Genomic DNA, 113,596 nt, shown 5'->3' on the forward strand with positions numbered 1-113,596 from the left:
TCGGTTGCGGGGTATTATCAATGCCCCGCGTTATTTACCGCACATTTGCCTTAATTCATGTGATTCTCTGCGCAGTGGCGCGCAAAAAAAGGCCCAGCCTGAACTGCTATGTCTTCCACTCGCTGACACTTAAGTTAACGGCAGCCTTTACGCCTCCTGCTGCTATCTTGCGCATTAATCACGGTTTTTCGCTGCTACGCTAACGCTTTCTCCCTCGCCCGCCGCTGCTTTTCAGTGCCTGAGTTTATACAGCAATACGCGTAAAATTTGACGGGTGCGGATCTGATTTTGACGACTTCCAGGCCTTTTCCTATTTAATTTTACTCAGGCTTGCCTTCTTACTTACTTATCTAATAAATTTTACTGATTAAACAAGTATTTGTCTGAAAGTTAACCGCCATATTCTCTTTTGATTAAAAATTCATCTTTAATATATCTTTATGGAATTGGTTAGCCCGATTGAATCCAGTTAGTTTCGACCCTGACAGTTAGTTCGTTAACTGCGCGTTTAAAAATATAAAAAGATTACACACAGCAAATATATTCAGGACACATAATATGAATAAAGGTATCTACTACTACGTGACGATCAGTACCGATCAGGAGGGTTACCATCTGCTGCATCGGAAGGAGTGTAAACGTCTGCCGGTTAAGGAGGATATGGTGTTCATCGGTACGCTCTATAATTTAAATCAGGCTTTGGCCACCGCACGAATTAATTTTAAAAAGGTGAAACCCTGTATTAAATGCTGCATCCGTTATTCTGCACCCGTGTTACGCGAGTCGGTACGACCGGTTCTGCACTTTCCGCAAAAAATGATGTAACCGGCGCGGGTGGATGACTTTTTACGCATCCACCCCGTCATTGTTCTCTCCCGCCCTGACAGCCGCCAATTTTCGTCTATTCTTCTGTGAAATCCCTTTTTGCACTGACAAGGAGTTGCAGATGAGCCTGTATAGTACGTTAGAAGAAGCCATTGAAGCCGCACGCGAAGAGTTTCTCGCCAGCCAGCCTGAGCTGGAGCAGGATGACGCCAGCGTCAGCCAGTTTGCGCTGCAGAAGTACGTGATGCAGGATGGCGACATTATGTGGCAGGCGGAGTTTTTCGCTGATGAGGACGGCCAGGGCGAATGCCTGCCAATCTGCAGCGGTGAAGCGGCGCAGGCGGTGTTCGACGGTAATTTCGATGAAATTGAGCTGCGCCAGGAGTGGCAGTCGGAAAATACCCTGCACGAATGGGACGAAGGCGAATTTCAGCTGGAGCCGCCGCGCGACCTGGAAGAAGGCGAGGCAGCGGCCGAAGAGTGGGAAGACGACGACAGTCCGTCAGACAACTGGGCGTAAGTTACTCGTACGGGCCGTGCTGTGCGTCAACCGGCAGTAGCAGCGTGTCCATCACCAGCGACAGCGGCAGATCGAGAATGGTCAGCACACGCCACGGCCCGTCACGCACATCCCACTGCACGCCCGGATAATACTGGTTGCCGTGCCCCTGTCCGGGTACGGTCCGGCTGATAATGCTGCCACAGCCCGTCAGCAGCAAAATGGCGGCGCACAGCGCGATTAACTTCAGGCAATATTTCACTGCATTTACTCACCCTGAACTGACACCCCTGATTCTGATATGCGTCAGTGACTGTTAAATGTGCTCAGGAACGCTGGCACGTGTCATCGCGCCATTTTAGCTGCGGGTGCAGCTAAACCGCTATGCCTTTATGCGTAAAGATTGTGTGAGGCGCGTTAAGCACTTCGCTGAAGCGCAGGCATAAAAAAAGCGGCATCGCTGCCGCTTTTTCATCACCGTTAGCCTGTCAGGCGCGCTGAGGCAGCGCCTGCGGGTTAAGCGTGAGTTTCTGATAACTCTCTACCCACTGATGATATTTATCCGCACTTTCCCACAAGCGCGTGTGCACGCGCGCCAGCACCACCGGATCGCTGATCAGCTGCAGACGCTGTTCGCGATTCAGTTTTTCCGGCGCATCGCTCAATGCCTGATCGACGCGGCGATCGCGTGCGTGATCCAGCAGTGCGCTCTGCTTATGGCGCGATGTCGCCATCGCCGTCGCCAGCGCGTTGAACGCCGGATTGAACAGCGCATGCATAAAGCCATGCTTCAGCGCACGTTCACGGTTCAGCTGCAGATAGTGATCGGTGTCGACCAGCTCTTTCGGCGGCTCATACTCTTCCGGGATCAGGAACAGCTTTGCACGCTTACTCTTCAGCCCGACCGTGGCACGACTCGACATCACCGAGACAAACGGCGACAGAATCAGCGAGAAGACGATTGGCGCCAGCCACCACAGGAAGTTGAGATCGAGCACGCCCATCCCGACGGCCCAGACAATGCCCAGCAGCATCTGTGAACCGTGGCGACGGAACGCTTCGCTCCACGGCGTGGCATCATCGTCACGCTGCGGCGAGTTCCACACCACTTCCCAGCCAAGGAACGCGCTGACCACAAACACGGTGTGGAACAGCATGCGCACCGGTGCCAGCAGCACCGAGAACAGCATCTCCAGCAGCAGCGAGAGGAACAGGCGGAATGCGCCACCGTACGGTTTCGCCCCTTTAAACCAGATCAGCACCACGCTGAGCAGTTTTGGCAGGAACAGCAGCACCAGCGTGGTGGAGAACAGCGCAATCGCCAAATCCGGACGCCACTGCGGCCACACCGGGAACAGCTGACGCGGCTGCAGGAAGTAGGTCGGTTCCATCAGCGTATGCACCACCTGCAGGGCGGTCGACAACGCAAGGAACATAAACCACAGCGGTGCCGACAGGTAGGACATCACGCCGGTCAGGAACACCGCGCGGTGCACCGGGTGCATGCCTTTTACCAGGAACAGGCGGAAGTTCATCAGGTTGCCGTGGCACCAGCGACGGTCACGCTTCAGCTCATCCAGCAGGTTCGGCGGCAGCTCTTCATAAGAACCCGGCAGATCGTAGGCGATCCACACGCCCCAGCCGGCACGACGCATCAGCGCCGCTTCCACGAAGTCATGTGACAGAATCGAACCGGCGAAGGAGCCTTCACCCGGCAGCGGCGCCAGCGCACAGTGTTCAATAAACGGCTGCACGCGAATAATGGCGTTGTGCCCCCAGTAGTGCGATTCGCCCAGCTGCCAGAAGTGCAGACCAGCGGTAAACAGCGGCCCGTAAACGCGGGTGGCGAACTGCTGACAGCGCGCATACAGCGTATCCATGCCTGACGCTTTCGGCGACGACTGAATAATACCGGCGTTCGGGTTCGCTTCCATCATGCGCACCAGACCGGTGAGACACTCACCGCTCATCACGCTGTCGGCGTCCAGCACTACCATGTAGCTGTAGTTGCTGCCCCAGCGACGGCAGAAGTCATCGATGTTGCCGCTTTTACGCTTCACGCGGCGGCGACGACGGCGATAGAAGATCTTGCCCGCCCCACCGACATCCCGCACCAGCTCCATCCACGCTTTTTGCTCGGCGATGGCGATGTCGGCATCGTAGCTATCGCTCAGGATGTAAACGTCGAAATGCTCCGCGTTACCGGTGCGTTTCACCGACTCCCAGGTGGCGCGCAGACCGGCGAACACGCGTTCCACGTCTTCGTTACAGATTGGCATGATCAGCGCGGTGCGATGTTCCGGATTGAGCGGCTCATCCCCGGTGGTCGAGTACGAGATGCTGTACTTATCGCGACCGATCAGCAGCTGCAGGAAGCCCATCAGCGCGGTCCAGAAACCGGCCGATACCCAGCAGAACAGGATGGCAAACAGGAATAGGATGCCGGTCTGCAGAATATACGGCAGGATCAGCTCCACCGACTGCAGCCAGTTCTGGTTAAACAGCTCGACCGGATCGAGCAGCGTCCAGCCCTGATACGGCAGAATGGTTTTCATGTACCAGGTGGCGACCACGGTCTGCAGAATGGTCAGAATCAGCAGCACGTAGCGACGCATGGAACCTACGTGGCGCCATTTGTCTTCCGCTTTCTGCTCTTCCACCGTGGCATAGCGTGGGTTGCCTTTCTGCCCGCGCAGGGAATCCCAGGCGCGCGCGATCGGGTTAGTACGCCAGGCTTCCGGGAACATCAGCGAACGCTTCACTGGCGGCATCGCCTTCAGCGTGGTGCGGTCGAGATAATCTTTACTGAGCTGCTGGCCACCGGCGAGCGAATCCGGCCACGCCATGGATACGCGCGATGAGACCGATTTCAGCGGCGCATCGTCCGGCCGTTCGCTGGCGGCGATATCCTGCCCCAGCGCGCTGTGAATGGCATGAAACGCCTGCGCATTCTGCAGCGAGGCGCTGAGCGTGGCGCGTGCTGCCGCATCAAGCGGCAGCGCCTCCACGTAAGATTGAGGTAAATAAGTCGATTTATTCATTGGCAGGTAACTGATAGCTCCAGGTTTCCGTCAATGTCTTGTCGCCGCTCACCAGCGCCGCACGCATTTCGGTCGGCTGCTTGTTGTCTTTCACGCGCAGACGCAGCACCAGACGCCAGCCTTTGGTGACCGGGTTGTAGCGTACGCTCTGCTCGACCACGTCGGCGTTGTTACCGACGCTGACCTGCGGCGCCACCTGGGTGTTTTCCGGCAGCTTGCTCATCGCTTTACCGACAAAGTCCACGGTAAAGGCGATGGAACCATCCGGCTGACGCACCAGGTTAGACTGCTTCACATCGCCCGCAGAACGCAGCGTGTCTTTCACCCAGGCCACATCGTCCTGGTGCAGCTGGTTTTCATCGCGCGTAAAGTGCAGACGATATTTGAAGTTCATCTCTTTGCCTGGCTCTGGCAGGCTCTCCGGCGTCCAGAAGGCCACGATATTATCGTTGGTTTCATCTGCCGTCGGGATCTCCACCAGCTCTACGCGGCCTTTGCCCCAGTCGCCCTGCGGCTCAACCCAGCCGCTTGGACGCAGATCATAGCGGTCGTCCAGGTCCTGATAATGGCTGAAGTCACGGCCACGCTGCAGCAGACCGAAGCCTTTCGGGTTTTCGATGGTAAAGGTGCTGACCGCCAGGTGTTTCGGGTTATTGAGCGGACGCCAGATCCACTCGCCATTTCCGGCGTGAATCGACAGGCCGTTCGAATCATGCAGCTCCTGGCGGAAGTTGCTGACCGGCGACGGCTGGTTAGCGCCAAACAGGAACATACTGGTGAGTGGGGCTACGCCGAGTTTGCCGACGTTGTCACGCAGATACACTTTAGACTGCACGTCCACGGTGGACTCTTTGCCCGGCTGGATCACAAAGCGATAGGCACCGGCGGCGCGCGGAGAATCCAGCAGCGCATAAATCACCAGCTGTTTATCCTGCGGCTTCGGCCGCTCGATCCAGAACTCTTTAAAGCGCGGGAACTCCTCACCGGAAGGCAGCGCGGTATCAATCGCCAGACCACGCGCCGACAGGCCATACACCTGGCCTTCGCCAATCACGCGGAAATAGCTGGCACCCAGGAAGCTGGTGATCTCATCGTCTTTACCCTTTTTATTTAAAGGATACAGCACTTTGAAACCGGCAAAACCGAGGTTTTTCACCGCATCGGCATCGTGTTTCACGTTGCCGAAATTGAAGTAGTCAGGGTTATATTTGATTTCACGTACCGAAGACGCGGTGACTTCATTGATTTTCACCGGCGTGTCGAAATACATGCCCTGATGATAGAACTCGAGCTTAAACGGCGTGCGCAGTTTGCCCCAGTATGCTTTGTCGTGGTTAAACTGGATCTGCTGATAGTCAGCAAACTTCATTTCACGAAACTGAGAGGGTAAATTGCTTTTTGGCGCTTCAAAACCTTTCCCTGCCAGCGCCTTAGCTTGCTTTGCCACATCATCAATGTTGAACGCCCAGCTATTGTTGGCGTACAACGCCAGCAGAACTGCTGCGCCTACCCAGCGCATCTTCACCAGCCCGCCATTATTCTTCACTTTAGTCAGCACATCCCCCCCTTTCGTGTGCTTAGATCAAACCCATTTATCTTAAAGGATTATTCGGTTTTCCGACAGCTTATGTAAAAGATTGTTCCCCTGATTCGTAAGCCGAAAGTGTACTTTTCGGATAATTAAACCCGGAAGATTAAGAAACAGATTCACCTGATAGTATACGCTGTTTACAGCCGGTAGAATTTCGTCCGGCATAATCCGGTTTCAGGGTGAAACCGGCAAGTAAACTGACAAACCGGAAGCTTATGAGTTCAGCCAAACCCGAACGTGAATATTTCCTCGACTCGATTCGAGCGTATTTAATGCTGCTGGGCGTGCCTTTTCACGTCTCACTGATTTACTCGACCCAACGCTGGTCGGTTAACAGCCAGGACGCCTCACTGTGGCTGACGGTGCTGAATGATTTTATTCACGCCTTCCGCATGCAGGTGTTCTTTGTTATTTCAGGTTATTTCTCATATATGCTCTATCTGCGCTATCAGCCCAACCGCTGGCTGAAGGTGCGGCTGGAGCGCGTCGGCATTCCGCTGTTAACCGCGGTGCCGCTCATTACCCTGCCACAGTTTTTTATGCTGAAAAATCTCACCAGCAAAGTCGGCGATTGGGCAAACTTCTCGCTGTATGACAAGTACAACGCGCTGATGTGGGATCTGATTTCGCACCTGTGGTTTTTACTGGTACTGGTGATTCTGACCGCGTTTGGCATGCTGAGCTTCCGCTGGCTACGCGATCAGCAGCGCCGTATCGATTATCAGCAGGTTGGCTGGGGCAAGCTGACGCTGGCCCTGCTGGCCTATGCGCTGGTGTGGTGCGCCTTCCGCCGGCTGATTTTCCACTTTGCCCCCGCGCTGTTAATGGATGGTCTGTTCAGCATTGCGGTGATGCAGTCGCTGTTCTTCCTGCCGTTCTTTATGCTGGGTGCGCTGAGCTGGAAACATCAGGCGCTGAAAGCGCTGTTTGTGCGTTTTAATCCGGTGATGTGCTTTGGTGCCATTGCGGTGTTTATCGCGTACAGTCTGAATCAGCGCTACAGCAGCGGTGAAGGCTGGCTGTACGAGCTTGATGCCATCATTTCTACGCTGATGGGCTTGTGTATGCTGAACGTCTGCTTCAGCTTCGGCCACAAGCTGCTGAACAGCCACTCGCCGCGCATCATGTATCTGGTGAACGCGTCGCTGTTTATTTATCTGGTGCACCATCCGCTGACCATTCTGTACGGCATCTACGTTACGCCACACATCAGCAGTAATACGCTGGGCTTCTTTGTCGGCCTGCTGATGGTGTTTGGCGTCGCCTTTGCCCTGTACGAGATTCATCTGCGTATCCCGCTGCTGCGCTTTTTGTTCTCCGGCAAGCCGCAGCGCAAACCAGAGACCTCCGCGCAGACGTAACGGCGTGCTTACCCGCCGGGCGGCGCGCGGTGCAGCCCGGCTATAGCAACCACTCCACCGGCAGACGCCATACCAGCCGCACCAGCAAACGCTGCAATAGCGTGCACTGCGGCTCGTGCTTATGTACCACTTCCCGCGCTTCGCCGCTGTACTCCACCCAGTTAACGCGGCCCCACTTATCCAGCCGCAGTGCCCAGGCGCGGTCGCGCATGCCGCTGCTGAAGCGCTGATGGGTCTGCTGCGCCAGCGCTTCGCTCTCAATCACCAGCCCCATTTCCGTATTCAGCACCGCCGAACGCGGATCGAAATTAAACGAGCCAATAAACACTTTGCGGTTATCGACGGTGAAAGTCTTGGCGTGCAGGCTGGAGCCGGAATTCCCGGTCAGACCGCGATCGTGCGGGGCATCCGCGGCATTGGCCTGCGGCTTCAGTTCATAGAGCGCAATGCCGTGACGCAGCAGCTTCTTGCGCCAGCGCGCATAGCCGGCGTGAACCACGGTGACATCATTGGCGGCCAGCGAGTTGGTTAAGATGGCGATCTTAACGCCCCGCCGCTTCAGCGCCAGCAGCTGTGCCACCCCGGCACGGGTCGGGACAAAATAGGCCGAGATGATATCGAACTGCTGCTGCGGCGTGCCGATCACCTCCAGCATGCGCTGCGGCAGCAAAGAGGAGCGCTTCGCTTTGCCCAGCCCTTTGCGCGGATCGTCACTCAGCAGCCGCGTGTGTGCCCAGGTCATGCTCAGCGAGCCCTGCTCCAGCTGGCTGACAAACGAGGATTTCTCCAGCCGCGCCAGATAGCGCTGCACCGCCTCGCTCTGCTGCCACTCCGGCGGTAAACGCACCGCTTCATGCGGCGGTGCGCCGGTGTCCACGACGCTGCGCAATGGCGATACCGCTTTGCTGTGCCAGTAGCGGGCGAAATCTTCCGCCACTTCATCTACCGCCGGTCCCAGCGCCAGCACGTCGAGATCGGTAAACAGCGGCTCATTGCCGGTGCCAAAATATTCGTCGCCGATGTTACGGCCGCCCACCAGCGTTACCGCGCCGTCCACGGTCAGGCTTTTGTTGTGCATCCGGCGATTCAGGCGGGCGAAGTCGGTCAGATAGCCCAGCGCGCGCAGGGTTCGAAACGAGAAGGGATTAAACAGCCGCACGGCGATATTCGGATGCCGATCGAGTTCAGCAAGCGTTTCATCCAGCCCGGGCGTATTGTTGTCATCCAGCAGCAGGCGCACCTGCACGCCGCGCTCCGCCGCATCCAGCAGTGCGCTGAACAGCAGGCGTCCGGACATGTCGTTGTGCCAGATGTAATACTGGACGTCGATGGTGTGCTGCGCCATGCCCATCAGCAGATAGCGTGCCGCAAACGCATCCAGCCCATCGTTCAGCGGATGAATGCCGCTCAGTCCCGGATGACGGGCACATTGCTGTTGCGCATGTTCTCTCAGCCCGTCGCCCGGCCGTTCGCGTGAGGAACGCAGTGCCGCTTCGCTCATACTCAATCCCTGCTTACCCTGAAGCTGTTATTGTTGGTATCACCGCACGTAAAGGCAATCAGAGCCGTCTACTTCCGCGTCGGGTGCGGCGTTAATTTAGTCTAGACTTAGCCAGGCGTTCTGTATCCGGCGTTCTTCGTGAGGAGAAGATCATGACTCAGCTATCCCCGCGCCATCAGCCCCGGCTATTTCGCAGCTTTTTTCAGGGCAGCTTCCCCTGCTCTACCGCCTGCCGCAGCGGCGGGCGACGACTGGATATGGTCATCAGCAGCGGCCACGACATGCTGCTGGAGAAAGATTACGCCGCGCTGGCGCAGGAGGGATTGCGCACCGCGCGCGACGGCGCCCGCTGGCACCTGATTGAGGCCACGCCAGGTGAATACGACTGGCGCACCTTTCTGCCGATGATTCACGCGGCGGCGCGCCATGATTTACAAATCATCTGGGAGCTGGCGCACTTTGGCTACCCCGATCATCTCGATATCTGGAAGCCGGCGTTTGTGGAGCACTTTGGCCGCTTCGCGCGCGCCATGGCTCAGCTGATGCGGGATGAGGGCGTGGAGCAGCCGTTCTTTACGCCTATCAATCAGATATCCTTCTGGTCATGGGCCGGCGCCGATGTCTCGTGGCTCGATCCCTATGCCAGCGCACGCGGTCGCGAACTGAAACGTCAGCTGGTGCGCGCCTCGCTGACGGCCATGCACGCCATTCGCGACGTCTATCCGGACGCCCGCTTCGTGCTGACCGACCCGCTGGTGCAGATCGCCGCCGATCCGCATAACCCCGACAGCAAACCTTATGCCGACAGCCAGCATCAGGCGCAGTTTGAAGCCTGGGACTGGCTGGCAGGACGCGATGCGCCGGAGCTGGGTGGTCAGCCCGATTTTCTCGACATCCTGGGGCTGAACTATTATCCCGACAACCACTGGTTCTTCTCCGGCGACACCATTCCGCCCGACCACCCGCAGCGTCAGCCGCTGCACCGGCTGCTGATGCAGTGCTGGCAGCGTTATCAGCGCCCGCTGCTGCTGGCAGAAACCGGCGCGGAAGGCGACGCGCGCGCGCCCTGGCTGCGGCATGTCAGTGATGAAGCGCGGCTGGCCTTAGCGCAGGGCGTGGCGCTGGAGGGCATTTCGCTCTATCCGGTGGTGGAGTATCCGGCGTGGGCCGACGATCGGCGCTCGCCTGGCGCGCTGTTTGGTCTGGGCGATCCTAATGGCAATCGCACCCTGCACGAAGCGCTGGCGCTGGAGTTACGCAGTCAGCAGATTAAATGGCGCACCCAGGATTAAGAGTGCTGCACCGGGCTGGCGGTTTTGGGCGGGCAGGTTTGTACATCCAGTGACGGATCGGCTGGATGGCGCACGTCCGTCAGCCAGGTCATGGTGAAAAGGAACACTACGCCGATCAGGCAGGCGGAAAGCAGTCCAATGATGGCGATCAGTTTGTCATCCCGGGATTCCATCGACATCTCCTTGCGGGCGTCCGTAGTCGGTTGCTGGCCTCAGCTCATCCATAATGTAAGCATCAGGACGAAGATTATAAGGGTAACCGAGGTCACTGCAAGTACCACAATGGCGAAGTGCGCATCATCCAGCGGTTGCCGTAAAGGTTCGTCGTGATCGTCAGGTGGCGCGGGTGAACTCATGATGACTCAACAGGAAAGAGGCGTTTTTCAGCGGGATTGCCGCACAGAGTGTAATGGAATAGCGGCCAACGTACAGCACTATTTCTGGCGGAAAAGACCACGGAGCGTCACTACGCCCCGTGGTGGCCGCTTAGAAATCGTAGCTCATGCTGATTTTCAGCGTGCGCGGGTCGCCCTGCGCGAGATAGGTGCCGGTGTCATCAACGTTTGACCAGTACTTCTCATTGGTGACGTTTTCGACCGCCACGCGCCACACCAGATCGTTCTGATTCACCTTCATGCGGTAACGCATACCAAGATCCAGCGTGGTATAGCTGTCCAGCTTGAGGGTGTTGGCCGAGTTGGCATACTGAGAGCCGCTGTGGTTGAGCAGCGCCGTGGCCGTCAGCCCCTCCACCGGCTTGATGTCATACTCCGCGCCCAGCACGTAGGTGTAGCGCGGCACACCAATCGCCTGTTTGCCATCGTAAGTGCCGCCGGCGGTTTTCTTCATCACCGGATCGATCCAGGTGGCGCTGGCGTTGAGGCGCAGGCCCAGCACCGGCTCACCAAACACGTTGGCTTCCACGCCGCGATGGCGCTGCTCGCCATCCATGACGTAGACATTGTCACTGTTGATCAGGCCGGACGGTTTCTGGATTTCAAACAGCCCCAGCGAGCCGCCGATGCGGCCGAAATCCGTTTTCACACCGATCTCATTCTGCTTCGAGTGCGCCACGCCGGTCACGGTGCCATAGTTGACGGCGTCTTTGGGGGCCACTTCACCAGGCTGCAGCGCTTCCGTATGGTTCGCGTACAGCGCCACTTCTTTCCACGGCTTGTAAACCACGCCGTACGTTGGCATCCAGCGGTCGTTGGTGAAGCGTGAATCAACGCTTTCCGCGCCGGTGTTGTAGTTATAGCTGCGCACCACCACTTTCTGATGGCGAGCACCGACGGTCACCAGCAGCGTATCGTCCAGTAATCCGAGCGTATCGCTCAGCAGATAGCCCTGGGTGCGGGTGCGCGAAGTGGTAAGCGGATCGGAGAACTTGCCGCCGGCGAAGGTGGCCGCCGGTTCAGCCACGTCGCCGCTGTGGTAGATATTAAATGGCGTGCCCACCAGCGACATGTCGTAGGCATTTTTCGCATTGGTGGTCAGCGCCGAGTAACCTACGTTGACTTTATGACTGACGAAACCGGTGTGGAACTCACCGCGCAGCCCCACCATGCCGCTCATGTTGTCCTGAATACGGTTGGAGTAGAAGCTGCTGATGGTGCCGTCACCGTTGCTGTTGGTAATGGTCGGCGCGCCGTAGTTGCCGGTTTCATGAGCGTGCTGTGCGCCGAGACCGGCATAGGCCGTCCAGCTGTCGGTAATATCGTATTCTGCTTTGGCGATACCGAATTCAGATTCCATATCGCTGTACACCCATTTCTGGCTGTAGTTGTGCGAATTTGACGGCACCGCCGGGATCACCCCGGCGCTGGCGAATTTCACGCCCTGTAAGCCGTCATGGAAGGTTTTCTTCTGATAGCCGACGTCCAGCGAGGTGCGCAGCCGGTCGCCGCGATAATCAAGACCGACCGAGGCCGCCGTGGTGCGTTTTTTCTCGCCGTCAACGCCGGTTTCACCCTCGCGATGCACGGCATTAACCCGCACGCCAAACTGATTGTTATCGCCAAAGCGACGCCCCACGTCCAGCGTTCCGCCGACCTGAGACGAGGAGGTGTAATCGAGGCCCACGCGATTGATCGGCGTATCTTCGGCATGTTTCGGCTCGAGGTTAATCATACCGCCGACGCCGGAACTGGCTGCGCCGTTAACCAGACTGTTCGCGCCTTTGAAGATCTCCACACGATCGATCAGCGAAGCGTCCATCACCTGGCGCGGCACCACGCCCGGCAGACCGCCGAAGGTCATATCATCGCCGTCGAGAGTGAAACCCCGAATGCGGTAAGTTTCAGCAAAATTGCCGTAACCTTTGACGTTCTGCACGCCCGCATCGTTGCGCACCACATCGGCGATGGTTTGCGCTTGCTGGTCCTGAATCATTTTTGCCGTATAGCCGATGACGTTGAACGGCACGTCCATGGCGTTTTGCTCGCCCAGCATGCCGAGGCGACCGCCGTGGGCAATCTGGCCGTCGAGAAAGGCCGGTACTAAGTCGTTGCCGCCGGGTTTGAATTCACTCTGCGGCGTGGCGGTGACGGTCAGCGTCTGCTGTTCGTTAGCGCCCTGAGGTGCGTTACTGGTGTTAGTGGTAGCAGCCATCACTGGCAAACAACCGGCGCTGACCAGCATGGCCAGCAGCGTCGGTTTCATTCCGGGATTGAAAGGCGTTCTGCGCATGGTTATCCCCTGATGTAAATTATACTGAGAATCATTATTATTGCGGTTTGCGATTATGCGCAGCGTACAGCCAAATGCAAGCGAAATCCGGCGGTGTATCACCGCCAGAGGCATCATCGGGGAGAAAGATTCCCGCCGGGCGACGGGAATGAGGGGTAAACGGAGAGACTCAGGCGTCGCGCCAGCGTTTAAACACCAGCGAGGTGTTGATACCGCCAAAAGCAAAGTTGTTTGACTGGACGTAATCGGTCTGTAGCTGCCGGGGCGCGCCAGTGATGTAATCCAGCTCACCGCATTCGGCGGCGGGCTGCGTCAGATTCAGCGTGGGCGCAAACCAGCCCTCACGCATCATCTCAATACTCATCCACGCTTCCAGCGCGCCGCAGGCACCCAGCGTGTGACCGAAGTAGCTTTTCAGCGAAGAGATGGGCGTACGATTGCCAAAAATCGCTGCCGTCGCCTGGCTTTCGGCAATATCGCCGCGATCGGTGGCGGTACCGTGTGCGTTAATGTAACCAATCTGCGCTGCCGTCACCCCTGCACTGTCCAGCGCGCGCTGAATACAAATCTGCATGGTTTCACGCTGCGGCTGAGTGATATGGGCCGCGTCACAGTTAGTGTGAAAACCGACCAGCTCCGCATAGATGGTTGCGCCGCGCGCCTGCGCATGTGCCAGCGATTCCAGAATCAGCGTGCCCGCCCCTTCGCCAATCACCAGACCGTCGCGCTGTTGATCGAACGGTGCCGGCGAGGTGTGCGGCGCGTCGTTACGCTGGCTGGTGGCAAACAGCGTATCGAACACGGCGGCTTCCGAGGGGCACAGCTCCTCTGCCCCGCCCGCGACCATCACGGTCTGATAGCCATGGCGAATGGCTTCCCACGCGTAGCCAATCGCCTGGCTGCCGGAAGTGCAGGCGCTGGACGTGGGGATCACGCGACCGCGCAGACCAAAAAACAGTCCGGCGTTAACCGCCGTGGTGTGCGGCATCATCTGCACATAGGTGGTGCCGGTGATGTTGTTGGTGTGCTTTTCCGTCAGCATGGTGGCGAATTCGCTCACCGGACCGGTGCTGCCGGTCGAAGACCCATAGGCGATGCCAGTTTCACCATTGGTCAGCACCGGATGGTCAATCAGGCCGGCCTGCTCCAGCGCCAGCTCGGTGGCACGCGTCGCCAGCAGTGAGACGCGGCCCATGGCGCGGATGCGTTTGCGCGTGTAGTGCGGCGGCAGCGTGAAGTCATCGATCGGCGCGCCCAGCAGCGTGTGCAGGCCATCATAGACTTGCCACTCCGGCATTTTACGTACTGCATTCTGACCCTGTTTAATGCGCTGCGCTACCGCGCTCCAGCTCTCACCGAAAGCGGTGACGCCGCCCATACCGGTAACCACTACCCGCTGCATCACAACATCCCTCCGTTGATGGAAATCACCTGACGCGTAACGTAGCCAGCGATATCCGACATCAGATAGCTGGCCAGGCCAGCGACTTCGTCTGCCGCGCCCATACGTTTCATCGGAATGATTTTCAGCGCTTCGTCGATTACCTGTGGCTCAAGATCGGTCATGCCGGTATCGATCAAACCTGGCGCGATACAGTTAACGGTGATTTTGCGTTTCGCCAGTTCAATCGCCAGCGCTTTCGTGGCGCCGATGATACCGGCCTTGGCCGCGCTGTAGTTGACCTGTCCGCGGTTGCCCATCATGCCGGATACCGAAGAGAGGGTAATGATGCGTCCGCCCTGGCGCAGGCCGATCATCGGCATGACGCAGGGATGAATCACGTTGTAAAAGCTGTCGAGGTTGGTGTGGATCACGCTGTCCCATTCATCTTCGGTGAGCGCCGGAAAAGCGCCGTCGCGGGTAATGCCCGCATTGCTGATCACACCATAATAAGCCCCGTGCGCGGCGATATCCTGCTCCAGCGCGTTACGCGTGGCTTCCCGCTGTGCCACGTCAAACTGCAGCGTGCGGCCGCGGCCGCCTGCGGCAACGATCTGCGTCAGCGTCTGCTGTGCACCGACGGCGTCGCGGTGGTAATGCACCACAATATCAAATCCGTCGGCGGCCAGACGTAAAGCCATGGCACGGCCAATACCTTTACTGGCCCCGGTTACTAATACGCTGCGGGTCATCACTCGGTTCCTTGTTGCGCTAATCGGGTTAATTCGTCGTCGTCGGGCTGGTAGGTGTTCAGTCGTCCGCTGGCCAGCAGGCTGGTGCCGCAGCGGATCTCGCCCTCAAAACTGCCCAGCTTGTCATCGCGCATCAGCAGGTGCATCTCAATCTGCAACGCACTGTGTGCCGCGAAGGTGGGCGCACTGGCACGATAGCCGCGCCCGCCCAGCAGCATGCCGGGGCGGATGTCACTGGCACCGCGCTGGCGGGCATGAAAGCCGGACCAGACGCCCACGGTCTGCGCCATGATCTCGACGCCAAACCACGCCGGCAGCTCGCCCTGCGGCGTGAGAAACGGTGCCAGCACGCCGTGCGGGCTCACCGTGACCGCACAGACAACGCTGTCTGGCGTGACGTCAAGCACGCGCTCAAGCAGCAGCAGCGGCGCGCGGTGCGGCAGGTAATCGCCCACCGGCAAAAAATCATTCATGCGAAGATCCTACAATCAGGCAGGTATTGTTCCCGCCAAAGGCAAATGAGTTGGAGGCAATCACCGGGCGCGCCAGCGGCTGTGCCACCGTCAGCAGTCCACAGGCTGGCAGCGTACTATCCTGCGTCGCGTGCGAAAAATCCTGCGGCGGTAGCGACAACTGTTGCTGGATAATCAGGGCCGCCAGCGCGGCTTCGGTGGCGCCTGCTGCGCCCAGCGTGTGGCCGGTGAGATGCTTAGTGGAACTGCACGGCACGGCATCGCCAAACAGGCGGTGAATCACCGCCGCTTCAACCTGATCGTTCAGCGGCGTGGCGGTACCGTGCAGATTGATATAGCCCACCTCGTGCGGCTGCAAACCGGCCTGCTGCAGCGCCATGCGCATGGCGGCTTCCGCGCCCACGCCCTGCGGATGCGGCGCTGACATGTGCCAGGCATCTGACGATTCACCGCAGCCCAGCAGCGCCAGCGGCTGTGGCTCGCGCGTCAGCAGCAGCAGCGCCGCTGCTTCGCCAATCGAAATACCGTCGCGCCCGGCGCTGAACGGTGCGCAGTGATGTTCCGACAGCGAATCGAGGCTGGCAAAGCCGTTAATCGGCATGCGGCTGAGCGAGTCCGCACCGCCCACCAGTGCTACGTCGGCCAGACCGGCAGCAATCAGCCGCGCCCCGCTGATGATGGCGCGCGCGCTGGAGGAGCAGGCCGTAGAAATCGTGTACGCCGGGCCATCCAGCTGCAGATAGTGCGCCAGAAAGCGCGACGGATCGCCCAGTTCCTGCATCCGGTAGTCATAACCGGCATGACCGCCGTCCGTCTGCCGATCGCCCTCATCCACGCCGGAAGTACTGGTGCCCAGCACGATGGCCACGCGGGCGCGACCATAGCGCGTAATCGCCTCATCCAGCGCTGGCTGACACTGCTGCAGCGCCGCCAGCAGCAAACGATTGTTGCGCGTATCATGCGCCGCCAGTTCAGCCGGTACCGGCGGCAGCGCGCCCGGCACTTCACCCAGCCAGCAGCGTTTGCCCTGCGCTAACCAGCCGTCACGCGGCTGCATGCCGGGCGCTGTGCCCTGCTGTAGCTGGGCGGCAATCTGCGCCAGGCTGCTGCCCAGCGCATTGACCATGCCAAAAGCCGACAGGTAAATCATGAGGAGGCGTCCAGATGCTGGATGTGAATCTGATAGCCAAAGGCGCGCTGATCAACGCTAATCGGCTCACGCTGTTCCCCGCGCTGCAGATAATGAATCTGGCTGATCAGTTGGCCGGAGGCATCGCGCAATTCGCGCCGGTCGCCCACATCGCGTAGCGTCCAGCCGGACGGCAATTGCGGCTGCCACGCGCTGACCGGCCAGTAGCTCAGCATAATATCGGCCAGCACCTGGCTGGCTGGCGGCAGGTCGGGCAGCGCCATCATCTGCTGGGTATGAATCCCCTGTTGATCGTAAGTGACGCGGAATAGCCGGATGCCAAGCGATGACAGCCCGGCCAGCGAGATCTGCTGCGCATCCGCGCTGAGCAGCACCAGCAATGACTGGGTTTTGCCCTTCACGCGGCCGGTCAGCAACTGCTGCTGCTGAAAGCCGGGCGAGATGCCCGGTGCCGGCAGCGTGACGCGCACGCCGGGTTTGAGCCAGGCCGTGGGCCGGCTGGACTCGTCATGGTGAGACGCACATCCGCTCAGCAGCAGGCTGAGCGCCAGCAGTAACGCACCCATTCTCATCGTGATTTCCTTTTTCCGCCCGCCAGCGCCAGCGGCGCCAGTAAAAATGCACAAAAAATTCCGCTGCACAGCACGGTACCAAAGCTGCTGATGGCGCTGGTGCTGCTGAATACCAGCATGCCTAGCGTCAGCAGCGTGGTCATCATCGCCAGCGTCACCGCCAGCATCGACGTCAGCGGCGTGCCGCGCGGATTACTGAAAAACAGCGTGTAATTGATGCCAATGCCCAGCACCAGAATCAGCGCCAGCAGCGCAAACAGATTCAGACTGGCACCCAGCCAGCCGAGCGTGGCCAGCGCGGCCGCCAGCGACAGCCATGACGGCAGCGCGCTGCGTAGCCCGGCTTTGAGGCCAAGGCGCAGGGTGTAGCTGACGGTGATCAGCAGCAGCGCCAGCGCCAGCAGGCCGCTTAGCAGCGTGCGCCAGAAGCCAAACAGCTCATCGTAACGGGCCTTGCGATCGACCCAGCTCACGCCTGCCTGCGCTGTCGCCAGCTTTTGCAGCGCGGCACTGTTCTGCACGCCGCTCACCGGGACCAGCACGCTGCTGCGTCCGTCAGGCAGCGACAGCCACAGCAGCCGCCAGCCTTCACTCAGCGGACTCGCCAGCCACGCCTGCACGCTGACCGGCATCGGCTGCAGACTGGCCTGCGCCAGATGGATGCCGGCCTGTTGCAGATGCGCCATGATGGTCGGGGCCGCCTGCTGTAACAGCGCGACATCCTGCTGCTGCTGTTCCAGCGAGCTAAGCGGCAGCAGGCGATAGCTCGCCAGCCAGCCCTGCTGCTGCGCGCGCTGCAGTTCGGGCGCCAGCGCATTAAGCCGCTGCAACACCTGCTGCTCGTTATCACCCCAGACGACAAACCAGGTTTGATCGGCCTGCTGCCCGGTGAGCTGCGCCAGCTGGCGATCCTGCGCCAGCAGCTGCGCCGGCGCGCTCTGCAGATGAGCAATATTATCGTCGACGCGCAGCTGTAAGATGCCGCTCAGCGCGTAAAGGGCTACCAGCAGCGGTAACCCGACGCGCAGCCCACGCTGGCGGCGCCACGCGGCCAGCCAGCGCGCCAGCCACACCATCGCCGGCACCGGTCGCACCGGCAGGCCGCGCACCAGCCACGGATAGAAACAGATCACCGTCAGGCACGAGGCGCTCAGACCGCTGGCGGCAAAGACCGCCAGCTGGCGCAGCCCGGGAAACGGTGCCAGCAGCATCAGCAGCCAGGCGATCGCCGTGGTGCCCAGCGCCAGCAGCAGCGTACCGCGCACTTTATGCAGACTCTGCCACGGTGTGGCGTGCTCGCCGTGCACCATGCGTTCCGTCAGGTAGTACAGCGTATAATCGGCCGAGATGCCGACAATACTGAGACTCATCACCAACGTGGTGAGATGCAGCTCACCAAAAAACAGCAGCGTGAACACGGTGCCGGCCATCGCCCCGATGGCTACCGACAGCGCGCTCAGCGCCAGCGGCCACAGTGAGCGAAAAACCAGCCACACCAGTAGCAGCAAACCGCCCAGCGTCACGCTGCCCAGCGTGGCAACATCATGCTGCGCGCGCTGGCTGGCATCGTCGCTGAACAGCACCGTGCCGCGCGTCAGCAGCTGCGCCTGCGGCCAGCGCTGTTTCAACTGCTGCTCAAGCTGATGCAGCGCGCTGACCAGCTGATGGCTCTGCGCCATGCTGAAGGCGTTATGTACCAATTCGCCGTGCAGAAAATACCAGCGGCGCTGCTGCGCATCGCTGACCGTCAGCCAGCCGTTGTGCAGCACCATTTTGCTGGCGTTCTGCTGCAGCGCCAGCTGCGCGCCACGCACCAGCAGCAGCGGGTCACCGGCAAGCTCTTTGCTGCTCACCCCGGCAAACGCCGAAAACAGCTGCGCCAGAATCCAGTCGGCCTGCGCGCCGCCGCCGTGCTGCAGTCGCGCACGCGTCAGCGGATCGATCAGCCCATTGCGATGCTGATAAGCAAAGCTTCCCCAGCGCTGCAGCTGATCATCATCCAGCGCGCCGCTGACCTCACTGAGCATCGGCAGTGCCCGGAGCTGTGCCTGCCACCACGCAGCGGCGGCGTCACCGTCCGCACCGGGCGCACTCACCAGCCACACCATCTGGCGGTCGAGCCGCTGCATAAAGCCCTGCTGAATCTCCGCCGGTGCCTGGCCAAGATTCTGCTGCGGCAGCAGAGCCAGCACGCTGCTGTTAATGTGGCTGCGCGGCAGTAACCAGGCCAGCGCCAGCATCAGCAGCAGACAGACGGCCAGCCACGCGCGCGCGGCAAAAATCTCACTGCGCTGCGGCAAAACGGGCTCGCTCTTCATCAGTCAGTTGGCCGGGCTGCGTACGGGTATCGCTCAGAGTGATTTCCGTTTTATCGCCCTGGCGGTCATCCAGCGTAATGCGGTTGAGATACGCCGCGCCCTGCAGATCGATGCGGTTGAAGATCTTATTCAGCGGTGCCGCTTTCGGCGTCAGGCTCAGCTGCCAGCCGTCGCCACCGTCATCGTGGAAATCGAGCACAAAATTCTCGCGCAGTACCTGCTCATCCGCCTGGAACAGCGCGCGCAGCAGATGGTTAAACTGGAACATTTGCGGATTGCTGTCAGCGGTGATCACCTGCGGTGGCTGGCCGCTCATGCTTTGCACCATGCGGTGATCATCCAGAATCAGCGTCATCGGGAACGGTGTCGCCTGGTGCCACCACAGCCCCTGCTGCTGAGCAATCAACAGCTGGCCGCGCGACACCAGCGGCTGCGCCATGCCGGCGATGCTGCGCACCTGAACAAAGCTGGCGCGAATCACCGGCTGGCTGGCAAAGCGCTGCTGTAGCTGTTCCAGCGTCACCGCGCTGGCGCTGGCGCTGAGCAGCGTCAACAGCAGGCAGACCAGACGAATCATGATGACACCCCCAAACGCTGCAGCAGAATATCCGGCGAGACAAAGCACATCTCCTGCGTACTGGCGCTGACCGCCACCTGCAGCGTGTGCGCTTTGGTGGTCACCTGCCCGGCAGCGTTACGGATGACATAATCGATGCGCAGCCGGTTTTCATATTCGCTGATGCTGGCTTCAACACGAATGGCCTCTTCACAGCGCAGCGGCAGGCGGTATTTAACCCGGGTATCGACCACCGGCCAAACGTAGCCGCTGGCGCTCATCTCTGCATAGCTGTAGTTGATACTGCGCAGCAGCGCTTCACGCGCCACTTCAAAGTAGCGGAAATAGTTGCCGTGCCACACCACGCCCATCGGATCGCAGTCATGAAACGAGACCACCCGTTCAATCTCCGCGCGCCAGCTTGCGTCACGCATCGCGTTGCTCCTCTTCGGGCAGAGCCCAGAAATCGTAAAAGTTAAACCAGTCCAGCGGTGCCAGCAGGGCATGATGCTGCAGGCGCGCAGCGTAGCGATCGACCGCCGCCTGCAGCGCCTGCTGTCGCCCGTTGCGCGGCAGCGGTAAAGGATCGGCAAAGGCCTCGCAGTGCACGCGCAGTTTGCCCTGCTGGCGCAGCGCGAACATCAGCAGCACCGGACAGCGCAGCGCCGCCGCCAGCACAAAAGGTCCCTGCGGGAACGGTGCCGGTTGGCCCATAAATTCACTCCACACCACGCGCCGTTCGCCGCCGCGCTGACGCTGCACGGCGGTGCGGTCGCCAACGATGGCCACCCACTCACCGGCATCCAGCTTTTGCTGCAGTAAAATTGCGGTGTCCGGGCCGATATCACTGACCGGCAGCAGATTGACGCCCGCATGCGGCGCAATGCTCTCCAGCACCGCGCGGAAGCGCTGGGCGTTGTCGGTGAACACCAGCGCGTTGATCACCAGACCGCTGACCTGCTTCGCCATCGCCCGGCAGGCTTCGATATCGCCCAGATGCGAGGCGAGAATCAGCTGGCCTTTGCCTTCAGCGCCGCGAATCACCGCTTCCGCACCGGGCGCGAAGTCGATATCGCGTCCCCATTGCAGGTCACCGCGCCAGCTGGCGACTTTATCCAGCATGCTGTTGCCAAAACGCAGGAAGTGGCAATAGCTGCTGAGCGGCCGCGGCAGCGCAATCTGCTGTTGATGCGCCACGGCCTGTACGCGCGTCAGCCACTGCTGCGACGCCGCCCGCGCCGCGCGACCGCTGAGCCAGTACACCGCCACCACCGGCCACAGCAGCAGAATAAACGGCAGGCGGCCGGCACGCTGGTACAGCCACAGCATAAAGCGCAGCCCCCACTGGCCGCGGCGCTCTGGCGTCGCTGCCCAGTGCGCCTGCTGACGCCGGCGGGATAGCAGCTGCGGGATGCGTGGCAGCATGCCAAAGAACAGACGGGTGTGCATCCACGAGATACGCAGGTTGTCATGCAGCGCGTCAAAGTGTGAGACGCCGCTCGGCGGATAGGTCACGCGCGTGCGGATAAACCGGCTCGGCGTGCCCTGCCAGTAGAGGCGCACCATGATCTCGGTGTCAAAATCCATGCGCTGGCCGATAGCGCGGCGATCGCACAGCTCAAGCGACGCTGCCAGCGGATAGACGCGGAAACCGCACATGCTGTCTTTCAGCGAAAACGACAGCGTTTCCACCCATACCCAGAAATGGGTGATGTAGCGTCCATAGAGCCGGGATTTCGGGATTGAGGCATCGTACTGCGGCTGGCCGGAGATCAGGCAGTGCGGATAGCGTTCGGCCTCTGCCAGCATGCGCGGTGTGTCCTCCACCTGATGCTGTCCGTCGGCGTCCAGCTGCAGCGCATGACTAAAGCCCGCGGCCGCGGCGGCGCGCAGTCCGGCAATCACCGCCGCTCCCTTACCCTGGTTGTGCGGCAGCGTCAGCACCCGGAGCTGCGGCGCATCCAGCGCAGCGATATGCTGTTTAGTCCGGGCATCGCTGCCGTCGTCGACCACGATCACCGGCAGGTTGAACGGGGCCAGCCGCGCCAGCACCGACGCCAGCATGGCACCGTGGTTGTAGCAGGGAATCAGCACGCAGGGCGCAAAAGAGGCACTCAGCACAGGCGAATCTTCCCGCTGCTGGCGACCTCAGCCTGCGCACCGCGCAGCAGCGCGTAGCGAAAACTTAGCAGCGACTTTTCCGGCAGCCACTGCAACTGCAGCTCCAGCTGCGCATCCGGCGGCACCGGCTGCTGGAATTTGATGTTTTCAATCGAGGCAAAGCTCTTACCAGGCGCCAGGCGCGTCAGGCCGTAGTGCAGTACCCAGTCAAGCTGCGCCACTCCCGGCAGAATCGGCAGCGTCGGGAAGTGGCCGCGAAACCACAGCAGGTCGGCAGCCGCCAGCAGGCGCAGGGTGAGCGTGCCATCCTGCTGTTGCGCGTCTAATTCAACCGGTAACATCAAACAATTCCTCTATCTGCGGCCATGCGCGCTTGCTCTGCGCGGTGACCGGAATCGCCGTCACCACCCGCCAGTAGCGCGGCATGGCGACCGGCTCCAGCCAGGGTTGCAGCGCGCGTTTCCATTGTTGTTTACGCTGGTGCAGCGTGGCGGCGTCTGGCAGTTGCGGCAGCGCCAGCACCACCGCGATGGCATGGCGGCCGTGACGCTGAATCGCCAGCGCGGCGGCATCTTCCACACCAGGCAGCGCCAGCAGGCGACGCTCTACTTCGCTCAGCGACACGCGCTTGTCTTCAATTTTCACCACCCGATCCTGGCGCCCTGCCAGCTGAAACCGGCCCGACGGCTGCTGCACGATACGGTCGTCCAGCGCACAGCCCGCGCGGCTCTCCAGCAGATCGGAGAAGACCTGCCAGCGCTGCGGCGCGATCTCGCGCAGCGAGACGTGGGGGAAGCACTGCCACAGCGCAGCGTCATCGCTGGCCCGGCGCCACGCGATCACCCCGGTTTCGGTACTGCCGTAAATTTCATCCACCGCGCAGTCCAGCGTTTGCTGCGCGCGTTGCGCATCCGCGCCCGGCAACGCGCCGCCCGCGGAGACAATCAGTGCACAGGGCGGCGCCACCAGCGCCGTGTCCAGCCGGCGCAAAAACGCCGGGCTGCTGATAAAGGCGTAGCGGCGATCGGCACGCTGATCCGCCAGTTGCTCACCATAAAAAATTTGCTGCGCGGCGAACGGCAGGCCGAGCGCCATCGGCAGAATAATGCGAAAACTCAGGCCATACAGATGCTGATGGCTTACCGAGGCAATGACGTGACACGCCTGCAGACGCGTGCCCCACAGATCGGCCAGCCACTGAGCTTCCAGATCCATGGCGCGCAGTGATTTGACCACGCGACGCGGCGTTCCGGTTGAGCCGGAGGTGAACAGCACCAGACTCGCCTGCGCCGCTATCTCTGGCAGCGCGCCCTGCGCCAGCGCGCCGTCCCAGCGTAGCTGTGGCAGGGTGACCGCCAGCGGCATATCGCTGATCACGCCATCAAGACTGTCGTGCATCTCTTCCAGCTGCGCTGCGCGGCAGTGGCCCGGGATGACCGGCGTTTTGCCGGCGTACCAGCTCGCCAGCAGCGCCACGGTAAAGTGGTAACTGTTGTCAAAGCACAGCGCCCAGCGTGCGCCAGGCTGCGCCTGTAGCTGATGGGTTAAGCCCAGCACCTGCTGCCGCATCTGCGCCAGCGTATGCAGCTGTTGCCCCTGCCAGGCGACGAGACGATCGGCGCCGTGCAGCCAGTCGCGAATCGCCACGGCCTTCATGCGTGTTTCCTCATGCGCTGACGCAGCAGCCATTCGCCGCCCATCAGCGCGCCCATCAGCACATAGCTGATGCACCCGTTCCAGAGTGTCCATAGCCGGATATGACTCAGCAGGCAGGTAGTCAGGGCCACGCTGCCGTTGAAAATAAAAAACCCGCACCACACCTGCGTCACGCGTCGGGTATAACGGACGGCACGCGGCGGCAGCTGAGGTTCACGCAGGCGCGCCAGGCGCTCTACCAGCGGCATCGGGCTGAACAGCGACGCGGCGAACAGCAGAAGCAACAGGCCATTCACCACCACCGGATACCACAGCAGCAGATGCTGCGCCCGCAACACGATACTGGCGAGAGACAGCAGGCAGCCGATCAGCGCCAGCAGCAGCAGCGTGCGGTTCAGCGCGCCCTGCGCCTGACGCAGGCTCCAGATGCGCGCCGCAAACACCAGCGCCAGCAGCACCAGCACGCCGCGCCACTGCGGGTGAGTCAGCGCCAGCCATACCAGCAATGGCCAGGCGATCAGCGCCAGCGCGTTCAGCAGCTGCAACAGCCTGTGCATGGCGTTTATCAGGCCTGGTCGCGCATCAGCTGGTCGACGGCGTCAACCACGTCCTGTACGGTGCGCACCGCGCGGAAGGCTTCTGGCTTGATCTTACGCCCGGTGCGTTTTTGCAGATGCACCACCATGTCAACCGCATCAATACTGTCGAGTTCGAGATCTTCATACAGGCGAGCGTCCGGGCGGATCTCGTCCGGATCAATTTCGAACAGCGTAGTCAGCAGCGTCGCCACTTCCTGGTAAATATCTTGTTTATTCATGTCGACGGTTCTCAGGCTTGCTGTTGTTCAATAAAAGCGGCCAGCGTGGCCACGGAAAAAAAGTGCGCCCGCAGCGTTTCGCTCTCGGCGGAGAGCTGCACGCCGAAGCGGTTTTTCACCGCCAGTCCCAGCTCCAGCGCATCGATCGAGTCGAGCCCCAGCCCTTCGCCAAACAGCGGTGCATCGCTATCGATATCATCCGGGCTGATATCTTCCAGATTCAGCGTGTCGATAATCATGGTTTTAATGTCGTCAATCAGTGCTTGCATAACTTACTTTGTCTCTTCAGGCACCAGCGCCTGTTGCAGATAACGCGTCAAACGGCGCGCGGCCAGCGGCTGCGCATCCTCATCCGCTTCGTGAAAGGCGTGGCTGGCAATACGCGATTGTACGCGTACCGTAAAAACCGGTTTAACCAGCGGAATCTGATACCAGCGGCTTTGCTTGTCGAGCATACGCTGGGTACAGGTGATATGAATCACGCGCAGATCGCATCCGGCGCGCACCGCAATATTTGCCGCACCGCGCTGCAGTTGCAGCGGCTGGCCGTAGCGGGTGCGCGTCCCTTCGGGGAAAATCAGAATGGTATCGCCGCGTGCCAGCCGCTGCTGGCTATCCGGCAGTAGCGTCTCCGCCTCGCTGTTAATCAGGTAATCGGCTGATTTAATAACGCCGCGGAAGAAAATGTTGTGCTGCAGGTCGGCCTTCACCAGGCAATCCATCTCGGGTAACAGCGAGGCGATCATCACGTAATCGATCAGCGACGGATGGTTAGCGACAATCAGGCAGCCGCGATCCTGACGCAGCGCTTCTGCGCCCAGCATCTGATAGTCATACACGCCGACAAAACGGCAGAAGCGCAGAAAGCAGCGAAAGCTCCATGCAATGCTGCGGCGCGCGATCTGCCGCCGGCGCAGACCGTCACGCTGAATCAGCAGCAGCAGGTTGAACCAGATCAGCGACAGCAACAGACCGCCAATGCTGAACAGGCTAAAGCAAAGCGCGGTCATCACCAGCCGCCAGTAATAGTTGCCACCGCGCCGCTGGCGCATCGGCATAGCGTTATCCGCCATGAGCACGCTCCCAGCGCCACTGATGACGCTCGCCGGCAAGGGTGAAATCCGCCGTCTCGCTCAGCATCGCATGCAGAAACTGCAGGCTCTGCGGCAGCGCATCGGGCTGAGCGCGGGCGGCGGTCGCCGTACAGCGCCACGCTTCGCCGGCGCGCAGCAGCAGCGCAACCGCGTAGGGTGCATTAAAGGTATCGATCTCCGGCAGCCACGGACGGTAGTAGTCGGGCACCAGCCCGTCAAAATCCACCAGCAGCACCTGCCGGTAACCGGCCTGATGCAGCGTGGTGACCTCAAGCAGGCCCTGCTGGAAGCTGTCGATGCCGGCAGAAATTGACGATGACACTAATGGCTGACGTGCGGCGATGGTCAGGCTGCCGACCGCCGAGTTGTGCACCGACATCGCGAAGTCGGTGGGGGATAGCGGCTGGCCGTCCGCAAGCGTACGCAGAATACGCAGATTGCGTTCCAGTTCGCCATGGCGGCTGGTAAACACCACGGCGTCAACCGACTGTCGGGCCAGCAGCGCAAGGCCGCACTCAACGGCGGCACGGCTGCCGGGGCTGAGGCGACGGGCAGTCATCATCGGTAAAAACTGAGGTTTGGCGATAGCCAGGCAGGCATCCAGTACCGGCGCGTGTTGCGCCCAGCGCTGCCAGTCGTCGGCGCTGCTGTGGCCCGGCGCGATGGCATGCCAGTCAACAAGGGAGTAAGCGAGTTTCATACCTGCATTCTTTCTTCAGCCTCAGGGATGGTCAGATTTTCGCTGCGCGGCATCCCTTCCCTGCTCTCTATTCCAGTCATCCGCCTCACGCGGATGTCGCCGAGTTCTCAGGCGGACATCGGGTCCGCCTGATTCTATTTCGGCAGCGTGCCGGCTAACTTTACGATTAACTGTTAGCGGCGCGCGTGATGACTTATTTTACCGCCTGCACCGCCAGACGGGTCTGGATGCCCTGGTTCAGGTTCTGAATCCAGCGGTTGTAGTTGCGGTGAATCTGGCCACTGCCTGCTTTCAGGTTGGTGCTGCTGACGTAATCAATGCGGTAGCTGTTAGCAGTGTAGGTGATACGGATGTTCGCCGTGTGGCCGCGTTCTGCCAGCAGACCATTCATCACGCCCGGACCCGCCGGTGAGATCACCCAGTGATTGGCCGCGCCAGCTTCCACGATTGCCCGCTGCATCTGCTGATCGCTGTAGCTCTGCGCGACCGTCTGGCTGACGTTCTGGATCGGTGCCGTGCGCGATGCACAGCCGGTGATTAATACCGCTGCAACCAACAGTGCCAGCGTGGCTTTTTTATTCATCATTTCCTTTTCTTCCCCTGTCATGGCAAGCCGCGCAAACACGCGGCCGTGCAGGCAATAACCCCTGCATAGTTCCGTTCAGACTGTGTAAAGCGCCGCGGATAATACCACTAATTGTAAAGACAAGTAAAAAAAAGCATGAACCACTTAAGTTCGGGCTGGTGCTGTTGTGAAAGCGGGGTGAACGGGCTTTAGACGTCATTTATGACCGCAGCCAGGCGGCTGCGGCATGATGATCAACCCTGCCAGCCGCCGCCGAGGGCGCGGTAGAGATCGATTTGCGCCAGCAGCAGCGTGTTTTTCACCGCCACAATATTCAGCTGGGTGCTGAACAGCGTGCGCTGTGCATCAAGCTCATCGAGATAGGACGCATAGCCATTCTGATAACGGTTGCGCGCAATCCGCCACGCCTCGGCAACGTAGCGCTCCTGCGCCTGCAGTTCCGTCAGCTGCTGCTGGCTGCGCGTAATGGCATCCAGCGCGTTATCCACCTCGGCAAAGGCGTTGCGCACCACCCTTTCGTAGCCGTACAGCGCCTGGTTGCGCGATGCCATCGCCACATCCACCTGTGCGGTCAGCGCTTCGCGGTTGAGCAGCGGTGCCAGCACGCTGCCGCCGATGCTCCACAGGCGGAACGGATTATCCAGCAGATCGTGTAGCTGGCTGCTCTGCAGCGTGCCGGACGCCGTCAGGTTGAGCGATGGCAGCAGCTGTGCCTGTGCCGCCGCCAGCGACGCGTCGCTCGCCAGCAGCAGGCGCTGCGCCTGGACTATGTCAGGCCGGCGATTCAGCAGCTGCGACGGCAGCAGCGCCGGCAGTGCGTGTGGTCGCAGCTGGTCGAACTGGCTGCTGCGCGCAATCTGGCGCGGATTCATGCCAACCAGAATGCTGAGCGCGTTCTCCTGCTGGGCGATCTGATGCTGCAGCTGCGGAATTTGCGCTTTCGCCGTCTGATATTCCGATGCCGCCTGCATCCATTCAAGCCGCGAGGTATAGCCGGTTTCGAACTGACGCTGCGCCAGGTTTAGCGAGTTCTGCCGCGTTTCCAGCGTGGCCTCGGTGACGCGCAGCTGCTCGTCGAGCGCGCACAGGCTGAGGTAACCGGACGCGACCGAACTGGCCACCGTCAGCTCGGCTGCCGAGGCCGCCGCACGCTGCGCTGCCAGCGTGGCTTCCGCCGCGCGGATGCTGTTGCTGCGGCTGCCCCATAAGTCGACCTCATAATTCGCCTGCAGCAGCCCCTGAAAAACCGCACTTTCGTACGGCTGACCGGTCGCCGCTGACAGCGCACGCTGATGGGTTGCCGCCACGCCCGCCGACAGCGTGGGGAAGTTGTCGCCCTGCGCAGCGCGCAGCTCGGCGCGATACTGATCAACGCGCGACCGGGCAATGAGAATATCGCTGTTGTGCTGCAGCGCCTGGTTCACCAGCCAGTTGAGGCGATCATCACCAAAGCTGCGCCACCACTGCGCTTCCGGCGCGGCGGCGGGCCCGACCTGCTGACGCCAGTCGGGTGGAATCGGCAGCGACGACGGCGCCTGCTCCACTTCGCGGGCGCAGCCGGTCAGCAGTAGCGCGATGAGCGCCGCGAGTAACGGCCGCTTCATAACGCATCCCGGCTTGGTTCGGCGGCGGTATCAATGTCGACTTCCACTGACATCCCGGGCCGCAGCTGCTGCAGATCGTCACCAAGAATTTTGATGCGCACCGGAATGCGCTGGGCGATTTTCACGAAGTTACCGGTGGCGTTATCTGGCGAGATGGCGCTGAACTCAGATCCGGCGGCGGGCGAGATAAACTCAACGCGGCCGTCAAAGCGCTTGCCGTCCAGCGCATCAACGCGGATCGACACCGGCAGGCCGGGACGCACGCGCGCCAGCTGGGTTTCCTTCAGGTTGGCGATCACCCATTTATTATCCGGCACCACCGAGGTTAGCCGCGTACCGGCAGTAACGTACGTGCCTTTGCGCACCGACAGCTGACCGAGCTGGCCGCTGTCCGGCGCGATAATGCGCGTGTTGTCCAGATCGATATTGGCCAGCTCCAGTGCCGCCTGCGCGCTGGCTACGTCGCCGGCCAGCGCCGCGCGGTTAACGATAGTGGTTTGCAGATTCTGCTGCGAGACCGCCACCTGCGCCGCCGCCTGGCGCAGCTGGGCCTGAGCCTGCGCATTGGCTGCGCGCGCGGCGTCACGCTCGCGTACCGACAGCGAGCCATCCGCCGCCAGATTTTCCACCCGCTTCAAATCCAGACTGCTTTTCAGCGCCTGCGCTTTGGCATTCTCCAGCGCGGCTTTATTGCTGGCGATTGTGGCCTCCGCACTCTTCCGCTGCTGCTGGTTGTTATTCTGCGCGGCAATCTTCATCGCCAGCTGTGCCTGCGCCTGATGCACGCGCTGGCGATAGATACGATCGTCAATGGTCATCAGCAGCTGTCCTTTGCGCACCGGCTGCAGATCCACCACCTCAACGTTCGTCAGGTAGCCGCTGACCTGCGGGCTGATAAAGGTCACCTGGCCGCGCACGTAGGCGTTTTCCGTTGACTGGATGGTGCTGGTAAAGGGCCACAGCTGCCAGGCGTATAAAATCACCAGCACGCCCACGATGGCGATACCGCTCCCGGCGGCGATAGAGAGAATGCGTCGGCGGTTGGTGCGCTCGCGCTCCGCAGCCTGTAGATCGTCCTGTTGACTCATGGGGTCTCCGTTCGGTTTGCTGGCGCAGCCTGCTGCTGTTGCTCAGTCAGATTATGTCGCGCCTGGCGCCAGTTGAGATAACGCAGCCGCGTCAGGCGCCACAGCACCCACATCAGCGTTATCATTGCCAGCGCGGCGGTCAGTAAATAGGTATCGTTATAAGCCAGCACGTTGGCCTGCAGCGTGGCCACGGTTTGCAGCTGACTGCTGCTCTGCGCGCTGAGCAGGCCGCTGTCCGCCAGCTGGCTGCGAAACAGCGCGCTGTACTGGCTGAGGCGATCCACCACATTGGGATCGAGCAGCGACAGCTGATCGCCCAGCAGGCTGGAGTGATATTTTTCGCGCCACGTCTGGAAGGTGCCGAGAATGGCGGAGCCAATCAGCCCGCCAAGATTCTGGCTCATGCCAAACAGCACGACAAAACTCACCAGATTTTTCGGCTGAGTCACCACGCCGCCGATGCCAAGCAGCATCGCTGGTCCAAGGAAGAAAGCACTGCTGAAACCGAGCAGAAACTGGCTGAAGTAGAGATTGCTGGCACGCGTCAGCGGGCTGGATTGCGCATCCATCAGCGAGGCGACAATCATTACGGCCAGCGAGACCACGATTGGCCAGCTCAGATGGTTGGGTTTGATGGTCAGCGCGCTGGCAATCATGCCGCAGATTACGCCCGCAATGATCGCCAGCGCCAGCCCGCGCATCTGATCGTTGAGCAGGCCCAGCTGCTGCAGAAAGCCCACCGCACCGGTATTCTGCTCGGCCAGCACGATGCGCATCATGATCATCACGATGCCGAGCCGCACGATCATGCCATTGCTCAGCCAGCGGGTGTTAATCAGCGGGTTAGCGCGGTTATGCTCCAGCACCACCGCCGCGACAATCAGCACCAGTGCCAGCGCCAGACAGACGCCGAGCCAGGGTGTGCTGAACCACCACTCAATGCGCCCGAGCGACAGCACGCCGCACAATAACGCCATGCCCGGTGCCAGCAGCATAAAGGTGACGAAATCGAGCTTTTCGAACGCTTTGATACGGTCGCCCGGCGGCAGCTTGACCACCAGCACGCAGCCCAGCGCAATCATCGCCAGGCCCAGTTCAAACAGATAGAGGCCGCGCCACTCCTCCAGCTGCAGCAGCTCGCTGGAGAACAGCCGCGCCAGCGGAATCGCCAGCTGTGAAGCGGTGATGCCAATCACCAGCGCTTTAAGACGGTGCTTCGCCGGCCAGGCCTGGATCTGATAATAGATGCCCAGCGAGCTGAGCGCCGCGCCCACCATGCCGTGCGCGGTACGCACGATAATCGCCGAGCTGAGATCGTTCGCGAGGATGTGAAAAAACGCCACGATGACGTACAGCACCAGAAAGGCTTCGGTAAACAGCCGCAGACCAAACTGCTGGCGGAACTTCACCAGCAACAGATTAATGGAGATATTGCCCATCACGTAGACCGCCGGCAGCCAGGCGATTTCGTTGCTGTATGCGGCGAAGGTGCCCTGCAGATTGGTGAGGTTGGCGGTCACCAGCGCATTACTCAGCGCGCCGGTAATGGAGATCAGCAGGCCGATCAGGCCAAACGCGATGCGTTTCGATGGCGCATGCAGCGGTGTCGAGGGCGATCCCGGCAGCATCGGCTTTTCGTGCGGCAGCCATTCGCGAGGGGCATACGGGTTACGTTTCGCCACGGCTATACGTTTCCTAAGCGTTCAAGCAGCTGCTGCAACACGTTTTCAGTCACTGCCAGCGCGGCGGGATCGATATCGGCCAGCAGCTGGGCGCGCAGCGCATCCGCCTGCGTTTTCACCGTAGCGAACGCCTCGTTGCCCTGCTCGGTTAACACCAGCAGGCGCTTGCGACGATCTTCCTTTGGCTGCACCCGTGCCAGCAGTTGCTGTTTCACCAGCCGATCGACCAGCGGCACCACACTGGCTTCCTCCAGTCCCAATAGCTGTGCCAGCGCCTTTTGCGTCGGCGGTTCACTGGCGGTCGCCACGCTGGCAATTGCCAGCCAGCTACTCATACTCAAACCGCTCTCTTTCAGGCGGCGATCAACCGCCAGCCGCCACGCATGGGCAGTAAGATGCAACAGACGGGAGAACGGTTGTGGATGGTCAGTCAAAGCGTAGCGGCCTAATGGTTAGAGTTCTAACTAAATGGGAGGGTTATTATAAGCTAAGCGACGTGCGAATGAAAAGTTTGCTTACATCAGCAAATTTAGTCGTGCTGCGCGCAGATTACCAGTTTCACTTAAGTCGCAAAAAGGCCCGAGCAGGCCGCGTGTACAGCTTGCCTGTATAACTTTTTTTACAAAATACCCTATATTATTGAGTAATTTAGCCTGATCAGCACGAAATGCACAAGCCGCCGCTTGTACAGATTAGGGGTTACTGTATAACTTTAGCCGCCATGAATCGGTTAACGATTCGGTAACGAATGATGCAGTTGCGTCGCCTCTGAAGGTGTTGTGGATTTCCACCTTCAGAGGTGTCTTTTTGTGTTGGGTGGTGAGTCAGGTTTTTCGCGCCTGTCCGCGCGGAAATATTTCATCCTGGTTGTGCTGGCCGCTGGGCCATCAGCCAATCTTAAGGGCTTACACATGCAAAATGCTGTCAACAGCAGCGATGTCCTCGCTGACAATTTCAAACAGGCCGTTAACAGTGAAACCAATGAGATGGAAGTCCTGGGCCATCTCATTGCTGAAATCCTGCACAGCGGTATGCCGGTGACCAATAAGGCCATTATTGCCGCCTTGATTGGCCGGCTGGAGCAGGAAGCCGATGTCGTCCAGCTGGATGTCTACCGTCACCTGCTGGAACTGGTGGTTCACCAGACTCCGGATGATTTTTCGCTGTAGCCGCAGCGGATTCCAGGGATGGAATCAACCTTATCGCCCCGTTTTACTGGCGCCTCGCGTCATCCCCCGGTAACATCGCCCACGTTAACTTTTCCACTAAATAGTGCTATGCCGTGACGGCATGCGCATCCAATAAAAGAGCCTGCAACAGATGAGTCAAACTGCCGATCGCCCCGCTGCCACAGCGAGCGACATCACGGTCGCACGTGTGCTGCGTTCACCCTCTCTTTTCACCCGCGAGTGCCTGGCCGGGGTGATTACCGCCCTGGCGCTGATACCGGAAGTGATTTCGTTCTCCGTGATTGCCGGCGTCGACCCTAAAGTCAGCCTTGTCGCTTCGGTGGTGCTGTGCCTGACGCTGTCGATTCTGGGAGGACGGCCAGCGATGGTCACCGCGGCGGCCGGTTCCGTCGCGCTGGTGATCGGACCGATGGTGCACGCGCATGGCGTGGAGTACATTCTGCCAGCGGTGATCCTCGGCGGTCTTATTCAGATCATTTTCGGCCTTGCCGGGCTGTCGCGCATGATGCGCTATATTCCGCGCTCGGTGATGATCGGCTTCGTTAACGCGCTGGGTATACTGATTTTCTTTGCACAGGTGCCGCACGTCTGGGGCGAGTCGGGTCTGGTGTGGCTGCTGTTCGCCGCCACGCTGGCCATCGTGCTGCTGCTGCCCAAAGTGCTTAAAAGCGTGCCTTCGCCGCTGGTGGCTATCGTGGCTGTCACCGCTGTCGCGCTGCTGCTGGGCTATCGCGTGCCCAACGTCGGCGATGAAGGGCCAATGCGCGCCGGCCTGCCGGATTTCACTACCCTGCTGGTGCCGCTTAATCTGCACACGCTGCAGATTGTCTGGCCCACCGCGCTGTCGGTCGCCTTCGTCGGCCTGATGGAATCCCTGCTGACCGCCAAACTGGTGGATGACATGACCGATACGCCTTCCGGTAAGCGGCGTGAATCCTGGGCGCTTGGCGTCGGCAATATTCTGGCAGGCTTTTACGGCGGTATCGCCGGTTGCGCGATGATCGGCCAGACCATTGTTAACGTTGAGCTGGGCAAGGCGCGTACCCGGGTGTCCACCGTGGCCGCGGCGCTGGTGCTGCTGTTGCTGGTCACCGGTCTGAGCCAGATCATGGCGCAGATTCCGATGGTGGTGCTGGCGGGCATTATGATGGTGGTCGCGGTGAAAACCGTGAACTGGCACAGCCTGCAGCCGGCCACGCTGAAACGCATGCCGTGGTCGGAAACGCTGGTGATGGTGCTGACCGTCGCCGTCACGGTGTGGACCGGTAACCTTGCGCTTGGCGTGCTGGTGGGCGTGATGCTGGCCATGATGCTGTTTGCCCGCCGCATCGCTCACGTGATCCACGCCGAACGTCAGCTGAGTGACGATGGCCAGCAGGTGCACTACACGGTGCGTGGCCCGCTGTTTTTCGCCAGCAGCAACGATCTGTTTGAGCATTTTGACTACGGCCACGATCCGCAGCGCGTCACCATCGATTTGACCCACGCGCAGATTTGGGATGCTTCCAGCGTGGCGGCGCTCGACGCTATTGAGTACCGCTACCAGCGGCACGGCGCCAGCGTCACCTTCACCGGCCTGGATAACCGCAGCAGCGATTTCCTCGATCGCCTCAGCGGCAATCTCGGCTAGATGTGCGATCGGGACGCCCGCCGCGGGCGTCCTGTTCGGCATTATTTTACCAGGGCAAACAGATCATTGAGCGATTCGCTCATGGTTGGGTGGGTAAAAATCTGGTCACGCAGCACGCTATACGGCAGCCCGGCATCCATTACCGTTTTCACGACGTTAATGACTTCATGCGAGTCCGCTGCCAGCAGCGCCACGCCGAGAATCTGCTGGCTGCCATTATCAACCACGGCTTTCAGCATGCCACGGGTGTCGTCAACAACGCGCGCACGCGGAATCGCGGCAACCGGCAGTGTCACCACCTGAATATCCCTCCCCTGCGCGCGCGCCTGCGCTTCAGTCAAACCAATCCGTGATAACACAGGCGTCATAAACACGGAATACGGGATGTTAACGCGATCTTCGGTGGTGCGCGTGCCCTTACCCAGCAACTGATCGTAAACGATGCGGAAATCATCAAGCGAAATATAGGTAAACTGTGGTCCGCCGGTAACATCGCCCAGCGCCCAGATATGATCCACGGAAGTTTTAAGCTGTTTATCGACGCGCACCGCGCCGCGCGCATCGGTCACCACTCCCGCATTTTCCAGTTTCAGTGCCTTCGTCGCCGGGCGACGGCCCGTGGCGACCAGCAGCAGATCGACTTCACGATCGCCCTGTGCGGTATGCAGCGTCACGCTGTCGCGACCGCTGGTTACACGCTGTAATGCAGTGTTGAGCTCGAGCTTAACGCCCTGCTCCTGCAGGATCCTGGCTATCGCCGCACTGATATCATCATCTTCCCGCGCCAGAAATTGCGGTGCACTTTCAAACAACGTCACTTCGCTACCAAAACCGGCAAACATGGAAGCAAACTCAACGCCAATATAACCGCCGCCAAGGATCCCCAGCCGCTGCGGCAGTTGCGTCAAATTCAGGATACCGCTGCTGTCAACCACGCGCGGTCCGGCAACTAAGCCTTCCAGTGCGGGAAACACCGCTTCGGCACCGCTATTGATAAAAATTCGCTCAGCATGAATCTGGCTGACCTGCTGCGAGGAGGTGATTTTCAGCGTGTGGGCATCCACAAATTCCGCCTCACCATCAATGATATCGATCTGCGCAATGGCGGCCAGATTGAGGTAATTCTTCTCACGCAACAATTCTACTACTGCCGCCTTGCGCTGCATGGCATCGCTGAAACTGGCATGATGTTGCACATCGTGTACCAGTGCTTTCGTTGGGATACAGCCAACGTTAATGCAGGTGCCACCATACATTACGCGGGATTTTTCGATGATCGCGACACGCCATCCGGCGCGCCCCAGTGCCGCCGCCAGCGTTTTACCTGCTTTACCAAATCCGATGATTGCTGCCTGATAATGGTTCATGATGTTCTCCATGAGCGTCAAAAATAGTCATCACCCAAAGCTTACGGTTTGCTGCCGCGCCGTATTTCGCCGCAACGCTGGTATTTTTGTCTTTGCGTCTGAATCAAGCGGGCAATTCAGGGAAAAGGGAAAAAACAGATGGATCCATTGAGTCAACTGCTGCTGCTGCATAACCCGCAGGGCAGCATAGATAAGAACTGCGTGCTGAGCGGTGAGTGGCAACTGCCGCACAGCGCCGGGCACCTGTGCGCAGTGCGCTGGCATACGGTCACTGGTGGCCGGGTCATGCTGGATATGCCCGTCACTGCGGGTGTCGAACTCACTTCTGGCAGCGTCATATTTCTGCCGCAAAACGCCGCGCATCGTATTTATCAGCGCCATACCCAGCCAACCCAACTGGTATGCGGCCTGCTGGAACTGCCCGCGTCGGCGCATGCTTTCCTCACCGCCCTGCCCGAAGTGCTAATGCTGGCCCCCGAACCCACAAGCAGCGATGGGCGCTGGCTGGCTGCGGTGCTGCCGTTCATCACCCAGAGTGCTGACGCACTGCCAGCTGCTGGTGATGCCGCACTTCGCAGCCAGCAGATTGGCAGCCTGTTCACACTGGCGGTGCGTCATGGGCTCTCAACTCACGCAGCGCACCCTGGCTTACTATCCGTGGCTCTGCATCCACGTCTTGGCCCTTTAATCACCCAACTGTGCGCCGCGCCGGAAAGGCCGTGGACGGTAGAAGCCATGGCTCAGCAAGTGTTTATGTCCCGCGCTTCCTTCGCGCTGCTGTTCCGCCAGCTCAGCGCTACCACGCCGCTGGCCGTGCTCACCGCCCTTCGTCTGCAATTGGCCGCTCAGCGACTGGCGCGCGAAACAGCCCCGTTAATCAACATCGCTCTGGCCGTCGGCTACGCCAGCGAATCATCCTTTCACAAAGCGTTTGTCCGTGAATTTGGCTGCACACCGGGAGAATACCGGCGTCGTGTTGAAACGCTGGCGCAGGAGCGCTAAGAGTAAAGAAGAAAACTGTACGCGCTTCGCTTGCGTAAAGGCGTATTCGTGGCTTTGCTTATTTCTCAGTGCGTTAACGATTACGCGATTCGTAACAGGAGGTGAGCAAGATGAGTGGTTTGATCAAGGCAGCCTTAGCGGCAATGACATTGGTTACCCTGGCCGGCTGTATGCAACACAGCGATGCGGTGGGCAGTGACGGACGTCCACATGCGCCCAGCAAGCAATCAGTACCTGGCGCCAGTGAAGGCGAAGGCCCGGTAGGGCAGCCACAGGATTGAGATTAGCGGGACAGACGTTATGTCCCGTTTTTATTTGACTGCATGACGTTGGCTCCATGAATTCCGGCATAAGTGAAGTCATGGTTAACGAGCTGGATCGTCTGGTAAGCGATGCAAAAGCCCTTAACTTCCCCAGTAATCTCGCTGCTAATCGGCAAATCCCGATTGCGATTGCCCACTTCAAGAGATGGCGAATAAATCAGAATTTTATTCCGGCCAGCTGATCATCTCCTCCAGCTGCCTGAGAATGTCCGGGAAGTAACTCTCATTGATAGCCAGTTCGCCCTTTATCTGAATGCTATCAGCATGGTGTTCCGGACGAAGAACATATTCAATAATCACGATATCATCACCCGTGATCTTACTCAGAACCATATTGAGCTGGTTGAGTTGGCTGCGAAAACTAAAAGATTCAATTTCATGGCGGGCCATTACCGCCTTGTAGTATCGAGAAAATGTTGCGCGCAGTTCCTTCAGTTCGCCGACGGTAAACTCAGTCTGAAACTGCACCTTTACTCCGCTGACGGAAAACTCCACATAAGACTTAACCCAGTCCCAGAGGTGATTAACCGGATCGGTTTCGTTATCAACAACACGCTCAAAGGGTGAGATGGTGAAGACGAATCCTTCATTTCTGAAATCAAACATGCGTGCTTTCCTGCCGGTTAATCAAAATATTTAAAATGGGTGATCGTCCAGTCTGACTCTCGCACCACAATCTCAAGAGTGTATTTTTTATACTCGGTTATGTTTAGCTTGCGATTGAGTTTATACATCTCAGTTTCGTAACGAAACATCCCTTCCCCTTTACGGGGATCCGCCATACGCCTGCCGTAACGGATAGCTTTTTCCTGGATATGTAATGGAACATAGCGCCCCGGTTCATACATATGCCGGGCTGCTGTTTCTGTCATTTTAAGGTTACCAGCAGATAAACCGGTTTTTAACCGCGCACGAAGAAACATGATAGTCGCCTGACTAAGTTTCACCCTGACAGCCGCGCGCGTAGCGGTTTCAAAAAGTACGCGGCCCGCGCGAAAAATACGGAAAACGCCAAAAGCGATAAGCGCAATATCGGTGGGATCAATCAGGGGGGCTTCAAGAGGAGCCTCTTCCAGGCGCAGAAAATGGCCCTGTGTATCATATATCTGCCACAGTCCCGGGGCCTGTGCGACTGAATAACCAATACACATGCCACTGGTTTCATCCAGTATGGGTTGTGCGTTATGCGGCAGTGTCCGGGGCCGGAGTTCAAAAAATACATCAGCCGGTAATGGCGACTGGAAGGTGTAATATCTACCCGGTTCTTTCGTTGCGTTTTCTGCAATCATCATCGTTCCCTCGTTTTTAACAGACTTGCGGTAGTACCACTGAATATCAGAGCGACAACTCAAGATTACTCCCCGTTGCGTCATCAGCAAACCCAAATCATGTGCCCCCACCTCATCTGCGCCCCGGAGCATAACTTTGAGCGGGTAAGCGATAGGCGGCAGATAATTTCTGGACGTCATTGTCGTAAAGGCGAGCGGGGACAGGTGCCCACCTCCCCGCTATCAATTGCGATCTCAATCATCATTTTCAGCATCAAAATGTTGAACACCTGGCTGCGCATGATCGAAAGAACGTGATGGTTCCAATGGTTGTGGTTGGCGGGCAGAGGAAAACCGTTTGATATTATGAAGTGATATTAGGCAAAATTTTCAGGCACAAAAAAACCGCCCTTGGGCGGTCACGACATTGCTACTTATTGCTTTGATTTTATTCGGTATTAAATATGGTGCCCGGGGCGGGACTTGAACCCGCACGACCATAAGCCGAGGGATTTTAAATCCCTTGTGTCTACCGATTTCACCACCCGGGCAGGGTGTAAACTGGAGGCGCGTCCCGGAGTCGAACCGAGGTGGACGGATTTGCAATCCGCTGCATGGCCACTCTGCCAACGCGCCTTTTAATCTGAGGTGCAAGCCGTCTGCGACGTATTGCAATATCTGGAGCGGGAAACGAGACTCGAACTCGCGACCCCGACCTTGGCAAGGTCGTGCTCTACCAACTGAGCTATTCCCGCATTTGCTTATGCTTCACCGAACTTGCTGATTTTATTCAGCTTCTTGCAGCCTTGCTGCCGTTCGATGCGATGCATTCTACTTATCTGACGCAACGAGTCAATAGAATTATCCACACACTGCGTCCGTTTGCTGCTTTTTAAATCGCATCGATCAGCTATCGAGCAAATCGCCGCGTGCCGCGCTTAAATACTGGAACATTGACCAGAAAGTCAGCACCGCTGCGATGTACAACGCCACCACGCCAACGCCGACTACGGTCGCGTCCGGACGCCACAGCAGCGCCACCAGCGACAGCATCTGCGCCGTGGTCTTCACTTTGCCAATCCACGACACCGCCACGCTGCTGCGCTTGCCAATCTCCGCCATCCACTCACGTAAGGCCGAGATAATGATTTCACGCGCGATCATGGTGGCGGCCGGCAGCGTGATCCACCAGGCGTGGAAATACTCGGCGACCAGCACCAGCGCCATCGCCACCATCACTTTGTCAGCGACCGGATCGAGAAAGGCACCAAAACGCGTTGTCTGCTTCCAGCGACGCGCGAGGAAGCCATCAAACCAGTCAGTGACCGCAGCAATGACAAACAGCAGCGCCGTCGCGAAGGGAGCCCAGTGAAATGGCAGATAGAACGCCAGCACGAAGAACGGGATCAGAACAACTCGAAACAGGGTAAGACACGTCGGAATGTTAAATTGCATATGCCAGTAACTGTCTGGTGTGAGTAGGATTTAACGTATGTTCCTACATTGCCCACCCTGTTTCAATGTTAGTGTTTCAGCGAGTAGTAGATTTTTTCCGCCAGGGCGAAGGAGATACCCGGTACTTTAGCGATCTCATCGACGCTGGCATTCATCAGCGGTTGCAGGCCGCCCATGTACTTCAGCAGCTGCTGACGCCGTTTGGGTCCGACGCCTTCGATGCTCTCCAGCGCGCTGGTGTTCTTCACTTTGGCGCGTTTTTTCCGGTGGCCCGAAATTGCATGATTGTGAGCGTCGTCACGAATGTGCTGGATAACATGCAGCGCCGGCGAGTCCGGCGGCAGCGAAACGCCCTCGCCTTCCGCCGCAAAGAACAGGGTTTCCAGGCCAGCTTTACGGTCGCTGCCTTTTGCCACGCCGAGCAGAATCGGCCGGTTTTTATCCCACGGCACATCCAGTTCCGCAAACACCTGCTGCGCCTGCGCCAGCTGCCCTTTACCGCCATCGATCAGGATCACATCCGGGATCTTTTCCGGTTCCAGCGCCTTACCGTAACGACGGCGCAGCACCTGATTCATCGCCGCGTAGTCATCACCGGGAGTAATTCCTTCAATGTTGTAGCGGCGATAGTCAGCGCGCAGCGGGCCGTCACGGTTGAACACCACGCAGGACGCGATGGTCTGTTCGCCCATGGTGTGGCTGATGTCGAAACACTCCATGCGGTTAATCTGCTCCAGTTTGAGGAACGCCGCCAGCGCCGCCAGACGCTGCTGGATAGTCGAGTGCTGCGCCAGCCGCGTCGTCAGCGCCGTAGCGGCATTGGTGCGCGCCAGCTTCAGGTAGCGCGCGCGGTCGCCGCGCGGTTTGCTCTGAATGCTGACCTTGCGCCCGGCCAGTTCGCTAAGCGATGCGGCCAGCAGTTCCCGCTCAGGCAAATTGAAGTCCAGCAGGATATCCGCCGGTAAGGTACGCGCTTCGCTGCCCTGCAGATAGAACTGTCCGACAAACGTCTGCACCACTTCGGTGAGTTCCGTGTCTACGGGCACCTTCGGAAAATAGCTGCGGCTGCCCAGCACTTTGCCCTGCCGGATAAACAGCACGTGCAGACAGGCCATGCCGGCGTCATAGGCCACGCCCATCACGTCGAGATCATCGCCCTGATTGGAGACGAACTGTTTCTCCGTAATCCGCCGCACCGCCTGAATCTGGTCCCGCAGGCGCGCCGCCTCTTCGAAGCGCAGGCCCACGCTGGCCTGCTCCATACGCTGCACCAGCTGATTAATTACCTGATCGTCTTTACCGGCCAGAAACAGCCGCACATAGTCGGTTTGCTGCGCATATTCCTCTTCGCTCACCAGGCCGGCGACGCAGGGGCCGAGGCAACGGCCAATCTGATACTGCAGGCACGGGCGCGAGCGGTTGCGGTAGACGCTGTTCTCGCACTGGCGAATTGGAAACACCTTTTGCAGCAGCGCCAAGGTTTCACGCACCGCATAGCCGTTGGGAAACGGACCAAAGTATTCGCCTTTGGCGTGTTTGGCACCGCGGTGCATCGCCAGGCGCGGATGCGGATCGCCGCTAAGGAAAATATAGGGGTACGACTTATCATCGCGCAGCAGCACGTTGTAGCGCGGCTGATACAACTTGATGTAGTTGTGCTCCAGCAGCAGCGCTTCGGTCTCGGTATGGGTGACCGTGACATCAATATTATGGATGTTGCTGACCAGCACTTCGGTCTTACGGCTTCCCACCTGCGTGCGGAAATAGCTGCTCAGGCGTTTTTTAAGGTCTTTGGCTTTACCAACATAGATCACCGTACCTGTCGCGTCATACATGCGGTAGACGCCGGGCTGACTGGTCACGGTGCTGAGAAAGGCTTTAGGATTGAAAACGTCACTCACTACTGATTAACGGCTCCGCATTGAACAGGCCATGGCGTATGGCCAGATGCGTTAACTCTACGTCACCACTGATGTTCAACTTGCTGAACATGCGATAGCGATAGCTATTAACGGTTTTCGGGCTCAGGTTAAGCTGCTCGGAAATCTCCGTCACCTTTTGCCCTCGGGTAATCATCAGCATAATCTGCAATTCCCTTTCCGACAAACAGCTGAACGGTGATTCGGCGCGCTGCGGCTCAATCTGGCTCAGCGCCATCTGCTGAGCGATATCAGAGGCGATGTAACGCTGACCAGCGTGCACCGAGCGAATGGCGCTGACCACTTCCTGCGGCGCCGCCCCTTTGCTGAGATAACCTGCCGCACCGGCCTGCATGACTTTCGCTGGCAGGGGATTTTCGGTGTGGATAGTCAGCATGATGATGCGGATATCCGGATTGAAGCGCACGATTTTGCGCGTCGCCTCCAGTCCGCCAATACCGGGCATGTTCATGTCCATCAGCACCACATCCACAGGATGAGTGCGGCACCATTTTACCGCATCTTCACCACAGGCCACTTCCCCGGCAATCACCAGTCCCTTCATATCTTCCAGTATGCGACGAATACCGGCGCGTACCAGTTCATGGTCATCAACAAGAAGCAGGCTGATCAACGGGACGTACTCCGCAGGTTAGTGGGGGAAAATATATTTCAGGGGCGTTATCTTACCGGGTTTCGCGTGGAAAGAACATCAGGGGCGCCAGATAAATCTCAAAACCAATGACCCATGTCAAATAGCAGGCAGCAGTGATTGTTTTTTTTAGCTGATGCAATACCATACTGGAATAAAATTGTTAAAATGTGACTAATATCATTAAGTTATAATTTATAACCCGCCTTCGCTTCTTCCCGCCCGCAGCACAAAAAAAATAATCTTTCCGTGGAAGTTTTTTGCGCACAAAAAATAGCGAACGGTGCAATTAATTAACCCTCTGCGCGCGGGCCGATGATGTGGCCTAAATTCTTCCATCAAGCGTATGATATACTCTGTTTTTTATGCACGGGAAGAATGTGTGCGCACAAGGTCATTCCACAAAGGAGATAATGATGAGTGATGAAGATTTCGTAACATCGCGCGATACCCAGGCGCTGGCGGATGAAGTCGCCTGCCTGAAAATGATGGTGACGCTGATCCTTAAAGGCATGGGCCAGGCTGATGCCGGTAAGGTGATCATCAATATGGAGCGCTACGTCCAGTCCGCGCTGGCGGATAAACCGCAGGCCGAGGTGTTCAGCAACACTATCCGCCAGATTAAAACCGCCTACCGTCAGTAAGCGGCGTGCCCTGCGCATCCTGCGCGGGGCGTTAGCTGTGTGACTGCCAGTTGACCGACACGCCCAGCGAGGGCAGCACTTCTTCCGGACTGAAGCGACGCGTGCCGCGATACTTCTCCGCCAGCGCCGGCTGCTGCACCGGAATACGAATGGCAAACAGATTGTCTTCTGACTGGATCAGTCCCGGCGAGAGCGGCTCGTACACCACCTGATGCTGCTCAAACATCTTCTCCAGCATCGGCGTGGCTGAACTGATCAAATACTCCATCCCGCTCAGCTCTGCCAGCTGTACCGAATGCCATAAGATGTTCAGCGGCAGCTCGGCATCGACTTCAAGGCGGGCCGAATAGCGCGACATTTCCCACACTTTTTGCTGATCAAAAGGCAGCACCATGCCTTCCGGCACTTCCGGCTCGTGCCACGGTAGCAGACGTGCGCAGCCACAAATGCCCTGACGCGCAGTCCAGGCAATCAGCCAGGTGACATCGGAACGATCGAAGCGATCGTATTCCTGTCCCGGCGTGCTGAGTCGCGGCGGAATTGACCAGCCCTCGCCACGCGCAAAGACGCTGTAACGATAGGTGCCCAACTCGGCCAGCAAAGAGGACGGCATATCCTTTAGCTGTGTTTGAATTATTTTCATCATGCGCCCCTGACATCCCCATGTTTGCAATGATTTATTAAGCGCCAGCCTGGCGGAGTTTCCGGCGCAGGGTAGACAACTGACTGCGGCTTAGGAACTACTAAAATTAGTAGTTGCATTTTCGCTATATCAGGCCGATGGCTGCGGCATAACAGGCAATCTGCGTTTTATTGGAAACATTAAAACGCTTTTGCATATTCTTTTGGTGAAAATTTACCGTGTGTTCAGAAATAGCCAGAATGAGGGAAATTTCGGCTGAGGTTTTTCCCTCCGCTGTCCATTTCAATATTTCCAGCTCGCGCTGACTAAAATCATTCGATAACACCACCATTGAGCCGTCATTCAGACGGTCCAGCACACGCAAACTCAGTTCCGCCAGGAAGTGCAGTTGCACCTCCAGCTCAACGCGTCTGTGCTGGGTCTGGCTGGGTTGTTGCGATGCTATAGATAATATACCAATGGCACGATTTAGCGCCATTGCCGAGCATGAAAAGCCACTTACCAGCCCTGCTGCATTGGCTTCTGCCCATAAATTACCTGCGCCGGTAAATAAATCACGCGTCCACTCCACGCCGCGACCGGGCTGCTGGCAGAGCATTAACACCGGATCTACCGCATAGTAATTTTCACTCTCGTAGCGTTTCACCCAGCTCTGCGGATAGGTGCTAAAGAGAAAAATACGCGGTCGGGTAAAAGGCACCGGATGCTGTACCAAAAAGGCAAAAGCATCAAATCCAAGGGCCTCAACATGTTTTTGCAGCAGCGATTTCAATTGCAGCACTTCGGAAAGCGCCTGAAATTCTTTTTCAGTTTCGCCTCGCCAGACGAAATAATTATCGATGGTCATTATTGCCCTGGCGCTGTTTCACGCCTTATTCATAACAGGATATCTGTGCCGATTAATGTAAAAAATAAATTAACCAGAGAAAAAATATTGATTGAAACCAGAGCGGCATTGCGGGCAAAAAGTGATAACTACCTTGTTGTCAATATGTTACCCAAATGAGAAATTAAACTATGGTGCGTTTGCCAGCGGCACCATCAGGATGATAAGTCGTGCGAATCAGAATAAGATTTTTCTGAAGAATTTTCAATCGTCCTGTTGATTAAAGGCCAGACTTCGCAGATAAAACATTCGCCTCATCATTAATCGCTATTATCTTTGCCATTCCCCTTTTTTATACTGCCCGTCATAATCTTCCTGCTGATTAAGTCCGCAGCGCGGCTTAATTCCAGTTATTTCTGCAGTGTTTCCCTGCCGTGCCCCTGTGGCAGACATTTCCGGCACCGTCTTTTCCAGCTACGCTTTAGCAGAGGCGCAAGGTGGCAGGCACCAGCATAGCTCCGCAGGCTGGCGCGATTTCAGCAAACTGAGTGGGACTGACTATGTTAAACCAGCTGGCATTACCTTTTCTGGTCGTGGGCGTGTGTACTGCCCTGATGATCGCTAAAGATCTGTTGCGTCACCCGCATCCGCTGGCGGTCATGAATATCATCTGGCCGCTCACCGGGCTGTACATGCCGTTTTTCGGCTGGCTGGCATGGTGGTATCTCGGGCGTAAACCGTCACGTCAACGAAAACTGGCGCTGCTGCTGCCCTCCGGATTAACCGGTTATGCCAGCTGGCAAACCATTTTTATTTCCACCTCGCTCTCTGCCGCCGCCTGTATATTCGGCGACATCATCACCCTGCCAATAGTCACCCTGCTCAAGCATTTTGCAATTAGCCCCGCGCTGTGGTTACAGGCGGTTATTTGCGTGATGATTTCGTTACTGGCGGGATTATTTTTTCAGTTTCTGGCCATTCGCCAGCGGGAACAACTTTCTATTGTCCGTACGTTATTATTAGCGCTAAAAACAGAAACTTTTCCGCTGCTGATTTATCAAACGGGGATCTTTATCTTCATGACGCTGGCCCTAAAATATGTGCTTAATCAACAGCTCAATCCCCTGCTCAGCGCCTTCTGGTTTATGTTACAGCTGGCGATGATCACCGGATTTATTTTCTCCTGGCCGGCAAATCATTTCCTCATCAAACGCGGATTAAACCCGGCGGTGTAGTTTAGCGACAAAAGCCTGCGCCGCGCATGCCAAGGTGGAAATGGCTGGCATGTGCCGCATTGTAATCCGGCCCCAGCGCATTACCGAAGCTGGCACAGCCGTTGCGCCATAACGCGTGCAAACCGGCAGCGGCCTGCGGCGGTTGCTGCCAGTTTTTGCCTACCTGCAGCCAGCGCCCGTCCGCCAGCTGAAAGCCCGTGATGTCCCACGCCTCCGCCGTCGCGTGTTCACTGCGGCGTCCTTCCTGGCGGTGATAAATATTGCGGCAGGCGTAACTGCCAACGTGCGCGATGCGGCGCAGCGGCGAGGTAATGCCGGCCTGCTGCAGCGCCGCATTGCTGCGCGTAACATACAGCGTGCTGGCCACCGCCATTGGACAGCTGGCAAGAAAACTGCTGCTCAGCGTGACCTCACCGAAGCGGCTGATGCGCAGCGGTTGATCAATCGGACAATCGCCCTGCAGCGGCGGCACCTCACGGAAACTGACTCTGCCCTGCGCGCTGGCCGCACGCATCACCGCCAGACACGCGGCCGGATCGCTGCTCAGCCGCTGCAGCTTATAGCGCGTCATCCAGCCTGGCGGATCGGTAACCTGGAGCGGTATAAACGGATTCCACTGTGGCGGCAGATGCGTTTTCAGCCAGGGTAAACTCCACCAGCCGCACAGGGCCAGCAGCACTATCGCGAGCAATGCGCGCACGCGGCCTCACTTTTTCCGGGTTCATCGAAATGACAAGTGTAGAACCCTGCGCAGCGCTGCGTGGTGCAAGCGGCTCATTTGCAGAACATTTACGCAAAATGACGGCACGGCGCGCCATGTAAATATTTACTGACACGGTAAAGCACGCAAAAGGGCACAAAGGTTTAAAAACCATTACCGAGAGTGGCCGCCTTTCCTCTATCTTATGCCCTCTTGCCCTGTGCAACAGCACGTTATTCAACAGCCAGCAGAGCTGACACAACATCAAGACAGGAAAGATATTTTTATGGTTGATCAATCTAAAGCGGCGCCCATTGAGGCCGAACAGCCGGAAAAACTCCGGCGCAACCTGCATAACCGTCACATCCAGCTTATCGCTATCGGCGGTGCCATTGGCACCGGTCTGTTCATGGGCTCCGGTAAAACCATCAGCCTGGCGGGTCCGTCGATCATCTTCGTCTATATGATCATCGGTTTTATGCTGTTCTTTGTGATGCGCGCCATGGGTGAGCTGCTGCTCTCCAACCTTGAGTACAAATCCTTCAGCGACTTTGCCGCCGATCTGCTCGGGCCGTGGGCCGGTTATTTCACCGGCTGGACTTACTGGTTCTGCTGGGTGGTGACCGGCATCGCCGACGTGGTGGCGATCAGCGCTTATTTCCAGCTGTGGTTCCCGGACTTCTCGATCTGGATGAGCGCGCTGCTGTGCGTGTTTGTTTTCCTTGCCCTGAACATCGCCACGGTAAAACTGTTTGGCGAGATGGAGTTCTGGTTCGCCATTATCAAAATTGTCGCCATCGTGGCGTTAATCATCACCGGGATTGTGCTGGTCAGCCTGCACTACCCTTCGCCGAACGGGAGCCACGCGGCGCTGAGCAATATCTGGGATCACGGCGGCATGTTCCCGAAAGGGCTGAGCGGTTTCTTTGCCGGCTTCCAGATTGCGGTGTTTGCCTTTGTCGGCATTGAACTGGTGGGCACGGCGGCGGCGGAGACCAAAGATCCGCATAAAGTTCTGCCGCGCGCCATCAACGCGATCCCGCTGCGCATCATCATGTTCTACGTGCTGGCGCTGCTGGTGATCATGGCGGTGACGCCGTGGAACCAGGTCATGCCGGATCGCAGTCCGTTCGTTGAAATGTTTGTGCTGATTGGCCTGCCGGCCGCTGCCAGCATCGTTAACTTTGTGGTGCTGACCTCCGCAGCCTCCTCAGCCAACAGCGGCATCTTCTCCACCAGCCGCATGCTGTATGGCCTGGCGGAACAGGGCGTGGCGCATAAAGCGTTTGGCCGCCTTTCAGCGCGCGCGGTGCCGACCACCGGCCTGTTCTTCTCCTGCCTGTGTCTGCTGGCTGGCGTGGCGTTGATCTATCTGATTCCGGATGTGATGACGGTCTTCACCATGGTGACCACGGTCTCGGCGATTCTGTTTATGTTTGTCTGGACCATTATCCTGTGCAGCTACCTGGCCTACCGCAAACAGCATCCGCAGCGTCATGCGGCGTCACGCTTCAAAATGCCACTCGGCAAGCTGATGTGCTGGGTGTGCATGGCTTTCTTTGCCTTTGTGCTGGTGCTGCTGACACTGCAGGAAGATACGCGCCAGGCGCTGATGGTGACGCCACTGTGGTTTGTGGTGCTGACCATGGGCTGGCTGCTACGCCGGCGTAAAGCCTGATCCACCTAAACGAAAAGGCCCGGTTATCCGGGCCTTTTTCGTTATAAGCGTTCTGTGAATTTGTGCCACGCCTGCGCCAGCGACGGCCGCAGCGAATCTTCCCGCTGTGGTGCTGCTGCCGGCGCTGCGGCGGAACCGAGATTAAAGGTAAAGGTGTAATCCGGCTCTTCCCCCATGCGCAAATCCACAATCAGCGTATCGTTGCCCTGCTGGCGCATGGCATAAAATCCATGGCTGAACCACGCAACGCGTTCCGCGTGCCACTGGCCTTTAAACGGCGCAAAAAGCGCGGGATGGCGATCGTACCAGCGGATCTGTAAGGGACGATCGGGCGACAGTAGCGACCACCAGGCTTCCCCGTAGCGCTGCGGCGTGATAATCACCGTGCGCCACACCAGCGTATTAAACGCGGTGGGCGTCACCAGCAGTTGCTGCGGCTGCACGTCCTGCTGCGTCAGCTGGTGCTCAATATGCCGGGTAGCAATACTTTGCGCCACCATACTCCAGCCCAGGTACAGTGTGCTGATGAGCAATCCGGCCTGATTCCAGCGTAGCCCGCACGCATCCCGCCGCCACAGTGCGACGATCAGGGCGAACAGCAGCGGCAGCGTATAGAGCGGATCGATGATGAACATGCTGCCGATGGCGAACGGGTAATCGGTCAGCGGCAGCCCGAGCTGCGTGCCGTACACCGTGGTCAGGTCCAGCAGCGGATGCGTGATCAATGCCAGCCAGATGGCGAGGCACCAGGCTCGCCAGTGCTGCCGGCTGCGCGTCGCGCCAGCCACCAGCCAGCCAAATAACGGTGCCACCAGCGTCAGCCACAGCAGCGCGTGGCTCTCGGTGCGGTGCAGCGTCATGTTGCGGATGGCATCGCCGTGGTCGATAAACACGTCGAGGTCCGGCAGCGTGCCCGCGACCGCCCCCGCCAGCGCCGCCTGCCACAGCGGCACGCGTTTGCCCATTACGGCCACGGTCACCGCCGCGCCCAGCGTTAGTTGTGATAGCGAATCCATGCACTCTCCTGGTCAGCCTTCGGGATCAGCGCACGCGGATCCCTTCAATGATCATGCGCTGAACGTTATCCAGCGTCTGGGCAAAAAATTCCGCATCGTTTAGCGTCTGGCCGGTGATGGCTTCCACCTGGGACGCGAAATCAGCGTAGTGCTGCGTGGTCGCCCATAGCAGAAAGAACAAATGCTGCGGCTGCACGCCGGCAATACGCCCTTCGGCGATCCACTGTTCGATAATCGCCGCTTTATCATCCACCAGCGCTTTTAAATCCCCCGCCAGCTCGCCCTTCAGCAGCGGCGCGCCCTGCAGCATCTCCAGACAGAACAGGCGCGATGCCTGCGGATGGTCACGCGACACTTCCAGCTTGAGACGAATATAGTTGCGGATGGCCACCAGCGGATCCTGGTCATGACGCAGCGCACGCAGCGGCGCCAGCCACACATCAAGAATCTCTTTCAGTACTGCCACATACAGCACTTCTTTTGACGGATAGTAGTAAAGCAGGTTGGTTTTTGAGACGTCCGCGCGCTCAGCCACTTTATCCAGACTGGTGCCGTGAATGCCAAACTGCGAGAAGAAGGCCAATGCCGCTTCCAGAATAGCTGCCCGTTTCGCCGCAACGGCCCGCGATCGGCGTCCTGGCTTTTTTTCATCGCTTTTCACACTGTTACCTCTTCCATCCTGCGAAATCGCATCATAACAAACGCCCTGTTTCCTGCCTAATGCTGTGCCCTGCACCTTTTTCGCTCAGGTGACGCATGAAAAACGTGCAATTTGTTTTGACCAGATGGTCTGTTTTGGACCAGTCACTCAGGATTTACTACGTCGCTAATTTTAACCGATTGTTATGTATCACTTTTAAAATTGTGGCACAGGCTTTGCAATTTTGTGATCGAGCGCCGCCCGCAGGATGCGTGCAGGAAGCAACGCAGCGCGTGAAGCAATCCATGTTCAATGCAGAGAGGTTTCACATGAAAATTGGCGTTTTCGTTCCGATTGGCAACAATGGCTGGCTGATCTCCACGCATGCCCCGCAATACAAGCCGACCTTTGAGCTCAACAAAGCGATTGTGCTCAAGGCTGAGCACTATCACTTCGACTTTGCCCTGTCGATGATTAAGCTGCGCGGCTTCGGCGGCAAAACCGAATTCTGGGACCACAACCTGGAGTCCTTCACCCTGATGGCCGGGCTGGCCGCGGTGACCTCACGCATTGAAATCTACGCCACCGCCGCCACCCTGACGCTGCCGCCTGCCATCGTGGCGCGCATGGCCGCCACCATCGACTCCATCTCCGGCGGCCGCTTCGGCGTCAATCTGGTGACCGGCTGGCAGAAGCCGGAGTATGAGCAGATGGGGCTGTGGCCGGGCGATGAATATTTTGCCAGCCGCTACAACTACCTGACGGAGTATGTCACGGTGCTGCGCGACCTGTGGGGCACTGGTCAGAGCGACTTCAAAGGTGAGTTCTTCACCATGAACGACTGTCGCGTCAGTCCGCAGCCGCAGAAGCCGATGAAGGTGATTTGCGCCGGTCAAAGTGATGCCGGCATGGCCTTTTCGGCGCAATACGCTGATTACAACTTCTGCTTCGGCAAGGGCGTCAATACCCCGACCGCCTTTGCGCCCACCGCCGCACGCATGAAACAGGCCGCGGACAAAACCGGGCGCGACGTCGGTTCCTACGTGCTGTTTATGATTATCGCCGCCGAAAGCGACGAAGCCGCGCGCGCCAAATGGGAACACTATAAAGCCGGCGCAGACGAGGAAGCCCTCGCCTGGCTCACCACGCAGAGCCAGCAGGACACCAAATCCGGCAGTGACACCAATGTGCGCCAGATGGCGGATCCGACCTCTGCCGTCAACATCAATATGGGCACACTGGTCGGTTCTTATGCCAGCGTGGCACGCATGCTGGATGAAGTGGCGCTGGTGGAAGGCACCGAAGGCGTGCTGCTGACCTTTGATGATTTCCTGCAGGGCATTGAAGATTTTGGTGAACGTATCCAGCCGCTGATGGCGTGCCGCCGCGCGCTGATTGACGCCCACAAGGAGGTTGCATAATGAATACCGTCGTTTGTGCCCACAGCACCAGTCAGCCTGCTGTCACTCTGCCGGCGCGCCCGGAAGCCATCGCCCTGCCGCCGGCGCAAAGCGCGCTGATTGTGGTGGATATGCAGAACGCCTACGCCAGCCAGGGCGGCTATCTCGATCTGGCCGGGTTTGATGTCTCCGCCACGCAGCCGGTTATCGCCCGGATTCATCAGGCGGTCACCGCCGCCCGCGCGGCAGGGATGCAGATCATCTGGTTCCAGAACGGCTGGGATAATCAGTATGTCGAAGCCGGTGACGCCGGTTCGCCCAATTTCCATAAATCCAACGCGCTGAAAACCATGCGCCAGCGGCCGGAGCTGCACGGCACGCTGCTGGCAAAAGGCGGCTGGGATTATGCGCTGGTGGATGAGCTGGTGCCGCAAGCCGGCGATATCGTGCTGCCCAAACCGCGCTACAGCGGCTTTTTCAACACGCCGCTCGACAGCATGCTGCGCAGCCGCGGTATTCGTCATCTGGTGTTTACCGGCATTGCCACCAACGTCTGCGTCGAATCGACGCTGCGCGACGGCTTTTTCCTCGAGTATTTCGGCGTGGTGCTGGCCGATGCCACCCATCAGGCCGGACCGTCGTTTGCTCAGCAGGCGGCGCTGTTCAACATTGAAACCTTTTTTGGCTGGGTCAGCGATACCGACACCTTCTGCGAGGCGCTGAAGTCGTAACCGCCGTTTCACCTGCACGCTTAATAATAAGGACTCTGAGTCATGCCTAAAACAGTGATTATTCCTCCCGGCACCACGACGCCGATCGCTCCGTTTGTACCCGGCACCTTAGCCGATGGCGTGGTGTACGTTTCCGGTACGCTGCCGTTCGATGCCGACAACAACGTGGTGCACGTCGGGGATGCGGCGGCGCAAACCCGCCACGTGCTGGAAACCATCAAAAAAGTGATCGAGACCGCCGGTGGCAGCCTGCAGGACGTCACTTTCAACTCGATTTTCATCACCGACTGGAGCAACTACGCGGCGGTAAACCAGGTGTATGCCGACTATTTTCCCGGCGACAAACCGGCGCGCTTCTGTATTCAGTGCGGTCTGGTGAAACCCGATGCGCTGATTGAAATCGCCAGCGTGGCACACATTGGCCGGCAGGAGGCGTAATGCATCTGGACATTCAGGGATTAAGCGCGCCCGACGCGCCAACGCTGGTGCTGTCGTCCGGGCTGGGCGGCGTGGCCGCTTTCTGGCAACCGCAGCTGGCGGCACTGACGCCGCACTATCGCGTGGTGACCTACGATCAGCGCGGCACCGGTCGCAGCCCCGATACGCTGCCGGAAGGTTACAGCATGGCGATGATGGCAGCGGAACTGGCCGACGCGCTGGCGGAGCACGGCATCGAACAGTATGACATCGTGGGCCATGCGCTTGGCGGGCTGATTGGCCTGCAGCTGGCGCTCGATTATCCGCATCGCGTGGGACGCGTGGTGGTGATTAACGGCTGGCTGGCGCTGGATGCCCATACCGAGCGCTGTTTCCAGGTGCGCCAGGATCTGCTGCTCAACGTTGGTGTTGAAGCGTTTGTGCGCGCGCAGCCGCTGTTTCTTTATCCGGCCGAATGGCTGGCACGCCATCAGTCGCGCATCAGCGCGGAGGATGTGCATCACGTGGCGCATTTCCAGGGCATGGAGAACCTGCTGCGGCGTCTGCACGCGCTGAAATCGGCCGATTTCCGTCCGCACGCCTCGCGAATCACCCAGCCGGTGCTGGCGATATGCAGTCAGGATGACCTGCTGGTGCCGTGGAGCTGCTCGCCACAGCTGGCGCAGGCGCTGCCCAACGGCAGCCTGATTGAGATGCCGTGGGGCGGCCATGCCATGAGCGTGACCGATGCCGACAACTTTAATGCGCTGCTGCTGCGCTGGCTGGCGGACACCGCCACGCCGGCTCGCCGCGCCAGCTAATCACGGATCCGATGATGAGCGTACATGAACTGCCCCTGCTGCCCGAAGTGAGCCAGCAGGCTTTCCGCGATGCCATGTCCGGCCTGGGCGCAGCGGTCAATATCATCACCACCGACGGTCCCGCCGGACGCGCCGGTTTTACCGCCACCGCGGTGTGCAGCGTCAGTGATACGCCGCCGACGCTGCTGGTTTGCCTCAATCGCAACGCGTCGGTGTGGCCCCTCTTCCGCGAAAACGGCGTGCTGTGCGTGAACACGCTGGCCGCCGGGCAGGAGTCATTGTCGACGCTGTTTGGCGGCAAAACCCCGATGACCGAACGTTTCGCCGCCGCCCGCTGGTACACGCAGCGCAGCGGCGCACCGCTGCTGCAGGGGGCGCTGATGGCGCTCGACTGCACCATCACGCAGGTCGTCAGCGTGGCGACACACGACATTCTGTTTTGCAACGTGATGGCGCTGGAGCGCCATGGTGCCCAGCCCGGTCTGATGTGGTTTGACCGTCGCTACCATGCCCTTTCACGGCAGGACGCCCGCTAACGCCGCACCGAGCGGCCCGGTTCGACCACTACCCTGGAGAAGACGATGGCGAGTTCCTGGTTCCCCCGCTGGCAGAAAAAGTCAGCCATGAGCGATAACGGGCTGATTGCCCCCGACGAGACCCTGCCGCTTGGGCAGACGTTCGTGCTGGGCCTGCAGCATGCGGTAGCAATGTTTGGCGCAACGGTGCTGATGCCGCTGCTGATGGGGCTGGACCCCAATCTGGCGATTCTGGTTTCCGGTATCGGCACCCTGCTGTTCTTTGTCATTACCGGTGGTCGCGTGCCGAGTTATCTCGGATCGAGCGCCGCGTTTGTCGGCGTGGTGATCGCCATTACCGGCTTCAACGGTCAGGGGCTCAATCCCAACCTGGCGCTGGCGCTGGGCGGCGTTATTGCCTGCGGCGCGCTCTACACTCTGATTGGGCTGGTGGTGATGAAAGTGGGTACCGGCTGGATTGAACGGCTGATGCCACCGGTGGTAACCGGCGCGGTAGTGATGGCCATCGGCCTTAACCTGGCACCGATTGCGGTGCACAGCGTCTCCGCCTCGATGTTTGATAGCTGGATGGCGGTGATGACGGTGCTGTGCATCGGGCTGGTGGCGGTATTTACCCGCGGCATGGTGCAGCGGCTGCTGATTCTGGTCGGACTGATTGTCGCCTGGGCGCTGTACGCTCTGCTGACCAACGTGATGGGCTTCGGCAAGCCGGTGGATTTCAGCCGCGTGGCCAGCGCCGCGTGGTTTGGTCTGCCGCACACCACCGCGCCGGTATTTGATATGCAGGCAATCGTGATGATCGCACCGGTGGCGATTATTCTGGTGGCAGAGAACCTCGGCCATATTAAAGCGGTGGCGGGCATGACCGGGCGCAATCTCGATCCGTGGATGGGACGCGCGTTCGTCGGTGACGGCCTGGCAACCATGCTGTCCGGCTCCATCGGCGGCAGCGGCGTCACCACCTATGCCGAAAACATTGGCGTGATGGCGGTGACCAAAGTCTACTCCACGCTGGCGTTTGTCGCTGCGGCGCTGATTGCGCTGGTGCTGGGCTTTTCGCCTAAGTTCGGCGCGCTCATCCACACCATTCCCGGCCCGGTGATTGGCGGCGCTTCAATTGTTGTGTTTGGCTTAATCGCTGTGGCCGGCGCACGTATCTGGGTGCAAAACCATGTCGATTTTAGCCAGAACAGCAATCTGATTATGGTGGCCACCACGCTGGTGCTCGGCGCCGGGGATTTTGCGCTGAAGATTGGCAGCTTTACCCTCGGCGGCATCGGCACGGCCACCTTCGGTGCCATCATCCTCAACGCAATTCTGCAGCGACGCGGTGCCGCGCTGACCCAGCCGGCGGCGCGCCCGCAGCCTTAAGGCTTATGCGGTGCCTGCTCCGGCACCGCTTTTTTGCGCCGCAGGCGCAGTTCACTGACAATCACCCCGCAGACAATCAGTGCGCCGCCCAGCAGCGCCGCCGCCGGTAACCGTTCGCCGGCAATGCGTCCGACCACACCGGCCCACACCGGCTCGCCGGCATAAATCACCGTGGCGCGCGTCGGCGAGACGCTGCGCTGCGCCCAGTTCATGGTGACCTGAATCATCGCGCTGGCCGCGCCGAGGCCCAGCGCGCTGAACAGCAGCGGCGCCGATAGCGTGGGTAAAGATTCGCCGTTGGGCAGCATCAGCACGAAGGCGCAGGCCGAGGCCACCAGCAGCTGTACCAGCGTCACGCGGCGCACATCGACCTGCCCGGCGTAGCGGCTGATAAGAATGATCTCGGCGGCAATGGCGAGGGTGCTGAGCAGCGTGGCGATCTCACCGGCATTCAACGTCAGGCTGCCATCCTGCGGACCCGCCACCAGCACCAGACCGGTGAACGCCAGCAAAATGCCCAGCCACGCCATCAGGCCCGGCGGCCGGCGCAGAAACAGCCACTGCAACAGCGGCACTACCGGCACGTAAAGTGCCGTCAGAAACGCCGACTGGCTGCTGGAAATGGTTTGCATACCCCAGGTTTGCAATCCGTAACCACCGGCAATCGCCACGCCAATCAGCGTACCCGCTTTGATTTCCAGCCAGGTAATGTGACGCAAATAGCGACGAAAGAAAAAGGCCAGCAGCAGCGAGGCGGTAGCAAAACGCAGCCCGACAAAAAAGAACGGCCCCGAGTGCGCCATGGCGCGATGCACCACCAGAAAGGTGCCACCCCAGACCATAGTGATAAAAATAAGTACCAGCTCCTGACGCGTAATACGCAGGCTGAGGCGGGAAGTGGAAGCAGACATAACGCACCAGAATAGAGGACTGGCGCACATTTTTGCTGATTAGCCGGGCAAATTGCAATCATTGTAACCGCCGGGCGTACCCGGCGGCCGGGGATACTGTCACAGACGCACTATTTTTTCGCGCGGCTGCGTCCCCCCTTTTCACCTGCTTCGGCAGCACGCTGCGGATCATTTCTGAAATTCCCGCCGCTGTTTTTACCGCCTTTTCGACCCGCTTCCGCGGCCCTTTCGCGATCTTCCGCGAAGTTGCCTGATCCTCCACGATGTTGAGCCATCATTTCCTCCAGGTATTGAGCATAGGTGGTGAAGACATTTCACTGCGCTAACAGTGTCAGGTCAGGTGCGTAATATCTCGCCACACCCGCTTAAAGCATAGCCAATGGATGCGCACAATCAGGCACATATTCATACTTTGCAACAGATAAACCGCTTAGCATCGTTTTTATGGCGAGATATTCGGCTCAAAAACAAGCGGTTAGCGGCAGAAGTCGCAGCGCGATCTCCGTAACTGTTCAATGGCTGACCAGCATAGCGCGCAGCCTCTTCTATACTTCTTTCTGTTCCTTACACCACAGGGTGAAAACACGATGGCAAAAATTCTGGTGCTTTATTACTCCATGTATGGACATATCGAAACCATGGCTAACGCGGTGGCGGACGGTGCGAAGAGCGTGAGCGGTGCCGAAGTCACCATTCTGCGCGTGCCGGAAAGTATGGATGCCGAACGGTTTGCTCAGGTCGGCGGGAAGGTTAATCAGCCGGCGGCGGAAGCCAAACCGGACGACCTGCCGCAGTACGATGCCATCATCGTCGGCACTCCGACGCGCTTCGGCAACATGTCCGGTCAGATGCGTAATTTCTGGGACCGCACCGGCGGCCTGTGGGCCTCTGGCGCGCTGTACGGCAAGATTGCCAGCGTGTTTGCGTCTACCGGCACCGGCGGCGGTCAGGAGCAGACTATCACCTCGGTGTGGACCACCCTGGCACATCACGGCATGGTGATTGTGCCCATCGGCTACGGCACTAAAGAGTTGTTTGATATTTCGCAGGTGCGTGGCGGTACGCCGTATGGCGCAACCACGCTGGCGGGCGGTGACGGATCGCGCCAGCCCTCGGCGGAAGAACTGGAAATTGCCCGTTATCAGGGCCAATACGTCGCCGGTCTGGCGGTAAAACTGAAAGGATAAATTCCCAACAGGAGAGAGTTATGGCAACAGAACAGTTTAAAGCTCACCACGTGGGCGAATGGGCGACCTTACGTCACACCTCACCGGAAATCGCTGAAGCAATTTTCGAAGTGGCGAATTATGACGAACGGCTTGCCGAAGAGATCTGGCGCCAGCAAGGCAGCGATGAGGTGTTATTCCGCGCGTTTGAGAAAACCGACCAGGACGTCCTGACGTGGGACGATAAGCCGGTCGAACGCAAAAACATCTGAAGCACAGGCGGGCATGTCCCGCCTTCTCATTTTTAGCCGTCAGGGAGCCTTTATGTCAGCCTATCAAAGCATTAATCCGGCCAATAATCAGCTGCTGAAAACCTGGCCATCACACGATGACAGCTACGCGCAGCAGGCGCTGCACACCGCCGATGCGCTCTACCATTCGCCGTGGAGCAAAGGCGATATTCAGCCGCGTCTGCAGGTGCTGCAGCGTCTGGCAGAGTTGATCGACCAGCGCAGCGAAGAGCTGGCCACCATCGCCAGCAAAGAGATGGGTAAGCTGATTGGCCAGAGCCGCGGCGAAGTGAAAATCTGCGCCAGCATCGCGCGCTATTACGCCGAACACGCGGCAACGCTGTTACAGGCCCAGCCCTATCCCAGCGATGTCGGTGACGCCTGGCTCGAATACCATCCGATTGGCGTGGTAGTGGCCGTCGAGCCGTGGAATTTCCCGTATTATCAGCTGATGCGCGTGCTGGCACCGAACCTGGCACTGGGCAACCCGGTGCTGGCGAAACATGCCAACATTGTGCCGCACTGCGCCGACGTGTTTGAAAAGCTGGTGCTGGAAGCCGGTGCGCCGCAGGGCGCGTGGACCAATCTGTTTATCTCTAACCAGCAGGTGGCCGATCTGATTGCCGATCCGCGCGTGCAGGGTGTGGCGCTCACCGGTTCAGAGCGCGCCGGCAGCGCGGTGGCTGAGCAGGCCGGTAAGCACCTGAAAAAATCCACGCTCGAATTGGGTGGTAACGATGTGTTTGTGGTGCTGGACGATGCCGACATTGATGAAGCGGTGCGCCAGGGGGCGCAGGCGCGGCTCAGCAACTGTGGTCAGGTGTGTACCGCGGCCAAGCGCTTTATTTTGCATGAAAAGATTGCCGATCGCTTTATGGCTAAGTTTAGCGCGGCGCTGCAATCCGCTACGCCCGGCGATCCGTTAGATGAAAAAACCACGCTGGGGCCGCTGTCGTCACAGGATGCACGTGACCGGCTGGTGAAACAGGTGGACGAGGCGGTGGCGCATGGCGCACGCGTGGAGTGCGGCGGACGCGTAATCGACGGCGTCGGCTGCTACTACCAGCCAACCATCCTGACCGGCCTGACGCCGGATAACCCGGCTTACTATCAGGAGTTTTTCGGCCCGGTGGCGCAGGTGTATGTGGTGGCGGACGACCGTGCTGCCGTGGCGCTGGCTAACGATTCGCACTACGGTTTAGGCGGTTCCGTGTGGACGCGGGACATTGCGCGCGGACGCAACATGGCTTCGCAGATTGAGACCGGCATGGTGTTTATCAATTCGCAGAGCGATACCGCGGCTGAGCTGCCGTTCGGCGGCGTGAAGCGCTCCGGCTATGGCCGTGAACTGTCCGATCTCGGACTGAAGGAGTTTGCTAACCAGAAACTGGTCGTAGTAGCCGGTTAAGCGGCATGAAACCACCGTTGAACTGAACGGTGGTTTTTTCGATTGACTGCGGTGTGCGTCAATGCGCAGCCGGCAACAATACAGCAGGGTCGCCGCGCATGGCGACCCTGCTGGCGTTTTAGTTGCTGGCTGCTGCCGGCTGTTGCGCGGGTTTAGCGTCCGCCTCCGTCTTCGCCGGCGCTACCTCAGCCTGCGCTTTCTGCGCTGCTGCAGCATCGGCTTTCGCCTTCTCCTCAGCGGCCTTCTGAGCGCTGGCCTTCTCAGCTTTGGCTTTGTCGTCCGCCGCTTTTTGCGCCGCGGCCTTGTCCGCCTTCACTTTTTCCTCAGCGGCTTTGGCGTCAGCGGCTTTCTGCGCTGCAGCTTTATCAGCTGCGGCTTTGTCAGCTGCCGCTTTATCTGCGCTGGCCTGATCCGCTTTGACCTGTGCGTCATCGCTGGCTGCCGGTGCGGCAGCAGGCTGTGCGGCTGGTGCCGGTGCGGCTGGCTGCAGCGGTGTACCCTGCAGCGCGTTGTTCAGCGCACTGGTGAACTGATCCCAGCTGCAGTAGCCGTTGGCGTCAGTGTCACAACCCGCCAGCTGCAGCGTAACGCGCTTCGGTGGGTTCTTCAGGCTCAGCACATCGGCATTACGCAGCTGATCCGCCGTCTGATAGACATACTCCACTTTCAGCAGGTCTTTGTTGTTCTTCGCATCGTGCCAGCGTTCAAACACCACCTGGCCGCCAATCGGGGTTTTCTCGTCGTTACCCGGCAGCTCGTATGGCTTAACCTGCAGCGCGCTCAGCAATGACGCGATATTCGAATCGTGTCCGACCATCAGCGTGACTTTTGGCGCGGTGGCTTTGTCCTGATCGACCAGCTGGCTGCGGATGTAATCCACCAGCGGGGCGGCAACGTCACGCGCCACTTCCGGCGCGGTAAACAGCGCATCCTGATAGCCATTTTTGATCGCCGCCAGCTCTTTCCACTGTTCCGGCGTTTTGATTTGTCCCCAGGCAACCTGATCCGCCGGGAAACCTTCGTAATATTGCAGCGTGAAGGCGTCGACCAGCGAGTTACCCACTTTCAGCGGGCCATTGACGCCGGGCTCTTTGCCGTTTTCCGCGCTAAAGGTGTTGTCGCCGCTGCTCAGATCGCACTGTTTCTTGCCGTTACAGGCCGGAGCTGATTTGTAATCCACGATTTTTTCCAGCCGCTGGAAGGCCGGCTTCAGCGCCAGCTTCTCATTAGCTGCGGTCATCGCCGCCAGCGCTTTCTTGTTAAACGCTTCGCTGCCATCGGTGATTACCGGATTGAAGATCGGGTCCATGGTGCCCATCGCATCCTGATGGGTGACAGCGATATCGCAGCCTGGGAAAGCCCCGGTGACGAAATACTGCGCCGTCGCGACGGTGCGCTGCAGGCTGTTGGCATAGACAAAGATGTTGCTGCTGTCCGGACAGGTGCCGTTCTGAACCAGACCCTGCTGGGCCAGCCACTGACGGGTGTAGTTACCCATGTAGACTTCCAGCACGCCGCCTTTGGTGGTCAGCTCACCGCCGGGCACATCCCACTGCGGCCAGCTTTTTTTCGTCGCCTGCTCCAGCACGCTGCCGTTGTTGGCCAGCGGGGCACGCAGGTTGTGACGACTCAGCATCAGGACCTGCTGCAGTTGCATGTCGCCATCCGCGGCATAAGCGCTCATACCCATCGGCAGCGCCGCGATCACTGACAGCGCGCAAAGACTCAGTTTCTTGATCATTGTGCCTATTCCATAATTCATCAGGGAAACACTCTGGCATTCAAGCGATTAGCTCGCCAAAGAGCGAATTACCGCACAGTGTAACCCAGCTTGCCTGAGAAAATCGCCAGATGTTTGCAAAAACCGTGCATCGACTATAGCAGTAAACGCGCTGGCCGTCGGGTTACGGCAGCAGATTGAAAAGCTTCAGGATGTTTTTCAGAAGGATGGAAAGCAGAAAAGCGAAAAGCCCGCATCGCTGCGGGCTTCTCTTATATGGCGGAGGAACAGAGATTCGAACTCTGGGATGGTTTCCCATCGGCGGTTTTCAAGACCGCTGCCTTAAGCCACTCGGCCATCCCTCCTGAAATCTTTTTGTCACCTCACACTGCGAGAGTGTGAAGTGGCGGAGGAGGAGAGATTCGAACTCTCGGATGGTTTCCCATCGGCGGTTTTCAAGACCGCTGCCTTAAGCCGCTCGGCCACCCCTCCGCAATGAGGCGCACTATAAACATCCCCCCGAACGATGTAAAGCATCCAATGATTCGTTCGCCTGAAAAACAGTCAAAAATGATTTTTTTGCCGTCTTAATCATCATTCTGCTCAGTGAAACAGCAATTTATCGCGTAAAGATGGGTAAAACGCCTTTTCTGTCCTCTGACCGTTGCGTATTCTCAGGCCATATTTGGTGTTCTCTCTCTAACAGGAGCGCATGATGGACAGAATAATTAGCTCGTCACAGCAGCAGTCGCTACTCAGCACCCATAAAGTGCTGCGCAATACTTATTTCTTACTTGGCCTGACGCTGGCGTTTTCCGCCGTCACCGCCACGCTCAGCACCGTCTACGCCCTGCCCTCGCCGGGACTGATTCTGATGCTGGTGGGCTTTTATGGGCTGATGTTCCTGACCTATCGCCTGGCGAACAGCCCGGCGGGTATTCTGGCCGCGTTTGCCTTTACCGGCTTCCTTGGTTACTGCCTCGGCCCGATTCTCAGCTCGTTCCTCACCGCCGGTATGGGTGATGTTATCGCCATGGCGCTGGGCGGCACCGCGCTGGTGTTCTTCTGCTGTTCCGCCTATGTCCTGACCACGCGTCGCGACATGTCTTTCCTTGGCGGCATGATGATGGCCGGCTTTGTGGTGCTGCTGGTGGCCGTGGTTGCCAATATCTTCCTGCAGCTGCCTGCGCTGCACCTGGCGATCAGCGCCCTGTTTATTCTGTTCTCTGCCGGTGCCATTTTGTGGGAAACCAGCAACATCATTCAGGGCGGTGAAACCAACTACATTCGCGCCACCGTCAGCCTGTATGTCTCGCTGTACAACATCTTTGTCAGCCTGCTGAGCCTGCTGGGCTTCGCCAACCGCGACTAAGACGTAAAGCACGCACCGTTAAACCCCGCTCCGGCGGGGTTTTTGCTTTTTATCTGCCGCCGCCTTTACAATAGGCGCGCTGACGATATGAGGAAACAACGTGATTTTTGCCGGTAAAGAAATTGCCACTGACGCAGAAGGCTATCTGAAAAATAGCGCCGACTGGAGTGAAGCGCTGGCGCAGGCCATCGCCCAGCAGGAAGCGATTGAGATGAGTGAAGCGCACTGGGAAGTGGTGCACTTTGTGCGTGATTTTTATCAGCAGTTTAATACGTCGCCGGCAGTGCGCATGCTGGTCAAAGCCATGGCGCAAAAATATGGCGAAGAGAAAGGCAACAGCCGCTATCTGTTTCGCCTGTTTCCGGAAGGTCCGGCCAAACAGGCCACTAAAATCGCTGGCCTGCCAAAACCGGCGAAGTGTCTGTGATCATCCGGTAGTAAACCGCGTCGGCCGCTCCGCCAGCTGATGCGGCTCCACCAGCACCTTATCGACCCGGGCACTGGGCGGTCCGCCCGCCTTCAGCCACGCAATCAGTGACTCCACCTGCTGCGGTTCTCCCGCCGCCAGTACCTCCACGCTGCCATCGGCCAGATTATGCGCATAACCGGTGACGCCCAGCGCGTTCGCCTGCGCCTGGGTGTAATAACGGAAGCCCACGCCCTGCACCCTGCCGTGAACCCAGATTTTGTAACCTGTCGTCGCCATGGCGATCTCCCCTTTGTGCGTTGCATTTTGCCGCCATCCACCGGAAAATGGCGCCTCATTTTTTCAGGTAAGCATAGCAAACATGACCGTTCGATTGATTCTCGCTAAGGGACGTGAAAAATCCCTGCTCCGCCGCCATCCGTGGGTGTTCTCCGGGGCCGTTGCCCGTATGGAAGGTAAAGCCCAGTCGGGTGAAACCATTGATATCTGTGACAGCAACGGCAAATGGCTGGCCCGCGCCGCCTACTCTCCTCAGTCACAAATTCGCGCGCGCGTCTGGAGCTGGCAGCAGGATGAGTCAATCGACATCGCCTTCTTTGTGCGCACGCTGCAGAAAGCGCAGCAGTGGCGCGACTGGCTGGCGCAGCGCGACGGGCTGGACAGCTATCGCCTGATTGCCGGCGAGTCCGATGGACTGCCGGGCGTCACGATTGATCGCTTCGGTAACTTCCTCGTGCTGCAACTGCTGTCGGCCGGGGCGGAGTATCAGCGCCCGGCTCTCGTCTCGGCGCTGCAGCAGTGCTATCCCGACTGCGCCATCTATGACCGCTCTGACGTGGCGGTGCGCAAGAAAGAGGGCCTGGAGCTGGCGCAGGGTCCCGTAAGCGGTGAACTGCCGCCTGCGCTGCTGCCGATAACCGAGCACGGCATGCAGCTGCTGGTGGATATTCAGGGCGGTCACAAGACCGGTTATTACCTTGATCAGCGCGACAGCCGTTTTGCCACCCGTCGTTACGCGGAAAATGCCCGCGTGCTTAACTGCTTCTCCTACACCGGCGGCTTTGCGGTCTCTGCTCTGCTCGGCGGCTGCCGGGAAGTGATCAGTGTGGATACCTCGCAGGACGCCCTTGACGTAGCAAAACAGAACGTGGCGCTTAACGGGCTGGATGTCTCACGCGCGCAGTTCCTGCGTGACGATGTGTTCAAACTGCTGCGTCGCTACCGCGACAGCGGCGAGAAGTTCGACATGATCGTCATGGATCCGCCGAAATTCGTTGAGAATAAAAACCAGCTGATGGGCGCCTGCCGCGGCTATAAAGACATCAACATGCTGGCAATGCAGCTGCTGAATCCGGGCGGCATTCTGCTGACTTTCTCCTGTTCCGGGCTGATGGCCACCGAGCTGTTCCAGAAAATTATCGCCGATGCCGCTGTTGATGCCGGTCGTGATGTACAATTTATAGAGCAGTTCCGTCAGGCAGCCGACCATCCGGTGATAGCCAGCTATCCTGAAGGGCTTTATCTGAAAGGCTTTGCCTGTCGCGTGCTGTGACTTGAAAACGCTGTCCCTGCCCCCATATCGGTGGCAGGGCAAAGTTTTGGGAGGTCACAATGATTGCCAGTAAATTTGGAATTGGACAGCAGGTCCGGCACCGTCTCTCCGGGGTGCTCGGCGTGATTGTGGATGTCGACCCGGAGTATTCGCTGGACGATCCACAGCTGGATGAGGTTGGCGCGACGGAATCGCTGCGTGCCGCTCCCTGGTATCACGTGGTGATGGAAGATGAGGAAGGCGAACAGGTGCATACCTATATCGCTGAGATTCAGCTGGCCGGCGAAACCTCGTTCGAACATCCGGAACAGCCCTCCATGGATGAGCTGGCCGCCTCGATCCGCCAGCAGCTGCAGGCACCCAGCCTGCGGCATTAAGGGTACGGCGACGCCGCGTCGCCGTTTGTCTTTACCGCGTTACGCCCAGCCGCGGAATTTCTATCTTCGGGCAGCGATCCATAATCACCGTCAGCCCGGCATCACGCGCCAGCACCGCGGCCTGCTCATTGATCACGCCCAGCTGCAGCCACAGGGTTTTGGCGCCGATAGCAATCGCTTCCTGCGCCACGCCCCATGCCGCTTCGGAATTGCGAAACACATCCACCATGTCGATCTTGCCCGGGATCTCCGCCAGCGTGCCATACACGGTCTGGCCCAGCAGCTGCTGTCCCGCCAGCTTCGGGCTCACCGGCACCACGTCATAACCCTGATCGAGCAGGTATTTCATTACGCCATAGCTGGCACGCTCAGTGCGATCGCTGGCACCGACCAGCGCGATGCGTTGGGTTTGCGTCAGGACATCGCGAATCGTTTGATCGTTCATGTTTTTCTCCTTGTTCACTCGCCTGAGTGTAGATGCCATTGCGCGCTAAAGTGCAAGCGCAGCGCACGAAAAGTTTGCGCGGCGACACGAATAAATATGTTAAAATGTAAATTAACTGCCATAATGTAATAATTTGCTACACATCGCCCTTTTTCCCCTGTTCCGGGAGTTGAAATGAAGCTGTCTCTGGCTGTTACGGGTTTGCTGTTGCTGCTCGTATCGGCAACCTGCCATGCCATCACCCTGAAGCTCGATCCGCAGATCGACCTGCTGGTGCTGGATGGGCGCAAAATCTCAGGTTCGCTGCTGAAAGGCGCGGACAGCCTTGAGCTGGAGCGCGGTCAGCATCAGTTTCTGTTTCGCGTGGATAAACCCTGCGCCGATGCCACCCACTTCCGCTCAGAACTGATGATCGTCACCTTCACTGCCGACGCCCATTCCGTAGCGATTCGCCTGCCGGCGCTGAATAACCGCCGCGAACGCAGCCTGTTTGATAAATCGTTGAATTTTCATCTGATTGATGAGCGTGGTAATGAAATAGCCAGCATTCGCGATCGGTTGCCGGGTGAGAGCAGCGGCAATGTTGAACAGGCGATGATCAATTACAACCGTACGGCGCAGGCGGCCAGCGTGCCGCGCTTTGCGCTGCAGGCGGCCAGCGTACCGGACGCCAGTCTCAGTCTGGATATGGTATGGCAGGACGCCAGTAATTTGCCCGCGCTGCAACGCTGGCTGCAGCGTGTTGATGCCGCCACGCGGCAGCGTTTTATCAGTTGGGTGAAAACCCTACGCGCAAGTTGATAGCAGCTGAACGCCAGGGGTAAACTCGTGCATTCACTACGTTTGCACGCGCCGAAACAGGAAGCCCCATGGAGCAGACCGTTCGTACCCTGAAAGTTCAGAAACACATCGCCCTCGTTGCCCACGACCACTGCAAAGCCTCGCTGCTGGACTGGGTGAAAATCAATCAAAATGCGCTGCAACCTCACGTGCTGTATGCCACCGGCACCACCGGCAACCTGATCAATCGTCACACCGGACTGGATGTGAATGCCATGCTCAGCGGGCCAATGGGCGGCGATCAGCAGGTCGGCGCGCTGATTGCAGAAGGCAAAATTGATGTGCTGTTCTTCTTCTGGGATCCGCTCAATGCAGTACCGCACGATCCGGACGTCAAAGCGCTGTTGCGCCTGGCCACCGTATGGAATATTCCGGTAGCGACCAACCGCGCCACCGCGGATTTCATTATCCATTCGCCGATGTTTGCCAGCGAAGTGACCATCCAGATCCCCGATTATCAGCGCTACCTGACAGAACGTCTGAAAGCCTGATGGCTCAGGCCTTCCGGCTCTGCGCAACGCCCAGTTCGCGCAGGTGTTCGACAAACACGGAAGGCCGCTCTTTATCAAACATCAGCCATACCTGCTGACGCGCACGCGTAATGGCCACGTAGGCCAGGCGCCGCTCTTCGGCATGTGGAAAATCCTCCGGCTGTGGTAGCAATCCCTCTTCCATGATCGACTCGCGCGCCTGCGCCGGGAAACCGTCACGCCCTTCGTGCAGCCCCAGCACGATGACAAAATCCGCCTGCTGGCCTTTACTGGCGTGGATGGTCATGAAGTCGATACGCAGTTTCGGCCAGCGGGTTTTGGCTTTATCCAGCATCGCCGGACGCAGATGATGGTAACGCGCCAGCAGCAGTACGCGCTCGTCCGGCTTCGCGTAACCGCTCAGCTTGTCGAGCAGCGCTTCCAGTTGCTCCTGCGGCAGCAGCGTAATGGATTTCTTGTTCCCTTTGCTCAGGCTGTTGAGCGGCTTGCGCAGCTGATGCGGATTCTGCTGCACAAAGCGGTTGGCAATGTCACCGATGCGATCGTTGAAGCGGTAGGTGGTATCCAGCACGCAGCGGTCGCCTTCGCCAAAATAGTGATGAAACGCGGTGGTCAGGCTCATCTCCGCGCCGCTAAAGCGATAGATCGCCTGCCAGTCATCGCCGACCGCAAACAAACTGGTGCGCTTATTTTGCTGACGCAGCGCGCTGAGCAGCGCCGCCCGCTGCGGGGAAATATCCTGAAATTCATCCACCAGAATGTGCTTCCACGGGCTGATAAAGCGCCCCTTCTCCAGCACAGCGATCGCCTGGTGGATCAGCCCGGAGAAATCCACCGCGCCCTCGGCTTTCAGTGCGCTTTTCCATGCTTTCAGCAGCGGCGCCATCAGCCTGACGCGCTTCGTAAAATTGTCGCGCAGCGGCTCTGGCACATCGGCAATCATCGCCGCCTGCGCGCCGCCGTGCAGGCGCATCAGGCCGAGCCAGCGCTCCAGCCGCACCGCAAGACGCTGCGCCAGTTTGTCATCCTGCCAGAACGGACCTTCCGGCACGTCCCACGCCAGCTCTTCCTGCAACCACTGTCGCCAGCCGCTGGCCTGCGCCTTTTTGCTGTTGCACTGCTCGCGCCAGTTTTCGATCAGCAACTGACGTCGCGCGCTGCTGTCACTTTCCAGCCGGCTGATGACCGGCTGCTTATTGCTGCCTTCACGAATGATGTGCAGCGCCAGCGCGTGGAACGTACGCGCCTGAATCGCGCTCTCACCCAGCCGCGTCTGGATCCGATCGTTCATCTCTTCCGCCGCCTGGCGACCAAAAGCCAGCAGCAGGATTTGCTCCGGCTGTGCCAGCTTGCGCTGTATCAGCCAGCCGGCGCGCGCCACCAGCACCGAGGTTTTACCGCTGCCCGCGCCGGCCAGCACCAGCAGCGCATCCTCGCCGTTGACCACCGCCTCACACTGCGATGGATTGAGCGGCGTGGTTTCGACGGTGGAGAAGAAGGCGTGATTATCGCTGATCACCCGCGCGCTCCACTCGCGGTTGCGCTGCCGAATCGCGTTCTCGCCCTGCTCGAGCCACTGCTGGCAAAAGCGCCACAGCGTGCGGCAGTTATCAAACTCTTCCAGCCTTGCCAGCGGCAGCGGTAAGGCGGAAAACTGGCGCGTGATGGTCTCTTTTACCGCAGCCAGCTCGCTGCGCTTCAGCCAGCGATCCTGGCCGGTAAACGCGACGATCTCCTGCTGCAGCGCACTCAGCACCTGCGCGCTGATTTCGCTCATCTCGAGGCTCCACTGCTGCCACGCCTGCTGCAGGTAATGGTAAAAACGCTGGGTTTCCTGCCACTCGGTGCCGTGCAACCGCACCACTTTCTCTTCCGGTAACAAGAACTCCAGCTCGCCCCACACCAGGCCGCGTTTACAGGTGATACCGATCAGCTGATTAAACGGGATCAGGTACTCATGGCGATCGCCGCTGACTTCCACACCGGCAGCCAGCAGTCGCACCCGGTTATAGGGATGCTGTGCCAGCCGTTTGCCCATGGATGTTGCTTTTAGTTCCATCTCCGCACCGTCATGTGGAATTCAATTATCGCGCAGTTTACCTGTCAGACCCTTAGCGCTCCAGCCTTAAAACACGCTAAACTGGGCGACACATATTGCGGATTGCAAAAGGAAAATCGCGTTATGCGCACCGTGCTTAATATTCTGAATTTTGTTCTTGGCGGCTTTATCACCACCCTCGGCTGGCTGCTGGCCACGCTGATCAGCATCGTGCTGATCTTTACCCTGCCGCTGACCCGCTCCTGCTGGGAGATCACCAAACTGTCCCTGCTGCCGTTTGGCAACGAAGCGGTTCACGTTGACGTGCTGCGCCCGGAGAGTAAAAGCCACGTGCTGAACGCTGGCGGCACCTTCCTCAACCTGTTCTGGCTGATCTTCTTTGGCTGGTGGCTGTGCCTGATGCACATTTCGACCGGCATCCTGCAGTGTCTGAGCATCATCGGTATTCCGACCGGCATTGCCCACTTCAAAATCGCCGCTATCGCGCTGTGGCCGGTAGGTCGTCGCGTGGTGTCAGTGGAAGAAGCGCAGGCGGCGCGTGACGCCAACGCGCGGCGCCGCTACTGAGGCTGAAGATGATGCCTGACGCTATGCCCGGCTGGCGCCGTTATCTGTTCAACAGCAGCCTGCGCTACCTGCTGCGCATCTTCTTCGCGCTGGCCGGCTGTGCCGCCGTTCCCTGGTGGCTGCAGCAGATTGAGTGGACCATCCCGCTGACGCTCGGCGTCGTGGCGGCGGCGCTGGCCGATCTTGACGATCGCTGGACCGGCCGCGTGCGCAACCTGCTCATCACGCTAGTATGCTTCTGCATTGCCTCGGTCTCGGTCGAGCTGCTGTTTCCGCACCCGTGGCTGTTTGCTATCGGTCTGGCGCTCTCCAGCTGGGGATTTATTCTGCTGGGCGCGCTGGGGCAGCGCTACGCCACCATTGCGTTTGGTGCCCTGCTGATCGCGGTGTACACCATGCTGGGCATTGGCCTGTTTCCGCAGTGGTGGATGCAGCCGGCGCTGCTGCTGATTGGCGCGCTGTGGTACAACCTGCTGACCTTTATCGGCCACCTGATGTTTCCGGTGCGCCCGGTGCAGGAGCAGCTGGCCGCCAGCTTTTCCCAGCTGGCGCGCTATCTGGAAGCCAAGGCCAATCTGTTTGATCCCGACGGCGGTGAGCAGGATGACGCGGCGCTGATCGCCACCGCGATGGTCAATAGCCAGCTGGTGGCGCAGCTCAACCTGACGAAAACCACCATTCAGAGCCGTTTACGCGGCGACCGCGGCTCGCGCAGTACGCGGCGCAGCCTGCATTACTATTTTGTGGCGCAGGATATTCACGAGCGCGCCAGCTCGTCGCATCTGCAATATCACCTGCTGCGCGATGACTGGCGCTACAACGAGGTGCTGTTTCGCTTTCAGCGACTGCTGAACATGCAGGCGCAGGCCTGTCGCCAGCTGGCAGAGAATATCGTGCTGCGCCAGCCGTGGCACCACGATAGCCATTTTGCGCGCAGCTTTGAACGGCTGGAGACCGCCCTGCAGCGCCTGCAACATAACGATCCGCAGGCGACGCACATTCGTCCGCTGTTCTGGTTGCTGCGCAACTTACGCGCCATTGATGCGCAGCTGGCGTCGATCGAATCAGAGCAGCGGCTGGCAGAACCGCTGACGCAGAGCGATCACCATCTGTCGCGCGAAGGCTTGAGTGGCTGGGCGGATATCCGGCTGCGCCTCAGTCGCCATCTGAGTCCGACCTCGGCGTTGTTCCGCCACGCGGTGCGCATGTCGCTGGTGCTGTGCGTGGGGTACGCCTTCATTCAGCTTACCGGCCTGCATCGCGGCTACTGGATACTGCTGACCAGCCTGTTTGTCTGCCAGCCTAACTACAACGCCACACGCCGGCGGCTGGCGCTACGTATTGGCGGAACCCTGGCCGGTATTGCGATTGGCCTGCCGGTGCTGTGGCTGGTGCCCTCTATCGAGGGCCAGTTGGTTTTGATTGTGCTGAGCGGCGTGCTGTTTTTTGCCTTCCGCCAGATTCAGTACGCGCAGGCGACGCTGTTCATCACCCTGCTGGTGCTGCTGTGCTTCAATCTGCTGGGTGAAGGCTTTGATGTCGCCCTGCCGCGCGTGGTGGATACCTTGCTCGGCTGTGGCCTGGCCTGGCTGGCGGTGGCGTTTGTCTGGCCTGACTGGCGTTTCCGCCAGCTGACGACGGTTGCCGATCGCACGCTGAATGCCAACTGTCGTTATCTTGATGCCATCCTGGAACAGTATCATCAGGGTAAAGATAACCGTCTCGCCTACCGTGTGGCGCGCCGTGACGCGCACAACGCCGATGCAGAACTGGCGTCCGTGGTGTCCAATATCAGCGGCGAACTGAAGCAACAGCCGCCGCTGCGCGAGAATGCGTTCCGTCTGATGTGCCTCAACCACTCGTTTCTCAGCTACATCTCAGCGCTGGGCGCGCACCGGGAGCGGCTGACGCAGGGCGAACTGCTGACGCTTTTAGATGACGCGGTATGCTTCGTCGAGGATGTGCTGCAGATCGATCGCGTCAGCGAAGCGCAGGCGGAAACGATGCAGCAGGCACTGATGCAGCGCCTGAGCGCGCTGAAAACCAGTGAGGAGGCGCAGGCACCGCTGGTGTTGCAGCAGCTGGGGCTGCTGATTGCGCTGCTGCCGGAAATTGCCCGTCTGCGCCGCACCCTCGCTGCCGCTTAAGGCAACAGGCGCTCCGCCGCGGCGTGCTGGCGGAGCGTTTCCTGATACCAGGCGCTCAACTCTTCACGTACCGCCGCCGGCAAAGCGGCCTGGTGATGCCCGGAAATGGCGCCTTCCAGTGCCAGCAGCGTTTTCAGGCCGATATCTTTATTCACCGCCCGCAGCTTCAGCCAGCTCTGACGCGAGCCCATTTCATACAGCAAGCGAACAGAATTGATCCCGACTTTGTGCAGCATCAGCTCCATGCGCAGGCTGAGATTGGGCAGATCTTTCAGCCTGAGCAAGACAAGTCTGTTCGCCGCCTCGGCGCGCGCCGCAGACAGCGAACTGGCCGATAAGCGCAGCAGCTGATCGGCGTCCTGCCAGAGCTGTTTATCCACTTTGTAGTAGCTGAGCGTCACCGGCATGCCGCGCTTGCGGTATATCAACGGTTCCAGCGGGCGCTGTGCGGCATAGTGCTGTAGCGCCTCGCTGGCGCGCAGATAGAGCGCATCCTCATTGATGTAAGCAAACACCACCTTTTCGACCGCCAGCGCGTAACCACCAAACTGGGTGCGCGATTCAATTTTTCCCAATGCCGCTAACTGGGCTTTGGACTGCTCAACCACCGGATTATTTTTCTTCATAACGTCCCCTTTTCCTCATTCCTTGCGCGGGAAATTTCCTATAAAAAGCTCAGAGATTCATCTGGTTAGAAGATAGAAAAAACGATTTAGCTGTTCAATGAATAAAAGCGGCAACGCGCCGATCTTGTGCGGAATTTGCGAGGCATTTTCAGAAATTGAGGTTGATCTTTATCCAGGAACTCATTACTGTATATTCATACAGTTCATTACTGAGTGATTAAAATATGCGTACTCAATACTCTGGCCCTGCTGATCGTGCTCACCGTTTCGCTGCGACGGGCTTAACGCAACCTTCTCTGGGTGGTATTACTGAACTGCGTTATAGCGAGCAGCCCGGCATCATGCCGCTGCTGTTACTGCCAGTCCTCAAGCAGCTGAGCACCCAGTCACGCTGGCAGCTGTGGCTGACGCCAGCGCACAAACTGAACCGCAGCTGGATGCAGCAGTCAGGATTACCGCTGGAAAAGAGTATGCATATTACGGAATCCGAGCGTTTAAGCACGGTTGAGAGCATGGTGAAAGCGTTGCGCACCGGCAACTACAGCGTGGTACTTGCCTGGATTCCTTATGAATTGAGCAATGAAGAGCGCCTGGAACTTGAGCAGGCAGCCGCCGAAGGCGAAGCGCTGGGGTTGATTATGCGTCCTCAGGGGCGGGATCTTGCTCTGTCCAGACAGCCAAACAGCGCAAAAATTCCCTCTGATTTGTTTCATTAAGTAAAACTAAGATTTTTCTCACGCTATTTTTTCACAAAGTTGCAGCTAAGCCACTGATTCTTTTCCCGCCAGCTATGACAATGGCTTAGCCGCATTTTTCTTTTCTGGTAGCGAAAATTTTGCCATGTCATTTGTTAAAATGTGTGTATAAATCCCTGTTTTTTTATCCGCTGACGTCACATCATACTTGTAAGTTTCCAATCTCGTTGTAGACTTTACCTCGCCAGGGTGCTCAATAACCTCCGTTTTTTCGGTAGAGTCATAAGCGAGCGTTTAGACCCGGCGAAGGATTACAACCAAGAGCAACCTTTTTGCTCATTGCCTATTTGGATGATAACGAGGCGCAAAATGAAAAAGACAGCTATCGCAATTGCAGTGGCACTGGCTGGCTTCGCTACCGTAGCGCAGGCCGCTCCTAAAGATGACACCTGGTACACCGGTGCTAAACTGGGCTGGTCTCAGTATCACGATACTGGTTACTACGGTAACGGTTACGAAAACAACGACGGTCCAACTCACGAATCTCAGCTGGGCGCAGGTGCTTTCCTGGGCTACCAGGCTAACCCATACCTGGGCTTCGAGCTGGGCTACGACTGGCTGGGCCGTATGCCGAACAAAGGCAACGTGACCAATGGCGCATTCAAAGCACAGGGCGTTCAGCTGGCAGCTAAACTGAGCTACCCAATTGCTGACGATCTGGACGTGTACACCCGTCTGGGCGGCATGGTATGGCGTGCTGATTCAACTCAGACCAACCCAGACAACGGCCGCATCAGCAACCACGACACCGGCGTTTCTCCGCTGGCTGCTGTTGGTGTTGAATACGCACTGACCAAAAACTGGGCGACTCGCCTGGACTACCAGTGGGTTAACAACATCGGTGACGCAGGTACCGTTGGTGCGCGTCCAGACAACAGCATGCTGAGCGTCGGCGTTTCTTACCGTTTCGGTCAGGACGAAGCTGCAGCTCCAGTTGTTGCTCCAGCGCCAGCTCCGGCTCCGGTTGTTGAAACCAAGCGTTTCACTCTGAAGTCTGACGTGCTGTTCACCTTCAACAAATCTACCCTGAAGCCAGAAGGCCAGCAGGCTCTGGATCAGCTGTACAGCCAGCTGAGCTCAATGGATCCGAAAGACGGTTCTGTTGTGGTTCTGGGCTTCACCGACCGCATCGGTTCAGACCAGTACAACCAGAAACTGTCTGAGAAACGTGCTCAGTCTGTTGTCGACTACCTGGTATCTAAAGGTATCCCGGCTAACAAGATCTCTGCACGTGGCATGGGTGAATCTAACCCAGTTACTGGCAACACCTGTGACAGCGTGAAAGGCCGCAATGCCCTGATCGACTGCCTGGCGCCAGACCGTCGCGTAGAAATCGACGTGAAAGGTATCAAAGACGTTGTAACTCAGCCACAGGCTTAAGTTATCGCGCAATAAAAAACCCCGCTTCGGCGGGGTTTTTTTTGGCTTTTTATCACACGCAATTTTTTGCTATTCGTTATCCGCGCCGCCTTTACCCAGAATCGCCTGCAGATCCTGCTTCAGCGTCGACATCTGACTGGCATACTTCTCTTTGCGTTCTGCATCTTCGATTAGCTGAACAATGGTCTCTGACAGGGTGCTGTTACGACGCTGCGCCAGACCGGCCAGACGCTGCCACACCAGATACTCCAGATCGATCGATTTTTTCCGCGTGTGCTGATGCTCTGCGTTGAAATGGCGTTTGCGCCGCGCGCGTATGGTCTGCTTCAGACGGTTTTCCAGCTCCGGATGGATATGCTTTGCGATCCAGTCACCGACCTCAACCGGGTTATTCTCCATCGCCAGCAACGTCTCTACCGCCGCCTGCGCAGCGCTCAGCTCAATATGCCGGGTGATCAGCTCACCTTCCCGATGCTTTTTCACCAGGTATTTCCACTTCCATCCACTTTCAAGATTTTCGAGTTGCTGGTATTTCATCGGAATCTCATCGTGATCACGTAACAAACTAAGAATAACAGCTTTTTTCCCGGATGCAGCAAGGAAAAACATGTCGTGCTGCTCACAGTTCGGGCCGGAAGTGCGCCGTGCTTAACCGGGTTGAATCCTGTATAATCGCGCTTTTCCTGAATCAGACTAATGCGAATATTTTGACCAGCACTCAACTTACGTGGCAAGCCCTGCAGCCGGATAGCTCGCGCTACCAATCACTTTTCTCAACCGTCTCTCTGGAAGATAGCGATACGCTTGCCGCGGTTCAGCCGCGTCTGCTGAATGCGCTGGCGCATTTACACCATCAAACGCTGGGCTTTCCGCTGCTGCTGTTGCGCAGCCAGGAAAACAGCGATTATCTGGCGTGGATTGCCGAAGCGGCACAGCGCTTCCAGCCGGATGAGACTGCGCTGTACGGCGGTGATTACCATGTGATGGGCGATAATGTCAGCCTGCAACCGCCTGTTGACGCCAGCCGTCCGTTCACCAGCGCTGGCGGCGTACATTACGCCGACTGGATTGAGTCCGAGCAGCTGTTCGGCTGCGTGCGTCAGTATAAAGATCGCGTGCAGCTGGAGCCCGGTCTGCTGCACCAGGCGAATGGCGGCACGCTGATCCTGTCGATCAATACCCTGCTGGCGCAGCCGCTGCTGTGGCTACGTCTGCGCAAAGTGATCGAATTGGGCCGCTTTGACTGGTATTCACCGGACGAGCGCCGTCCCCTGCCGGTGACCATTCCTCCGCTGCCGCTGCAGCTGCGTCTGATTTTATGTGGCGATCGCGAGGCGCTGGCCAGCTTCCAGGAACTGGACGTTGAAGTGCACGAAATGGCGCTCTACAGCGAGTTTGAAGAGAATCTGCAACTGGTCGATGATGATGACATGGCCAACTGGTGTCGCTGGACGCTATGCCAGGCGGAACTGGCCGGTCTGACGCCACCCGAAGCTGATTTCTGGCCGCTGCTGATCCAGGAAGCGGTGCGTCTGACCGGCGATCAGGACACGCTGCCGCTGTGCCCGCGCTGGCTGCGCCGTCAGCTGCAGGAAGCCGCGCTGCACGGTGAGACACTGAATGGTGAGGCGCTGAAAGAGGCGCTGGAAGCACGCCAGTGGCGCGAGAGTTTCCTTGCCGACCGGATGCGCGATGAGATCCTGTTAAATCAGATCATGATCGAAACGGAAGGCGAAGTAGTTGGTCAGATCAACGGCCTGTCGGTGATTGAATTCCCTGGTCATCCACGTCCGTGGGGCGAGCCATCACGCATTACCTGTGTTGTGCACCCGGGCGATGGCGAGTTTACCGACGTGGAGCGCAAAGCGGAGCTTGGCGGCAACATCCACGCCAAAGGCATGATGATCATGCAGGCATATCTGATTTCCGAGCTGGAGCTGGAACAGCAGCTGCCCTTCTCGGCATCGCTGGTGTTTGAGCAGTCTTACTCCGAAGTCGACGGTGACAGCGCCTCGCTGGCCGAGCTGTGCGTGCTGATCAGCGCGCTGGCAAACCAGCCGCTGAACCAGCAGATTGCCGTTACCGGTTCGGTGGACCAGTTTGGTAATGTGCAGCCGGTGGGTGGTCTGAATGAGAAAATCGAAGGCTTCTTCCACATCTGCCAGTCGCGTGAGCTGACCGGCAAACAGGGCGTGATTCTGCCTGCCAGCAACGTGCGCCATCTCAGCCTCAGCGACGACGTGGTAGAAGCGGTGCAGCAGGGCCAGTTCCATATCTGGGCGATTGAGCGCGTTGACGAAGCGCTGCCGCTGTTAACCGGTATTGCCTGGCAGAGCGAAAGCGGCGACTCGCTGCTGAGCACCATTCAGGAGCGCATTACTCAGCTCAATCAGCAGGAAAACCGACCGCGGCCCTGGCCATTACGCTGGCTCAACTGGTTCAACCACAGCTGATTACATTGCCCAGCGTACAACTGTTCGCTAATATTCGGGCTTCACTAAAAGAAGGCATATTGAGAACATGGTAGATAAACGCGAATCCTATAGCAAAGAAGACCTGATTGCCTCTGGTCGCGGCGAACTGTTTGGCGAGAATGGCCCACCGCTTCCGTCTGACAACATGTTGATGATGGACCGCGTGGTCAAAATGACCGAAGACGGCGGCAAATTTGATAAAGGTTATGTGGAAGCCGAACTGGATATCCGCCCTGACCTGTGGTTCTTTGATTGTCACTTTAAAGGCGATCCGGTTATGCCAGGCTGTCTGGGTCTGGATGCTATGTGGCAGCTGGTTGGCTTCTATCTCGGCTGGCTGGGTGCGGAAGGTAAAGGCCGTGCGCTGGGTGTGGGTGAAGTGAAATTCACCGGCCAGGTTCTGCCGACGGCGAAGCTGGTTACTTACAAAATTCACTTCAAACGCGTCATCAACCGCAAGCTGGTGATGGGCGTGGCCGATGGCGAAGTGTTCGTCGACGGTAACCTGATTTACACCGCGACTGACCTGAAAGTGGGCCTGTTTAAAGACACTTCAGCGTTCTGACCCGCCAACAAAAACCTCCGCACGCAGCGGAGGTTTTTTTCCTGTTTACAGACATCCGACGGTGCCTAAGCCACCGCCGACCTGTCCTCCATGGCTTGTCGCCAACCTCCCAACCAGTGAGACCGGGCATCGATCATTTGATAAGGGCATATCTCTTTTGAGCGGCCAGTAATGCCTGCCTGATAGCCTCGTGAATGTGCTCGTTCCAGGCGGTCTCTCTTCTGTCTCTTCATACCTCGTTTCCCTCATTTCAGGTCTGGTGGAATCTGGTGGAAAGAAAGAGTGGTGAATTAATGTTCAACCACAGTAATGTTCTAACCTGTGGTGGGTGAAAGGTCAATGCGCAAAATTCACGCCAATGTCATCAATTTGCCGTGAAATCGACACAAATCCCTCAGTGCCGCCGCCATATCTGGCTGATTCCGCAATAAAAAAGTCCCTGATTTGCGCGCCGTCACATAACGGCAAATCAGGGACTTAGCATAAGCATCGAACAAATCCTAATTTAGCGTCACCACGCTGTTAGCGATCTGCTGTGCCGTTTGCTGCCAGCCGAGCGCCAGCGTGCGCACCAGCGCATCGTAGCCATCTTCGGTCTGCGGCAGCGTCAGATTAAAGCCATGTTTGATAAGCCGGCCTTGATGTTGTAACAGCCATTCACCGCTTACTACCACCTTGCCGTCATAGCGACCATGGAAGCCGGTGACGTGCACGCTGAGCGTATCGTGCGTGTCACCCAGCGGCTGACTGGCCACCAGCCGGCCGGGCAACGCCTGGCCGAGGTTACTCACCAGTGTCTGCTGCAGCTGCTGGTCGAGCGGACTGGCCCACAGATTATTGGCGGCAATCACGTACTTCACGTCGCTGGTTTGATAAACCAGTCCGTTGCCGGCGAGATAATCCGGCACGCTCACCTGTTCAACCCAAATCATCGGCTGGCTGGCGGAGGCGTCACTGCTGACGCGCGCCATATTGCTGCCCGCAGGCAGCTGGTAATAAGTGGTGTCGATGGTGCTGCTGCAGCCCGCCAGCAGCAGCACAGCACCGATAATCAGCCCTTTTTTCACTGTTTCGCCCTCTTTGGCTGCGGATCCTGACCCGGTTTGGCTTCAAATACCAGCGCGTTGCTCTTGCTGTTGAGCGTTTTCAGCACCGGCTGCAATTCGCGCAGCACCTGGTCAAGGCGCTGCATGTCGCCCACCAGTTTGTTATAGGCTGGCGATCCCGGCTGCAGCCCCTTCATGCTGCGATTAAGCTCGCGCAGGGTTTGCTGCATATCGGCCGGCAGCGTTTTCATCGCCGGGTTGGCGGTGATCTGATTGAGGTTATCCAGCGTTTTCTGCAGCTGCTGCAGGGTGCGCTGGCTCTCTTTCAGCGTGCCGGTAGCCTGGTTGATCATCGGGTTGAGCGGCAGCGCGTTGATCTTATCCAGCGCCGCCATCAGTTTCTGCTGAATCTGGCTCAGACCGCCGCTTACGGTCGGAATCACTTCCAGTCCCGCCACTTCGTTCGGTCCTTTGTAAGCCGGTGCATTGTCATAGAAGTCGAGATCGACAAACAGCGCACCGGACAGCAGGTTGCCGGTTTTCAGCGTGGCGCGCAGGCCGCGTTTCTTACCATCCTGCAGATGCTGTTCAAGATTGAAGTCGCCACCCAGACGGCTGATAAAGCGGTCCGGCTCGATGCGGATCAGCACCGGCACGCGGTAATCGGTGTTCAGCGCCTGATTCACGCCCGGGATCATGTAAGGCACCTGAGCCACGGTACCAAGACGAATGCCGCGGAACTCTACCGGAGCGCCGACCTGCAGACCACGAATCGAGTCGCTGAAGAACATCAGGAAATCAGTGTGTTTGGTGTACAGCGAATCCTGAATGCTGCGCTGGTCATCATACAGATGGTAGTCGTCCTGGTTTTTGGCCAGCTCGCCGAGTTCCCAGCCGTCCGGCACGTCAAAGCTCACGCCACCGCTGAACAGTGTCGTCAGCGAGCCCATTTCGACGCGCATACCGGAAGCGGACATATCCACGGCAATGCCGCTGTCTTTCCAGAAGCGCACATTAGTGGTAATCAGCCGATCGTAAGGCGCGGCGATGAACAGCTGATAGGTCATCATGCGCTTGTCGGTATCAAAGGTGCTGGTTTCCACCGTGCCGACGCGATAGCCGCGGAACAGCACCGGATCGCCCGGATTAAGCTGGCCGGCTTTTTTGCTGTCGAGGATGACGCGAATACCTTTGGCATCCGGCGGTGCCAGCGGCGGCGCATCGAGCAGCTGATAGTGCTCTGGCTTATCCCCTTTGGCGCCGGGCTGCAGTTCAATGTAGGCGCCGGAGAGCAGCGTACCGAGGCCCGTCACCCCTTCCCGGCCAATCTGCGGCTTCACCACCCAAAACACGCTGTCTTTATGCAGCAGTTTTTCCATGCCGGCATTCAGGCGCGCGGTGATCTCCACATGGTGCAGATCGTCCGTCAGCACCGCGCTTTCGACGGTGCCCACGTCGACGCTGCGGCTTTTAATGGTGGTTTTACCGGCCACAATGCCTTCGGCGTTTTCGGTGATCAGCGTGACCTGCGGTCCCTGATGGCTGAAGTGATAAAACAGAATCCATCCGCCGATTAACAGCGTGACGATAGGTACGATCCACACCGGCGACCAGCGTTTAATCTGGTCGACGTTAGCAATGCCGTGTTGGTTGTCCGTCAAGACGCGGCTCCTTACGTTCAGTTTCCTGTAGGCGATCCCAAATCAGGCGCGGATCAAACGTCATGGCGGCGAACATAGTCAGGATCACCACCAGCGCAAACAATAGCGCGCCTGGCGCAGGGTAAACACTCATCAGCTGGCCCATGCGCACCAGCGCAGAAAGCACAGCGATCACAAACACATCAATCATTGACCAGCGGCCAACAAACTCCACCACCTCATAAATCAGGTGCATCTTCTCGCTGTCGCGCCGGCCGCGGCCGCTGGCGTGCCAGCACAGCCAGCCAATCGCCACCATCTTCAGCGAAGGCACCATAATACTGGCGATAAAAATCACCAGCGCGACCGGCCAGGAGCCATCGCTCCACAGCAAAATCACGCCGGCCATAATGTTGGACGGATACTGCGAGCCGAGCGTTTCGGTCACCATGATCGGCATAATATTCGACGGGATATACAGCATCACCGAGGTGATCAGCAGCGCCAGCGTCCACTGCAGGCTGTGCTGCCTGCGTGGCGCGGCGCTCACGCCGCAGCGCGGACAGGTTTTCTGCGCGGCCGGCAGAATCGCGGTGCAGCACGGACAGCTGCGCAACCCCTGCTTCAGTCCGCTGATGCCCGCCTGCGGCGTTTGCGCCAGCGGCGGCAGCGGATCGATGCGCTGCCAGACCCAGCGGCGATCGACGCACTGAAACGCACGCAGCTGCAGCAGACAAAACAGGCACCACGGCCAGAAGCTGCTGCCAAGGCCAATTTCACCGTACGCCATCAGTTTGACGAAGCTGACCAGCACGCCGGCCATGAAAATTTCCGCCATACCCCAGCTGCGCAATTGAAACAGAATGCGTGCCAGCCCGAGTCGCAGGCTGTGCGGCAGGCGCACCGGATTCACCAGCAGCAGAATGGCGATCATGCAGAAAGCCGGAATGCCCTGCACAAACAGCAGGAACAGCGTGGCGAGGCTGCGATAATCCTCGCGATCCATCACCTGCGGGATAGCCATCAGCGAGATCTGGCTGCTGAGACCGGCCACATGCATGCTGATAAACGGAAACAGATTGGCCAACAACAGCATAAACAGCGCCGCCAGCGCATAGCCGGTGGGACGTTTACGCGGTTCGTGCCAGTTAGCCATCAGCGTGGTGTGACAGCGCGGACAGCGCGCACGGCTGCCCACCGGTACGGCGGGCAGTTTTACGGTTAAATCACACTGCGGACAGAGCATCCAGTGCTGCGTCTGATGCGTGGCACACATGCTGACTCCCTCTGCGTTATGCGCCGTTTTTCAGCGCTTCCAGCTCTTCCCACCGTTCAAAGGTGGTTTCCAGCTCCTGCTCCGCCTGCGCCAGCGCATCCAGCACCGGCTGCGTTTTGTCGTGCGGCTGGCTGAAGAAGTCCGGATGACTCATCTGCGCCTGCAGCTCACCGATACGCGTCTCCAGCTGCTCCAGCTTTTGCGGCAGCTGTTCCAGTTCACGCGTCAGGTTATAGCTTAGCTTGCCTGCGCTGCGTTTGGGGGCGTCGGCTTTTTCTGCCGGTTTAGTCGCTGCGCTTTTGACCGGTGCAGCTTTGGTCTGCTTGTAAGCGGCGCGCTGCTGCTGCGCATCATGGTAGCCACCGACGAAGGTACCGATCTCGCCGTTGCCTTCAAAGATCCAGCATTCGGTCACGGTGTTATCCACAAACTGACGATCGTGGCTCACCAGCAGCACGGTGCCCTGGTAGCCATCCACCAGCTCTTCCAGCAGCTCGAGCGTTTCGACGTCAAGGTCGTTGGTCGGTTCGTCAAGAATCAGCAGGTTACTGGGCTTGAGGAACAGACGCGCCAGCAGCAGGCGGTTACGCTCGCCGCCGGACAGCGCACGCACCGGCGTCATGGCGCGTTTCGGGTGGAACAGGAAGTCCTGCAGATAGCCGAGCACGTGACGCGGCTTGCCGTTGACCATCACTTCCTGTTTGCCTTCCGCCAGGTTATCCATCACGGTTTTATCCGGATCGAGCTCCGCGCGATGCTGATCGAAGTAGGCAATTTCCAGTTTGGTGCCGCAGTGCACGCGACCGGCATCTGCCTTCAGCTGGCCGAGCATCAGGCGCAGCAGCGTGGTTTTACCGCAGCCGTTCGGGCCAATCAGGGCGATTTTGTCGCCGCGCTGCACCTGGGTGGAGAAATCCTTCACCAGCGTTTTGCCGTCAACGCCGTAATCCACGTTTTCCAGCTCAAAGACGATTTTGCCGGAACGCGCCGCTTCACCGACCTGCATATTGGCTTTGCCCATCACGTCACGCCGTTCGGAGCGTTCACGACGCAGCGCTTTCAGCGCGCGCACGCGGCCTTCGTTACGGGTGCGACGCGCTTTGATGCCCTGGCGAATCCACACTTCTTCCTGCGCCAGCTTGCGGTCGAATTCGGCGTTTTGCATCTCTTCAACGCGCAGCGCTTCCTCTTTGCCCAGCAGGAACTGATCGTAATCGCCCGGCCACGACACCAGCTTGCCGCGATCGAGGTCGACAATGCGCGTCGCCATATTGCGGATAAACGAGCGGTCGTGCGAAATAAACACGATGCTGCCGTTGAAGGTTTTCAGGAAGCTTTCCAGCCAGTCGATGGTTTCAATATCGAGGTGGTTAGTCGGTTCGTCGAGCATCAGCACGCGCGGGTTACTGGCCAGCGCTCGGCCCAGCGCGGCTTTACGCAGCCAGCCACCGGAGAGTGACGACAGCTCGGTGTCCGGCTGCAGCCCGATTTGCTGCAGCACATCGTTGATGCGGCTGTCGAGCTGCCACAGGTTGTGATGGTCGAGAATCGTCTGCAGTCGCCCCATTTCGTTGAGGTTTTTCTCGCTTGGATCTTCCATCACCAGGTGCGATATGGCGTGGTAAGCCTTGAGGTGTTCAGCCTGTTCGGCCACGCCTTCGGCGACGAAGTCGTACACCGAACCGGTGATATTGCGTGGCGGATCCTGTTGCAGCCGCGCAACCACCAAATCCTGCTCATAAATAATGCGGCCGTCATCCAGCGGCTGTTCGCCGTTGATGATTTTCATCAGCGTCGATTTACCGGCGCCGTTGCGCCCAACCAGACAGACGCGCTCGCCCTCTTCGATATGCAGTTCGGTGTTATCCAACAGCGGCGCATCGCTGAACGACAGGTAAGCGCCATGGATACTGATCAGTGACATAAAACTTATTCCTTACCGGCGTGGCTTACCAGCCAGCAGTTGTGAATTTGACGGTTGCGCGCAAAGTCCTGCGACAGCGTTTTTTGCGTAATTTCCTGCGCCTGCAGACCCAGACGCTGCAAGCCGTCCAGATCCATTTTGAAGCCGCGCTTGTTGTTGGAGAACATAATGGTGCCGCCGCGACGCAGCATGCGCTTCAGGTTCTGCAGCAGCATAAGGTGGTCGCGCTGCACATCGAAGTCATCTTCCATGCGTTTGGAGTTGGAGAAAGTCGGCGGATCGATAAAGATCAGATCGAACTGCTCATCGCTTTCGCGCAGCCAGCTCAGGCAGTCCGCCTGCATCAGGCGATGCTGGCGCCCGGTTAATCCATTCAGGCGCAGGTTACGTTCGGCCCACTCCAGATAGGTGCGCGACATATCGACCGTGGTGGTGGATTTGGCGCCGCCCAGCCCGGCATGCACGCTGGCGCTACCGGTATAGGAGAACAGGTTAAGGAAATCTTTCCCCTGGCTCATCTGGCCCAGCATCTGGCGCGCGATACGGTGGTCGAGGAACAGGCCGGTATCGAGATAATCCGTCAGGTTCACCAGCAGCCGCGCGTTAAACTCCTGCACTTCAAAGAATTCGCCCTTCTCGCTCAGCTTCTGGTACTGGTTTTTGCCCTTCTGCCGTTCGCGGGTTTTCAGCACCAGGCGATTGGCCGGTATCTCCAGCACGCTCAGCGTGGCACCGATCACGTCAAACAGGCGCTGACGCGCTTTGGTCGCATCCACGGTTTTCGGCGGCGCGTACTCCTGAATCACTACCCAGTCGGCGTAGCGATCGACCGCCACGTTATACTCCGGCAGGTCGGCGTCATACAGGCGGTAGCAGTCAATATTCGACTGGCGCGCCCACTTGTCCAGTTTTTTGCGGTTCTTACGCAGGCGGTTAGCAAAGTCTTCGGCAATCAGTGCGCCGCCTTCGGCGCTGTTCTCCGCCAGCTGGTAGTTTTTCTGTACGCACTCCAGCGGACCGTTTTTCGCTTTAAACTGGCGATCGGCGCGCAGCTGCAGGCAGCTGAGCAGCTCTGGTGAGGCGCTGAACAGCGACAAATTCCAGCCGCCAAACTGCTGTTTCATGATGCGGCCCAGCTGGCTGTGCAGCGCAATCAGCGCCGGCTCGCTCTCCAGACGCTCACCGTACGGCGGGTTACTCAGCACCGTACCGCGCATCGCTTCGCCCGCCAGCGGATTTTTCAGCTGCAGCACATCCTGCTGCGCAAAGGTGAACAGATCGAACACGCCGGCGCGGCGCGCGTTGGCACGTGCCCACTCCAGCACGCGACCATCATTATCATAGCCAAAGAAGCGTGACGTGGTGGCGGCCGTGCCGGCGCGCGCACGCTGCAGTGCTTCGCTGCGCACCTCCTGCCACAGTGCATTGTTGTGGCGTTTCCAGCGGCTGAAGCCCCAGTGCGAACGCAGCAGGCCCGGCGCGCGATCGCAGGCGATCAGCGCCGCTTCAATCAGCAGCGTACCGGAGCCGCACATCGGATCGACCAGCGGCGTGCCGCTCTGCCAGCCGGAGCGCATCACAATCGCCGCCGCCAGGTTCTCTTTCAGCGGTGCCTGGCCGGTTTGCTGGCGATAGCCGCGCTGATGCAGTGCGGTGCCGCTCAGATCCAGCGCGATGCTAACGCGATCTTTATTCAGCCACGCGTTGATGCGAATGCCCGGCTGCTCGCGATCGACACTCGGCCGCTCCAGATTCTGCCGGGTAAAGCTATCGACAATCGCATCTTTGATGCGCAGCGCACCAAACTGGCTGTTGCGAATCACCTCATTGGTGCCGCTGAAGTGGATGGCGAACGTGGTGTTGCTGTCAAACAGCTCGCTCCACGGGATGCTTTGCGCGCCGACGTAGAGGTCGAGATCGCTCCAGACGCCGAATTCTCCCAGCGGCAGCAAAATACGTGAAGCCAGACGGCTCCACAGCAGGCTTTGGTACATTATGCGGTCGTCGGCTCGGAAGTGGACGCCGCCCTGCACCACCTGCAAATCCTGCGCACCCAGCGCGTCCAGCTCAGTTTTCAACAGCTCTTCGAGCCCACGCGCCGTACTGGCAAACAGAGAATTCATATCGTCACTTTTACTCTTGCTAAAATTGTTGCGCATTATAGCGAATCAGCGTCCTATGTCATAAAGTTAGCTTCTTTTTGTCTGTACGGAGTTGTGATGATTACCCTGTCTCGCCTGTATATTCACCCGGTTAAATCGATGCGTGGTTTGCAGCTGTCACACGCGCAGGTGCTGGAAAGCGGTCTGGCCTTCGATCGCATCTTTATGGTGACCGAAGCGGACGGGACCTTTATTACCGCCCGCCAGTTTCCGGAGATGGTGCGTTTCACGCCCGCCCTGCTGCCCGACGGGCTATTCATCACCGCGCCGGACGGCAGCCAGGCGCTGATCCGCTTCAGCGATTTCAGCACCCAGCCGGCACCGACCGAAGTGTGGGGCAACCAGTTCACCGCCCGTATTGCGCCTGACACCATTAACCAGTGGCTGAGCGGCTTTTTCCCGCGCCCGGTGCAGCTACGCTGGGTTGGCGCTGAGCCGTCTCGCCGGGTAAAACGCTTCGACCAGGTCCCGCTGGGGTTCGCTGACGGCTTCCCTTACCTGCTGGTCAACATGGCGTCGCTGCAGGATCTGCAGCAGCGCTGTCCGGCCAGCGTGCGGCTGGAACAGTTCCGCCCCAATCTGATCGTCAGCGGCGCCAGCGCCTGGGACGAGGACAGCTGGAAACGTATTAAGATCGGCGAGATCACCTTCGAGATGCCGAAGCCGTGCAGCCGCTGCGTGTTTACCACCATCGGCACCGAAAGCGGTCGCAAGCACCCGCAGGGCGAACCGCTCGCCACGCTGCAGCGTTTTCGCAGCGCGCAGGACGGCAGCGGTGATATCGATTTCGGCCTGAATCTTATTGCGCTTAACAGCGGTATCGTGCGCGTCGGCGATAAGGTTGAAGTGCTGGAACGGCAAACGCCGCGCGCTTACGGTGCCGGTGAGGTGGTGGAAACGCTGCAGGCCGCCAGCAGCGCGCCGGCCGCCGTGACCATTGGCTATCAGGGTCAGCAGTTTGCCGGCGATAATCAGCAGGTATTACTGGAACAGCTGGAGATGCAGGGCTTTCGCATTCCCTACTCGTGTCGGGCCGGAATCTGCGGCAGCTGCAAAATGACGCTGGTGTCGGGTGACGTGAAGGCGCTGAAGCAGAGCGCGGTGCGCGGCGACGGCACCATTCTCAGCTGCAGCTGTATTCCGAACGGAGATATCGAACTGGCGTAAGTGCTACACCGCGCGGGCGAAGGGCGCGCTGCTCTCCTGCAACTGTGGCTGCAGGCGATCGTTCATGATCTTGATGGCATCACCGAGCTGCATCCCTTTGCCCGCCACCGTCAGCGCACTCTGCGCCAGCAGACAGAGCGCGGCATTCTCGCCGCTCTCGACCACCAGCAGCTGTGCCTGTTCGCCGCTGTCGGCCAGCGTTACCGCCACCATATCGCCCGCGACGGGCTGCCAGCTGTGCGCATGGCTGGTGAAGTGCCAGCTTTTCGGCATCAGCGGCTTAAGGAAACGGCTGGCCACCAGCGCATTCAGCACCAGCTCGGCGCGCTGATCGCTTTTTAAACCGCTCTGGCGACAGCGCTCTTCAAAAGTAAAATAAAGCGCAGCGTCATCAACGCAAAAACCGCTGTCATTAAAGGCATCGGGCGTCAGCATTTTGCGCGAGAAGCGCGAGCGAAATAACATTCCATCGGCCAGATCCAGCATCATCCGGTCATGCTCTGCGTCAAAATACCAACGCCAGTTGTCATCGGGTTTGATTTTCATGGGGTGCCCTGTGGATTTACGCTGCGCTAAACGGCGCTGAAATTTAAAATATTGCTTTAAGGAAAAAGCTGAAAATTGTACGAACAGGACAAAATATAAACGAGCCGGAGGGAGAAATAAACCCCCCGGCCTGGGAAAGTGAGAAATGTCTTAGAGATGGGTCACGATATCTTTAATTAAACCCGGACCTTTATAAATAAAGCCTGAGTATATCTGCACCAGCGTTGCGCCAGCCGCCATTTTTTCCCGTGCCGCGACCAGCGAATCAATGCCGCCGACGCCAATAATGGGCAGACGTCCCTGCAGCTCCTGCGCCAGACGGCGAATCACTTCGGTGCTGCGCGACTGTACCGGACGACCACTTAATCCCCCCGCTTCGTCGGCATATTTCAGCCCGCTCACCAGCGAACGATCGAGCGTGGTATTGGTGGCGATCACGCCATCTATTTCGTGACGCACTAAACTGTCAGCAACCTGGATCAATTCTTCTTCAGAAAGATCCGGCGCGATCTTCACCGCCACCGGCACATATTTCAGATGGCTTTCCTGCAGCGCCCGCTGTTTTAATTTAATCGCCGACAGCAGATCGTCCAGCGCTTCGCCATATTGCAGCGAACGTAATCCGGGGGTATTCGGTGAGGAAATATTGATGGCAATATAACCGGCGTGCGCATACACCTTTTCCATGCAGGTCAGATAATCGTCTTTGCCCTGTTCTACCGGCGTGTCTTTATTTTTACCAATATTGATGCCGAGCACGCCTTTAAAGCGCGCCTTTTTCACATTCTCTACCAGGTGATCAACGCCGAGATTATTAAACCCCATGCGGTTGATGATACCTTCCGCCGGCACCAGCCGGAACATGCGGGGTTTGTCATTGCCCGGCTGTGCGCGTGGCGTCACCGTGCCCACCTCGACAAAGCCAAAGCCCATGGCGCCAAAGGCATCAATGCACTCCGCGTTCTTATCCAGCCCCGCAGCCAGACCCAGCGCGTTCGGAAAGGTCAGCCCCATACAGGTCACCGGGCGTGACGGCAGCGACTGACGAATCAGCCCTTCCAGCGGCGTGCCGCTGATGAAGCGTAACTGTTGAAAGGTGAGTTCGTGCGCGCGCTCTGGATCGAGCTTAAACAGCGCCGGCCGGACGATAGGATATAGCATGCACTCTCCTGAATGGCGGAAGCTTCGTGAAAGTCGGGTGCACGGGAATTTGTGCGCCAGAATGGTAAGGTGCTCTGGCGCAAAAGTAAATTACTCTGGGATGCAACAATTTGATCGGTATCAGCGTCGGGCGGAATAGCGTTCCAGACGATCGCGGCAGGCCTGTAAGCCGCTGTAAATCGCCGGGCAATACCACAGCAGTTTCAGTCGCGCGTTGTGCTGTAACACTTTACGCACCAGCTGATTCACCTGCGGCTGCCACTCGGCGGGCACCGTCATGTGATTTTTGCGGATTTGCGTCAGGCAGCCGTGCATCACCGTCTGGTAATAATCGTCCAGCAGCGCCTCATCGTGCGGCAGTTGCTGCTGCTGCAGGAACTGCTCACTGCCAGCGCGGGCGATAAAGTAATTTTTCACCCATGAGAAGTCGCGCGTGCTCTGCGAGAGTGAACTCAGCATAAAGCGTTTGTAGTAGTAGCTCTGGCTGGTGCAGTACAGCGCGCGCGCCTGCAGATAAAGGGCAAACATAAAGGGCGCGTCTTCATGGTTCTGGATCGGCAGAAACTGCAGATCGAGCTGGTCAATCAGGTGACGCGAGATGATGCTGCTCCAGATCACCCGATGCGCCGAGTGATGCTGAATCAGCGTGCGCAGCGTGGCGCTACCGCCCGGCAGCAGGCCGCTGACGTGGCGCTGATGGATGGTCTGATAATGGCGCTGCGGTGCTGGCAGGTCGAAAAACATCTTCGCGCCAAAGCAGAACAGATCAATCTCCGGGTGACGGGCCTGCACGCGGCGGAAATCGGCGAACAGTTCAGTCGAGACGAAGTCGTCGGCATCCATAAAATAGACGAAATCGCCGCTGGCTGCGGCCAGCCCCTTCATGCGCGCGGCACTGACGCCGCCGCGTCCGCCACTCAGCAGCGTCACCTGCGGATGCTGCGCAGCAAACGCCGTCAGCCAGGCCACGCTGTCATCGCTTGAGCCATCATCAATAATGATGATCTCTTCCGGCGGCGATGACTGGCGAAGCAGCGACCCCAGGGTTTCCGGCAGCCAGGGCGCGCAGTTCCAGTTAGGGATAATTACCGAAACCGTCGGCGTGCGGCGTGATGTCATGCTCATCCTCTTTCCTCTGCGTTAACAAGCGGCGCGCGCAGGCGTTTTAGCACCAGGCTGTGTAACAGACAGCACACGCCAAGGTTAAAGGCCCCGATCAACCCCAGCCACAGCAGGTTGATCCAGCGATTCTGGTTCCACTCGATGGGCAGCAGCGTGCTGAGCCAGGCAATCAGCGCCGACAACGCCCAAATCAGCGCTACGTCGCGCGTCAGCCAGCTGAAATGGATGCCCGGCGCAAAGCGGCGATGCACCAGCCACGCCCAGCCAACTAAATAGAAGATGTTCTGCCCCAGCCACAGCCAGCCGGTGCCCAGCGCCCCGTAATGGACGGCACACCAGATGTTGAGCGGCACCAGCACGACGGCAAAACAGGTGAATCCCTGCATGTGCAGTTTCAAATTGCCGTTGACGTATTGCAGGTGATACAGCAGGCCGCAGATCGCCTGGATGCCGCTGCCGAGCGCATACAGGCTAAGCACGAACGCCATCTCTTCGACAATTTGCGGTTTCTGCGTCCACGCCCACAGCAGCGGTCCGGCATAGCAGGCAATGGTGATGCTGAGCGGGGCCATAAAAATTGCCACCGCCTGGGTGGTATAGCGATAGAGCTTCAGCGATTCGGCATCGCCCTGCTGACGGGTTTTCATGCCGGTCATGCGCGGCACAATTGCCTGCATAATCGGACTGCTCAGCAGCAGGATCCCGGTCGCAGCCGTGGCGACCACGGTGAACGAGCCGTACTCGCTCAGCGGCAGGGTTTTTGACAGCACCAGCCGGTCAATCTGCGAAATAAAGGTCCACACGGCGCTGGAGAAAGCAGCGCTCAGCGCAAAGCGGATAAAGGGTTTGAGCACGCCTTTCAGATCGTCGCGCTTCTCTTTGCGCGCTGCGCGGGGCACCAGCTGACAGGATTTCCAGATACAGCAGGCGGCTTCGGCAATCGACACCAGCAATTGCCAGATAAAGAAGGTCAGCAGCGGATTCGGGAACAGCTGGATCACCAGTACCGCGCCAAAAGTACGCAGCGTGGTAATGATCAGGTTCACGCCGTTGAGCCAGACCTGATGCTCAAAACCGACAATCACGCTGCGATACGGGCTGGTACGCCAGCGAATCGCGGCGGTGATCACCATGATCGCCACGGCCACCACCACATCGCTGGCGGGTAAGTGCTGCGCATCCAGCCAGTGCGTGGCAATCCATGGCGTCGCCAGCCAGCCGAGCACCACCAGCACCAGGGTGGAGAACAGGAAGAAGCGGGTCAGGGTGGCAAACAGCGCCGGAAACCAGACAAATTCTGCCTGATTCGCCCGGTAGCGTGCCGCCTCGCGCATCAGCGTGGTTGAAACGCCCGCGTCGAGCAGCTGCAGCCAGGTCAGCAATATAGAAAAGAAGCCCACGAGACCGTAAGCTTCCATACCTAAATGCTGAATATACAGGGGAACTACTAAAATACCTGACAGCGTCAGATAGATCTGGCCAACATAGTTGGCAATCGCGTTACGTTTGATAGACATAAAAACTCTGGCGTCTGGGTATTTTTCTCAGTGTTAACAGCGTGACACAAAAATACCTCAGCGCCCACGGGAGTAATTCTTAAAATTAACGCTGGCGCTATCTCAGCGGCTTTTTCTCATTTTCATCAGTGAGAAATAGAGGTCGGGATGTTTCAGTAACAGTTTTTCCATTGTGCTCTGCGGTGAAAACTGATCGGCAAAGTAGCGCACCGCGTGCCGCACATTATTAGAGAACTGCGTTTCAGCGTTTAATTCCTGCTGTACCAGCTGTAATAACCCGCTGCGTAAATAACTCTGGCGATAACGGTTTCGCTCCGGAATAAAGTGTGACAAACGGGTGACCTTTTCATACTCCGTCATAAATTGCTGATAGCTGGGTGGCGGATTAACCGTGGTGACCTCATGCTCAGCGCGAGCATCCAGCAGCCATACCGTTTGCGTATTTAACAGGCCGGCCAGCATCACATCCTGAATGCGTACCAGCGGAGCGGCATTTTTCACCAGCGCGGCGCGCAGGATGACCGCATAGTTATTCTGCTGCCACAGGCGCTGCGCCTGCAGCTGCTGGAACAGCTGCAGCGACGACTGCAGGCCGCTGCTCAGTGCGCGTGGTGCCAGTGAAACCAGCATGCAGTTGAGCTCCGGGCGCTGATGGCTGAGCGTTGCCACTTCCTGCAACAGTGCAGCAGAGGGCGCAAAGCCGTCGGCGGCAAACAGTAAGAACGCGTCGTCGCTGACGCTCTCCGCCGCTGGCTGCGGCACAGCGGTAAACTGGCTGTGCGCGGCATCCGGCTGCAGCAGATAGCACAACAGCGGATTAACGTTATCAGCCGCGACGCGCGCGGGCTGAGCGGCAACCGGCTCAGCCGGGTGCACTAACAGAGCAGACCTTCCCATATTCCTCTCCCTAAAAATAATACTGAATAATGGCCAGACAAAAATCCGCCCAATTAAGGCGCAAATAAGGCAGTGACTTTTTTTTAGCGTAAGAAAACTCAATCAATTATAAACAGCCCGCCGACGGCATGACTATTGGCCCTTGCCAGACTGGCTGTTTATTTGCCTTTTATTGTTAAGCGTCACTAAAGAAAGCCCCACTTAAGCGCAGAGGAAATTAGCAATACTCGTAACAGGAAACGTTGAGACATGGCTCAATTTTAATAAAACGCTACGTTTTGACACACTTCTTCTTCAATTTAAGGCCAGCTTAAAATGGAGCAGTGAAAACAGCAGGTGAGAAAAATCCTGGTGATAATTTTTAACTTAAGCCGCCATTTCTTCGCTACAGCTTAAATTACCTCATCTATTTCTTCTTAAGCCTGATGACAATGGCGCGCCCGGCGATATGTGTCGACGGTTACACCTCTGATTTAACCAGGCAACAGCGCTTTTAATCATTCTCACCTTGCCCGTGACGGAAGTCGCTAATGAAAACCCGGCAATCTGCGGGTGCAATTCAGATTAACCTTAGAGGCGCTTTTCCCTTCCTTTATAAGCGCGGGCTATTCCCGCCTGACGGCTATCCATTGCCGGATAAATCATTTACGCCTCGCCGCCTGCTCTGTCAGGATTGAACGCATCAGTTCTCAATAATTGCTAATCAATAACTTTCAGTTATAAGGAGTGACCATGCGGGTTATTACGCTGGCGGGGAGTCCGCGTTTTCCTTCACGTTCTACGGCGCTGCTGAGTGTGTGTCATCGGGCGCTGGAAGCGCGTGGCGTTGAGGTGATTCCGTGGAACATTCACAACTTTCAGCCGGAAGATTTGCTATATGCGCGCTTTGACTCACCGGCACTGACCGCGCTGAAAGCGGATTTAGCGCTCGCGGAGGGGCTGATCGTCGCCACGCCGATTTATAAAGCCTCTTTCTCTGGTGCGCTGAAAACCCTGCTCGACCTGCTGCCAGAGCGCGCGCTGGAACATAAAGTGGTGCTGCCGCTGGCCAGCGGCGGCAGCGTGGCGCACATGCTGGCCGTTGACTACGCGCTGAAACCGGTGCTGAACGCGCTGAAAGCGCAGGAAGTTCTGCACGGCGTGTTCGCCAACGATACGCAAATCACCCATTACGACCGCCAGCCTGAGCTGGATGCGCTGCTGAGCGAGCGCATTGATGAGGCGCTGGAAACCTTCTGGCAGGCGCTGCACCGTCGTCATCAACCCTATGCTCAGGCTGTATAAAGGAACCGCGATGAAAAGGATGTTAACCCGCTGGCTGCTGCCAACCGTTACCGCGCTGTTTGCCCTGACCCTCGCGGCTCAGGCTGCCGAAGCGCCGGCACAATTCCGTATCGGCTATCAGAAAGGATCGGTCAGCATGGTGCTGGCCAAATCGCATCGGCTGCTGGAGCAGCGCTTCCCGGCCACCAACATTCAGTGGATCGAGTTTCCGGCCGGTCCGCAAATGCTTGAGGCGCTGAACGTGGGCAGCATTGACCTGGGCAGCACCGGTGATATCCCGCCGCTGTTTGCTCAGGCCGCCGGGGCGGATTTGCTGTATGTCGGCTCGGAGCCACCGAAGCCGCAGGCCGAGGTGATTCTGGTGCCGAAGGACAGTCCCATCCACAGCGTGGCGCAACTGAAAGGCCATAAAGTGGCGTTCCAGAAAGGCTCCAGTTCGCACAATCTGCTGCTGCGCGCGCTGGAACAGGCCGGGCTGAGCTTTAACGATATTCAGCCGACTTATCTGACGCCAGCCGATGCGCGCGCCGCGTTTCAGCAGGGTGATGTTGACGCCTGGGCGATCTGGGATCCCTACTATTCCGCTGCGCTGCTGCAGGGCAACGTCCGTGTGCTGGTGGACGGCAGTAAGCTGAACCAGACCGGTTCGTTCTACCTCGCCACGCGCAGCTTTGCTACCGAGCACGGTGACTTCGTGCAGCAGGTGCTGCACACCTTTAGCGAAGCCGACGCGCTGACGCGCAGCCAGCGCCAGCAAAGTATCGATCTGCTGGCACAGGCGATGGGCCTGCCGAAGCCGGTGATCGCCAGCTACCTTGACCATCGTCCCCCGACCACCATTACGCCGGTCAGCGCCCACACGGCGCAGGCCCAACAGCAAACTGCCGATCTGTTTTATGCCAACCATTTAATGCCGGTCAAAGTCACCATTGCCGATCGCATCTGGCAGCCACAGCCGGCCCGGCCATAAGGAAATTTATCATGAGCGTATCCGTATTCTGGTTTCTTCCCACCCACGGCGACGGCCACTATCTCGGTACCGCCGAAGGCGCGCGCCCGGTGGACCACGGTTATCTGCAACAGGTGGCGCAGGCCGCCGATCGCCTCGGTTTTGGTGGCGTGCTGATCCCCACCGGCCGATCGTGTGAAGATGCGTGGCTGGTGGCCGCATCCCTGATTCCGGTGACGCAGCGCCTGCGTTTTCTGGTGGCGCTGCGCCCGGGGGTGATTTCCCCGACGCAGGCCGCACGGCAGGCCGCCACACTCGATCGTCTCTCCAACGGGCGCGCGCTGTTTAACCTCGTCACCGGCGGCGATCCGGAAGAGCTGGCGGGCGACGGCGTTTTCCTCGAGCACCGCGAGCGTTATGCCGAATCCGCGGAGTTCACCCGCGTCTGGCGCCGGGTCAGCGAGGGTGAAACGGTTGATTACGAAGGCAAGTATGTCAAAGTGCGCGGTGCACGGCTGATGTTTAAGGCGGTGCAGCAGCCGCGTCCGCCGCTGTGGTTTGGCGGCTCATCGGATGCCGCGCAGGATCTGGCCGCGGAGCAGGTGGATGTCTATCTGACCTGGGGCGAACCCCCCGCGCTGGTCAAAGAGAAGATTGAACAGGTGCGCGCCAAAGCGGCGGCGCAGGGGCGCACGGTGCGCTTCGGCATTCGTCTGCACGTGATTGTGCGTGAAACCAATGAAGAAGCATGGCAGGCGGCAGACCGGCTCATCGCCCATCTTGACGATACCACCATTGCTAAAGCGCAGGCGGCGTTTGCCCGCACCGATTCAGTCGGTCAGCAGCGCATGGCCGCGCTGCACGGCGGACGCCGCGATCGGCTGGAGATCAGCCCGAACCTGTGGGCCGGCGTCGGCCTGGTACGTGGCGGTGCCGGGACTGCACTGGTGGGCGACGGTCCGACGGTCGCGGCGCGTATGCAGGAGTATCAGGATCTCGGCATCGAGACCTTTATTCTGTCTGGCTATCCGCATCTGGAAGAGGCCTATCGCGTGGGCGAGCTGCTGTTCCCGCATCTCGACCTGGCCGTGCCGGAAATCCCGCAACCCCGCGTGGTGCAGGCGCACGGTGAAGCGGTCGCCAATGATTTCACCCCGCAAAAAGTCGCGCAGAGTTAAGGAGTTTCGTATGGCAAAGGTCAAGAAACAGCTGAGCAATGCCCTGCTGCCGTGGGCGCTGCCGGTGCTGCTGGTGGTGGTGTGGCAGATTGCCTCACAGGCTGGCTGGCTGTCGACGCGCATCCTGCCCTCGCCAGAGAATATTGTCATCACCTTCTGGCATCTCGCGGCCAGCGGTGAGTTGTGGCAACACCTCGCCATCAGCGGCTGGCGAGCGGCAATCGGCTTTGCCATTGGTGGTTCGATTGGTCTGATTCTCGGGCTGATTACCGGCACGTCGCGCACCGGCGAACGGTTGCTGGATACCTCGGTGCAGATGCTGCGTAACGTGCCGCACCTGGCGCTAATCCCGCTGGTGATTCTGTGGTTTGGCATCGACGAGTCAGCCAAAATTTTTCTTGTGGCGCTCGGCACGCTGTTCCCTATCTACCTCAATACCTATCACGGCATACGGAATATTGACCGCGGCCTGGTGGAGATGGCGCGCAGCTATGGTCTCTCCGGCTGGAGCCTGTTTATTCAGGTGATTTTGCCGGGCGCGCTGCCGTCAATCATGGTTGGCGTGCGCTTTGCCCTCGGTCTGATGTGGCTGACGCTGATCGTGGCCGAAACCATCTCGGCCAACTCCGGTATTGGCTATCTGGCAATGAACGCCCGTGAGTTTCTGCAAACCGATGTGGTGGTGGTCGCCATCATTCTCTATGCCCTGCTGGGCAAACTGGCCGACGTAACGGCACAGCTGCTGGAGCGTGTCTGGCTGCGCTGGCATCCGGCTTACCAATTGAAGGAGGAGAACGCATGAGCAACGCAACGCTAAGCCCGGCGCGCCTGAACCGCGGTACCCCGGTGGGCGTCAATGGCGTCACCAAGCAGTATGGCAATCGCACCATCCTGAATCATATCGATTTACATATTCCGGCCGGCCAGTTTGTCGCGGTGGTCGGCCGCAGCGGCTGCGGTAAAAGTACCCTGCTGCGCCTGCTGGCCGGGCTGGAATCCACCACGCACGGTGAACTGCTGGCGGGCAACGCGCCGCTGGCCGAGGCGCGCGAAGATACCCGCCTGATGTTTCAGGATGCGCGTCTGCTGCCGTGGAAGAAAGTGATTGATAACGTTGGCCTCGGTCTGAAAGGCCGCGAGTGGCGCAGCGCCGCGCTGGAAGCGCTGGCGGCGGTAGGTCTGGCCGATCGTGCACATGAGTGGCCGGCAGCGCTTTCCGGCGGACAGAAACAGCGGGTGGCACTGGCGCGGGCGCTGATTCATCGTCCCGGCCTGCTGCTGCTCGATGAACCACTCGGCGCACTTGATGCGCTGACGCGCATTGAAATGCAGGGCCTGATTGAGTCGCTCTGGCAGCAGCATAATTTTACCGTGTTGCTGGTGACGCACGATGTCAGCGAAGCGGTGGCGATGGCCGATCGCGTATTGCTGATTGAAGAGGGTCAGATCGGGCTGGATTTGGCGGTAGATTTACCGCGTCCGCGCCGCAAAGGATCGGCGCGCCTTGCCGAGCTGGAGGCCGAGGTGCTGGATCGGGTGATGAAGCGGGGAACCTCAGAGCAGCCCCTGCAGTTCGCGCAGCAGCGTTAATTCAGGACGCGCGATAAATCGCGCCGCTACAGAGGATTGCAACTCTTTGTAGCGGCGCAATTTATTGCGCATTGTTTTCTTACGCGTTCAGCGCTTTGGTGATCTTCTCGTACAGATCGCCGGACAGATTCTCCAGCCCTTTCAGCGTCTCCAGCGCCTGACGCATCAGCGCCTGACGGTCGGCATCATAACGCTTCAGACGAATCAGCGGCTCAATCATGCGCGCTGCCACCTGCGGGTTGCGGCGGTTGAGATCGGTCAGCATCTCCACCAGGAACTGGTAGCCGCTGCCATCTTTGGCGTGGAAGGCTGCCGGGTTGGCCGAGGCAAACGCGCCAATCAGCGAACGGATGCGGTTCGGGTTACCCATGGTGAACGAGCGATGCGTCAGCAAGCTACGTACCTTGCTCAGCACGTCAGCCGCCGGGCTGGTGGCCTGCAACATAAACCACTTATCCATCACCAGACCATCCTGATGCCAGCGCTCGTCGTACGCCGCCAGCAGCGCATCACGGCACGGCAACTGCGCCGCCACCGCCGCTGACAGCGCGGCCAGCGCATCGGTCATGTTGCTGGCTTTGTCGTACTGCGCCTGCACCAGTTTGCTGGCCTGCTCCGCGTCCGCAAACGCCAGATAGCTCAGGCAGACATTCTTCAGCGCGCGCTTGCCGATCTCGGCATGCTCGACTTTGTAGTCGCTGCTCTGGTTGGCGAGATACACCGCATAGAATTCATCGCTCAGCTCATTCGCCAGCGTGCGCACCAGCGCCGCGCGCACTGCGGCAATCGCCAGCGGGTCGATCACCTCGAACAACTCGGCGATCTCATTCTCTGACGGCAGCGACAGGATCAGCGCCATCAGCGCCGGATCGCCCTGCTCATCCAGCAGCACCGCGCGGAAAGCATCGGCGACGTGCAGCGGCAGCGACAGCGGCTGGCCCTGCTGGTGGCGCGCCACGTTGAGGCGGATATACGTCGCCAGCAGGCTTTGCGCGGCATCCCAGCGCGAGAAGTCGTTGCGCGCGTGGCGCATCAGGAAAGTCAGCTGCGCATCGCTCCATTTATAGTCGAGCTTCACCGGTGCGGAGAATTCCCGCAGCAGCGACGGCACCGGCTGGAAATAGACGTTGTCGAAAATGAAGGTCTGGAACTCGTCGGTAACGTTCAGCACGTGATGAACCGGATGACCGTTGTGCTGCAACGGAATGACCTTGCCTTCACCGTCATACAGTTCGATATCCAGCGGAATGTGCAGCGGCAGCTTCTCTTTTTGATCGGCGGTCGGGGGCGTGTGCTGCGTGACGTGCAGCGTGTACTGCTCCAGCTCCGGGTTGTAGTCATCACGCACCGTCAGCACCGGCGTGCCCGACTGACTGTACCAGCGGCGGAATTGTGACAAATCGACGTTGGAGGCATCTTCCATCGCCTGCACGAAATCATCACAGGTGGCGGCGCTGCCATCGTGACGCTCGAAATAGAGCTGCATCCCCTGCTGGAACTGCTCTTCACCCAGCAGCGTGTGCAGCATGCGAATCACTTCAGAACCCTTTTCATACACCGTCAGGGTGTAGAAGTTGTTCATTTCAATCACCTGATCCGGACGGATCGGATGGGCCATCGGGCTGGCATCCTCGGCGAACTGCGCGCCGCGCATCACGCGCACATTATCAATACGGTTGACCGCGCGCGAGCCGAGATCGGAGCTGAACTCCTGATCGCGGAAGACCGTCAGACCCTCTTTCAGGCTGAGCTGGAACCAGTCGCGGCAGGTCACGCGGTTGCCGGTCCAGTTGTGGAAATATTCGTGACCAATCACGGCTTCAATGCCGAGATAATCTTTGTCGGTGGCGGTTTCCGCTTTGGCCAGCACGTATTTGGAGTTGAAGACGTTGAGGCCTTTATTCTCCATCGCGCCCATGTTGAAGAAATCCACCGCGACGATCATAAAGATATCGAGGTCATATTCGAGGCCGAAACGCTCTTCGTCCCACTTCATGCTGGCTTTGAGCGAGGTCATCGCCCAGTCCGCGCGGTCCAGGTTGCCGCGATCGACAAAAATTTCCAGCGCCACGTTACGGCCGGAACGGGTGGTAAAGCTGTCACGCAGCACATCGAAATCGCCGGCGACCAGCGCAAACAGGTAGCAGGGTTTCGGGAACGGATCCTGCCATTTCACCCAGTGACGCCCATCCTCGTGCTGACCGCTCTCCAGTTTGTTGCCGTTGGACAGCAGGTACGGATAGCTAGCCGCGTCGGCGATCAGGGTGGTGGTGAAGCGCGCCAGCACGTCCGGGCGATCGAGATACCAGGTGATATGCCGGAAGCCTTCGGCTTCACACTGAGTGCAGAGCGCCTCGCCGGATTTATACAGCCCTTCCAGCGCGGTGTTTTTATCCGGATGGATTTCATTAATGATGGTCAGGGTAAAGTTGTCCGGCAGCTGGCTGATGATCAGTGCGCCCTGCTCTTCGCGGTAGTGCGGCCACGGATTGCCATCTACCGCCAGCGACAGCAGCGTCAGCGCCTCACCGTCCAGACGCAGTTCAGCCTGCTGCGCGCCAAGGCGTTTTACCTGACTGACGGCGGTGACGCGCGTGGTCGCCGCATCAAGATCAAACGTCAGGTCGATATCGGTGATGGTGTAGTCCGGCGCCCGGTAGTCGTGGCGATATTTAATTTGCGGCTGTTGCGTCATAAATCCTTCTCGCATCGTTAATATAGTCAACCCTCAGAGTCTAAGCGGGTTGCGCCCGGGTTGCCACGCACAATGCGTGCGTTGCGCCAAAAGTCTACAATTCATTAACAATGGCACAAATGACCCTCGACCTGTCACCTGCAATTATGGTGTGATCGCGGTGATTACTGTTTTATACTCCTGCGTCTTTATGACTTTGTTGAATACCGGGCTCTGCTCCGCGGAAGAGGATGCTGAAACGCACCATGACTGGACACGCTTCCCCGATTTTGACCACGCTGCTTGATACCGATGCCTATAAGCTTCACATGCAGCAGGCCGTTTATCATCGTTATTACGATGTCCCGGTAACGGCAGAATTTCGCTGCCGCAGCGATGAGCAGCTCGGCCAGTATGCCGACGCCATCCGCACGCACATTACTGCCATGCAATCTCTGGCGCTGAGCGATGACGAATATCGTTACCTCAGCAGCTTACCGTTTTTCCAGCAGGATTATCTCGACTGGCTGCGCCAGTTCCGCTTCGATGCCTCGCAGGTTGAGGTGCGCGACGATCACGGGCATCTGCGCATTCAGATTCGCGGCCCGTGGCGTGAAGTGATTCTGTGGGAAGTGCCGCTGCTGGCGCTGATCAGCGAAGTGGTACACCGCCACCGGACGCCGGAAAGCGGCGCGGAACAGGCGGTGGCGCATCTGCAGCAGAAGCTGGTGCACTTCCGTGAGCAGGTAGGCGATCTCGATATGTCGCGCTTCCAGCTGATGGACTTTGGCACACGCCGTCGTTATTCGCGCGCGGTGCAGGAAGCGATTGTCAGCACGCTGAAAAACGAATTCCCGTGGCTGCTGGGCACCAGTAACTACGATCTGGCGCGCCGGTTGCAGCTTAACCCGGTCGGAACCCAGGCACATGAATGGTTCCAGGCGCATCAGCAGATCAGCCCGGTACTGGCCAACAGCCAGCGCGCGGCATTGCAGTCGTGGCTGGATGAGTACGATAACCAGCTCGGCATTGCCCTGACCGACTGCATCACGATGGACGCCTTCCTGCGTGATTTCGGCCCCGGTTTTGCCCATCGCTATCAGGGCCTGCGCCATGATTCGGGCGATCCGGTGGAATGGGGAGAAAAAGCCATTGCGCATTATCAGCGGCTGAATATCGATCCGCTCAGCAAAACGCTGGTGTTCTCCGACAATCTCAACCTCGATAAAGCGCTGGCGCTGTATCGGCATTTCGGTCAGCGCGCGAACGTGGTATTTGGCATCGGCACCCGCCTCACCTGCGATATTCCCGGCGTCACGCCTTTGAATATCGTGATCAAACTGGTGAGCTGCAACGGTAAACCGGTGGCCAAACTCTCCGACAGTCCCGGTAAAACCATCTGCCAGGATAAAGCCTTCGTGCGCGCCCTGCGCAAAGCCTTCGACCTGCCGCTGGTCAAACGCGCCAGCTAATTGGCCTGAGCAGGGTGCCTGCGCCCTGCTCTGCGCCAGAAAATCTCTTTATTCCCCGGCAATTTTGCTTGTTTCCTGGTGGCTCGCAAGTAACATAGCTAAACCCCGGAATGGGGCTTATTTCACTCCATCTTCATTTATATAGAGAGATTTTTATGAGCGTAGTGCCTGTAGCGGATGTACTGCACGGCCGTGTCGCGGTTGACAGTGAAGTCACCGTACGTGGTTGGGTACGTACCCGAAGAGATTCCAAAGCCGGTCTTTCCTTCATCGCCGTTTATGACGGTTCCTGCTTTAATCCCGTTCAGGCCGTCGTCAATAATTCTCTGAATAATTATCAGGATGAAGTGCTGCGTCTGACCACCGGCTGTTCGGTGATCGTCACCGGTAAAGTGGTGGAGTCGCCGGGTGAAGGTCAGGCATTCGAACTGCAGGCGACCCAGGTTGAAGTCACCGGCTGGGTGGACGATCCGGATACCTATCCGATGGCGGCTAAACGTCACAGCATCGAATACCTGCGCGAAGTGGCGCACCTGCGTCCGCGCACCAACATTGTCGGTGCCGTGGCGCGCGTACGTCATACGCTGGCGCAGGCGCTGCATCGCTTCTTCCATGAAAACGGCTATTTCTGGGTCTCCACGCCGCTGATCACCGCCTCTGACACCGAAGGTGCCGGCGAGATGTTCCGCGTCTCAACGCTGGATCTGGAGAACCTGCCGCGCGACCCGCAGGGCAAAGTCGATTTCGATAAAGACTTCTTTGGTAAAGAGGCTTTCCTGACCGTTTCCGGCCAGCTGAACGCCGAGACCTACGCCTGTGCGCTGTCCAAAGTGTATACCTTTGGCCCGACGTTCCGTGCCGAGAACTCGAATACCAGCCGTCATTTAGCGGAATTCTGGATGCTGGAGCCGGAAGTGGCGTTCGCCACGCTGGACGATGCGGCTGCCCTGGCGGAAGCGATGCTGAAGTATGTGTTTAAAGCGGTACTGGAAGAGCGTGCTGATGATATGGCGTTCTTCGCCGAGCGCGTGGATAAAGAAGCCATCGCCCGTCTGGAGCGCTTCATCACCACGGATTTCGCCCAGGTAGACTATACCGACGCCGTCGACATCCTGCTGAAAAGCGGCCAGAGCTTCGAGAACCCGGTGTCATGGGGCGTCGATCTCTCTTCCGAACACGAGCGTTATCTGGCGGAGAAACACTTTAAAGCGCCGGTGGTGGTGAAAAACTACCCGAAAGATATCAAAGCGTTCTACATGCGTATGAACGACGACGGCAAAACCGTGGCGGCGATGGACGTGCTGGCACCGGGCATCGGTGAAATCATCGGCGGTTCCCAGCGTGAAGAGCGTCTTGATGTGCTGGATGCGCGCCTCGCTGAAATGGGACTGAATAAGGAAGATTACTGGTGGTATCGTGACCTGCGTCGCTATGGCACCGTACCGCATGCCGGCTTCGGTTTAGGTTTCGAACGTTTGATCGCCTATGTCACCGGCGTACAAAATGTAAGAGACGTTATCCCCTTCCCACGCACGCCACGTAACGCGAATTTCTAAGATTTAAGATTAAATATAAGAAATTCATATATATATTGAGGTCGGCCCTGCCGGCCTTTTTTTATTTTTGTAAATTTTGAGTTCTCTCACAAAGTTCCCGATATTTTACAAATTGTAATACAATTTTGCTTTTTGATACGCAATTACGAGAATTGAATCATTTTCGGGCTAGAATTAGCAACCCCGTGATGGAAAGATGCGTGCAGACACAGGAGACATCAAACTTCTTTCAAGGTTCCCGTAAAGGTTTCTTGACGGCAGTGGCAGATGTCCAAATAACTCCAATGAGGGTAATAAATAATGATGAAGCGCAACATTCTTGCAGTGGTTATCCCTGCTCTGTTAGCTGCCGGCGCAGCAAACGCAGCAGAAATTTATAATAAAGACGGCAACAAACTGGACCTCTACGGTAAAGTTGATGCGCGTCATCAGTTCTCTGACAACGCTGGTGATGACGGCGACAAATCTTATGTTCGTTTTGGCTTTAAGGGTGAAACTCAGATTACCGACCAGCTGACCGGTTACGGCCAGTGGGAATACAACATTCAGGCTAACGTGACTGAGAACCAGGGCACCGAAGGCTCTAAAACTCGTCTGGGCTTTGCCGGTCTGAAATTTGGTGATGCAGGCTCCTTCGACTACGGCCGTAACTACGGTGTTCTGTACGACGCAATGTCTTACACTGACCAGCTGCCAGTATTCGGTGACGATACCCTGTATCAGGACAACGACAACTTCATGGTTGGTCGTTCAAACGGTCTGGCTACCTACCGTAACAGCAACTTCTTCGGTCTGGTTGATGGTCTGAGCTTTGCCGTGCAGTATCAGGGCAAAAACGAAGGCCGTGACGTCCTGAACCAGAATGGCGACGGCTGGGGTTCTTCTGTAGCGTATGACACCGGTATGGGCATCAGCGCTGTAGGTGCATACTTCTCTTCTGACCGTACCGATGCACAGGTTCTTGATGGCAACGGCGACAAAGCTGACGCTTACGGTTTCGGTCTGAAATATGACGCGAACAACGTATACCTGGCTGCATTCTACGGTGAATCACGTAACACCACTCCTTACGGTGGCACCAACACCCAGACTGCTAACAAAGTTCAGGCTTTCGAAGTGGTTGCTCAGTACCAGTTCGACTTCGGTCTGCGTCCATCCATCGCTTACCTGCAGTCTAAAGGTAAGGACCTGAGCGGCGCGACTGGCAACGGTTCAACCTTCGCTGGCGGCGATGCTGACCTGGTTAAATACATCGAAGTGGGTACCTATTACTACTTCAACAAAAACATGTCCACCTATGTTGACTACAAAATCAACCTGCTGGACGACAACGACTTTACCCGTGCGAAGGGCATCAGCACCGACGACGTGGTTGGCGTTGGCCTGGTTTACCAGTTCTAATCTGCCGATTCGAACTGCGTAACACCTCAGAAACGGAGCCTTCGGGCTCCGTTTTGCATTTCAGTGATCGGGCTCCCGATTAGCGCCATTACTTTATACGCCACAGTTATTTCTTTTTTATGTCAGCGGTTGGCAAGCGTTGCGTCTGACGTTAACCTGATAGCTCATTTTGCTAAAGTTCACCCTAACGGAACTGACTCATGTTTGAATCAATCTCTGCCGCACCAGCCGATCCTATTCTGGGACTGGCTGACCTGTTTCGCGCCGACGACCGCCCGAATAAAATCAATCTTGGCATTGGTGTTTATAAAGATGAAACCGGCAAAACGCCGGTGCTGACCAGTGTGAAAAAAGCTGAGCAGTATCTGCTGGAGAACGAGACCACCAAAAACTACCTCAGCATTGATGGTCTGGCTGCTTTCGCGCGCTGCACGCAGGAACTGCTGTTTGGCAAAGAGAATGCGCTGATTAGCGCTGGCCGCGCCTGCACTGCGCAAACGCCGGGCGGTACCGGAGCGCTGCGCGTCGCCGCGGATTTCCTCGCTACGCAAACCAACGTCAAACGCGTTTGGGTGAGCAATCCCAGCTGGCCGAACCACAAAAACGTGTTCAACGCTGCCGGTCTGGAAGTGTGTGATTACCAGTATTACGATGCGGCGACCCACAGCCTCGACTTCGACGGCATGCTGGCCTCGCTGCAGGAAGCGCAGGCGGGCGACGTGGTGCTGTTCCACGGCTGCTGCCATAACCCGACCGGTATCGATCCTACCGCTGACCAGTGGCAACAGCTGGCGCAGCTGTCGCTGGAGAAAGGCTGGCTGCCGCTGTTCGACTTCGCCTACCAGGGCTTCGCGCGCGGTCTGGATGAAGATGCTGAAGGCCTGCGCATTTTCGCCGCATCCCATCAGGAACTGATCGTCGCCAGCTCCTACTCGAAGAACTTTGGTCTGTACAACGAGCGTGTCGGTGCGCTGACGCTGGTAGCGGCAACAGCCGACGTGGCGAAGACAGCATTCAGCCAGGTGAAATACAGCATCCGCGCCAACTACTCTAACCCGCCGTCGCACGGTGCTGCCGTGGTCGCCACCATTCTCGGTAACGACGCGCTGCGTACCATCTGGGTGCAGGAACTGACCGACATGCGCCAGCGCATTCAGCGTATGCGTCAGCTGTTTGTGAATACCCTGGCGGAGAAAGGCGCACAGCGCGATTTCAGCTTCATCATCAAACAGAACGGCATGTTCTCGTTCAGCGGTCTGACCAAAGATCAGGTGGTGCGTCTGCGTGAAGAGTTTGGCGTGTATGCGGTGAATTCCGGTCGCGTTAACGTGGCAGGCATGACGCCGGATAATATGTCGGCACTGTGCGAAGCGATAGTCGCCGTGCTGTGACCAACGAAAAATGGGCCATCAGGCCCATTTTTTTATTGCAGGAAAGGATTACTGACGCGCTCGTGGCCGAGGGTGGAAATCGGGCCATGGCCGGGGACAAACGTCACATCATCACCCAGCGGCAGAAGTTTATCCCGGATGGCCGCGATTAGATCGCTGTGGCTACCCTGCGGGAAATCGGTGCGCCCGACGCCACCGTTAAAAATCACATCACCGGAGATCAGCAGACGGCCAGCACGGTCAAAGAACACGATATGGCCTGGCGTATGCCCGGGACAATGCAGCACTTCCAGCGTCACGTTGCCCAGCTGTACAGTTTCGCCCTCTTCCAGCCAGCGATCTGGCGTCAGCGGCGCGCACTCCGGCAAACCAAACATCCGGCTTTGAGTGGGCAGGTTATCCAGCCAGAAGGCATCGGCTGGCTGCGGCCCGACGATCGGCACCTGATAGTGCTGCGCCAGTTCCGCAGCGGCACCGACGTGATCGAGATGGCCGTGGGTCAGCAGGATTTGCGACGGCGTTAAGCCTCGCTCCGCCAGCACGGCAATAATGGTTTCGGCATCGCCGCCGGGATCAACCAGCGCAGCCTGTTGCGTCTCGTCATCCCAGATAACGGAACAGTTCTGTGAAAAGGCGGTGACCGGAATAATCAGGTAATTCATAGCGCTCCATGACCGACACACGCAGCGCTGCCGGTATCAGGACCAGTGCCTTGCAGGCCCGGTATCAATGTGTACGAAGTTGCTGCGCGGGTAATATCCTACACCACCGGCGCGCATAGATAACGCCGCTTTGCGAACATTGCTCAGAGAAATGCCCTCAATGTGGAAATCCATCGCCTGCCCTTTGGTGTGATAGCTGTGTTTAGCCACGCCAGGGCCCGATTCACGCAGCATATTATTGGTCGCCAGCGTACGGTAGCCGGAGATCAGCTGCACCGGTTTGCGCGTGTTGAGCAGCGTCTGCAAACGATAGAGCTGGTCAAACAGATGCGGATCGATGTGTTTAACCTGATTGGCGCGGTAATCACGGAAGAAGTGGTTTAAGCGAGCTAACTCATCCTTGTCATAACTCTTACCGTTAAAAAACTCAGTTTTGAGGGTTTCACCGGTATGCATGTTACTGAGCGTTAATACCCGGGGGCGGGAGGTGGAAACTGACGCCAGCGCTGCACCTGGCAGCAGTGACAATCCAGCCGCTGCGCCACCCAGCAGCAATAAACGACGACGTTGAGAATCAAAATTAGCCATGAAGCGGGGTTACCTAATCTAAAACGATAAAAATATGTGCAAAAAGTACACAAGGCCGAACAGTAACCGCAGCCTGGTAAGCAGTCAACCCACAATCTGTCACAGAATGCGCAAAACCGGTCTGAAATCAATTTTCCAGACCGGTCTTGCCATTTTCTTTGAGGGAAGGATAACAGGGAAATCAACGCTTAGAGCAGCAGCTGCCCCGCTTTGGTCAGCACCTGGCTGCCGGAGCGCGCCGGATTATCATAATTGTAAATATCTGTACGATACTGCGGCTGGCCATCATCTGCCACCCAGGCCGTAAGGTAGTAGAGATTGACCGGAATGCGATGGCGAATCGGCACGTAACGCGTATCGCCCTGCTTCAGCGTGTCAGAGATACGGCTGTCGTTCCAGCCCGCATCCTGCAATAGCAGATCGGCCAGTTCAGAAGCTTTGTTAACGCGCACGCAGCCGGAGCTGAGCGCGCGGATATCACGCTGGAACAGGCCATGGTTCGGCGTGTCATGCAGATAAATCGCGTCTGAACTCGGCATGTTGAATTTATAGCGGCCCAGCGAGTTGCTGGCACCCGGCGCCTGACGAATGCGATACGGGAAACTGGCGGCGGACACCATGTGCCAGTCAATCATCGACGGATCGATCACTTCCGCATCAGCGCTCCAGCCCGACAGCAGCGTGTAGCCGTGCTTATACAGATAGCTCGGATCCTGCTTCACCTTCGGCACGATATCCTGGCGCACCAGCGTGGTGGGCACGTTCCACGGTGGATTGAGCACCACATTATTGAGCGCGCTGCGCATCAGCGGCGTTTTGCGGTCCGGACGACCGACAATCACCCGCGAGGACAGAATGGTATTGCCGTTGTTGTAGTAGGTCAGGGAATAGTTGGGAATATTCACCATGATGCCGTTGTGCATGTCATCCGGCAGCAGACGCAGACGCTGAATATTCAGCGCCAGCAGCGCCGCACGCATCTGCGGCGAAACATTCAGCCACTCGCGGGTACGCGGGCCGATGGCACCGTCGTCTGCCAGTCCCTGCCAGTGCTGGAAGCGTTTTACCCCCTCCACCAGCGTGTTGTCGTAAACATTATTGCTGGCAGCCGGGGTGACCGTGCTGATGTTGCCGCTGGCCTGCGGTACCTGCGCCGGCAGATCGCTGACGCTGGTGGCCGACGGGCTGACGGCCACGGGCTGATCGCTCTGGCTCACCGGCTGCGGCGCCGTCGGGACGGCATCGTCGGCTGGCGTGGGCGTCGCGCTGTGCGTGCCGGTCAGCATCCCGGTGCGCTGCAGAATCTCACGCAGCGCCGGCACATCATCGCTGATCTGACCCGGGCGCAGCGTGCCCTTATCGCGCAGCTGCGGCCACGGCCGGTTATCGGTCAGCAACGCTTTTAACGCACTGTGCATCGGTGCGTACTGCGGATGCTGCGGCTGCAGCGACACCACAAAGGCGCGGCTGCCGCCGCCGTTCACCGCGTTCTGCCACTGATTAATGGCGGAGAGTGACGGCATGGTCAGCTTGTACGGCACATTGCTGTACAGCCAGGTTTCGCCCTGGGTCGGTACGTTAGCGACAAACTGCAGATAGCCAAGCATGGCGTCGCTCAGCACCACGTCCCGCGCGAAGCCTTTGATATCCGGATTGGTGAGCAACTCTACCCAGCGGGTAAACTGCGGCTGTACGCCGGAGAGCGCCACTTCTGCCAGCTGCTGCTGGAAAGCCTGCACGGCGTCGCGATCCTGCCACAGCGGCGCCATGTTGCGTGCCGCATAGATGCCGGCGAGGCCGGGCAGATAAAAGGGTCGTTCGCTGGGGCTAAATGCCTGCTGAATTTGCTGCTGGCTGGCAGCCACTGACAGCGTGCTGTGCGGCAGCGCGCCGACGTCTGCCGCCTGGCTGAAAGCCAGCGGTGCCGCCATCAGTGACAAACTGAGTGCTATTGCAGCACGATTAACTCTGCTCTTCTTGTTCAGCAACATCCCTGCCCCCTTCTTACCAAAGACACAGCATCCTGAAAACGCCGTGTACCGCCTGTACTCTTATGGTTGAGTATAAAATAAAAAACGGCATCCGCCTCGCAGGGCCGATGCCGTTTACAGATTAACCGCAGCCTGAATTTTTAACCAGATTTGCTGCTAGCTATTTTCAGTGGCCACGCCTGCGCCGGGATTTTCCTGTTTCACCGGCGTCGGGTCGGCGGAGAAACCGCGCAGTCCGACCACGTGCACATGCTCCGTATTGTTAAAGACTTTACGTACCAGCTTATAAGTGGTGCCTTTTTCCGGACTGATATTCTCCGGCGCGGCGATCACCAACTGCATTTCCAGACGCTCGCACAGTTCGAACAGCGTGGCGATGGAGCGCGCATCAAGACGCGCGGCTTCATCGAGGAACAGCAGGCGGCACGGTGAAATATCCTTACCGCGCAGACGCCGTGACTCCTCTTCCCAGCTCTGCACCACCATCACCAGAATCGACATGCCGGTACCGATCGCTTCACCGGTCGACAGCGCCCCGCTTTCGGCGCGCAGCCAGCCGTCTGAGCCGCGGTTCACTTCCACTTCCATCTCAAGGTAGTTGCGGTAGTCGAGCAGCTCTTCACCGATGGTCTGCGCCGTGCGCTGGCCCATATCAATCTGCGGATTGAGACGCTGATACAGCTTCGCCAGCGCTTCCGAGAACGTGAGGCGATTGCTGGTAAACAGATCCTGATGCTGTTCATGCTCTTCCGACAGCGTATCCAGCAGCATGGCGTGCGTTTCGCGTACGTTGACGTTCAGCCGCACGCTGCGCACCTGGCCAAAGCTCACCGCCTGCAAGCCCTGGTTCAGCTGACGGATGCGGTTCTGCTCGCGCTGAATGGTTTTGCGGATGATATTGGCCGCGCTGCGCGAACTGATCGCCAGCGTCTGCTCACGCGCCGTCAGCTCTTCGGTCAGACGATTCAGCTCAATCTCCATCTGCTCGATGGCTTCAACCGGATCGTCGGTACGAATAATGTCCTGACGGATACGTTCACGCAGATGCTGATAGACGGCGATAAAGAACTGAATCTTGCGCTCCGGTCGTTTTGGATCTTCCGACATGCGCAGCACATCGCGCAGGTGTTCATTATCCGCGACCGCCAGGCGCAGCGCACCGAGGGCTTTATCCGACATCGAGCGCAGCTCGTCGCCGCTCAGGTAAGCCAGTTCGCGACGATGCAGACGGCGCTCGACGCCGTTCTCTTTCACCAGACGCAGTACGGTGCACCAGCCCGCTTTGGCGCTGACCACCTGCTCACGCATCAGGTGATAATCGCGCTCCAGCTTGCGCAGTTTCTTCTGCAGGCTATCCATCTCGGCTTCGCAGAAGGTGAGCTGTTTCTCCAGCTGATTGCGACGCGCACGGTTGTGGCTGAGCGCCGTGTAGAGTTCGTCACGCCGGCTGCGCGCACGCTCCTCGGCGCTGGCATCAGCGTGCACGCCAATATCCTGCATCTCCTGCTGCAACTCTTTCAACATGTCGCGCTTGGCGTCATACGAACTCTTCAGCGATGCCAGCACCTGGGAATACTGCGTCAGCTGCGCCTGATGTTCGCGCAGGCGTTCGCGCGCGCGGCTGCGTTCGCCTTCCGCCTGCTCCAGACGCTGGCGCAGTTTTTCGTTGAGATCGCTGTTACCGGTCAGCATGCCAGCCGAATCTTCATAGCTGAAGTGCGCGCGGCGCTGCACCACTTCGGTCAGGGCAAATGCCTGCTGACGCGCTTCGCGCTGCTGCTGCTGCGCCTGCTGATAATCACGCGTCAGCTGTTCGTGCTGCTGCGGATCGCTCTGCAGCACCGCCACCAGCGGCTCCAGCTTGCTGAGTTTCGCGCCGTGCTGATGCAGGAAGCGCGCGGCTTCCTGGGCTTCTTCCACCCGCTCACGAATCTCTTCGCAGCGGTCGGCCAGCGAGTCGTCAAGCAACAGGTTAACGCGCGGCAGCAGGCGGTTGAGCTGCGCCACACCCTCTTTTGCCTGCTCGAACTGAGCACGCTGCTGCTGGTTGTCATTCTCGTGCTGCGCCAGCGCACGTTCAAGCTCGCCACGACGGCTGTTAAGCTGACGCATCTGAGCTTCCGGATCTTCGTCGAAGGCCACCGCCAGGTGGCTGCCGATAAAGCGGCTAAACGACTGATGCAGACGCTGGGTTTTCTGCACGTCAAATGACAGCGTGGCAAAACGTTCGGCCAGCTGGTCGCGCTCATTGTTCAACAGCTCCAGCTGATTTTCCCGCGCCGCGCGACCAAACAGCGGCACTTTCGGGAAGCGCGAATAACGCCACTGGCGCTCCGCCACTTTAACGACGACCGCATTTTCCAGCTCGTCAACGCTAAAGACGCTGTCATCAAACGACTGCGGATCGCCTTCGATCAGATAGAGATCTTCCGGACACTCTTCCAGGCCGTCGAGCATCTCGCGCACCAGCGACAGGTCCGGTACCACAATAGCGTGACGCGATGGGCCATACAGCGCGGAGAAGTACGGCGCATCATCCAGCGTCACGTCATCGTAAATTTCTGACAGCAGCACGCCGCCAAACCGTTCCGCCAGCTGAGTCAGGCGCGCATCTTCCGCGCCGCCCGGCTGGCTGAGTCGCGCAATCTGCTGCTCGACTTCACGCTTGCGCGCCGCCACTTCATCACGCTCAACGGTGGTTTCACGCTCGCGCTCCAGCAGCTGCTGCATATATTCGGTGATCTGCTGGCTGCAGCTCAGCGTCTGGCCGGTCTGCTCGCTCAGCTGGGTAAGAATCTCCTGCGCCGCCAGCCAGTGCGGTGCCCGCGCGGTCAGCGCAGTGATACGCTCGCGCAGCTGCTCCAGCTCCTGGCGCATCAGCATGCGGCGTTCACCGGCGTCGGCCACGCTTTCGTTCAGCTGCTCTATCTGCGCTTCCAGCTCACGCTGCAGGCCTTCCAGCGCGTCAGCGTCATACTGCTGGCCCTGACGTTTACAGAAGTCGGCCAGCAGACGTTCGGCGTCATGCTGCTCGCGCAGGCGGGTTTCCAGTTCGTTGAGACGCAGACGCAGCGAAGAGAGCTGTTCGGCATGATGGCGCTGGTTAGCGGCATCGCGCAGCAATTCGCGCCCGACCTGCCACGCATCCTGCCGGCTTACCTCGCCGGCAATGCTGGTGACCAGCGCCAGCGCCTGTTCAAACTGGCTGTGCGCCGCTTCCGCCACGCTCAGCTTCTGCTCCAGGCGCAGCAGCCGTTCGGTGGCCTCTTCTTCGCGCGCCTGGAAGGTTTCCTGCCACTCTGCGGCGTTGTCGATGGTGAGGTCCGGCAGCTGGCACTGCGCCCGCGCTTTTTCCAGCGCCTGCAGCGCCTGCTGATACTGAATGGCACGGGTTTGCTGCACATCAAGCGCCTGCTGAAAATCGGCCAGCTGGCTTTTCAGCTCGTCGACTTCAATTTCCGCCGCTTCAGCGCGCGCTTCGTTCTCTTCCTGCACCTCACGCGCTTCGGCCACCACTTCATTCTGCTCTTCGAGACGGTAGGTCAGCTCTTCCAGATCGGCGTCGTAACGCGCGATCTTCTCCTGCTGACGCATCGCCGTCTGGACCAGATTAAGGTGATCGCTCGCCGCCTGATAATCGGTTTCCAGATCGCTCTCTGCGCCGTTGTGCTCAGAGAGTTCGCGCGCCATTTCGATGTGACGATACTGTTCCGATGCCAGCTGATTGCGGCTGGTGAACAGCTCGTTACGCAGCTGCAGCGCACCGTCGAGATGGATGCGACGCTCGTTGGCGTGGCGCATGTAGTCGGCAGAAACGTAGCTGGTGGCTTCAGAGATCAGATGCTTAAACAGATCGCGATCCGACTGCGTAACGCGAATCGCTTCCAGCGTCATGCGGTTTTCGCGCAGCGCCGCTTCCATATCCTGGAACGCTTTACGCACGCCGCCGTTTTCCGGCAGCAGGTAATCGCGCAGCGAGCGGGTAATGGCGCTGGAGATACCGCCATACAGCGAGGCTTCGATCAGACGGTAGAATTTGCTGCGATCGCCGGCGGTGCGCAGACGACGCGGCACCACGCCGAGCTCAAACATCATGGCGTGGTAGTCCGTGACCGAGCTGAACTGGCGGAACTGCACGCCCTCCTGCGCTTCCATCCGCTCCTTCACTTCTGCCAGCGGCAGCACGCGCGCCTGACGGCTGCCGAGAATTTCGGTCAGCATATCGGTTGGCAGCGTATCGGTCGGCAGGCCGTGGATACTAAACGGCTTGATGTCGACTTTCTTATCGCGTCCGGCCACCTGCTGCAGGCGCACGCCGGCCACCACGCGCTGATGGCGCGAGTTGACCACGTCCAGCACCGCATAGCAGACGCCCGCGCGCAGTTTGCCGTGCAGGCCCTTGTCGCGCGAGCCGGACGTGGCACCGGCTTCAGTGGTGTTACGGAAATGCAGCAGGGTTAAGTCCGGAATCAGTGCCGTAACAAACGCCGCCATGGTGGTCGATTTACCGGCACCGTTACCGCCGGACAGCGTGGTGACCAGCTCATCCAGATCAAAGGTGCGGGCAAAGAAACCGTTCCAGTTGATCAGCGTGAGCGATCGAAATTTACCGCGTTCAATCATGCCTGTTCATCCTCCGCGCGCTCGCTCGCGTCGTGTTCGCTGTCATTTTCTGCCTCGTCGCTCTCACTGGCGACCGGTGCGTTCTCCAGCGTCATCGCTTCACCGTCACGAATCAGGCGCAGCTGCGCTTCACGTGCGTCGTCACCGCTGCGCACATCCGCACCAAAGCGGAAAACGGACTCCATGATGCGGAACTTGCTGCTGTCGTTGCCCATAAACCACACCATGCCGAGACGGCGCAGACGGCTGAGCGACGCACGCATCTTCTCCTGCAGTTTGGCGCGATCCAGGTCCGACCCGGTGGAGCGCTGGTTAACCAGCTTCAGCAACCTGCTTTCATCCGCCAGCGACAGCAGCTCGTCGTACAGCTCCTGCTGGGTGAAAATACCCTCGTTGGCCAGCCGCTCCGGGCTCAGGTAGAGATAGCAGAGAATTTTACCCACCATCATGTCGAGCTCGGACAGCACCGAGCGCGGGATCAGCGTGGTTGAGCGCGGACGCAGATAGAAAAACCCTTCCGGTGCGCGGATCAACTCAACGTTGTAGCGCGCATAAAACTCTTCCAGAAACGGCTGGTAATCCATCAGAAAAGCGTGATTATCCAGCTCTTCAATACCAATGTGGCGGCCGGCGCGTAACTGGCTGTCAAGCGCGGGAAAAATCGGGTTTGCCAGTGCCAGCGCCAGTTTGACCGGCATCACTTGTTCAATATTTGTCGATGACATGTGCCTGCACCTTGGCTCCGTAATCATTGATGGTCTGCCATTCCGCAGGCAGACCGGCTAAATCGGCTTCGGCCACGCCGAGTCGCACCGCCTGATCGATGACGATGCGTGCGAGGTCGAAGTGGCGCGCTCGGGGATACTGCGCCAGATAATCACGCATCACCGTGGCGAGATGCAGCGGCTTCTGCTGCTGCTTGTAAATCTGCAGCGCTTCTTCAATCATCGCCGCCAGCTGCTCGCGGATTTCGTTAAACTCTTCGTACTCCATCTCCGGCGGCAGCTCGCCCATCACCTCGTCGTTACGCAGCGTCATCTCTTCATCGCGCATATCATACAGACGGTCGGCATTGGCGTAGGTCAGCGCCCACGGCTGATCGAAATAGTTCTGCACCGACTGGCGTAAACGCTGCGCGAACACGCGGTTTTTATCCATGTCGATGGCGGTACGAATAAATTTGTGCACGTGGCGGTCGTAACCGATCCACAGATCGATGGCCTGCTGGCCCCAGCTGATAATGCGATCGAGCTTGTTTTGCAGGTCAAACACCAGCTTGTCGACGAAGCCCAGATCCGGGCTGCTTAGCGTGGCGTCCTGAATCCGCAGCAGGTTAGCCTGCAGCTTGTCGCCTGCCGCTTCCAGCGTATCCTGCAGTTCGCGCAGCGTGCCGGA

General features: G+C 58.5%; 106 protein-coding genes and 5 tRNA genes (1 of these 111 running past the window's edge). 42 read left to right on the top strand and 69 right to left on the bottom strand.

The window, feature by feature from the left end:
• Positions 1-558: 558 nt before the first annotated feature.
• Together K7H94_RS11460 and K7H94_RS11465 are read left to right on the top strand one after the other, a co-directional pair.
• Entirely contained in the window at positions 559-825 is a 267-nt protein-coding gene (locus tag K7H94_RS11460; protein ID WP_021506442.1) for a hypothetical protein, read from the top strand.
• Positions 826-946: 121 nt separating this feature from the next.
• On the top strand, positions 947-1,345 hold the full coding sequence (locus K7H94_RS11465; RefSeq protein WP_021506443.1) for a MysB family protein: 399 nt from the start codon (positions 947-949) through the stop codon (positions 1,343-1,345).
• Position 1,346: 1 nt separating this feature from the next.
• On the opposite strand, the gene K7H94_RS11470 is transcribed toward K7H94_RS11465, so the two are convergent.
• The 3 genes from K7H94_RS11470 to K7H94_RS11480 form a co-directional block, all read right to left on the bottom strand.
• A complete protein-coding gene (locus K7H94_RS11470; protein WP_021506444.1) occupies positions 1,347-1,586 on the bottom strand; it encodes a YceK/YidQ family lipoprotein in 240 nt (79 codons plus the stop codon).
• Positions 1,587-1,812: 226 nt separating this feature from the next.
• Complete coding sequence (mdoH, locus tag K7H94_RS11475) at positions 1,813-4,365, bottom strand: glucans biosynthesis glucosyltransferase MdoH (RefSeq protein WP_222951065.1); 2,553 nt, start codon at positions 4,363-4,365, stop codon at positions 1,813-1,815.
• Positions 4,358-5,893 (bottom strand): glucan biosynthesis protein G, encoded by a 1,536-nt coding sequence (locus K7H94_RS11480; RefSeq protein ID WP_182688977.1) that lies wholly within the window; start codon positions 5,891-5,893, stop codon positions 4,358-4,360. The genes mdoH and K7H94_RS11480 overlap by 8 nt, the downstream gene beginning before the upstream one ends.
• Positions 5,894-6,171: 278 nt before the next feature.
• Here K7H94_RS11480 and mdoC point away from each other — a divergent pair, with 278 nt between their 5' ends.
• Positions 6,172-7,317 carry a glucans biosynthesis protein MdoC gene (gene mdoC / locus K7H94_RS11485; RefSeq protein WP_021506447.1) on the top strand — a complete coding sequence of 382 codons (1,146 nt, stop codon included), beginning with the start codon at positions 6,172-6,174 and terminating at the stop codon, positions 7,315-7,317.
• Positions 7,318-7,357: 40 nt separating this feature from the next.
• On the opposite strand, the gene K7H94_RS11490 is transcribed toward mdoC, so the two are convergent.
• On the bottom strand, positions 7,358-8,818 hold the full coding sequence (locus K7H94_RS11490) for a phospholipase D-like domain-containing protein (protein ID WP_021506448.1): 1,461 nt from the start codon (positions 8,816-8,818) through the stop codon (positions 7,358-7,360).
• A gap of 152 nt (positions 8,819-8,970) precedes the next feature.
• Here K7H94_RS11490 and K7H94_RS11495 point away from each other — a divergent pair, with 152 nt between their 5' ends.
• Positions 8,971-10,110, top strand: a complete 1,140-nt coding sequence (locus K7H94_RS11495) for a beta-glucosidase (protein ID WP_127833908.1) — start codon at positions 8,971-8,973, stop codon at positions 10,108-10,110.
• Here the strand turns inward: K7H94_RS11495 and K7H94_RS11500 are convergent.
• The 23 genes from K7H94_RS11500 to K7H94_RS11610 form a co-directional block, all read right to left on the bottom strand.
• On the bottom strand, positions 10,107-10,283 hold the full coding sequence (locus tag K7H94_RS11500; protein WP_021506450.1) for a hypothetical protein: 177 nt from the start codon (positions 10,281-10,283) through the stop codon (positions 10,107-10,109). The two genes, K7H94_RS11495 and K7H94_RS11500, sit on opposite strands and share 4 nt — an antisense overlap.
• A gap of 313 nt (positions 10,284-10,596) precedes the next feature.
• A complete protein-coding gene (locus tag K7H94_RS11505; RefSeq protein ID WP_031279293.1) occupies positions 10,597-12,798 on the bottom strand; it encodes a TonB-dependent receptor in 2,202 nt (733 codons plus the stop codon).
• A 169-nt stretch (positions 12,799-12,967) separates the two neighbouring features.
• A complete protein-coding gene (locus K7H94_RS11510) occupies positions 12,968-14,200 on the bottom strand; it encodes a beta-ketoacyl-ACP synthase (protein ID WP_222952048.1) in 1,233 nt (410 codons plus the stop codon).
• Positions 14,200-14,931: a 3-ketoacyl-ACP reductase FabG2 gene (locus K7H94_RS11515; RefSeq protein WP_059010474.1), complete on the bottom strand. Its 732-nt coding sequence runs from the start codon at positions 14,929-14,931 to the stop codon at positions 14,200-14,202. Before K7H94_RS11515 ends, K7H94_RS11510 begins: the two co-directional genes overlap by 1 nt.
• On the bottom strand, positions 14,931-15,404 hold the full coding sequence (locus tag K7H94_RS11520) for a hotdog family protein (RefSeq protein ID WP_222951066.1): 474 nt from the start codon (positions 15,402-15,404) through the stop codon (positions 14,931-14,933). Before K7H94_RS11520 ends, K7H94_RS11515 begins: the two co-directional genes overlap by 1 nt.
• Positions 15,397-16,554 carry a beta-ketoacyl-[acyl-carrier-protein] synthase family protein gene (locus K7H94_RS11525; protein ID WP_222951067.1) on the bottom strand — a complete coding sequence of 386 codons (1,158 nt, stop codon included), beginning with the start codon at positions 16,552-16,554 and terminating at the stop codon, positions 15,397-15,399. Before K7H94_RS11525 ends, K7H94_RS11520 begins: the two co-directional genes overlap by 8 nt.
• Entirely contained in the window at positions 16,551-17,126 is a 576-nt protein-coding gene (locus K7H94_RS11530; RefSeq protein ID WP_059010480.1) for a DUF3261 domain-containing protein, read from the bottom strand. The genes K7H94_RS11525 and K7H94_RS11530 overlap by 4 nt, the downstream gene beginning before the upstream one ends.
• Positions 17,123-19,444, bottom strand: coding sequence for an MMPL family transporter (locus K7H94_RS11535; protein ID WP_222951068.1), 2,322 nt, complete (start codon positions 19,442-19,444; stop codon positions 17,123-17,125). Before K7H94_RS11535 ends, K7H94_RS11530 begins: the two co-directional genes overlap by 4 nt.
• Positions 19,410-20,021, bottom strand: coding sequence for an outer membrane lipoprotein carrier protein LolA (locus K7H94_RS11540; protein ID WP_222951069.1), 612 nt, complete (start codon positions 20,019-20,021; stop codon positions 19,410-19,412). Before K7H94_RS11540 ends, K7H94_RS11535 begins: the two co-directional genes overlap by 35 nt.
• Positions 20,018-20,434: an acyl-CoA thioesterase gene (locus K7H94_RS11545; protein ID WP_021508257.1), complete on the bottom strand. Its 417-nt coding sequence runs from the start codon at positions 20,432-20,434 to the stop codon at positions 20,018-20,020. Before K7H94_RS11545 ends, K7H94_RS11540 begins: the two co-directional genes overlap by 4 nt.
• Entirely contained in the window at positions 20,427-22,064 is a 1,638-nt protein-coding gene (locus K7H94_RS11550) for a glycosyltransferase family 2 protein (RefSeq protein WP_420874729.1), read from the bottom strand. Before K7H94_RS11550 ends, K7H94_RS11545 begins: the two co-directional genes overlap by 8 nt.
• A 50-nt stretch (positions 22,065-22,114) precedes the next feature.
• Complete coding sequence (locus K7H94_RS11555; RefSeq protein WP_058759692.1) at positions 22,115-22,462, bottom strand: ApeI family dehydratase; 348 nt, start codon at positions 22,460-22,462, stop codon at positions 22,115-22,117.
• Positions 22,449-23,777, bottom strand: coding sequence for an AMP-binding protein (locus K7H94_RS11560; protein ID WP_222951071.1), 1,329 nt, complete (start codon positions 23,775-23,777; stop codon positions 22,449-22,451). The genes K7H94_RS11555 and K7H94_RS11560 overlap by 14 nt, the downstream gene beginning before the upstream one ends.
• Positions 23,774-24,334, bottom strand: a complete 561-nt coding sequence (locus K7H94_RS11565; RefSeq protein WP_021508261.1) for a COG4648 family protein — start codon at positions 24,332-24,334, stop codon at positions 23,774-23,776. The genes K7H94_RS11560 and K7H94_RS11565 overlap by 4 nt, the downstream gene beginning before the upstream one ends.
• Before the next feature lie 8 nt (positions 24,335-24,342).
• Positions 24,343-24,594 carry an acyl carrier protein gene (locus K7H94_RS11570; protein ID WP_021508262.1) on the bottom strand — a complete coding sequence of 84 codons (252 nt, stop codon included), beginning with the start codon at positions 24,592-24,594 and terminating at the stop codon, positions 24,343-24,345.
• Between the two features lie 11 nt (positions 24,595-24,605).
• Complete coding sequence (locus K7H94_RS11575) at positions 24,606-24,863, bottom strand: phosphopantetheine-binding protein (RefSeq protein ID WP_222951072.1); 258 nt, start codon at positions 24,861-24,863, stop codon at positions 24,606-24,608.
• A 3-nt stretch (positions 24,864-24,866) separates the two neighbouring features.
• Positions 24,867-25,667, bottom strand: a complete 801-nt coding sequence (locus tag K7H94_RS11580) for a lysophospholipid acyltransferase family protein (protein ID WP_021508264.1) — start codon at positions 25,665-25,667, stop codon at positions 24,867-24,869.
• Positions 25,657-26,388, bottom strand: coding sequence for a beta-ketoacyl synthase chain length factor (locus K7H94_RS11585; RefSeq protein WP_222951073.1), 732 nt, complete (start codon positions 26,386-26,388; stop codon positions 25,657-25,659). The genes K7H94_RS11580 and K7H94_RS11585 overlap by 11 nt, the downstream gene beginning before the upstream one ends.
• Positions 26,389-26,581: 193 nt before the next feature.
• On the bottom strand, positions 26,582-26,971 hold the full coding sequence (locus tag K7H94_RS11590) for a hypothetical protein (RefSeq protein ID WP_058759697.1): 390 nt from the start codon (positions 26,969-26,971) through the stop codon (positions 26,582-26,584).
• Between the two features lie 236 nt (positions 26,972-27,207).
• Positions 27,208-28,578, bottom strand: coding sequence for an efflux transporter outer membrane subunit (locus tag K7H94_RS11595; protein WP_159378284.1), 1,371 nt, complete (start codon positions 28,576-28,578; stop codon positions 27,208-27,210).
• A complete protein-coding gene (locus K7H94_RS11600; RefSeq protein ID WP_222951074.1) occupies positions 28,575-29,666 on the bottom strand; it encodes an HlyD family secretion protein in 1,092 nt (363 codons plus the stop codon). The genes K7H94_RS11595 and K7H94_RS11600 overlap by 4 nt, the downstream gene beginning before the upstream one ends.
• On the bottom strand, positions 29,663-31,348 hold the full coding sequence (locus tag K7H94_RS11605; protein WP_132465245.1) for an MFS transporter: 1,686 nt from the start codon (positions 31,346-31,348) through the stop codon (positions 29,663-29,665). Before K7H94_RS11605 ends, K7H94_RS11600 begins: the two co-directional genes overlap by 4 nt.
• Positions 31,349-31,350: 2 nt before the next feature.
• Entirely contained in the window at positions 31,351-31,782 is a 432-nt protein-coding gene (locus tag K7H94_RS11610) for a MarR family winged helix-turn-helix transcriptional regulator (protein WP_058759700.1), read from the bottom strand.
• A gap of 477 nt (positions 31,783-32,259) precedes the next feature.
• Between K7H94_RS11610 and K7H94_RS11615 the strand changes: the two genes are divergently transcribed.
• Both K7H94_RS11615 and K7H94_RS11620 read left to right on the top strand, forming a co-directional pair.
• Positions 32,260-32,517: a biofilm/acid-resistance regulator YmgB/AriR gene (locus K7H94_RS11615; protein ID WP_058759735.1), complete on the top strand. Its 258-nt coding sequence runs from the start codon at positions 32,260-32,262 to the stop codon at positions 32,515-32,517.
• 151 nt (positions 32,518-32,668) lie between these two features.
• Positions 32,669-34,168: a SulP family inorganic anion transporter gene (locus K7H94_RS11620; RefSeq protein ID WP_222951075.1), complete on the top strand. Its 1,500-nt coding sequence runs from the start codon at positions 32,669-32,671 to the stop codon at positions 34,166-34,168.
• A gap of 41 nt (positions 34,169-34,209) precedes the next feature.
• On the opposite strand, the gene rclA is transcribed toward K7H94_RS11620, so the two are convergent.
• Positions 34,210-35,535 carry a reactive chlorine resistance oxidoreductase RclA gene (rclA, locus tag K7H94_RS11625; RefSeq protein ID WP_222951076.1) on the bottom strand — a complete coding sequence of 442 codons (1,326 nt, stop codon included), beginning with the start codon at positions 35,533-35,535 and terminating at the stop codon, positions 34,210-34,212.
• Between the two features lie 138 nt (positions 35,536-35,673).
• On the opposite strand from rclA, the gene K7H94_RS11630 reads away from it, so the two are divergent.
• Together K7H94_RS11630 and K7H94_RS11635 are read left to right on the top strand one after the other, a co-directional pair.
• Positions 35,674-36,537, top strand: a complete 864-nt coding sequence (locus K7H94_RS11630) for a helix-turn-helix domain-containing protein (RefSeq protein ID WP_222951077.1) — start codon at positions 35,674-35,676, stop codon at positions 36,535-36,537.
• 110 nt (positions 36,538-36,647) lie between these two features.
• Positions 36,648-36,818, top strand: a complete 171-nt coding sequence (locus tag K7H94_RS11635; RefSeq protein WP_222951078.1) for a hypothetical protein — start codon at positions 36,648-36,650, stop codon at positions 36,816-36,818.
• 207 nt (positions 36,819-37,025) lie between these two features.
• Here the strand turns inward: K7H94_RS11635 and K7H94_RS11640 are convergent, their stop codons facing one another.
• The 8 genes from K7H94_RS11640 to uvrY all read right to left on the bottom strand — a co-directional run bounded on the left by K7H94_RS11640 (position 37,026) and on the right by uvrY (position 42,136).
• Positions 37,026-37,466: a WapI family immunity protein gene (locus K7H94_RS11640; RefSeq protein WP_150058349.1), complete on the bottom strand. Its 441-nt coding sequence runs from the start codon at positions 37,464-37,466 to the stop codon at positions 37,026-37,028.
• 17 nt (positions 37,467-37,483) lie between these two features.
• On the bottom strand, positions 37,484-38,152 hold the full coding sequence (locus K7H94_RS11645; protein ID WP_245001372.1) for a hypothetical protein: 669 nt from the start codon (positions 38,150-38,152) through the stop codon (positions 37,484-37,486).
• A gap of 441 nt (positions 38,153-38,593) precedes the next feature.
• Positions 38,594-38,679 (bottom strand) — tRNA-Leu (locus K7H94_RS11650).
• Between the two features lie 11 nt (positions 38,680-38,690).
• Positions 38,691-38,764, bottom strand: a tRNA-Cys gene (locus tag K7H94_RS11655).
• A 43-nt stretch (positions 38,765-38,807) separates the two neighbouring features.
• Positions 38,808-38,883: transfer RNA gene (locus K7H94_RS11660), tRNA-Gly, on the bottom strand.
• 151 nt (positions 38,884-39,034) lie between these two features.
• A complete protein-coding gene (gene pgsA / locus K7H94_RS11665; protein ID WP_021508275.1) occupies positions 39,035-39,583 on the bottom strand; it encodes a CDP-diacylglycerol--glycerol-3-phosphate 3-phosphatidyltransferase in 549 nt (182 codons plus the stop codon).
• A 68-nt stretch (positions 39,584-39,651) separates the two neighbouring features.
• A complete protein-coding gene (gene uvrC / locus K7H94_RS11670; RefSeq protein ID WP_222951079.1) occupies positions 39,652-41,484 on the bottom strand; it encodes an excinuclease ABC subunit UvrC in 1,833 nt (610 codons plus the stop codon).
• On the bottom strand, positions 41,477-42,136 hold the full coding sequence (uvrY, locus tag K7H94_RS11675; RefSeq protein ID WP_021508277.1) for a UvrY/SirA/GacA family response regulator transcription factor: 660 nt from the start codon (positions 42,134-42,136) through the stop codon (positions 41,477-41,479). Before uvrY ends, uvrC begins: the two co-directional genes overlap by 8 nt.
• A gap of 434 nt (positions 42,137-42,570) precedes the next feature.
• Between uvrY and K7H94_RS11680 the strand changes: the two genes are divergently transcribed.
• On the top strand, positions 42,571-42,798 hold the full coding sequence (locus tag K7H94_RS11680) for a DUF2594 family protein (protein WP_010616664.1): 228 nt from the start codon (positions 42,571-42,573) through the stop codon (positions 42,796-42,798).
• A 31-nt stretch (positions 42,799-42,829) separates the two neighbouring features.
• Here the strand turns inward: K7H94_RS11680 and K7H94_RS11685 are convergent, their stop codons facing one another.
• Positions 42,830-43,441: an acyl-homoserine-lactone synthase gene (locus K7H94_RS11685; RefSeq protein ID WP_031279842.1), complete on the bottom strand. Its 612-nt coding sequence runs from the start codon at positions 43,439-43,441 to the stop codon at positions 42,830-42,832.
• 124 nt (positions 43,442-43,565) lie between these two features.
• The gene (gene sdiA / locus K7H94_RS11690; RefSeq protein WP_021508278.1) at positions 43,566-44,288 is read right to left on the bottom strand and encodes an autoinducer binding domain-containing protein; all 723 of its coding nucleotides are present in this window, start codon (positions 44,286-44,288) and stop codon (positions 43,566-43,568) included.
• A gap of 539 nt (positions 44,289-44,827) precedes the next feature.
• Here sdiA and K7H94_RS11695 point away from each other — a divergent pair.
• Entirely contained in the window at positions 44,828-45,502 is a 675-nt protein-coding gene (locus K7H94_RS11695; protein ID WP_127833902.1) for a DUF4396 domain-containing protein, read from the top strand.
• A 1-nt stretch (position 45,503) separates the two neighbouring features.
• On the opposite strand, the gene K7H94_RS11700 is transcribed toward K7H94_RS11695, so the two are convergent.
• Positions 45,504-46,202, bottom strand: coding sequence for an extensin-like domain-containing protein (locus tag K7H94_RS11700; RefSeq protein ID WP_058769587.1), 699 nt, complete (start codon positions 46,200-46,202; stop codon positions 45,504-45,506).
• 286 nt (positions 46,203-46,488) lie between these two features.
• On the opposite strand from K7H94_RS11700, the gene cycA reads away from it, so the two are divergent.
• Positions 46,489-47,880 carry a D-serine/D-alanine/glycine transporter gene (gene cycA / locus K7H94_RS11705; protein ID WP_021508281.1) on the top strand — a complete coding sequence of 464 codons (1,392 nt, stop codon included), beginning with the start codon at positions 46,489-46,491 and terminating at the stop codon, positions 47,878-47,880.
• 41 nt (positions 47,881-47,921) lie between these two features.
• Here the strand turns inward: cycA and K7H94_RS11710 are convergent, their stop codons facing one another.
• Complete coding sequence (locus tag K7H94_RS11710) at positions 47,922-48,896, bottom strand: metal-dependent hydrolase (RefSeq protein ID WP_222951080.1); 975 nt, start codon at positions 48,894-48,896, stop codon at positions 47,922-47,924.
• A gap of 25 nt (positions 48,897-48,921) precedes the next feature.
• Complete coding sequence (rutR, locus tag K7H94_RS11715) at positions 48,922-49,557, bottom strand: HTH-type transcriptional regulator RutR (RefSeq protein ID WP_031279844.1); 636 nt, start codon at positions 49,555-49,557, stop codon at positions 48,922-48,924.
• Positions 49,558-49,865: 308 nt separating this feature from the next.
• Between rutR and rutA the strand changes: the two genes are divergently transcribed.
• From rutA to rutG, 6 genes are read left to right on the top strand one after another with little or no spacing between them, the layout of a single operon-like run.
• Positions 49,866-50,957 (top strand): pyrimidine utilization protein A, encoded by a 1,092-nt coding sequence (gene rutA, locus K7H94_RS11720; protein ID WP_058759710.1) that lies wholly within the window; start codon positions 49,866-49,868, stop codon positions 50,955-50,957.
• A complete protein-coding gene (rutB, locus tag K7H94_RS11725; RefSeq protein WP_058769585.1) occupies positions 50,957-51,667 on the top strand; it encodes a pyrimidine utilization protein B in 711 nt (236 codons plus the stop codon). The genes rutA and rutB overlap by 1 nt, the downstream gene beginning before the upstream one ends.
• A gap of 42 nt (positions 51,668-51,709) precedes the next feature.
• A complete protein-coding gene (rutC, locus tag K7H94_RS11730) occupies positions 51,710-52,105 on the top strand; it encodes a pyrimidine utilization protein C (protein ID WP_021508286.1) in 396 nt (131 codons plus the stop codon).
• Positions 52,105-52,905 (top strand): pyrimidine utilization protein D, encoded by an 801-nt coding sequence (rutD, locus tag K7H94_RS11735; RefSeq protein ID WP_222951081.1) that lies wholly within the window; start codon positions 52,105-52,107, stop codon positions 52,903-52,905. The genes rutC and rutD overlap by 1 nt, the downstream gene beginning before the upstream one ends.
• Positions 52,906-52,919: 14 nt before the next feature.
• The gene (gene rutF / locus K7H94_RS11740) at positions 52,920-53,441 is read left to right on the top strand and encodes an NADH-dependent FMN reductase RutF (protein ID WP_222952049.1); all 522 of its coding nucleotides are present in this window, start codon (positions 52,920-52,922) and stop codon (positions 53,439-53,441) included.
• Positions 53,442-53,486: 45 nt separating this feature from the next.
• Positions 53,487-54,812, top strand: coding sequence for a pyrimidine utilization transport protein G (gene rutG, locus K7H94_RS11745; RefSeq protein WP_021508289.1), 1,326 nt, complete (start codon positions 53,487-53,489; stop codon positions 54,810-54,812).
• On the opposite strand, the gene K7H94_RS11750 is transcribed toward rutG, so the two are convergent.
• Together K7H94_RS11750 and K7H94_RS11755 are read right to left on the bottom strand one after the other, a co-directional pair.
• Positions 54,809-55,723 carry a DMT family transporter gene (locus K7H94_RS11750; RefSeq protein ID WP_222951082.1) on the bottom strand — a complete coding sequence of 305 codons (915 nt, stop codon included), beginning with the start codon at positions 55,721-55,723 and terminating at the stop codon, positions 54,809-54,811. The two genes, rutG and K7H94_RS11750, sit on opposite strands and share 4 nt — an antisense overlap.
• A 110-nt stretch (positions 55,724-55,833) precedes the next feature.
• A complete protein-coding gene (locus tag K7H94_RS11755) occupies positions 55,834-55,998 on the bottom strand; it encodes a con-10 family general stress protein (protein ID WP_010616548.1) in 165 nt (54 codons plus the stop codon).
• A gap of 312 nt (positions 55,999-56,310) precedes the next feature.
• On the opposite strand from K7H94_RS11755, the gene wrbA reads away from it, so the two are divergent.
• Genes wrbA through K7H94_RS11770 form a run of 3 tightly spaced genes read left to right on the top strand, consistent with a single transcriptional unit; the run spans position 56,311 to position 58,587 of the window.
• Entirely contained in the window at positions 56,311-56,910 is a 600-nt protein-coding gene (gene wrbA / locus K7H94_RS11760; RefSeq protein WP_021508291.1) for an NAD(P)H:quinone oxidoreductase, read from the top strand.
• 20 nt (positions 56,911-56,930) lie between these two features.
• Positions 56,931-57,161: a YccJ family protein gene (locus K7H94_RS11765; RefSeq protein ID WP_021508292.1), complete on the top strand. Its 231-nt coding sequence runs from the start codon at positions 56,931-56,933 to the stop codon at positions 57,159-57,161.
• Between the two features lie 52 nt (positions 57,162-57,213).
• Positions 57,214-58,587 (top strand): NAD-dependent succinate-semialdehyde dehydrogenase, encoded by a 1,374-nt coding sequence (locus K7H94_RS11770; protein ID WP_222951083.1) that lies wholly within the window; start codon positions 57,214-57,216, stop codon positions 58,585-58,587.
• A gap of 118 nt (positions 58,588-58,705) precedes the next feature.
• Here the strand turns inward: K7H94_RS11770 and agp are convergent, their stop codons facing one another.
• The 3 genes from agp to K7H94_RS11785 all read right to left on the bottom strand — a co-directional run bounded on the left by agp (position 58,706) and on the right by K7H94_RS11785 (position 60,799).
• The gene (gene agp / locus K7H94_RS11775) at positions 58,706-60,328 is read right to left on the bottom strand and encodes a bifunctional glucose-1-phosphatase/inositol phosphatase (protein WP_222951084.1); all 1,623 of its coding nucleotides are present in this window, start codon (positions 60,326-60,328) and stop codon (positions 58,706-58,708) included.
• 256 nt (positions 60,329-60,584) lie between these two features.
• Positions 60,585-60,672 (bottom strand) — tRNA-Ser (locus K7H94_RS11780).
• Positions 60,673-60,711: 39 nt separating this feature from the next.
• Positions 60,712-60,799 (bottom strand) — tRNA-Ser (locus tag K7H94_RS11785).
• Between the two features lie 223 nt (positions 60,800-61,022).
• Here K7H94_RS11785 and yccA point away from each other — a divergent pair.
• On the top strand, positions 61,023-61,679 hold the full coding sequence (yccA, locus tag K7H94_RS11790; protein ID WP_021508295.1) for an FtsH protease modulator YccA: 657 nt from the start codon (positions 61,023-61,025) through the stop codon (positions 61,677-61,679).
• 100 nt (positions 61,680-61,779) lie between these two features.
• A complete protein-coding gene (gene tusE, locus K7H94_RS11795) occupies positions 61,780-62,106 on the top strand; it encodes a sulfurtransferase TusE (protein ID WP_010616552.1) in 327 nt (108 codons plus the stop codon).
• Here the strand turns inward: tusE and yccX are convergent, their stop codons facing one another.
• Positions 62,107-62,385, bottom strand: coding sequence for an acylphosphatase (gene yccX, locus K7H94_RS11800; protein WP_058775394.1), 279 nt, complete (start codon positions 62,383-62,385; stop codon positions 62,107-62,109). It abuts the gene before it with no gap.
• An 82-nt stretch (positions 62,386-62,467) separates the two neighbouring features.
• On the opposite strand from yccX, the gene rlmI reads away from it, so the two are divergent.
• Together rlmI and hspQ are read left to right on the top strand one after the other, a co-directional pair.
• The gene (rlmI, locus tag K7H94_RS11805; RefSeq protein WP_031279846.1) at positions 62,468-63,658 is read left to right on the top strand and encodes a 23S rRNA (cytosine(1962)-C(5))-methyltransferase RlmI; all 1,191 of its coding nucleotides are present in this window, start codon (positions 62,468-62,470) and stop codon (positions 63,656-63,658) included.
• Between the two features lie 59 nt (positions 63,659-63,717).
• Positions 63,718-64,035, top strand: a complete 318-nt coding sequence (hspQ, locus tag K7H94_RS11810) for a heat shock protein HspQ (protein WP_021508298.1) — start codon at positions 63,718-63,720, stop codon at positions 64,033-64,035.
• Positions 64,036-64,066: 31 nt separating this feature from the next.
• Here the strand turns inward: hspQ and K7H94_RS11815 are convergent, their stop codons facing one another.
• Positions 64,067-64,480, bottom strand: a complete 414-nt coding sequence (locus tag K7H94_RS11815) for a CoA-binding protein (protein ID WP_021508299.1) — start codon at positions 64,478-64,480, stop codon at positions 64,067-64,069.
• 174 nt (positions 64,481-64,654) lie between these two features.
• Between K7H94_RS11815 and K7H94_RS11820 the strand changes: the two genes are divergently transcribed.
• Entirely contained in the window at positions 64,655-65,281 is a 627-nt protein-coding gene (locus K7H94_RS11820) for a YccT family protein (protein ID WP_222951085.1), read from the top strand.
• Between the two features lie 68 nt (positions 65,282-65,349).
• Positions 65,350-65,811, top strand: a complete 462-nt coding sequence (locus K7H94_RS11825) for a methylglyoxal synthase (protein ID WP_021508301.1) — start codon at positions 65,350-65,352, stop codon at positions 65,809-65,811.
• Between the two features lie 4 nt (positions 65,812-65,815).
• Here K7H94_RS11825 and helD read toward each other — a convergent pair whose 3' ends face one another.
• Complete coding sequence (gene helD / locus K7H94_RS11830) at positions 65,816-67,870, bottom strand: DNA helicase IV (protein ID WP_222951086.1); 2,055 nt, start codon at positions 67,868-67,870, stop codon at positions 65,816-65,818.
• 123 nt (positions 67,871-67,993) lie between these two features.
• Between helD and K7H94_RS11835 the strand changes: the two genes are divergently transcribed.
• Both K7H94_RS11835 and yccS read left to right on the top strand, forming a co-directional pair.
• Positions 67,994-68,437 carry a YccF domain-containing protein gene (locus K7H94_RS11835; RefSeq protein ID WP_059008932.1) on the top strand — a complete coding sequence of 148 codons (444 nt, stop codon included), beginning with the start codon at positions 67,994-67,996 and terminating at the stop codon, positions 68,435-68,437.
• An 8-nt stretch (positions 68,438-68,445) separates the two neighbouring features.
• A complete protein-coding gene (gene yccS, locus K7H94_RS11840; RefSeq protein WP_088516438.1) occupies positions 68,446-70,584 on the top strand; it encodes a YccS family putative transporter in 2,139 nt (712 codons plus the stop codon).
• On the opposite strand, the gene K7H94_RS11845 is transcribed toward yccS, so the two are convergent.
• The gene (locus K7H94_RS11845) at positions 70,581-71,210 is read right to left on the bottom strand and encodes a TfoX/Sxy family DNA transformation protein (protein ID WP_058759726.1); all 630 of its coding nucleotides are present in this window, start codon (positions 71,208-71,210) and stop codon (positions 70,581-70,583) included. The genes yccS and K7H94_RS11845 overlap by 4 nt on opposite strands.
• Positions 71,211-71,434: 224 nt before the next feature.
• On the opposite strand from K7H94_RS11845, the gene sulA reads away from it, so the two are divergent.
• Positions 71,435-71,926, top strand: a complete 492-nt coding sequence (sulA, locus tag K7H94_RS11850) for an SOS-induced cell division inhibitor SulA (protein ID WP_031279848.1) — start codon at positions 71,435-71,437, stop codon at positions 71,924-71,926.
• Positions 71,927-72,274: 348 nt separating this feature from the next.
• On the top strand, positions 72,275-73,345 hold the full coding sequence (gene ompA / locus K7H94_RS11855; RefSeq protein ID WP_058759727.1) for a porin OmpA: 1,071 nt from the start codon (positions 72,275-72,277) through the stop codon (positions 73,343-73,345).
• A 69-nt stretch (positions 73,346-73,414) separates the two neighbouring features.
• Here ompA and matP read toward each other — a convergent pair whose 3' ends face one another.
• Complete coding sequence (matP, locus tag K7H94_RS11860; protein WP_021508308.1) at positions 73,415-73,882, bottom strand: macrodomain Ter protein MatP; 468 nt, start codon at positions 73,880-73,882, stop codon at positions 73,415-73,417.
• 53 nt (positions 73,883-73,935) lie between these two features.
• Between matP and K7H94_RS11865 the strand changes: the two genes are divergently transcribed.
• Together K7H94_RS11865 and fabA are read left to right on the top strand one after the other, a co-directional pair.
• Positions 73,936-75,798 (top strand): AAA family ATPase, encoded by a 1,863-nt coding sequence (locus K7H94_RS11865; protein WP_222951087.1) that lies wholly within the window; start codon positions 73,936-73,938, stop codon positions 75,796-75,798.
• 67 nt (positions 75,799-75,865) lie between these two features.
• On the top strand, positions 75,866-76,384 hold the full coding sequence (gene fabA / locus K7H94_RS11870; RefSeq protein ID WP_010616565.1) for a bifunctional 3-hydroxydecanoyl-ACP dehydratase/trans-2-decenoyl-ACP isomerase: 519 nt from the start codon (positions 75,866-75,868) through the stop codon (positions 76,382-76,384).
• Positions 76,385-76,449: 65 nt separating this feature from the next.
• Here the strand turns inward: fabA and rmf are convergent, their stop codons facing one another.
• From rmf to rlmKL, 6 genes are all read right to left on the bottom strand, one after another.
• Positions 76,450-76,617, bottom strand: a complete 168-nt coding sequence (gene rmf, locus K7H94_RS11875; RefSeq protein WP_013508548.1) for a ribosome modulation factor — start codon at positions 76,615-76,617, stop codon at positions 76,450-76,452.
• A gap of 267 nt (positions 76,618-76,884) precedes the next feature.
• Positions 76,885-77,451, bottom strand: a complete 567-nt coding sequence (pqiC, locus tag K7H94_RS11880) for a membrane integrity-associated transporter subunit PqiC (protein WP_021508310.1) — start codon at positions 77,449-77,451, stop codon at positions 76,885-76,887.
• The gene (gene pqiB / locus K7H94_RS11885) at positions 77,448-79,091 is read right to left on the bottom strand and encodes an intermembrane transport protein PqiB (protein WP_021508311.1); all 1,644 of its coding nucleotides are present in this window, start codon (positions 79,089-79,091) and stop codon (positions 77,448-77,450) included. Before pqiB ends, pqiC begins: the two co-directional genes overlap by 4 nt.
• Positions 79,063-80,346, bottom strand: a complete 1,284-nt coding sequence (gene pqiA, locus K7H94_RS11890) for a membrane integrity-associated transporter subunit PqiA (protein WP_222951088.1) — start codon at positions 80,344-80,346, stop codon at positions 79,063-79,065. Before pqiA ends, pqiB begins: the two co-directional genes overlap by 29 nt.
• Positions 80,347-80,362: 16 nt before the next feature.
• Complete coding sequence (locus tag K7H94_RS11895) at positions 80,363-82,270, bottom strand: ABC transporter ATP-binding protein (RefSeq protein ID WP_222951089.1); 1,908 nt, start codon at positions 82,268-82,270, stop codon at positions 80,363-80,365.
• Between the two features lie 5 nt (positions 82,271-82,275).
• The gene (gene rlmKL / locus K7H94_RS11900; RefSeq protein WP_222951090.1) at positions 82,276-84,393 is read right to left on the bottom strand and encodes a bifunctional 23S rRNA (guanine(2069)-N(7))-methyltransferase RlmK/23S rRNA (guanine(2445)-N(2))-methyltransferase RlmL; all 2,118 of its coding nucleotides are present in this window, start codon (positions 84,391-84,393) and stop codon (positions 82,276-82,278) included.
• Between the two features lie 96 nt (positions 84,394-84,489).
• On the opposite strand from rlmKL, the gene K7H94_RS11905 reads away from it, so the two are divergent.
• Positions 84,490-85,599, top strand: coding sequence for a YcbX family protein (locus K7H94_RS11905; protein WP_222951091.1), 1,110 nt, complete (start codon positions 84,490-84,492; stop codon positions 85,597-85,599).
• Between the two features lie 3 nt (positions 85,600-85,602).
• On the opposite strand, the gene K7H94_RS11910 is transcribed toward K7H94_RS11905, so the two are convergent.
• The 5 genes from K7H94_RS11910 to K7H94_RS11930 all read right to left on the bottom strand — a co-directional run bounded on the left by K7H94_RS11910 (position 85,603) and on the right by K7H94_RS11930 (position 90,842).
• A complete protein-coding gene (locus tag K7H94_RS11910; RefSeq protein WP_058759732.1) occupies positions 85,603-86,145 on the bottom strand; it encodes a cell division protein ZapC in 543 nt (180 codons plus the stop codon).
• 150 nt (positions 86,146-86,295) lie between these two features.
• Complete coding sequence (pyrD, locus tag K7H94_RS11915) at positions 86,296-87,306, bottom strand: quinone-dependent dihydroorotate dehydrogenase (protein ID WP_222951092.1); 1,011 nt, start codon at positions 87,304-87,306, stop codon at positions 86,296-86,298.
• Between the two features lie 120 nt (positions 87,307-87,426).
• Complete coding sequence (locus K7H94_RS11920) at positions 87,427-88,431, bottom strand: glycosyltransferase family 2 protein (protein WP_222951093.1); 1,005 nt, start codon at positions 88,429-88,431, stop codon at positions 87,427-87,429.
• On the bottom strand, positions 88,428-89,945 hold the full coding sequence (locus tag K7H94_RS11925; RefSeq protein ID WP_222951094.1) for a lipopolysaccharide biosynthesis protein: 1,518 nt from the start codon (positions 89,943-89,945) through the stop codon (positions 88,428-88,430). The genes K7H94_RS11920 and K7H94_RS11925 overlap by 4 nt, the downstream gene beginning before the upstream one ends.
• Positions 89,946-90,047: 102 nt before the next feature.
• The gene (locus tag K7H94_RS11930; protein WP_058759734.1) at positions 90,048-90,842 is read right to left on the bottom strand and encodes a hypothetical protein; all 795 of its coding nucleotides are present in this window, start codon (positions 90,840-90,842) and stop codon (positions 90,048-90,050) included.
• 732 nt (positions 90,843-91,574) lie between these two features.
• On the opposite strand from K7H94_RS11930, the gene ssuE reads away from it, so the two are divergent.
• From ssuE to ssuB, 5 genes are read left to right on the top strand one after another with little or no spacing between them, the layout of a single operon-like run.
• Positions 91,575-92,126, top strand: coding sequence for an NADPH-dependent FMN reductase (gene ssuE / locus K7H94_RS11935; RefSeq protein ID WP_222951095.1), 552 nt, complete (start codon positions 91,575-91,577; stop codon positions 92,124-92,126).
• Between the two features lie 10 nt (positions 92,127-92,136).
• On the top strand, positions 92,137-93,096 hold the full coding sequence (locus K7H94_RS11940) for a sulfonate ABC transporter substrate-binding protein (protein WP_072209001.1): 960 nt from the start codon (positions 92,137-92,139) through the stop codon (positions 93,094-93,096).
• Between the two features lie 11 nt (positions 93,097-93,107).
• Entirely contained in the window at positions 93,108-94,253 is a 1,146-nt protein-coding gene (gene ssuD / locus K7H94_RS11945; protein WP_222951096.1) for an FMNH2-dependent alkanesulfonate monooxygenase, read from the top strand.
• Positions 94,254-94,263: 10 nt separating this feature from the next.
• Positions 94,264-95,055, top strand: a complete 792-nt coding sequence (gene ssuC / locus K7H94_RS11950; protein ID WP_021508324.1) for an aliphatic sulfonate ABC transporter permease SsuC — start codon at positions 94,264-94,266, stop codon at positions 95,053-95,055.
• Positions 95,052-95,843, top strand: coding sequence for an aliphatic sulfonates ABC transporter ATP-binding protein (gene ssuB / locus K7H94_RS11955; protein WP_021508325.1), 792 nt, complete (start codon positions 95,052-95,054; stop codon positions 95,841-95,843). Before ssuC ends, ssuB begins: the two co-directional genes overlap by 4 nt.
• A gap of 79 nt (positions 95,844-95,922) precedes the next feature.
• On the opposite strand, the gene pepN is transcribed toward ssuB, so the two are convergent.
• Positions 95,923-98,538, bottom strand: coding sequence for an aminopeptidase N (gene pepN / locus K7H94_RS11960; protein ID WP_222951097.1), 2,616 nt, complete (start codon positions 98,536-98,538; stop codon positions 95,923-95,925).
• Positions 98,539-98,783: 245 nt separating this feature from the next.
• On the opposite strand from pepN, the gene pncB reads away from it, so the two are divergent.
• From pncB to K7H94_RS11980, 4 genes are all read left to right on the top strand, one after another.
• Positions 98,784-99,989 (top strand): nicotinate phosphoribosyltransferase, encoded by a 1,206-nt coding sequence (gene pncB, locus K7H94_RS11965; protein WP_058780857.1) that lies wholly within the window; start codon positions 98,784-98,786, stop codon positions 99,987-99,989.
• 155 nt (positions 99,990-100,144) lie between these two features.
• Positions 100,145-101,545: an asparagine--tRNA ligase gene (gene asnS / locus K7H94_RS11970; protein ID WP_031279853.1), complete on the top strand. Its 1,401-nt coding sequence runs from the start codon at positions 100,145-100,147 to the stop codon at positions 101,543-101,545.
• 300 nt (positions 101,546-101,845) lie between these two features.
• Positions 101,846-102,946, top strand: coding sequence for a porin OmpC (gene ompC, locus K7H94_RS11975; RefSeq protein WP_274526761.1), 1,101 nt, complete (start codon positions 101,846-101,848; stop codon positions 102,944-102,946).
• Positions 102,947-103,146: 200 nt separating this feature from the next.
• The gene (locus tag K7H94_RS11980) at positions 103,147-104,337 is read left to right on the top strand and encodes an amino acid aminotransferase (RefSeq protein WP_222951098.1); all 1,191 of its coding nucleotides are present in this window, start codon (positions 103,147-103,149) and stop codon (positions 104,335-104,337) included.
• Positions 104,338-104,369: 32 nt separating this feature from the next.
• Here K7H94_RS11980 and K7H94_RS11985 read toward each other — a convergent pair whose 3' ends face one another.
• The 6 genes from K7H94_RS11985 to mukF all read right to left on the bottom strand — a co-directional run.
• A complete protein-coding gene (locus K7H94_RS11985) occupies positions 104,370-104,999 on the bottom strand; it encodes an MBL fold metallo-hydrolase (RefSeq protein ID WP_021508331.1) in 630 nt (209 codons plus the stop codon).
• Positions 105,000-105,035: 36 nt separating this feature from the next.
• The gene (gene mepK, locus K7H94_RS11990; protein WP_031279855.1) at positions 105,036-105,587 is read right to left on the bottom strand and encodes a peptidoglycan L,D-endopeptidase MepK; all 552 of its coding nucleotides are present in this window, start codon (positions 105,585-105,587) and stop codon (positions 105,036-105,038) included.
• Between the two features lie 188 nt (positions 105,588-105,775).
• Entirely contained in the window at positions 105,776-107,578 is a 1,803-nt protein-coding gene (ldtD, locus tag K7H94_RS11995) for a L,D-transpeptidase (RefSeq protein WP_222951099.1), read from the bottom strand.
• A gap of 156 nt (positions 107,579-107,734) precedes the next feature.
• Positions 107,735-112,201 carry a chromosome partition protein MukB gene (gene mukB, locus K7H94_RS12000; protein ID WP_222951100.1) on the bottom strand — a complete coding sequence of 1,489 codons (4,467 nt, stop codon included), beginning with the start codon at positions 112,199-112,201 and terminating at the stop codon, positions 107,735-107,737.
• Positions 112,198-112,926, bottom strand: a complete 729-nt coding sequence (gene mukE, locus K7H94_RS12005; protein ID WP_031279857.1) for a chromosome partition protein MukE — start codon at positions 112,924-112,926, stop codon at positions 112,198-112,200. The genes mukB and mukE overlap by 4 nt, the downstream gene beginning before the upstream one ends.
• Positions 112,907-113,596, bottom strand: the 3' portion of a protein-coding gene (gene mukF, locus K7H94_RS12010; protein ID WP_058757757.1) for a chromosome partition protein MukF. Its footprint extends 633 nt past the window's final position; 690 of the gene's 1,323 nt are visible here — the last part of the coding sequence; its start codon lies off the right edge, out of view — the gene reads right to left on this strand; it ends in the stop codon at positions 112,907-112,909. The genes mukE and mukF overlap by 20 nt, the downstream gene beginning before the upstream one ends.

It is taken from the genome of Pantoea dispersa, from assembly GCF_019890955.1.
Taxonomy (GTDB): domain Bacteria; phylum Pseudomonadota; class Gammaproteobacteria; order Enterobacterales; family Enterobacteriaceae; genus Pantoea; species Pantoea dispersa.

What these genes read in the sequence shown, in the direction of transcription:
- K7H94_RS11460 (WP_021506442.1), top strand. Translation starts at nt 559, where the DNA reads ATGAATAAAGGTATCTACTACTACGTGACGATCAGTACCGATCAGGAG.
- K7H94_RS11465 (WP_021506443.1), top strand. Translation starts at nt 947, where the DNA reads ATGAGCCTGTATAGTACGTTAGAAGAAGCCATTGAAGCCGCACGCGAA.
- mdoH (WP_222951065.1), bottom strand. Translation starts at nt 4,365, where the DNA reads ATGAATAAATCGACTTATTTACCTCAATCTTACGTGGAGGCGCTGCCG.
- mdoC (WP_021506447.1), top strand. Translation starts at nt 6,172, where the DNA reads ATGAGTTCAGCCAAACCCGAACGTGAATATTTCCTCGACTCGATTCGA.
- K7H94_RS11490 (WP_021506448.1), bottom strand. Translation starts at nt 8,818, where the DNA reads ATGAGCGAAGCGGCACTGCGTTCCTCACGCGAACGGCCGGGCGACGGG.
- K7H94_RS11495 (WP_127833908.1), top strand. Translation starts at nt 8,971, where the DNA reads ATGACTCAGCTATCCCCGCGCCATCAGCCCCGGCTATTTCGCAGCTTT.
- K7H94_RS11500 (WP_021506450.1), bottom strand. Translation starts at nt 10,283, where the DNA reads ATGGAATCCCGGGATGACAAACTGATCGCCATCATTGGACTGCTTTCC.
- K7H94_RS11505 (WP_031279293.1), bottom strand. Translation starts at nt 12,798, where the DNA reads ATGCGCAGAACGCCTTTCAATCCCGGAATGAAACCGACGCTGCTGGCC.
- K7H94_RS11510 (WP_222952048.1), bottom strand. Translation starts at nt 14,200, where the DNA reads ATGCAGCGGGTAGTGGTTACCGGTATGGGCGGCGTCACCGCTTTCGGT.
- K7H94_RS11515 (WP_059010474.1), bottom strand. Translation starts at nt 14,931, where the DNA reads ATGACCCGCAGCGTATTAGTAACCGGGGCCAGTAAAGGTATTGGCCGT.
- K7H94_RS11520 (WP_222951066.1), bottom strand. Translation starts at nt 15,404, where the DNA reads ATGAATGATTTTTTGCCGGTGGGCGATTACCTGCCGCACCGCGCGCCG.
- K7H94_RS11525 (WP_222951067.1), bottom strand. Translation starts at nt 16,554, where the DNA reads ATGATTTACCTGTCGGCTTTTGGCATGGTCAATGCGCTGGGCAGCAGC.
- K7H94_RS11530 (WP_059010480.1), bottom strand. Translation starts at nt 17,126, where the DNA reads ATGAGAATGGGTGCGTTACTGCTGGCGCTCAGCCTGCTGCTGAGCGGA.
- K7H94_RS11535 (WP_222951068.1), bottom strand. Translation starts at nt 19,444, where the DNA reads ATGAAGAGCGAGCCCGTTTTGCCGCAGCGCAGTGAGATTTTTGCCGCG.
- K7H94_RS11540 (WP_222951069.1), bottom strand. Translation starts at nt 20,021, where the DNA reads ATGATTCGTCTGGTCTGCCTGCTGTTGACGCTGCTCAGCGCCAGCGCC.
- K7H94_RS11545 (WP_021508257.1), bottom strand. Translation starts at nt 20,434, where the DNA reads ATGCGTGACGCAAGCTGGCGCGCGGAGATTGAACGGGTGGTCTCGTTT.
- K7H94_RS11550 (WP_420874729.1), bottom strand. Translation starts at nt 22,064, where the DNA reads ATGCTGGCGTCGGTGCTGGCGCGGCTGGCCCCGTTCAACCTGCCGGTG.
- K7H94_RS11555 (WP_058759692.1), bottom strand. Translation starts at nt 22,462, where the DNA reads ATGTTACCGGTTGAATTAGACGCGCAACAGCAGGATGGCACGCTCACC.
- K7H94_RS11560 (WP_222951071.1), bottom strand. Translation starts at nt 23,777, where the DNA reads ATGAAGGCCGTGGCGATTCGCGACTGGCTGCACGGCGCCGATCGTCTC.
- K7H94_RS11565 (WP_021508261.1), bottom strand. Translation starts at nt 24,334, where the DNA reads ATGCACAGGCTGTTGCAGCTGCTGAACGCGCTGGCGCTGATCGCCTGG.
- K7H94_RS11570 (WP_021508262.1), bottom strand. Translation starts at nt 24,594, where the DNA reads ATGAATAAACAAGATATTTACCAGGAAGTGGCGACGCTGCTGACTACG.
- K7H94_RS11575 (WP_222951072.1), bottom strand. Translation starts at nt 24,863, where the DNA reads ATGCAAGCACTGATTGACGACATTAAAACCATGATTATCGACACGCTG.
- K7H94_RS11580 (WP_021508264.1), bottom strand. Translation starts at nt 25,667, where the DNA reads ATGGCGGATAACGCTATGCCGATGCGCCAGCGGCGCGGTGGCAACTAT.
- K7H94_RS11585 (WP_222951073.1), bottom strand. Translation starts at nt 26,388, where the DNA reads ATGAAACTCGCTTACTCCCTTGTTGACTGGCATGCCATCGCGCCGGGC.
- K7H94_RS11590 (WP_058759697.1), bottom strand. Translation starts at nt 26,971, where the DNA reads ATGAATAAAAAAGCCACGCTGGCACTGTTGGTTGCAGCGGTATTAATC.
- K7H94_RS11595 (WP_159378284.1), bottom strand. Translation starts at nt 28,578, where the DNA reads ATGAAGCGGCCGTTACTCGCGGCGCTCATCGCGCTACTGCTGACCGGC.
- K7H94_RS11600 (WP_222951074.1), bottom strand. Translation starts at nt 29,666, where the DNA reads ATGAGTCAACAGGACGATCTACAGGCTGCGGAGCGCGAGCGCACCAAC.
- K7H94_RS11615 (WP_058759735.1), top strand. Translation starts at nt 32,260, where the DNA reads ATGCAAAATGCTGTCAACAGCAGCGATGTCCTCGCTGACAATTTCAAA.
- K7H94_RS11620 (WP_222951075.1), top strand. Translation starts at nt 32,669, where the DNA reads ATGAGTCAAACTGCCGATCGCCCCGCTGCCACAGCGAGCGACATCACG.
- rclA (WP_222951076.1), bottom strand. Translation starts at nt 35,535, where the DNA reads ATGAACCATTATCAGGCAGCAATCATCGGATTTGGTAAAGCAGGTAAA.
- K7H94_RS11630 (WP_222951077.1), top strand. Translation starts at nt 35,674, where the DNA reads ATGGATCCATTGAGTCAACTGCTGCTGCTGCATAACCCGCAGGGCAGC.
- K7H94_RS11635 (WP_222951078.1), top strand. Translation starts at nt 36,648, where the DNA reads ATGAGTGGTTTGATCAAGGCAGCCTTAGCGGCAATGACATTGGTTACC.
- K7H94_RS11640 (WP_150058349.1), bottom strand. Translation starts at nt 37,466, where the DNA reads ATGTTTGATTTCAGAAATGAAGGATTCGTCTTCACCATCTCACCCTTT.
- K7H94_RS11645 (WP_245001372.1), bottom strand. Translation starts at nt 38,152, where the DNA reads ATGATGATTGCAGAAAACGCAACGAAAGAACCGGGTAGATATTACACC.
- pgsA (WP_021508275.1), bottom strand. Translation starts at nt 39,583, where the DNA reads ATGCAATTTAACATTCCGACGTGTCTTACCCTGTTTCGAGTTGTTCTG.
- K7H94_RS11680 (WP_010616664.1), top strand. Translation starts at nt 42,571, where the DNA reads ATGAGTGATGAAGATTTCGTAACATCGCGCGATACCCAGGCGCTGGCG.
- K7H94_RS11685 (WP_031279842.1), bottom strand. Translation starts at nt 43,441, where the DNA reads ATGAAAATAATTCAAACACAGCTAAAGGATATGCCGTCCTCTTTGCTG.
- sdiA (WP_021508278.1), bottom strand. Translation starts at nt 44,288, where the DNA reads ATGACCATCGATAATTATTTCGTCTGGCGAGGCGAAACTGAAAAAGAA.
- K7H94_RS11695 (WP_127833902.1), top strand. Translation starts at nt 44,828, where the DNA reads ATGTTAAACCAGCTGGCATTACCTTTTCTGGTCGTGGGCGTGTGTACT.
- cycA (WP_021508281.1), top strand. Translation starts at nt 46,489, where the DNA reads ATGGTTGATCAATCTAAAGCGGCGCCCATTGAGGCCGAACAGCCGGAA.
- K7H94_RS11710 (WP_222951080.1), bottom strand. Translation starts at nt 48,896, where the DNA reads ATGGATTCGCTATCACAACTAACGCTGGGCGCGGCGGTGACCGTGGCC.
- rutA (WP_058759710.1), top strand. Translation starts at nt 49,866, where the DNA reads ATGAAAATTGGCGTTTTCGTTCCGATTGGCAACAATGGCTGGCTGATC.
- rutB (WP_058769585.1), top strand. Translation starts at nt 50,957, where the DNA reads ATGAATACCGTCGTTTGTGCCCACAGCACCAGTCAGCCTGCTGTCACT.
- rutC (WP_021508286.1), top strand. Translation starts at nt 51,710, where the DNA reads ATGCCTAAAACAGTGATTATTCCTCCCGGCACCACGACGCCGATCGCT.
- rutD (WP_222951081.1), top strand. Translation starts at nt 52,105, where the DNA reads ATGCATCTGGACATTCAGGGATTAAGCGCGCCCGACGCGCCAACGCTG.
- rutF (WP_222952049.1), top strand. Translation starts at nt 52,920, where the DNA reads ATGAGCGTACATGAACTGCCCCTGCTGCCCGAAGTGAGCCAGCAGGCT.
- rutG (WP_021508289.1), top strand. Translation starts at nt 53,487, where the DNA reads ATGGCGAGTTCCTGGTTCCCCCGCTGGCAGAAAAAGTCAGCCATGAGC.
- K7H94_RS11750 (WP_222951082.1), bottom strand. Translation starts at nt 55,723, where the DNA reads ATGTCTGCTTCCACTTCCCGCCTCAGCCTGCGTATTACGCGTCAGGAG.
- K7H94_RS11755 (WP_010616548.1), bottom strand. Translation starts at nt 55,998, where the DNA reads ATGGCTCAACATCGTGGAGGATCAGGCAACTTCGCGGAAGATCGCGAA.
- wrbA (WP_021508291.1), top strand. Translation starts at nt 56,311, where the DNA reads ATGGCAAAAATTCTGGTGCTTTATTACTCCATGTATGGACATATCGAA.
- K7H94_RS11765 (WP_021508292.1), top strand. Translation starts at nt 56,931, where the DNA reads ATGGCAACAGAACAGTTTAAAGCTCACCACGTGGGCGAATGGGCGACC.
- K7H94_RS11770 (WP_222951083.1), top strand. Translation starts at nt 57,214, where the DNA reads ATGTCAGCCTATCAAAGCATTAATCCGGCCAATAATCAGCTGCTGAAA.
- agp (WP_222951084.1), bottom strand. Translation starts at nt 60,328, where the DNA reads ATGATCAAGAAACTGAGTCTTTGCGCGCTGTCAGTGATCGCGGCGCTG.
- yccA (WP_021508295.1), top strand. Translation starts at nt 61,023, where the DNA reads ATGGACAGAATAATTAGCTCGTCACAGCAGCAGTCGCTACTCAGCACC.
- yccX (WP_058775394.1), bottom strand. Translation starts at nt 62,385, where the DNA reads ATGGCGACGACAGGTTACAAAATCTGGGTTCACGGCAGGGTGCAGGGC.
- rlmI (WP_031279846.1), top strand. Translation starts at nt 62,468, where the DNA reads ATGACCGTTCGATTGATTCTCGCTAAGGGACGTGAAAAATCCCTGCTC.
- hspQ (WP_021508298.1), top strand. Translation starts at nt 63,718, where the DNA reads ATGATTGCCAGTAAATTTGGAATTGGACAGCAGGTCCGGCACCGTCTC.
- K7H94_RS11815 (WP_021508299.1), bottom strand. Translation starts at nt 64,480, where the DNA reads ATGAACGATCAAACGATTCGCGATGTCCTGACGCAAACCCAACGCATC.
- K7H94_RS11820 (WP_222951085.1), top strand. Translation starts at nt 64,655, where the DNA reads ATGAAGCTGTCTCTGGCTGTTACGGGTTTGCTGTTGCTGCTCGTATCG.
- K7H94_RS11825 (WP_021508301.1), top strand. Translation starts at nt 65,350, where the DNA reads ATGGAGCAGACCGTTCGTACCCTGAAAGTTCAGAAACACATCGCCCTC.
- helD (WP_222951086.1), bottom strand. Translation starts at nt 67,870, where the DNA reads ATGGAACTAAAAGCAACATCCATGGGCAAACGGCTGGCACAGCATCCC.
- K7H94_RS11835 (WP_059008932.1), top strand. Translation starts at nt 67,994, where the DNA reads ATGCGCACCGTGCTTAATATTCTGAATTTTGTTCTTGGCGGCTTTATC.
- yccS (WP_088516438.1), top strand. Translation starts at nt 68,446, where the DNA reads ATGATGCCTGACGCTATGCCCGGCTGGCGCCGTTATCTGTTCAACAGC.
- K7H94_RS11845 (WP_058759726.1), bottom strand. Translation starts at nt 71,210, where the DNA reads ATGAAGAAAAATAATCCGGTGGTTGAGCAGTCCAAAGCCCAGTTAGCG.
- sulA (WP_031279848.1), top strand. Translation starts at nt 71,435, where the DNA reads ATGCGTACTCAATACTCTGGCCCTGCTGATCGTGCTCACCGTTTCGCT.
- ompA (WP_058759727.1), top strand. Translation starts at nt 72,275, where the DNA reads ATGAAAAAGACAGCTATCGCAATTGCAGTGGCACTGGCTGGCTTCGCT.
- matP (WP_021508308.1), bottom strand. Translation starts at nt 73,882, where the DNA reads ATGAAATACCAGCAACTCGAAAATCTTGAAAGTGGATGGAAGTGGAAA.
- K7H94_RS11865 (WP_222951087.1), top strand. Translation starts at nt 73,936, where the DNA reads ATGCAGCAAGGAAAAACATGTCGTGCTGCTCACAGTTCGGGCCGGAAG.
- fabA (WP_010616565.1), top strand. Translation starts at nt 75,866, where the DNA reads ATGGTAGATAAACGCGAATCCTATAGCAAAGAAGACCTGATTGCCTCT.
- rmf (WP_013508548.1), bottom strand. Translation starts at nt 76,617, where the DNA reads ATGAAGAGACAGAAGAGAGACCGCCTGGAACGAGCACATTCACGAGGC.
- pqiA (WP_222951088.1), bottom strand. Translation starts at nt 80,346, where the DNA reads ATGTGTGCCACGCATCAGACGCAGCACTGGATGCTCTGTCCGCAGTGT.
- K7H94_RS11895 (WP_222951089.1), bottom strand. Translation starts at nt 82,270, where the DNA reads ATGTCACTGATCAGTATCCATGGCGCTTACCTGTCGTTCAGCGATGCG.
- rlmKL (WP_222951090.1), bottom strand. Translation starts at nt 84,393, where the DNA reads ATGAATTCTCTGTTTGCCAGTACGGCGCGTGGGCTCGAAGAGCTGTTG.
- K7H94_RS11905 (WP_222951091.1), top strand. Translation starts at nt 84,490, where the DNA reads ATGATTACCCTGTCTCGCCTGTATATTCACCCGGTTAAATCGATGCGT.
- K7H94_RS11910 (WP_058759732.1), bottom strand. Translation starts at nt 86,145, where the DNA reads ATGAAAATCAAACCCGATGACAACTGGCGTTGGTATTTTGACGCAGAG.
- pyrD (WP_222951092.1), bottom strand. Translation starts at nt 87,306, where the DNA reads ATGCTATATCCTATCGTCCGGCCGGCGCTGTTTAAGCTCGATCCAGAG.
- K7H94_RS11920 (WP_222951093.1), bottom strand. Translation starts at nt 88,431, where the DNA reads ATGAGCATGACATCACGCCGCACGCCGACGGTTTCGGTAATTATCCCT.
- K7H94_RS11925 (WP_222951094.1), bottom strand. Translation starts at nt 89,945, where the DNA reads ATGTCTATCAAACGTAACGCGATTGCCAACTATGTTGGCCAGATCTAT.
- K7H94_RS11930 (WP_058759734.1), bottom strand. Translation starts at nt 90,842, where the DNA reads ATGGGAAGGTCTGCTCTGTTAGTGCACCCGGCTGAGCCGGTTGCCGCT.
- ssuE (WP_222951095.1), top strand. Translation starts at nt 91,575, where the DNA reads ATGCGGGTTATTACGCTGGCGGGGAGTCCGCGTTTTCCTTCACGTTCT.
- K7H94_RS11940 (WP_072209001.1), top strand. Translation starts at nt 92,137, where the DNA reads ATGAAAAGGATGTTAACCCGCTGGCTGCTGCCAACCGTTACCGCGCTG.
- ssuD (WP_222951096.1), top strand. Translation starts at nt 93,108, where the DNA reads ATGAGCGTATCCGTATTCTGGTTTCTTCCCACCCACGGCGACGGCCAC.
- ssuC (WP_021508324.1), top strand. Translation starts at nt 94,264, where the DNA reads ATGGCAAAGGTCAAGAAACAGCTGAGCAATGCCCTGCTGCCGTGGGCG.
- ssuB (WP_021508325.1), top strand. Translation starts at nt 95,052, where the DNA reads ATGAGCAACGCAACGCTAAGCCCGGCGCGCCTGAACCGCGGTACCCCG.
- pepN (WP_222951097.1), bottom strand. Translation starts at nt 98,538, where the DNA reads ATGACGCAACAGCCGCAAATTAAATATCGCCACGACTACCGGGCGCCG.
- pncB (WP_058780857.1), top strand. Translation starts at nt 98,784, where the DNA reads ATGACTGGACACGCTTCCCCGATTTTGACCACGCTGCTTGATACCGAT.
- asnS (WP_031279853.1), top strand. Translation starts at nt 100,145, where the DNA reads ATGAGCGTAGTGCCTGTAGCGGATGTACTGCACGGCCGTGTCGCGGTT.
- ompC (WP_274526761.1), top strand. Translation starts at nt 101,846, where the DNA reads ATGATGAAGCGCAACATTCTTGCAGTGGTTATCCCTGCTCTGTTAGCT.
- K7H94_RS11980 (WP_222951098.1), top strand. Translation starts at nt 103,147, where the DNA reads ATGTTTGAATCAATCTCTGCCGCACCAGCCGATCCTATTCTGGGACTG.
- K7H94_RS11985 (WP_021508331.1), bottom strand. Translation starts at nt 104,999, where the DNA reads ATGAATTACCTGATTATTCCGGTCACCGCCTTTTCACAGAACTGTTCC.
- mepK (WP_031279855.1), bottom strand. Translation starts at nt 105,587, where the DNA reads ATGGCTAATTTTGATTCTCAACGTCGTCGTTTATTGCTGCTGGGTGGC.
- ldtD (WP_222951099.1), bottom strand. Translation starts at nt 107,578, where the DNA reads ATGTTGCTGAACAAGAAGAGCAGAGTTAATCGTGCTGCAATAGCACTC.
- mukB (WP_222951100.1), bottom strand. Translation starts at nt 112,201, where the DNA reads ATGATTGAACGCGGTAAATTTCGATCGCTCACGCTGATCAACTGGAAC.
- mukE (WP_031279857.1), bottom strand. Translation starts at nt 112,926, where the DNA reads ATGTCATCGACAAATATTGAACAAGTGATGCCGGTCAAACTGGCGCTG.